Origin of the sequence: Paenibacillus lemnae (assembly GCF_012933385.1) — a bacterium.
Taxonomy (GTDB): Bacteria; Bacillota; Bacilli; order Paenibacillales; family Paenibacillaceae; genus Paenibacillus_AQ; species Paenibacillus_AQ lemnae.
This window is the reverse complement of sequence record NZ_JABBPN010000003.1, coordinates 346,028-461,370: the sequence shown is the minus strand read 5'-3', so window position 1 is coordinate 461,370 and position 115,343 is coordinate 346,028. Positions and strand designations below refer to the sequence as shown.

Here is a 115,343-nt window from a genome sequence, read left to right as displayed (position 1 = left end):
GGCACTCTCTTCTTGTTTCTTGTCATCACTGCTGTTGTTTTGAAGCTCAGGTACGACTTTGTCCTGAACTACTTGTTCCGTGATGACACAGTCTGTAATATCATCACGTGAAGGTACTTCATACATCAGTTCAAGCATAATGCCTTCAATGATCGAGCGAAGTCCCCGGGCTCCGGTGTTTCGTTTGATCGCCTCACGCGCAATGGCTTGAAGTGCCTCCTGCTCGAACTTGAGATTGACATTATCCAGCTCCAGCAGCTTCTGGTACTGTTTTGTCAAAGCGTTCTTCGGTTCGGACAAGATCCGTACCAGCGTCTGCTCATCCAAAGGCTCCAATGTGGAAATAACCGGTAAACGTCCCACGAATTCCGGAATCAAACCGAATTTCAGCAGGTCTTCCGGGAGAACCATCGTCAGATATTCTCCGGCTTTGAGTTCTTTCTGGCCTTCTGTCGTCGTTGAGTTAAAACCGATGACTTTCTTGCCGATCCGGCGTTTGATATACTGCTCTAATCCATCAAATGCACCACCGCAAATAAACAAGATATTGGTGGTATCAATTTGAATGAATTCTTGATGCGGATGCTTACGTCCACCTTGTGGAGGTACAGAAGCAACCGTCCCTTCCAGTATTTTCAAAAGGGCCTGCTGTACGCCTTCACCCGAAACATCACGGGTAATGGACGGATTCTCGGATTTACGTGCCACTTTATCGATTTCATCGATATAAATGATGCCGCGTTCTGCTTTTTCCACATCGAAATCAGCAGCCTGAATCAGTTTCAGCAGGATATTCTCTACATCCTCACCTACATAACCTGCTTCAGTCAGCGAGGTAGCATCCGCAATCGCGAATGGTACATTCAGAATTTTAGCCATCGTTTGAGCGAGCAGCGTTTTACCGGAGCCTGTAGGTCCAAGCAGCAAAATATTACTTTTCTGCAGTTCTACGTCCTCGATCTTGTTCTGCGTATTAATCCGCTTGTAGTGATTATATACGGCAACCGATAAGGATTTCTTGGCTGCTTCCTGACCGATGACATACTGGTCGAGAATGTCGCGGATATCGCGTGGTTTCGGAATATCCTTGAGATCTACTTCTTCTTCGTGGCCGAGTTCCTCTTCCACAATTTCGGAGCACAAATCAATGCACTCATCACATATATAAACACCAGGGCCGGCCACAAGTTTACGGACCTGTTCCTGGGATTTACCACAGAAGGAGCATTTCAACTGCCCTTTGTCGTCATTAAATTTGAACATGCTATTACCACCTCTTAAGATTTGATCGGTGAAGACAGAACATCATCGATAATCCCGTAGGATTTCGCTTCTTCGGCGCTCATGAAAAAGTCGCGGTCTGTATCGCGTTCGATTTTTTCAAGGGGTTGACCTGTACGTTCCACATAGATCCGGTTCAGTTTCTGCCTAGTCTTGATGATCCAGTCTGCGTGAATTTGTATATCAGAGGCCTGACCTTGAATACCACCCAGCGGCTGGTGAATCATCACTTCACTGTTCTGCAGCGCATAACGCTTGCCTGGTGCTCCGGCTGTAAGCAGTAATGAACCCATGCTGGCTGCCATACCGACACAAATGGTGGATACATCAGGCTTAATGAATTGCATTGTATCATATATACCCATCCCGGCCGTTACAGAACCACCAGGAGAATTGATGTACAGATGGATGTCTTTCTCGGGATCTTCCGCAGCCAGAAAAAGCAGCTGGGCCATAACCAGATTGGCGACATCGTCATCGATCGCATTACTGAGGAAGATGATGCGATCTTTGAGTAACCGGGAATAAATATCATAAGAACGTTCTCCCCGATTGGTTTGTTCCACAACCATAGGCACAAGACTCATGCGACCAACCTCTTTTCCTTGAAAAAGTATACTTCAGCGTTACAAAAGTTATTCTAACACGTTCAAAGCGTCATGTCATTTTTTAACCATGTATACATTCTATGAACACTTAAAGAAATATATCCTGTCTGTCTTGAAGCTTATATGTATGCAAACTCGCGCAATATCACAAACCATTTCGTGTCATATTTAGTCATTATCTGGATGTGAGAGGGTAAAAATAAGGCACGTCTTCAAGAGTACGTGCCTTATCGTATCACTTCACTGCAGTCTGCCTGCAGTCTGCTATTCTTCTGTAGATGTCTCTTCTTCTTTAGGTGCTGGAGGTCCTTCTACACTGTTCTCGATCAGCAAATCAATCGTTTTGCGGAGAACCAGTTCTTCACGAAGGCTGTCCAAAGAACCGTTCGAAGCCAGAATGCTGCGGATCTCATCAACAGGACGCTTGTACGTTTCCGCCATATTACCAAGCTCTTCATTGATATCTTCTTCGCTCACTTCCAGGTTCTCTTCCTTAGCAATTTGCTCCAGAACCAGGTTGTTGCGCACGCGTTTCTCGGCATCATCCTTCATCTGATTTTCCAGATCGGACTTGGACTGTCCGGAGAAGCTGAGGAACATGTCAATGTTCATTCCTTGCTGACGCAGACGGTTATCAAAATCGCGCATCATGTTTTGAACTTCGGATTGAATCATAGCTTCCGGAATTTCAACTTCAGCGTTCGCTGCCGCTTTTTCCACCGCTTCGTTCTCACGCACACCTTGAGCTTCCTGCTCTTTGCGTTTCAGAAGCTGAGCTTTCAGGTCCGATTTGTATTCTTCGAGCGTGTCGAATTCGCTGACGTCTTTTGCAAACTCGTCATCCAGCTCTGGAAGCTGCTTCCGCTTGATTTCGTGAACTTTCACTTTGAAAACTGCTGCTTTTCCAGCCAGCTCTTCAGCATGATAAGTTTCCGGGAATGTTACTTCAACGTCTTTGAAGTCTCCTGTAGCCATTCCGATAACCTGCTCTTCGAAACCTGGGATGAAGCTGTTGCTTCCCAGTTCGAGGGAGTAACGTTCAGCTTGTCCGCCTTCAAACGGCTCGCCGTCTACAGAACCATCAAAGTCAATAACCGCGATATCGCCGGATTGAGCTTGGCCTTCCTCAATGACAGCCAGCTCAGCATGACGCTCCTGCATACGCTCCAGTTCCTGACCCAATTCCTCGTCAGTTACTTCTGATGTTACAGCAGCAACTTCAACGCCTTTGTAATCGCCCAGCTTCACTTCAGGCTTCACGATCACTTTAGCTTTGAACTTAAAGGATTCGCCTTTGGAAAACTGCTCGATGTCAATCTCCGGACGATCTACCGGGAAGATTTCGGTTTGGTCCACAGCTTCACCGTAAGCTTCAGGAAGAAGAATATCGATTGCATCCTGATACAGGCTCTCTACACCATAGCGTGCTTCAAAAATCGGCCGAGGCACTTTACCTTTACGGAAGCCCGGCACGTTTGCTTTCTTCACTACTTTATTAAAAGCTTTGTCCAGCGCAGCCGCTACGCGGTCCGCTTCAACCTCGACATCAAGAACGCCAAGGTTCTTCTCTATTTTTTCCCAAGTTGCTTTCATTTATACTTTCCCCTCCAAAATTCACGTGGTCGGCGCAGATAAATTATCACGTACCGAATAACCACTATAGTATAAACAACATTAATTTCTTTTTCAAGGGCGAACCCTTACAGGATCAGAGCGAAAAGCGTTTTCCGGATCATTCGTCCATGCCGGCAGCTACAAACTGCTTAATAGAACGATAGGCCCCTTCATACCGAAAACGCATCGTATCCGTTATGCCATAGAGGCTGCGGATCTCCTCTTCGTCGCGAACTCCCTTTAAACTCTCCGATACCGTATCATGAAGGGCTGCTGCCCATATGTCAAGGGTAGCCTCCTCATTATCCAGCATAGAATAATAATCGCTCGTTCCATAAATAGCCATGATGAACTGCGACCAAAGCTCCTGTGCAAAATAAAAAAGCGTTGGTTCATGCACCTCTGTCTTCTCGGCTACCCGCTGCAAAATTTGCTGCAGCACTTCCGGATAATCACCCGGACCCAGTGGAATCTCCTCCACATCCACGCTGACGGTTTCCGATCCCCGTATTAAAGACACCATACCGCTTACCCCTCTGCGTCTCAACGTCTGCAGAACGCGGAACTGCAGCAGCGGATGGAGCGGCTGTTCTTTGATCCAGGCAGTCAGCGCCTCATCTACTTCCGGTCGTTCCAGATAGGCAAGCTGCTCCAGAGCCAGTACCGTCTGCTCAGTGAGCGGCCCGTTCATCACCGTATCCAGCAGTTTGTCCGTATATCCCTCGTCCTGGGCGAGCTTATCCTGGACCATTCGGCGCGTCATCTCTGCTTCGTCCGCCTCGTCTTCCGGTTCATGTCCGGCGGGTTCCACAGAAGTTGGAAACGCAGCTTCAAGCCAGCTTAGAAGCGACCGCCATTCTTCATAATGGCGCTCATCCTGACCCTGACATTGCAGAAGAAATGCCAGCAGCTCCTTGGCCTCCCCGTAACGTTCGTTTTCGAGCATAACGGTAAGCTGGATCTGATAGTAATCCAGCGTTTTCGGAAACAGGATGATATTTTTATCTTCTTGATTGGGGGAGTTGGAGTCCTTTATAAGGACACCTCCTTTCATGCCGATTTCATTTTTGTTGATTATAGCATATCCCTGTCGTGTAAAAAAATGATGGCTCGCTGAGTGTTTCGCATGTTTGGTATGGCGCCGGGATGAACAGCCGACTGCCTAATTATTAAAATAATTGTTGAATTTCTAATCTGTTTGTGATATGATATTTTCTGCTTGAAAAAATTACATGTCCCAGTAGCTCAGCTGGATAGAGCAACGGCCTTCTAAGCCGTCGGTCAGGGGTTCGAATCCCTTCTGGGACGTACATATCACAAAGCCGCCCGTTTATGGGCGGCTTTGTTGCGTCCAGGGATGAGAAGCCCGTTGGGGCGCCTGGGCATAGGCTTCGAGAGGGTTACTTCGCAGTCCGCCCGAAGGGCGGCATCCCTTCTGGGACGTACATAACAAAGCCGCTCGTTGATGGGCGGCTTTGTTGCGTCCGGGGATGAGAAGCCCGTTGGGGGCGCCTGGGCATAGGCTTCGATAGGGTTACTTCACAGTTCGCCCGCAAGGCGGCATCCCTTCTGGGATGCGCGGTATGCAGCTCATCTTACGAATTCTGTGTTTTATGACTGTGGTGATGGCGAGCCAAGGCGCGAACTGCTCTAACGGACATACAGTCCGTTAGAGATCATAGCGATCAATTATAGTTAAAACCTATCAACAACATAGTCACTAAGTATTTCTTTTTATAAAACATACGGTGGATAATGGTAAAAACTCTTTCGTAAGGAGCGATCGCATGAAGAGCACCCATGAGTGGAAACCCGAAGAATATGACCAGAATATGGCCTTTGTCTCTGGCTTCGGAAAAGGATTAATCGACTGGCTCTCCCCGCAGCAAGGTGAGTATATTCTCGATTTAGGCTGTGGTACCGGTGAATTAGCAGATGAAATCTCGAAATCCGGCGCTGTCGTCACCGGCATGGATTTTTCACAGGAGATGGTCTCTCATGCTTCGAAGAAATTTCCGCATCTTCACTTCTTTCAAGGTAACGGCGAGAATTTCACCACAGAGACTTCATACGATGCTGTATTTTCTAACGCCGCACTGCACTGGATGAAGGATACGAAGAGTGCTGCAGCATCAATGTATCGTTGTTTAAAGCCGGGCGGGCGATTGATCGCAGAATTTGGCGGTCAAGGCAATGTCGAAGTTATCTATCAGGCAGCGCGGGATATTCTGCAGGAAGACTATGGCATCAATGCCGATAAACGTAACCCATGGTATTTTCCAAGCATTGGACAGTACGCCAACCTGCTCGAACAAACAGGCTTTCATGTTACAAAAGCTGTACATTATGATCGCCCCACCCCGCTTCCGGAGGGCATACTCGGGATACAGCATTGGCTGAAGCATTTCGGAGGCATGCTTTTTACCGGCATGGAGCAGCAGGACCAGCAGGAGGCTTTTTACAAAATCAGCGAAAGAGTTAAGCCATTGCTGTGGAGAAACGATACCTATTACGCGGACTACAAACGACTTCGCATTGCAGCTGTAAAAAGATAGTTGCTTTTTTGAATGGATTGGTTGTAATATGAAAAATCATAATTATCAATGTTCAATGATCGGGAGAGTAATGAGTCTTATTGATGTCCAAGCGAGCCGGGAGAGTGGGAGCCGGTACAGGTATACTCACGAACCGGACCCGGGAGAAGGATTTCTGAATGCAGTAGGGAATCCCGGCCTACACCGTTATCGTATGGAGCGGCTGATCCAAGTGATCAGCAACAAGAGTGGTACCGCGAGTTAAAGTCCTCGTCTCTTTAATAGAGATTAGGGCTTTTTTTATTTTTCAAAGGGAGGAACTATCATGCTAAGCCAGTTTTTACAAACATCCATTCTTCGCACCGTTCAAACCTTGCTGCCGCCGGCGGGTTCAGGTGAATCGCTGCCCATGTGGCATGTTAACATCGAACAGCCTGCCAATATGCAGCATGGGGACTACTCCACCAACATTGCCATGCAGCTGGCCAAAATCCTTCGTAAACCGCCATTAACGATCGCGGAACAGATCCGTGAGGGGCTTGAGCAAAATTCTGAATTCACCCGGATCGTCAAAAAAACGACTGTCGTGCCGCCAGGGTTCATCAATTTCAAGCTGGACTGGGCGGCCTGGGCGCAAACCTCTTTTGATCTTCCGAAAGCATCCGGTGAAAAAGTCGTCATCGAGCATACCTCGATTAATCCGAACAAATCCGCCCATATCGGCCATCTGAGAAATTCCTGCATCGGAGACACTCTTGTACGCCTTCTTCGTAAAAACGGGTATGACGTCGAAGTACACAACTACATTGATGATCTGGGCAATCAGCTTGCTGACACGGTTGTCGGCCTGCTCCAGCTCCCCATGACCGGAGATCATGAACGTTTCGGCGATTACTGCTGGGATGTTTACGCAGGAATTAACAAGGTCTATGCACAAGATCCGCAGCTTATTCATAAAAGAACCGAGGTGCTGCATGCGCTTGAAGAAGGCCATCAGAACGAGTCGTGGCTGGGCCTGGTCGTTGCGGAGCGGATCGTCCGCGAGCATTTGGAAGAAATGAAGCAGTTCGGTATTGATTATGATTTGCTGGTATGGGAGAGCAGTATTGTAAAAGAAGGCTTCTGGTCCTCCGCTTTCGATCTGCTGAAGGAAACACCTTTGTTTTATCAGGAGGCGGAAGGTAAGCTGGCAGGCTGCTGGGTTTTAAAACAGCAAACAGACAATGAAGAATACGCTGAAACGAAGATTACTGACCACGAACAGGATCACAGCACCGACAAGGTACTGATCCGCTCGAACGGGATTTTGACATACACTGCCAAAGATATTGCTTATCACTTGTGGAAGTACGGCCTGCTGCACAACGACTTTACTTATAAAAGCTTCACCAAAGACGTGTGGACCACAAGTCCTGGAGGGAACGGGCAGACCAAGCCATTTGGCAAAGCGAGTGCCGTTATCAACGTCATTGATTACAGACAGCAGTATCCGCAGGAAATGGTCAAACAGGCTTTAAACGTTCTGGGATTTGAAAAGGAAGCTGAGAAACTGCGGCATGTTAGTTATGGCGTGGTCTCCCTCAGTCCCGCGGCAGCGGCTGAATTGGACGTTGACACCTCAGATGGCAAAGCATCCTATGCCATGTCGGGGCGTCAGGGAATCGGCATTAAAGTGACCGAGTTAATCCGTCGTGTGGAAATATTCATAGAACAGACCCGTGCCGACAAAAGCGGAATTTCCAGCCGTGACATCGCGGCAGCTTCCATCCGGTACTATCTGCTTCGATTTGCCCTGCAGACCGAGGTAGTATTTGATCTGAAGCAGGCCACCGAAATTTCCGGAAATACCGGTGTCTATCTGCTATACGCTTACGCACGTTCCGTCCGGGTACTGAGCAAAGCCGGAGTTGGTGAATCGGTTCCGGCTGTTCCCGGCATGTTACCAGAACTCGAAATGCAGGAGCATGCGCTTCTCCGGCATCTGAGCAGCTGGAACGACACACTTGCTGAGGCTGCTAAAGAACTATCTCCAACCGCATTATGCAACTATGCCTATGAGCTCGCATCTTTATTTAACCACTTCTATGCAGCCTGCCCGATACTCAAATCCGAAGGAGAGGTTCTTCAGCTGCGGATCTGGTTGACAGCTCTTTTCAAGAATACGCTGGGAGAAGCCTTGGAGGTGCTGGGGCTGCCTGCACCTGAGCGCATGTAAGGAATCGGGGTTCTTACCCCCGATTCTCTCAGCGAGGTTCTTGACGCTACCGATGATTCCTCAAATAAGCTTGTTTTTCAAGCTTATTTCTATAAAAACAGATGCATTTTTCTTCATAAGCTTGTTTTTCAGGCTTATTTTTTTAATTCGCACCATTTTATGGTCTGTTATAAGATTTTCAGCTAATATAAGCTTGATTTTCAGCCTTAAAGTATCTTTTGCGAGAAAAATGAGAGAAATAAGCTTGAAATTCAGGCTTATTTCTAATTACCACGGATGGCCGGCTCACTGGCACGGAGTAACATTGGGGGCTCCATAATTCACCAGGGGCATTACGCCCTGCGGGCGGACTGCGATGCACCCCTACCGCAGCCCATGCTCCGACGCCCCCCTGGGCTTCTCATCCCTGGACGCAACAAAACCGCCCAGAGGCGGTTTTGTTATTTACGTCCCAGAAGGGATTCGAACCCCTGACCGACGGCTTAGAAGGCCGTTGCTCTATCCAGCTGAGCTACTGGGACATGGTTATGTATTACGTCTGAAACTGTGACGAAATTCATTATAGCGTATCTTGGGGATTTTTCAAATAAAAATTTTGCAACTCGCCTCGCGGGCGTGAATCGCTCTCTCCTGCTGCGGGTAATATGTAGGGATAGCCGTATTACCTATTACTTATTATGGAGGAATGTTATGCGTCAGCTTCTATCTTCTTTATCCTATTTCAGTATTTTTTTCGCTCCCTTTGTGCTGCCGATTGCGGTGTGGATTTTATCTCAGGATTATGAAGTTCAGAAGCATGCGAAGCGCGCTTTCTTGACCCATATGTTTCCGGTGGCAGCAGGTATTCTTCTGCTGATCATGGCTCTGAGTGCGGGGTCGTTTGGCGCTGTCATGGGTTATATCATTCTGTTTGCCGTCATTTACTTCGGTACATTTGTGTACAACATTATCCAAGGCCTTCACGTACTGCGGGCATACGCTTAACACGTTAAGCTCTTACATATAAACCGTGCTGCATATCTCCTCTCTGCATATATAAGAGTCACTTCATCCAAACATAAAGAGAGCCGGCTGCCCCAGCAGCCGGCTCTCTTTCATTCCAACCATGCATCACTGTGATACCAGGATTGCAGGCACTGTCTCGTCTTACTTTGTCGTAATCAGAACCATCTGCTGCTCCTTATCCCATTTCACATCACAACCCAGCGCATCAGCTACAAAACGAAGAGGGACCATCGTCGTCCCTTTCACCGACCGGGGTGCTGTACCAAGCTTAACGGATTTCTGATTCACGGTCGCCTGCTTTGAACCAAGCTTTAATTGGATTTTCGTCGAGCCCTTGGTGGAGGTAACCGTCTGTGTCTGCTGATTCCACTTTACCGAAGCCTGCAAAGATTCAAAAATAGGCCTCATAGGCACCATCACACTGCCATTAACCATGACCGGTGCCTGTGCATAGGATTGCAGCTGTCCGTTGATTTTGATGCGAATCGGAACGGCACCAATCTCCTGTCCTGCTTCATCAAAGTATTTAAGCTTGACACTGGCGACACGACTGTCCAAATAATCAATCCGAAGCGTTGTAGCTTCATGCGCCGTCATATAAATAGAATCGATATCGGAGCCCAGTAAGCGCCCTTGAGCATTATAGGCTGAAGATTTCATCGTAATTTTCTGACTTTTGTCCCCATTCTCGATGCCCACCGAGACAACCAGCTTATTGTTGATTCTGGTCCGGCCTTCTGCAATAATCTTGGGAGTTTGGCTGCCTCCAGTCAAATAAACCTTCACACCGCTGATCGCTTTCCCTGCTGTCAGTTCAGCCTCAAAATTGCCGATCTCCTTTCCAGAAAGATAGCCGGAGGTCGTATTCACCTCAAGTACTTTACCGCTCGCCTGGCTGCCAACAATAATGACACCGACTCTTCCGCCTTCATTCCGGTTTTGAATAGCCCCGGATACAATCAGCTTGCCGTTCTCCAGGCGGCTTCCTGTGGAAAGCAGCTTTACGGCATCTTCCGGTGTATCGACAGCGGTTACTTTCACGCTTTTGATCTGTTTGGCTGCCTTCAGCTGAATACTAAACGTATCTACATTACTGCTCATCAGATAACCGGACGCGGATTTCACTTCCACTGCTTTTCCGGAAGCGTCGTATCCCACTGCCAGAACTCCGGCATTTCGTCCGCTGTCTGCATTTTGCAGCACAGCCGTCACCTCGATTTTTCCGTTCTGCTCATAATGACCGGAAGCCAGAAGCACCGCTCGGTCCCCAGCCTGGCCGGCAGGCTTGACCTCTACCTTGTTCACCAGACTGCCAGCATCCAGGTCCACTTCAAACGTCTCGATTTCATTGCTCATCAAATAAGCAGAATCTCCAATTGCCTCAATCACTTTCCCCGAAGCATCATAACCAAGGACGACAAAACCAGCCTCAGTTCCAGAACCTCCATTACGGACATCGAAGCGGACCCGCATCTTTCCTCCTTCAAGCGCGTAGGATGATTCCATCACCGTCACATTTGTGGACGTATTTGAAGATATATCCCCGTGAACGGTTTGATGCAGCGGCCCGGCAGCAGCGATTGCAATAGCAAGTATGCCGGTTCCCAGTATACGCATCCATGTTCTTCTCAAATCTCAACACTCCTTTTTTCCAATTCAGCGCTAACATCGACACTAAATCCAAATTATAGGGGCAGTTGTGACGTCCGCAAATAGAGGCAAAGCCCTATTTATCACTTTACATAATTAAGCCGTACTCATGAAACGGCAATCCTATAAGCCACACTATATCGTGCCGATTATCCTAATGCTCAGCATGATATGATTACAGCAACATGAAAGGCTTGAGTCTTGTTATTCCACACCATACAAACTAAAAAACCCATGCTTTTCGGCATGGGTTTTCTGAGGAGTATATTCACATGAGATAATATTCACATCACCGTTCCATTGCCGAAAAAACGTTCATTCAGCTGTTTGTTCAGCGAACCGGTAGACAGGAGCTGCTGTCTGAATGTCTCTTTTTCTTCCTCAGCTGTAGCGGTCAGACTGTTCTCGAATGCCCCCTCTGTGACATCCTCAAAAGCGGTATGAAAGCTGTTGTCATACCAGTCATACTCCATCGAAGCATCACTGCGCACCACTTTCACTAATTCATATCCGTCTATGGACGGGGAAGACACCAAATAAGCAAGCACATTCGGCTCCCCAGCTGCAGAGTATACTTCCACTTCAGCACAGGGGCTCCCGTTTAGGTTTGTCATTCTCCGGATTTTTGCTTCCTTGATCTGATACATGCTGATCTCTCCTTATTAGATGGATTCTGTATCCTGCGACAACAATCTGAACTGTTCCATCTGTGAACGCGTTTCCGGCGTTCCCAGCTGATGAATGGTTGAATAGACCCCATCCAGTGAAGACTGGAACAAGGCGTTCGTACTCTCCTCGGGAGTATCCGGCCAGGGGAATACGTAGCCGGGGAAGGCCTCCTCCTCTTTTTCCTGAAGCCGTTCCAGCTGCATACGCAGCTGTTCTGCTTCCTCTGCCGTCGCCTGAATCTCCCATTCATAAGCACTTGCCCCGCGTTCAGCCAGCACGGAACGACCGTGAACTGACACATAATAAACCGACTTGTCCAAGGTGCTGTCACCCTTTCGCTTAACGATGCTCTCCCCTGTAGTTTTCGTTTAAGGACAGACATTTTATGCCTTCCTTCGGCATATATCTTTATCACTTTGCAAATTCAGTCCATTCCAAAAGGTCAGCGTAGATCACAGACAAAGAGAGGATGAACCATCATGTGCGGAATAACCGGATTTATTCAATGGAGCGGCGACCTGACCCAGGACTCCCAGCTGCTGGTGAAAATGACGGAAAGCCTGGCCCACCGGGGACCTGACGGCTCAGGAACATGGATTTCCAATCCGTGCGCATTCGGGCATCGGAGACTCAGCGTCATCGACCCGGAGAATGGGGCCCAGCCGATGATTATTCATCGGGAAGAGGATGTCTATGCCATTGTATATAATGGAGAGCTATATAATGCGGCAGAATTAAAAAACGAGCTGGTTCAGCGGGGACATATCTTCCATACAAAATGTGACACGGAAGTGCTCCTGGTGTCCTATATCGAATGGGGACCCGACTGCCTGGACCGGCTGAACGGGATTTTTGCCTTTGCCATATGGGATAGTGTGAAAGAACAGGTGTTTTTAGCCCGGGACCGGGTCGGTGTAAAACCTCTGTTCTACAGTTATGTGGACGGCACACTGATTTTCGGATCAGAACCTAAAGCGATCCTGCAGCACCCGAAAGTAGAGCCTGTCGTTGGGCCGGAAGGACTGGCCGAAGTGTTTATTGTAGGCCCAGCCAGAACACCGGGACATGGGGTGTACCGCGACATATCAGAACTCCGGCCAGGCCGTGCCATGATATTCGGACGGGAAGGACTTCATACGTATACGTACTGGAAGCTTATGAGCCGCCCCCATCCCGATAATGAACAGCAGACAGCTGCACATCTCCGGGAATTGATTCAGGATACGGTGGAACGGCAGCTCGTGTCTGACGTGCCTGTCTGCTCATTGCTGTCCGGCGGCCTGGATTCCAGCGCACTCTCTGCACTGGCCGTGGATTACTATACCCGCACAGGACAAGGGCAGGTCCATACCTATTCCGTCGACTACGTTGACAATGACAAGCATTTCAAATCCCATGCTTTCCAGCCGGGAGCAGACGCCCCCTGGATCAAGCGCATGCATGAAGAACTGCAAACCCGCCATCACTGGATCGAATTCGATACCCCCGAGCTGGTCGAAGCGCTGGAGCTGTCCACCCAAAAGCGGGATCTGCCGGGGATGGCCGATGTGGACGCTTCCCTGCTCCTGTTCTGCCGGGAAATCAAAAAAGGAGCAACCGTCGCCATTTCAGGGGAAGCTGCGGATGAAATTTTTGGAGGGTACCCTTGGTTCCACCGGGAAGATGCACTCAATTCCGGCACATTCCCCTGGTCGGTTGCCCCTCAGCTGCGCGACAGCCTCCTTTCGCCCGAGATCCGGGAATGGATCCGCCCTCTGGAATATCTCGGGGACCGTTACAGCGATGCCGTAGCTGAAGTTCCTGTATTAGAAGGCGAAGACGCACAGCAGGCTAAAATGCGTGTCATGTCCTATCTGAATATCACCCGCTTCATGCCGACCCTGCTCGACCGCAAAGATCGCATGAGTATGGGTGTGGGATTGGAAGTTCGTGTGCCTTACACCGATCATCGGCTGATTGATTATGTGTTCAACATTCCATGGAATATCAAAATGTCAGGCAACCGGGAAAAAGGTATTCTTCGAAAAGCGCTGGAAGGCGTGCTGCCGGATGATGTTCTTTACCGCAAGAAAAGTCCTTATCCGAAGACACATAATCCGAATTATCTATCTACAGTGAAGCAGCAGGTGCTGTCCATTCTGGATGACCCCTCTTCCCCCATCCTGCCGCTGATTAATACCAAAAAAATCAGGGAACTAGCATCCTCACCGGACGCTTCCTCCAACCTCCCATGGTTTGGACAGCTGATGTCGGGACCGCAGCTGTTTGCATACCTGGCTCAAGTGAATTTCTGGCTGAAAGACTATCATGTATCTATCCGGTGAATGGCAGCTGCACCCTTAAACTCAAATAAAGGCAGAGCCCTCAATTCCGGCTCTGCCTTTATCTCATTTATATAGAAGAAACTATTTTATTGAAATGCAGAAAGCTTCTCTGTCAGCTGCCGCAGCGCATGGCCCCGGTGACTGACCGCCTGCTTCTCATCCAGGGTCAGCTGAGCCATCGTTTTACCGTACTGCTTGAGGTAAAACAGAGGATCATATCCGAATCCCCCGTCACCCTGCGGCTCCGAAGTGATCCATCCATCTGCTGTTCCCCGGGTCTCCACATGCTCACCCGATAGGGGATCGTACAGCACCAGCACACAGACGAACTGAGCCGGACTAAGCATCCGTTCATTCTCATTCGAAGCATCACTGGTCCGCAGCCGGCTCAGCTCTGTCAGCAGCTTGTCATTGTTGGCCACGTCATCTCCATGCTCCCCGGCATATCGGGCGGAGTAGACACCAGGATCGCCTCCCAGAGCATCCACACACAGACCTGAATCATCTGCGAGCACCGGCATGCCCAGAGCATCGCCAATCGTCTTCGCTTTTTTATAAGCATTATCTGAAAACGTGTTTCCGTCTTCCACCACATCGGGCAGCTCGGGATAATCAAACATGCTTTTGACAGACCATCCGAACGGTGCAAAAGCATGGGAAAATTCTTTTACTTTGCCTGGATTGCGGGTCGCGACAATGAGAGTTTCACCAGTCAGCTTCATCTTGTTATACTCCGCTTCTGGTGTTCACTTTGCCGATTTTATCCGCGATCGGACCCAGCGCTTCCTGCTGTCTCGCAATCAGTTCCTTAATTCCTTTTTCACCGATCTCCAGCATTTCATTGAGCTCCTCGCGCGAGTAAGGAGCATCTTCCCCTGTACCTTGAACTTCAACGAATTTCCCGGTTCCGGTCATGACCAGATTCATATCGACCTTGGCCTTGGAATCCTCTTCATAGTTCAGGTCCAGCAGCGTCCGGCCTCCTGCCACACCTACGCTGATGGAAGCCAGATAATCGGTAATGGGGAACACATTCAGTTTATGCTGCTCTGCGATCTTATTGATCGCGATCGCCATCGCAACGAAAGCACCTGTGATGGAGGTGGTACGAGTTCCGCCGTCCGCCTGAATGACGTCACAGTCCAGGGTGATCGTACGCTCGCCCAATGCATGCAGATTCACAACAGACCGAAGTGCCCGACCGATCAGCCGCTGAATTTCCATCGTCCGGCCGCTGAGCTTACCGCGGTTGGCTTCACGCTGATTTCGGGATTGTGTCGCCCGAGGCAGCATGGAGTATTCCGCTGTAACCCAGCCTTTTCCTTGTCCTTTCAGAAATGGGGGAACCTTCTCGTCCACGGTAGCTGTTATCAGCACCTTGGTCTCTCCCATCTCGATGTACACGGAGCCTTCCGCATATTTATTTACATGGGTCGATACATTCATGGGCCGAAGCTCGTCACTCTTGCGTCCGTTAGATCTCATGTTTTTTTGCCTCCTACTTCTTGTCGCAGTACTGGTTAAGCAAACCCTATTCTATCAAAGTACCGGCATAAAAGCACCCTGTGCGGTTCTAGATCGGAATCTCATTGATGTGTTCCGGACGGCTGACCGGCTCACTGTAGCTGACGCTGTCCGTACCTTTCACCTCGGCCAGGTCATTCATTTTGATCTTGACCTTGGCATCTCCCGCGTTTTCCGTCACGGTCAGTACAACAGCCTGCAGAAGTTCGGCCGGAATTTCTTCACCTTGATCAAACATGCTGTCATTCAAAGCGACCGTGAGAGAGCCGTCCTCACTCTTTTCCACACCAGACAGCGTTGTTCCGCCGGTCATGACCATTTCCAGCCCGTCTCCATACTGCGGACCCCGTATAAGTTCCTGCACCGCTGCCTGCACGGAATCCTGTCCCGATGCTACCAGACGAGTCACGGGTACATAATATTGAATGCCAGCCGGAGTGACGCCGGAGAAGTAAACGGTAACCGGTGAAGACTGGCTGTACTGTGTGTCATCCGCCTTCTGCAGATTGATGCCGAGCGCACGGGAAAGCGGCCGGTCAAGCGGGGTACGGTTCACTGGCATTTCCGTAAGCTTCTCGCCTTCCACCCACAGCTCCGCCTTTTGTATCCCTTCCTGGCTGGTCAGTGTCCACGCAATGGCCTCCAGAATCTTACGTTCATCCTTTGCCTCGTAGTTCTCAAAAGCCTGATTCATCTCCACCACAGCCATTTTTTGCTCAGCATCTACCGTCACATGTTTAATCTCGGTCCCTGCCGGCAGGACACCGCTAAATCCTTCTGGAATATAACCCGTAAACGCACTGCCTTTGACCAGAACAGCTAGAGAAGCGGCCACTGGGTCTTTTTCCACATCTTTGGGTATACCAAGAGTAACAGGAGCAAGCAGGCCTTTCTGATCCGACAAGTACACGGTCGTCTGCATTCCGTTTTCCCCCAAAGCAGGAGGAGCAGAAACGGAGTTGATCATCTGGGCTTCCTGCTGGGCAGGCGGCGGATCAATCGCCCCCGACTCTTTACCGCCAAAAGGACTGCATCCGGCCAGCATAATGGGGACCACAAGCAGGCCTGCGGCCGAAAGTCCCCGAATGTGATGTTTACGTGTCATGTGTATTGTTCCTCCCTACATTTTGTACAGGTTGTACTCCTATGTATACGAGCCCTTTTTCAAAACATGACCGCATTTTGAGACTTCTGGACAAAGTACTCCTGAAAAACGTAAAATCAAATGGATCAGATGTATTGTCAACCAGACCAAGAACGGAGGAAGAATATGGCGGACGCAAAAATGCCCTACAGCTTAAACAGCAAAAAGGTCGCCGAAGCGACTACCCGTCTTCTTCACGAGCGCGGAGTGACCATGCTCGAAATCGCCGAACTGGTAATGCTGCTTCAGAAAAAGTACTACCCGGATTTGACGATGGAAGAATGCATCGAGAATGTAGAGAGTGTTCTGGCAAAACGCGAGGTTCAGAACGCTGTGATAACAGGCATTCAGCTGGATCTTCTGGCCGAAGAGGGAAAGCTGCTCTCTCCGCTTCAGGAAATGCTCGCGAATGATGAAGGGCTTTACGGCGTGGATGAAATTCTTGCTTTCTCGATCGTGAATGTTTACGGCAGCATCGGCTTCACGAATTATGGTTATATCGACAAGCTTAAGCCGGGCGTACTGGAACGCCTTAACGACAAGTCGGACAACAACATCCATACATTCCTGGATGATATCGTCGGCGCCGTAGCTGCCGCAGCCAGCAGCCGTATTGCTCACCGCAAGCAGGGCGAGCGAGAGATCGAAATCACCGGTGATACGATTGAAGGGAATAATCTGTAACCTATTAAAAATCGGCTCCGGGAATACAGCGCCCGGGCCGATTTTTTCTGAGTCATGAAACTGCGGATCGCAGCAGCCTCCTGTTAAACAAGCTACATGCCTTCCCTACCCCATGTCTTGGAAAGACACCGCTCGGCCAGCTTGCGAATTTCCTGGCTCATTCTCGGGTTTACAGGATAGATGCTCTCCAGAAATTCAAGAAGGTGAAGCGCGGACTCCGGCGTCTTGTCATAACCCTGAAGCATGTTTCCGATCACCTCGGAAAAGCCGGGAAATCGGGATTCCAGCCTTCGTTCATTGCCGAAAGGATCAGGGAAATAGTTGATTTCGGGCTTCAGTATATGCAGGACCGACATCAGCCCATCGATCGGATATCCTTGAATGAATTTGAACGCCGACATTTTCTCACCGCGAAGATAGCGGCCTAATCCCACATACAGATTTGTAACAGCTTCACCGACAACATGATCTAGAGAGACAGCACGTATAGCGGGAAGCGGCATCTTCCCTGCAGCAATATCATCATTCAGGACATCCGGCCGTTTCCATACCATTCTTCCTCCTGTATACAGCGCGCTGTCCAGCTCCGCCGGTTCAAACACAGCAAACTCCCCATATATGCCGTCTTCATACAAAAATTTATAGCCGAGCTCACAATTCTTGAATTGATAGGCCAGCGGGCAAATGTCTTCCAGCCAATCCAATCGGTCGATCAAGGACTGCTTCCGGCCCGGGGCGGCAATGACGAAAAAATCCAGGTCCGAAAATTCATCAATACGTCCGGTCTCGACACCAACAGAGCCAAGACCAAATAATGCAAGTGCCTCTTCTTTTCTCTCCAATGATTCACCGATTTGATTCAATCGCTGCAGCAGCAAGCTTTCTACGGTCATGACCATTCTCCTTTCCTCTGTGGGACAATGCAAAAAGGGTTCAACCTCCTGTATAAGAGGTTGAACCCTAGGGTTGCATGGCCTTTGAACTAGCTAGATATTACCATGATTTGCATTAGCTGTCAATAGATCTCCACCTTAACCGGAGCAACATCCCAGATTTCGGAGGCGTACCGGTTGATCGTACAATCACTGGAGAAATGTCCGCTGTGTGCAATATTAACAATAGACTTTGAGGCCCACGCCTGACTATTTATATATGCCTGTTCTATAACCTTTTGCTTGGCAGCATAATCCATAAAGTCACGCAGAACGAAAAACTCATCATTATGATCCAGGAGCGACTGGCGGATAAGCCCAAATTCCCGCTCATGGCAGCAGAACGGCCCTTCGGAGATCAGCTGGTCCAGCACCCGCCGGATTTCTTCATGCTGGCTGTACATATCCCTGGACAAATATCCTCCGTACCGGTAATAATCCAGCACTTCTTCAGAACGCAGGCCGAATAGGAACATATTGTCATTCCCCAGCATGTCAAACATTTCTACATTGGCTCCATCCAGTGTACCGATGGTTAGAGCACCATTCATCATAAACTTCATATTGCCGGTGCCCGACGCTTCCTTGCCGGCAGTAGAAATCTGCTCACTGACATTTGCAGCCGGAATGATTTTTTCAGCCAAAGAGACTGAATAATTTTCCAGGAAAAGCACCTTCAGCTGCTGTGAGGCCTGTGGATCTTTATTCACCACATCGGCAACCACATTGATCAGCTTGATGATGCTCTTGGCAAGATAATATCCAGGAGCGGCCTTGGCTCCAAATATAAAGGTCCGCGGCACCCGCTCCACATTCGGGTTATCCTTGATTTCGTTATACAGATGCATAACGTGCAGAATGTTCATCAGCTGTCTTTTATAGCCGTGAAGCCGCTTCACCTGGACGTCAAAGATAGAATCCGGATCCACCGCGATACCCTGCTTCTGATGGACATACTCTGCCAGCCGAAGCTTGTTGTTCCGCTTGATATCCATGATCTTCTGCTGAAATACAGCATCATCCTTGAATGTCTCCAGCCCCAGCAGCTTGTGCGGCGAGGTAATCCAGCTTGTGCCGATGCTTTCACTAATCAGGCTGCTTAACTCAGGATTGGCATGCATCAGCCAGCGGCGGTGCGTGATTCCGTTGGTTTTATTATTAAAGCGTTCGGGATACAGCTCATAAAAAGGCTTCATTACATCACTCTTCAGCAGCTCTGTATGCAGCCCGGCCACTCCGTTCACACTGTAACTGCCGACAATCGCAAGATGAGCCATTTTCACCTGCCCGCTCTCCAGAATCGCGACCTGTGAAACGACCTCTTGAGAGATACCGTCTTCAAGCAAACTGCCACAAAAACGTTTGTTGATTTCCTCAATAATCATATACACTCGAGGCAGCAGTTCACGAACCATCCCTTCAGGCCACTTCTCCAGCGCTTCACTCAGCAGGGTATGATTCGTATAGGATACCGTCCGGGTGGTAATATCCCATGCTTCCTCCCAGCCGTATCCCTTATGATCCATCAAAATCCGCATCAGCTCGGGGATCAGCAGCGTCGGATGAGTATCATTAATATGAACAGACACTTTTTCCGGCAGCTCGCTGTACGGCAGTTCCAGCTTCTCGAATGTTCTCAGCAGGCTCTGAAGCCCGGCGGAGCAGAGAAAATACTGCTGTTTCAGCCGCAGCAGCTTGCCCTCGTACCCGGAATCATCGGGATAAAGAAACTCCGAGATGGACTCTACCGAACGGCTGTACTCCAGAAACTGATAGTAGCTGTTCTGGCCGTCCTGAACCATTTTGACAGGGTCGACCGCAGACTCTGCACTCCACAGCCGAAGGGTATTCACACGCCCGTCTCCGTAGCCGATGACCGGAACATCATAGGGGACCGCCCAGACTTTCTCGTCATTGACGGTAGTAAATACGGTCTTCCCGTCCTGTTCTTCTACCTCTACCCGGCCCCAGAAGGAAACTTCCACCTTCTTATCCGCCCGGCGCTCTTCCCATACATTCCCTCTTTGAAGCCAGTCATCGGGAAGCTCCACCTGATGTCCGTCTACGATTTTCTGTTCGAACAGGCCATATTTGTACCGGATTCCGCACCCGTGTCCCGCATACTGCAGGGAGGCCAGAGAATCCAGGAAACAGGCTGCGAGACGCCCGAGTCCACCGTTTCCGAGACCTGCATCCGGCTCCTGGGCTTCCACCTCATCCAGATCCCATCCCAGTTCTGCTAGTCCTTCACGAACCGTATTCAGCATGCCCAGGTTGAGCAGATTATTGCCGAGCAGGCGTCCAATCAGAAACTCCATGGAGAAATAATAGACTTGCTTCTCCTTCTGAATGTTGCTGATTCGGTTGCTCTCCGCCCAATCACGTCCAATATTTTCACGGATGAGGGAACCGAGGATTTTATAAATATCTCCGGCAGTCGCTTCATCCATACTTTTACCGAGCCGGCTGATCAATTGTTCCTGAAACGAGACTTTAAACAACTCTTTATTGTTAAACAAAGGAAGGGTCCTCCTGACACTAAAGTTTAGATCACCATATCCTTGGCCACCACATAGGGCTTTCGTGTATCGCCCTGCAGCTTACGGCCGGCTGTAATGACGACGTCTTTATCAAGAATGACATTCTCCAGCACCGCGTTTTCTTCAATGACACATTTTTGCATAATGATCGAATTATGAATGCGTGCGCCTTCCTTCACCTTGACACCCCGGAATAAGACACTGTTCTCCACGGTCCCGTCGATCTGACAGCCATTGGCGACCAGCGAATGCCGCACATCGGCAGATTCCAGATATTTGGCAGGGACTTCATATTTAATTTTCGTCAGCACAGGCTGCGCACTGAACAAGGATTGGTATTTCTCCTGTTCCAGCAGATCCAGACTGTTGCGGTAGTAGCTCTCCAGCGAGTTGATGACTGCATGATATCCCTGATATTCATAGCCGGCAATTTTCAGCTTGTGGCGGTTTTTTTGAATCGCGTCCCTGAACACATGGCTTTCCTGGTGCGCGATGCATTGCTTCATCAGCTGCAGAAACAGCTCTTTTTCCATAATGAACATATCCATATAAATGTTAGTATTATCATGCTCATGATGAATATCGGTCACGATACCTTCTTCATTAACATCCAGCCGGACACAAGGACGATGCTCGGGAAGCAGTTCCTCCGCCTTCGTATAGATTAACGTCACATCCGCACCCTGCTTTATATGATATTCATAGGCCTCGGAAAAGTCCACGCTGCTCAAATGCTGGCTGCCGGAATGGATAATATATTGGGCCGGTCCCCTTGCGAAAAAGTTCTGGTTATTGTAGATATGCTGCAGCTCGCCTACGGAAACATCGGAAGGATCATTCCAGTCCGGGGGAAGTATAAACAGCCCGCCCCGCTTCCGGTCCAAATCCCACGGACCGCCTTCGCCCAGATGATCCAGCAGGGAGCGGTATTTCCGTCTGACGAACAATGCGATATCCTCCACGCCGGAGTGCATCATGTTGGACATAACGAAATCAATCAGCCGGTAGCGTCCGGCAAAAGGTACGGCAGCCCCGCATCGAAAATAGGTTAGCTCACTCAGTACATCCAGTTCATGATCCAGATTGATCACACCCATGAGTTGTTTCATTGCATACACCGTCCCCTTTGAATTGGCCATGCTTAAAAATCACAGCGTAATGAATGATTACAGACTCGGTGAAACCTTTGCCGAGAAATTCCCAATCTCATCTTCACTGATCAGGGAAATCTCCTGATCATTGTCCTGGTCCGTCCCAATGACGGCCCCGTCAGGGATAACCATGCCTTCAGACACAATGGCACGGTGAATGGTCACATTGCGGCCGATTTTCACCTTGGGCATGATGACCGAATCGGTAATGACACTGCCTTGCCCAACCTCAACGCCATAAAATAAAACCGAGTGATCGACCTCACCATACACCTGACACCCTTCATTAATCATACAATTGCGCACCTTGGCCTCAGGGGCAATATACTGGGCAGGCTGGTTCGGGTTCCGGGTATAAATCCGCCACCGCGGGTCATTCAGATCCAGCTTCGGATTTTCAGACAGGAGGTCCATGTTCGCTTCCCACAGGCTTTGGATGGTCCCCACATCTTTCCAATAGCCTTGGAATGGGTAGGCATATAAGGTTCGGTCTTCTCCCAGCATGAGCGGAATGATGTCTTTGCCAAAATCATGGCTCGTATCGGGATTGTTCAAATTCATCAGCAAATAATTGCGAAGCATCTCCCATTTGAACAGGTAGACGCCCATGGAAGCGAGCGTGCTTTTCGGCTGCGCCGGTTTTTCCTCGAATTCGTATATTCGATAATCCTCTTCGGTATTCAGAATACCGAAGCGTGTAGCTTCCTCCGGTGTCACATCGATGACCGAAATGGTGCAGTCTGCGTTTTTCTCAATATGATAATCAAGCATGGTATCATAATTCATTTTGTAAATATGGTCGCCCGACAGGATCAGCACATGCTCCGGGTTATACTGTTCAATGAACTTCAGGTTCCGGTAGATGGCATCGGCCGTTCCGCGGTACCAGCTTGTTCCATCCTCCCGTTCATAAGGCGGAAGAACAAAGACGCCTCCGTTCTTTCGGTCCAGGTCCCAATCGCTGCCCACCCCAATATAAGAATGCAGCACAAGCGGTTCATACTGTGTGAGAACGCCTACCGTGTCAATACCGGAATTCGAGCAGTTGGATAGCGGAAAATCAATAATCCGATAGGTACCGCCAAAATATACAGCAGGCTTCGCCAGCGTCCGGGTCAGACTTTTCAGTCTCTTTCCTTGTCCTCCGGCGAGCAGCATGGCAACCACTTTTTTTCGTTTCATGGACATTCTCCTTTGAGTATGGTTTTCAGACCGCGGCCAGCGGGTGACGGTGGCGGTGCGGCTGGTGGGCTTTGGGACGGCGGGCGGTGCAGGCGGCGGGCGGCAGCGCGAGTGCGGTGGCGCCGGGTGGTGCAGAGCTGCGCGAGTGTGGCAGCGCAGGTAGTACGTCTGCGAGCAGCGCGGGTGCGCAGCGATTGTGGAGCGGCAGCACTGCGGCTGGCGATTGCGACGCGAGTGGGACGCCTTGCGGGAGGGCCCGTGGCGGGTGCAAAGCTGCGCGAGTGTGGCAGCGCAGGTAGTACGTCTGCGAGCAGCGCGGGCACGCAGCGATTGTGGAGCGGCAGCACTGCGGCTGGCGATTGCGGCACTGATTTCTGCTGCCGGTACGCTAACGGACTGAATGTCCGTTAAATATAACAAACCGCTGATTTCCCACCGTTAACGGACTGAGGGTCCGTTAGACTTGCCGCATCGCTATCAGTGCAAGTACACATCGATCTACACCACACCTGCTGCCCCAAGAATCCCTGATTTTCAACCCCAACTCCGTTACCGCAGCACCAGACAGTGATCCGCAGCACCAGACAGTGATCAACAAACCTGAATTTTTAAACGATCATGCGTGGGACCTACAGTGATTCTATGAAATCAGTTATGTAGCAGCTGCCAACGGCAAGATGGCAGCTGTACAGCTAATACTCATATTTAAACTGTAAGACGTGCCCATAATCTGAAATAATCAACAAATCGTATTTATAATCTGAGTATAAACCATTACTACAGCATCTCGCTCATCCATGTTATGGGACACTCTATGCCCTACATATTAGGTGCATGCGAGCAAAATGGCACAACCTACACTTAAACCTTAAACATACCGATGATTACAGGGATAAAAATGACTAGAAAAGTGATCATTAGGAAGGTCTCTGCTAGCACTCCGCAAGATTTTGATCACGGCAGAGGAATCGGACCCTTCATAACAGATGTCATCATCTATTCTCAGGATATTCGAAGTTGCCGTGATCCGTAAACCTTAGTGTCACAGAGGTGTGAGGTATTCTTTGCAGGACCGGGCTTTAGGACCCCGGTGCTGCAAAGACATATTTGTCTTGTTCGGTCTCGCGCAGCTCTGCACGCGAGACCGCAGCCAGCTCGGCGAGATGGGCCAGCGCTTCGCACATGGCGAAGCGCAGCTGATGGATGCCGAGCTTGCCGCCGAAGAGGGCGGTGCAGACCTCGAAGGCGGTCATGGGGCCGGCGCTCGCCAGCAGGCCGGCCGTGGTGTTCAGCCGCTCCTCGTGATGTTCGAGGAGCGCTTGGATCCGTTCACGAAAATGCGTGAACGGGTGTCGATGTCCGGGGTACGCAGCCCGGACCTGCAGTGTCTGGAGGCGGCGCAGCCCCTCCAGGTACAGGCGCAGCGGCGCTGCATCGCTGCCGGGCAGCAGGCTCACGTTCGGGGAGATCTGCGGCAGCACCGCGTCGCCGCAGATCAAATCTCCGCTGCCCTCATGATAGAGCGAGAGATGCCCCGGCGCATGGCCTGCCGTCTGAATGACCTGCCAGCTTCGCCCTCCCATATCCAGCTGCTCACCATCATGCTGATGCGTCACCTTGGGGGCTGGGGTGACCTGGGGAATGAAGATGTTCAAATGTCCTGGCAACTGCTCCAGCCACACAGCAGGCATACCATGACTTTCAAAAAAAGATGGCAGATCCTCATCCATCGAACTGCCGCTGCCCCACATCAGTTGAGCTTCAAGTTCGGCACGCTCCGACATTCGGACGGGAGCGCCGCTCTGCTGCTGCAGCCAGCCCGATAATCCATAATGGTCGGGATGATGGTGAGTCAGCAGTATCAAGCTTATATCCGCCGGCTGCAAGCCTAACACACGAAAGGCAGCCAGCCATTCCTGCTCCGCCGCTGGCGTGCGAGGCCCAGGGTCAATTAATGTAACTTCATCCCCATCTCGGAGAAGATAGCTGTTGACCCACCGCAGCGGATTATCCAGCGGGATTTTGATTTGGATCAGGCCGCTTTGATTCCAGGAGACGATATCCGGCTCACGCGAAAGTACAGTGTACTCCATCAAGCACGCTCCCCGGGACACCGTCCTACAAATATCATACGCGGCGACTCTTCTGGATCATACATATCTTCATCATAACTGCCATGAATCTGGTCAATAATCAGGCCGGCCTCATGAATCATATCCCTGAACTCCTCACAGGTATACAGCTTCACCCGTTCATTGTAACGTCTGGGCTCACCGCCGCCTTCGGTTGAGGTGATCGTAATTTCTTTTTTGACATAGCCGTTCTCGATGACCCGCCGCTCCTCAATCTGCTGTCCTTCCGCTTCACGGGAGGATGCCGGTACAAGATGACGCTTCACATAAGCTGGGTTTAGAAAATCGATAATAAATTTTCCATTCGGCTTCAGTACCCGCCTGATCTCTTCCAGCACCTTGATATGTTCTTTGTCGTTGGTGAAATATCCGAAAGAAGTAAACAGATTCAGCACAGCATCAAACTCACCGTCCTGGACAGGGATACGCCGCATATCCGACTGCAGCCACCTGACCTGCCCCTGCTCATCTTCCGACTTCGCTTCCGCAAGCAGCTCATCTGACAGATCCACCCCTGTCACCTGGTTTCCGGCTTCCGCCAGTACCAAGGAATGGCGTCCCATGCCGCAGCAGAGATCCAGCACTTTGGCGTGCTCTTCCAGCTTTAGCCATGCCACCATGTTGTGCACTTCATGTTCGGCTCCCTGCATATCGCGGTGTTGATAGACCAGCAGATAATCTTCTCCAAAGCTTTTTTCATACCATTCGGTCATGGCCTTCTCTCGCCTCCGGTTTGTTCTGTTTTTTGTGCACCGTTAATGGCTCGCTCTACAGCTTCCTTCACGGTTACCACTACCTTCTCACCGTCGCTGCCCATCCATTCCACTTCACCGGAAGCAGCACCTCTCCCTGCAACAATACGCATAGGAACACCAGCAAGGTCAGCATCTTTAAATTTAACACCGGCACGTTCGTTACGGTCATCCAGCAGCACGTCAAGTCCGGCAGAGCTCAGTTCCCGGTACATTTGTTCTGCAGCGTTCATCTGTGTTTCATCCTTGACCGACACCGCGATGATATGTACATCAAAAGGAGCTATAGCCTTCGGCCAGAGCAGTCGTTCTCCTGTGATACTTTGCTCTGCTGCAGCTGACATAATCCGCGAGACGCCGATCCCGTAACAGCCCATGACAAACGGTTTCTCCCGGCCGTCGTGATCCAGGAAAGAAGCCCCTAAAGTCTCGCTGTATTTGGTTCCCAGTTTAAAGACGTGTCCTAATTCGATGCCCCGGTGAAATTCGAGTGCACTTCCGCAGTGCTGGCATTGATCTCCTTCTTCCGCATTCCGGTAATCGCCAGCATACTCTAATGAAAAGTGGACACCGGGTACTACATGCCGCAGATGGGTATCATCCTGATTCGCTCCCGTGACTCCCTCAGTCATGCCTGCCACTTCGTTATCCACCAGAATGTTGAATGTCAAGCCCACCGGCCCAGCAAATCCGATGCCCGCTCCCGTCGCCTTCATTACATCTTCGGCGGATGCTAATTCAAGGGTATCGGCCTGCAGCTTATTTTTCACTTTAATCTCATTCACATCCCGGTCCCCTCGGACCAGTACCGCAGCCAGCCGGCCGTCTGCCACGTAGAGCAGGGTTTTAATTATTTCATGTGCAGTGACTTGCAGGTATTCCGTGAGCTCCGTAATCGTCCTGACGTCTGGAGTATGAACAACTTCTGGCGGAGCTGCTGCTTGCTTTGCATATGATCCTGCAGGGTCCAGATCCAGCCCGCTGTCCAAGTTGGGCACTCTGAACTCCGCCGTCTCCAGATTGGCGGCATAACGGCATCCGCTGCAGGACACGATGGTATCTTCACCGATATCAGCTAGTGCCATAAATTCATGTGTTTCGCCTTGTCCGCCAATGGCTCCGCTGTCCGCTGCCACAGCGCGGAAGGTTAAGCCGCAGCGATGGAAAATCCGTTCATAGGTTTCGTACATGCTGCGGTAAGTAACGTCCAGCCCTTCCCAGTCACGGTCAAAGGAATAAGCATCCTTCATCAGAAACTCCCGTCCTCGAAGCAGACCGAAGCGCGGTCTACGTTCATCACGAAACTTGGTCTGAATCTGATACAGATTGAGCGGCAGGCTGCGGTATGAAGATATATCTGAACGCACCAGAGCCGTAATGACTTCTTCGTGCGTCGGACCGAGCACAAACTCCCGGTCATGGCGGTCTTGCAGCCGCATCAGCTCAGGACCATATACGTTGTAACGCCCGGATTCCTTCCATAATTCAGCAGGCTGAATGGCAGGCATATGAAGCTCCTGGGCTCCTGAAGCATCCATCTCTTCACGAATGATGTGTTCAATCTTTTGCAGCACCTTCCATCCTAAAGGAAGATACGTATACATTCCGGAAGCGGTCTGACGGATATATCCGCCCCGCAGCATCCATTGATGACTTAGCGCCTCTGCTTCCGCAGGCACTTCCCGAAGTGTAGGCATAAATAATCGGCTTTGCCGCATGAGTCTCACCCTCCTATTGTCACCGCAACAACGCAAAAAAGCACATTCGTCATAAGGGACGAATGTGCTCGTGGTACCACCCTGTGTTTGACCTGCCAACGTACGAACAAGTCCTCATACCGGCAATAACGGGCCGAACCGGCATCTGCTGGACACAGCAGAGTTGCAACTACAAGGCAGGAGGCGTACAGTCGTGCGCGAGAAGCCTTTCAGCCGGGGGGCCTCCTCTCTGACGCGCCGTTATTGCAGCTTATACCCTTGATCCAGGTTGTTAACGGATTATAATTTGAACATACTTTACATCGGCCCAAGGAACAAAGTCAAGGAAATGGTTTATTAAACCGGATAGAGCTCTTCATGAACCTCCGCCTTTTTCCTGCAATCCTTGCATAATCCCCGTACAATGCCTGCATCATTGGCGTAAAATATCAAATCGCCGCGCTGCTTGCACTTACTGCATGCTTGGCCCTTTTTATTGCGTTTTTTCGAGACTGCGTTCATCGATATGACGTTTTCGCTGTGCCTTCGCGTCCGCTTCCGACGTACATAGAACAAGCAGCCCGCAAGAACTGCTGCACCCGGCAAAATATAGATAAGGAGTTCATTCATGCAAAGACCTCCTGCTTAAAAATACATCCATTAATATTTAGTATAACTTAATCCCTCTGCAGTGAATACCCGGCTGGCATTTCCTGAAAGAGCTTTGAACTTCTTTAGTTATCACAAATAACATTTAATCAGCACATTCTTTTTAGCCCATTTCCTTTTTTATAATAATGTTAAAAGGAGGTTACAGCTTTATGATACGTGTTGCAATTATTGGTATGGGGAATATTTCAACGGCACACATCAGGGCCTACATTGCTTTTCCAGAGCGGTGCCAAATTGCCGCCTTTGTTGACATCGATACTGAGAAAGCCCGCAGCAGAGCGAACCAGTCTAACCTGGAGGTCGAAATCCTGGAATCGCATCAAGACTTGTTAGGTCGAACGGATATCGATCTGGTCAGTATATGTACGCCTCCGTTCAGTCACGCCGATATCGCTGTTGACTTACTGAGCGATAACAAGCATGTCCTGGTGGAAAAGCCCATGGCGACCTCACTTGAGGAATGTGACCGTATGATAGCCGCAGCCGAAAAAAGCGGAGCCTTACTGTCTGTCGTTGCCCAGAACCGTTTCCTGGATCCCGTTATGCATCTCAAAGATATGCTGGACAGCGGCAAAATCGGACGGGTTGTTCATGCTCAGGTTGATTCCCACTGGTGGCGGGGACACTGCTATTATGATTTATGGTGGAGAGGACTATGGTCCAAGGAAGGCGGGGGCTGTACTTTAAACCATGCAGTTCACCATATTGACATGCTGGGCTGGATGATGGGAATGCCCAAAAAGGTAGTTGCCCTCCTGAGCAACGCCTCCCATGATAATGCCGAAATCGAGGATATATCCATTGCTGCACTGCAGTATGATCAAGGTTCCGTGGCCCAGGTTACCAGTTCCGTTATTCACCATGGTGAGGAACAGCAGATTATTTTTCAAGGAGAGTATGCCCGGATATCTGCACCTTGGAAAGTCTACGCCTCCACTTCGTTGGACAACGGATTTCCAATACGAAATGAAGTGCTGGAAAAAGAGCTTCACGATGTGTATAACAGCCTTCCACCGTTAAGATACAGCGGTCATGAAGGCCAGATCGACAATGTCCTGACCGCCTTGGAAACAGGCGCCAAGCCGCTCATTACCGGGGAAAGCGGACGCATGACCATCGAGCTGATTACTGCAATATATAAAGCCGGTTTTCAGCAAAAATCGGTGGAGCTGCCCATTGCGCCTGATGATCCCTACTATAAAACCGAGGGGATTTTAGATAACGCGCCCCGGTTTTATGAGAAAGCCCAGTCACTGACAGACCTAGGTTCCAACGAGGATATCACTTTAGGCAGCAGCTACAGCCGTGAGGCTCAAGAGTCTAAGTTGTAGTTATCCAATCTGTATAAGAAGGACGCTTCTGCCGTTGGAAGCGTTCTCTTTTTCTCTTACAGTCTTTTATAAATAACAGGAGAACGATTTTGGTATGTTTTTGGACTTACGCCCACTAGACGTTTAAAGGTGCTGCTAAAATAATAAACATCCTTAAAGCCCGTTCTCTCCGCCACCTCACCGACATTGTATTCCCCCGACTCCAGCAAAGAAGCCGCTTTATGTATTCGGACCTGATTGATAAAAGCAGATATGGATGTTCCTTCTGTCATCTTGAATAAGGCTCCACAATAAACGGTACTAATATTGGCCACCCGGGCCAAAGTGCTTACGGTCAGTTTTTGATCATAGTGGTCCACAATATACCTTTTGATCACTTCCACGTGAATATTGATTTTCTGATGTGGTTTCTCATACAAAAGCTTATGAAGAACAAGGATAAGCAGCGCCTGGCACTTCATCTTGTAGCCTTCTTTCTTTTGAAGCCAGTCATAATTTATTTCCTTCAACATCCGCTCTATATCGGTAAAATCCTCCCAATGGGAAACCGTCGGCAGCTCGAACTTTTCGTTAGCTGTCAGCAAAAAGTCAACGGCTGCGCAGACCATGCCTGTGGTTGTGGCACTGCGGACGCTTTGCGGCTTGATGAACAGAAGATCTCCTTTTTGCACATGATGCGCCTCGCCATTAACGATATAATCTGCGCTTCCTTCCAGAACAAAGACCAAGTCGTAAAAAGAAATCGTCTGCTGCTGAATCTCCCAGCTTGGGGAACATTCCTTCATCACAAAATAACTGATCTGGGGGTGGATGATCTCATTCACTCCTTTACTGCGCTGTTACTGCATTGGCTATACTCCATATCATATAATGTAAGATAAATCTTCTGTATAGACAAGAAAACCAAAAAGGATGTGTCTCATATTAAACAAATTAGAACTGTGCGATTGGTTCTCCTCTTTTTGCTAGCAGCAGTTATTTTGAGCAGCATTTACCACCTCACCCCAAAAAACATCACACAAACCATTACAGGTATGCGTTTTAGGTTAGGTCAAAGTAACGGAGACTTTTCCAATTACACGGAATTAAAAATCGATGGAGCATTCAAGAAGAATTTCAATGGAACAAGAGAATTTACCGGAACTATAATGATCCTTGTTGGAGATGATGATGTTACCTCACAAACACTACAAGATGTTGAAATTAAGTTTGGAAAAAATGGGTTCGGGAATATTTTTTACGATCCTTTTAACGAAAATATCAATAATTATCAATTATATAAGGGTTTCTTCACAAACGGGGATATGAGCAGTTTAGCTATACTCATTGGAGATAAAACGGGCTGGAATAGCAGAACTGGCCATATTATCGTGGTACCTGCCGCAAGCAGAGAAGAAGCTGTTAAAATTGCAAATCAGTTAACGGATAGCTATCTGACTCACGATTTGGAATAAGGCAGCATCAGCTGCTTTAAAATATCGCAATAATGATTCCCTCCTCAACAATATTGTCTTTAAGGGGGAGCCAAATAGAATCTTCCTCAGACCGCCACTTGGTGGCGTTTTCCAAGATGCATGTTAATTGAGTATCATACTGCAAGTTTATTTCATAAACAATATCGGAAAGCAGCTCACGATGATGCCAGCTCTTCTCATCCTCTACAAGAACCAATACATCAAGATCAGACCATTCATCATAGTCTCCTCTTGCTTTGGAACCAAAAATAATCAACTCACTTAGTTGAAAGACAAGAGCAAGTCGCTGCTGCAGCTGTATTAATGCTTGTTTTTCTTGCTGAGTTAGCGAGTTTATTTCCGAAGGAGCATTTGTGCGCATATGCTTGTTCCTCCTATACCATTATACGGTTAACAACAGTATATCCTACTTTTGTAAATGAAGCATCCAGCGGCAGCACACAAAAGAACCCCTCTCTCCCGGAAGGGCGGGAAAGAAGGGCTGTCGTCAAAAAACAACTTATGCTCAGCAGAACGTCAGATTTTCAGTTCTCCCAGTTTGATCAATTCGACAACGGCTCGCGAACGGCCTTTGACGTTCAGCTTTTGCATCACGTTGGAAATGTGGTTTGAAACACACCGAGAAGAGATAAAAGGAGGATTAACCTAATTCAGGTTTGCTGCATTTTACGGCGTAACAATTACAGGTGTTTTTTCATAATCATCAAAGTACCATGTTTGATAATTATCTATTGATCGATCTGTGTCATTCACTCCCTCGATCCCAGGACCATAATAAGAGGACATATATTCGTAATTCGCCTTATCTTTTTGATTGCTGTGAAATCGAATGATAATGTGTGGGTAGCGCTGGTCATCACCTTCAGCATAATGTTTAAAATAGATCTTTTCTATTGTAGTCTCCTTAAACTCCTCGGTAAGGATCAGTTCTCTTGTCTCTATAAAAATTTTCTCGCTGACTTCTAACAACAGATTAGTTTATTGTTGCAGTCCGAAGGTCATCATGACCTGAACATCTCCATTTCGGCTCATATTCCGATGTATCGTTGACGTCTTGGTCTCATACTTTGAGGAACGGTTTTTCCCAATATAAGCCTCATTCTGAAGAATGCGCTGTACAGTTGTGATGCCCCACGTAACGTCTTTGGGTGAAGGGATCCCCTTATCATTCAAGTACTTCACAATTGCTTTTTCACCCATTTTATTTGCAGTATAAAGCTGGTAGATACCCCGAACAACGGCAGCTTGCTGTTCATTAGGCACAAGCACCTTTAATCCGTGTCTAATCTCTCTGTTATACCCATAAGGTGCGCGGCTGCCCGTAAAGTTTCCCTTTAATGCTGATTCACGTTTGCCGCGGCGGGAGCTGCGGCTGATCTGTTCGCTGACCGATTGATTGACACTGGATATAATGGAAAATAACATCTCATCATCTCGATCTGAGTCATAATGATCATCGATAGAAATCAATCTGATGTTTAACGCATTAACCATTTTCCGTTTCAAACTGATCGAATCCCCTATATCACGAGCGAAACGAGACAGTGCTGCAAATATGATCACCTGAAAAGCACCACGCTGCGCATCTCTAACGACTTGTTGAATCGCTTGTCTGTCCGTAATGTTGGCTCCTGACTCCCGGTCTTCGTATACGATATCCTCGCCTGTCTCCCAGCCCATATCCTCTGCGTAGTGCTTGCATGCGGAAATTTGATGCTCAGGACTATCCTTCTGGCTGTCTTTGGTCGTACTGACACGTACGTATATCGCAGCTTTTATCATGCGGAATCCTTCCCCTTATATAAAGCAAATCCCTCTGACAAGTAACGATATGCCAAAGGGATTTGCTTTATATTAAAATGCATATTAATGATTCCTCCATATTTTTGTGAACAACCTGCCTAGCCATTTCATGGAGCATTTCAATCAGGTTCCCTTCTCCAGCCTGAATTTGAATGCGGTAAGGTTTGTTTAAATCCCTTGGCATCGGGCATTCTTCTATCCCATAACGTTGGTTTATTGTATGTACTGCTGGTCTTGTTTCATAACCTAGGGCATCCAGAGCATATCAAAAAAGAAAAAGGCACACTCACCGAAAAGAAAATGAGTGTAACCCCAATTACAATAGTAATGTCTTTAATGTCTGTTCAAGCCCTTTTGCCATCCTCATAAAACCCAAATCCGTCGGATGCATGCCATCCACCGTGCATTCGAAATAATCCCCATCCCCGCCCAGCAGCGTGGATCCGTCAAAGAAAAAAATATGTTGGTCGCCTTCGTCGCGCAGCCTATGGACGAGCCTCTGCTGGAATGATTTCAGTTCTTTTCTTTCAGTGAGTAATGCAGAATCATGCTCATCCTGAGCGAATGAGATGCGGGAAACGAGAAGAATAGTGGAGGTTGGATGCATACTGCGATAGATTTTGATGAATCCCGGCAGAGTAGTTCTGAACTTCTCCCTGCTTACACCATTTGCTTCATAATCCAGCAACAAGCAAGCCTGATTCTGAATGCTTGAAATGATCTGGACCATCTCCGGTTCACCTTTCCCGCCGTCTGCGAAACCTAAATTGATGAACTCAAGAGGGATGTTCCGGCTTAAGATATTCGTGTAAGACATCCCTGGTCGTGAGGCGAAGCCTCCCTGTGTAATCCCCGTCCCATAAACCACCACTTTCTCATTCGAGACAAAATCAGACGGGACACTGACAGAAGCGCGTTCATCGACACCGATCCATATTTCTTCAACCCCTTGATAAAGCGGCAAGTATAACGTGATAGTTCGCATGGTATCCGGCCATTTCTGATACAGTGCACATTCGTATTCTGTAAGCGAAAAATTGTATTTTGTCGTCTCCACATACTTCATCTCGCCAATATCTCCAACATAGCAATCAATACCACATTGTCCCGTTGCAGGCATATGGACCATATCTGCTCTGTTTGTCAGCTTCACCTTGACGGATAAAGAACCGGAATCCGAGCGGAAACGGATTTGCCCGCCGGCAGGATGATCGGCAGAATATTCTACGGCATCAGGAAGCTCTCCCAGCGGCATGACGGGCATTCTCCGATACTTCTTTTCCTCCGCGAACCATGCTAATCCAGCTACCTGGAATGGCTCCTCCAGCGGGGAATACCAAGTAATCTTGTCTTCTACCTTCTCGTTCACCCTCATACCCGCGTCATATTTCGTAATGTCGTTAGTGTTCTGAGACATTAGATTTCAGATCCCCCTTATACATCAAGCATGTTCCATTTCACCATCATAGCAAAAGGGCTCTCAACACCGGTTCATATCCATTCGCCATGTGTATGTAGCCGAGATCTGTGGGGTGAGATCCGTCTACGGTACACTCCCGATAATCCTCTCCCAGCAGCTCCGAGCCGTCGAAGAAGTATATGCTGTGATCCCCTTGAGCGCGAAGGTGATGAACTACGTCCTGCTGTAGCTCCTTACGTTCTGTTCTCGCCTCATACAGCCATGCATGCTCACTTTCACGGGCGTATCTAATGCGTGAAGGCACGAGAATCGGCGTATCGGGATGTCTGCTTCTACAGATGCGGATAAATTCAGGCAGCGTCTGGGCAAACAGCTCTGTGGACTTGCAATTTCCTTCATAATCCAAAATAAAGCAGGCTGGATCCTCGATTCGGGATACGACTTGGGCCACCTCTGCCTCTCCCCTCCCACTGCCTGAGAAACCAAGATTCACGAACTCAAGCGGTATGCGCCGGCTTAGAATATTCGTGTGAAGCATGCCGGGGCGCGAAGCACAGCCGCCCTGAGTCACCGACGTTCCGTAAAACACCACTTTTTTATTACAAGCGTACGCAGGCGGGGACATAACAGAGGCATACTCATCTAAGCCTATCCATATTTCCTCAATACCCTGATAGAGCGGCAGATTCAGCACAATGCTGCGTGTCTCGTTACTCCATCCTGCAAACAAAGAACTTTCGTATTCGTCCAGCGTGAAATCAAATTTTGTCGTGCTTACAAACTTAAGCGCGCCGAAATCCCCTACATAACAATCCACACCGCATTGACCTGTCGGAGCCATGTGCGGCAGATGCGCTTTCCCCTTCAGCTTCACCCTAACCGACAGGCTTGTGGAATCCGTACGAAACCTGACTTGACCGCCTGCCGTATGGTTTGCCAGCCTGTCAACAGCTTCTGGCACCATACCCTCCGCAAGGGTTGGCAGCCTGCGGTACTTTCTTTCACCAGCAAACCATCCAAAGCCTGCTATATGAAAGGGCTGATCCAACGGCGAATGCCATTTGAGCGTGCCTTCCACCTTCCTGCCGGGTTTCAGGTTGGGGTCACATTCCGCCAATAATTTTTCATATCGATTTTGCATTTTTGTCGGCTTCCCCCTTACGCTGCTGCAAGCATTCTCTTGCTGATATACGTTGTTCATTCTAATTTAATGGCATACTAAAGAGTCTTTCACTCCTTGCAAAATACAACTTGTCTCCCGATTTATCCATAGCCAGCAGCAATGCATCCCGGCATAACACTTCTTCATTTAAAGTCGCCTTGTCAAGGCGGTAGATGGTGCGATCCACGTTCACGAGAATGTCCCCATTGCTTAATATCCTCAGAAATGGACCTCTCCAGAAGTGTCCTTTCCAATATTTGTCAACCAAGCATTTCTTACGAAGCAGTTCTCCGCTCACAGGATCCATCTGGAACAACGTCCCTCGGGTAACTCCCCATAAAGTTCCCTCCTCATCGAACGCGAGGCATCCAATGCCCTCCTCACCTTCAAGGGGAATCCATGATTTTTGCACCTTGTGCTCCATAGTGTCCCAGATGAACAGCTTTCCATGCTTTTGTGTTGGCTGCTGCCCGAGTCCCCCCCAAATCGTCGTTCCGCCATACACGTATCTCGGATTGCCCGGATGAATCACCAGTGCTGATATACTGTGATCCTCAATGACATGCCGATACGTGACATGTCTTTTGCTGGACACATCATACACCGTGAGTGCGCCTCCCAGCTTGCCATAGTCCGGAATCGTCCCAATGAAAAGCCGGTTATCATCAGCAGCCATTGCAAACGGCCTGTCCTGGTCTTCTCCGATTTGAAACAGAAGTTTCGGCACTGCTTCGGTGCGGCCTTCATCCTCGTAGTCCCAGGCATAAATGTATGCCCCTGGATAAGCACCAAGGTATGCTCTGTTGGATGTGAAAACCATACCTTCAACCTGCTCAATCCCTTTGTACTCCAAAACCGTATCTGCCGAAGGATCATAAATGGAGAGACCCCCTGACTGGTATCCGCTGATATAAATTGCGCCTGTCGGCGCTTCGTGGATTGTATGGATGATTGACGCAGCGGCAGGCAGAGGCAGCCGGGCCGTCCCCACTTTATTTGTCGATAAGGATAAAAGACTGAGCTCTCCCTCTCTTGTCATCCGGCTCAGCTTCGTGTCGTACTCCAGCCTGGCAGCCTTCATAATCTTCCAACCCACTGTGAAACTGCTGGACAGGTGTACAATCCGATCCTGTTGTTCTAGATAGCGGTAAGTTCCCTCCTCGTTGAATAGATACAGCTCCTCATCCACCACAATGAACTGAGAGAAGCCCTTGAACACTTTAATGAGAGATCTTGTGGTCATATCGCAAAGCATAACTGACTCAATGGATTCAATTCGAGCGGCAAGCTTCCCGTTATACTCCTGGAGATTCGTGAGAAATCCGGAGCAGCCCTCTAACTCCCCGAGATCGAAGGAGGTTAAAACTCCAGTGGCGATATGAAACCGGTACAACCGGACATGAGAGCCGCAGCCAATAAGAAGGCTACCATCCACGACATGAATGGATCGGAGATACATTTCCTCCGGATGTATTGTGGCTACTTCCGTAACCTCATGATTAGGGAGATGGAGGCGGTACAAGACACAGCCCGGATAGCCTCCGAAGTACAGATCCTCTCCGATCAAGCACACCGCGAAGATAAAGCTCAATCCACCTGCAAGCGCGGCAAGCTCTCGCACGACACCCCGCTCCAGATCGAGCAGGTAGAGCGCTCCGTTCGAGAAGGAACCGACGATGACCTGTCCATCTGGCGCTCCTTCCACGATCATAGCTCCGTTCGCTCCCTGCAGCGGATAACTGGCCAGCAATTCAAAACTGCCTGCATCCATGACGCATAACTGAGCTGGATCTCCGTTGATTACCGTAACCAGCACCGTGTCCCCGGCAAGGGTCTTCACAAAATCATAATGATACAAATACGTATTGTGCACGGTCGGGCCAATATCCTGAATCATTTTATTCAACCCCTTCAACCTCCTGTTCATGAACCAGGGTCCCACAAAGGGACCCCAATTGTCGTCTTACTTATTCTCATACCAGGCTGTCGCTTCCTCAATTAGCTTGTCGCCGCCGCGCTTCATCCAGCTCTCTACGAAGGCATCAAACTCATCCAATTCTCCTTCACCCGTCATAATTCTGGCGGCTGTCTCCAGGAAGAGGCCATTTCTTCCAAGCTCAGGTCTCTCAGTCAAGGTCGGCATATTCGGCATACCGCTGCCGTCATTAATAACCCCTTCGTTATCCGCCACTTCCAGCGCATCCAGAACCAACTCTCCGTTCGGCTTCTCCTTCATGAACTCTTCATTGGTGATCGGATCCGGTCCGATGAAGCGCAGCCAGTACTGGCGCATCGACTGCAGATAAGTTTCTTCCTGCGTGACAGGGTACTTATATTTAATCTGGCCGTTCTCAACCGTGTGATCCTGTCCTTCAATGCCGTAAGCGAAGAAGTCCATCGCCTCTTGTGTGTAGAACCAGTCAAGGAACTTGATTGCAGATACCGGATCTTCACTTCCCTGCGGGATCATATACACCATACCGCCGACGGGATCTGTACCATACCCGGTGCCGCCCTTACCATCCGCTCCCTTAGGAGACGGCACAATCACAATTTCTGCGTTCGGATCTGCCTGCCGTACTTCCGTCAGCCACTTATCCGGATATTCCGGCACATGCGTCCACATTCCCGCGATCGCCTGACCTTTGATCTTGGCATCCCAGTCCTTCCCCTGCTGCACGAAAAACTCATTGTCTATTAACTTCTCTTGATAAAGCTGGCTGTAAAGCTCAAGTGCTTGCTTCATCTCCGGTCTTACGTAGTTGGGCATGAGCTTTCCGTCCGTATATCGCCATCCCGAAATCGGCACATCAAATGCCCCGAAAAATGCTTCACCGAAGGTGAAATTTGCTCTTGCGGTATAAGGGACCTCGTCTTTCTTCCCGTTACCGTTCGGATCTTTATCGCGGAATGCCCTTAAAACCTCGATGTACTCATCAACGGTTTCTGGTGCCTGCAGGTCCAGCTTATCCAGCCAGTCCTTACGCATAAAAGTGACGTTAGCGATATTGCTGGCCTTAATTGATGGAACCGCATAAATGACTCCATTGCTGCTGACACGAGGCGAATCCCAGGCTTCCTGCGGTATGTGCTTTTTCAGGTTCGGAGCATGCTCATCGATAAGATCGTTCAGCGGCATAAAGACGTCAGCCTCGAAGGCTGGAGCAATCTCCGGAGCTGTCACTCCAGCAGTTTGCAGCAAATCCGGCATATCGCCTCCCGCAAATAAGAGGGTAATGTTTTGCTTGTAATCGGTATACGGGATCATTTCCAGTTGAACATCGATGCCTGTCATCTCTCTCAGCTTCTTGACATGTATATCCTCGTTCATATTCGCAGATCCCTCTACATATTGAGAGCCTGCCGTAGTTACCCCGAAGGTGATCTTCGGCGCCTCTGCCGTTTGCTCGCTTGTATTTGACCCTTGGTTCGCAGAACCGGACGTCGGTCCATTGCCATCCGTTCCACTTGAACATGCCGTCGTGATCAAGATCAGAGACAATGCAGCAGCACCAGCCATTTTTTTTATTCTCACTGTAAACCTCTCCTTTTTTATTCTTGTATTTATATGCATCAAACCGAGCCTTACTCCTTAATAGAGCCCAGCATACTGCCCTTGATAAAATGCTTCTGAATAAACGGATAGATGAACAAAATTGGCAGCGTCGCCACGATAATTGTCGCCATCTTGATGCCTTCAAGGGATGACAAATTCACCTCAACCGCCTGCATCATCTGCTCTGCGTCATTTTCCACCAAAAGCTGCCGCAGCTTCACCTGAAGCGGATACAGCTTGGGGTCGCGAATATAGATAATCGCCGCAAAGTATGAATTCCAATGGTTCACGGCGTAGAACAAGCCAATCGTCGTAATCGATGGCAGCGATAACGGAATGGCGATGCTCAGCCATGTACGATATTCTCCCGCCCCGTCAATTCTCGCTGACTCCAGCAAGCCATCCGGCAGACCGCGGAAGAAGGAGATCATAATGATCAGGTTGAACGCACTGATTGCCGAAGGAATGATGAGCGCGTTAAGGGAGTTGAGCATCCCAAGTGATTTAACCAGCAAGTACGAAGGAATAAGGGGAGCCGGAAAAATCATGGTAAAGATAATCGCGAGCATAATTAACGTTCTTCCCCTCAGCTCTTTGCGTGCGAGTCCATAGGCCATGAGCGATGTTAACAGCAGATTAAAAAAGGTTCCGACAACTGTGACAAAAGCGGTCACACCAAAGGAATTCCAGATGGCCGCATTCTTAAACACCGCTTGGTAGTTCACCCAAGTGAATTCCACCGGGAAAATCGATACTCTGCCCTGAAGAATCGCCGTACCGCTGCTTAAAGAGCCCGCGACGATGTACAGAAACGGGAACAGCATTGTCGCTGACAGCAGAACCATGAATGTGGCGTTAATTTTGTCAAATGTGGTGCTGGGGCGTCCCGATCTTTTCATGTGGCACATGCCTCCTTTCTGTAAAAAATGATCAATAGATAGAATGATCGGTATAGCGTTTACTGAGTTCATTCGCCCCGACAATCAAGATCAAGCCGACTATAGACTTGAATATTCCGATGGCTGTCGTATAACTGAATTGGGCTCCAAGCAGGCCCACCTCGTAAATATACGTGTCGATGATTTCACCTGTAGATTTGACAAGCGGATTCAGCAGCATATAGACCTGTTCGAAGCCGAGGTCCAGGAAATCTCCGATCCGCAGCAAGAGCAGAACAACTACAGTCGGCATGATTGATGGCAGGGTAACGCTGATTGCCTTTCGCAAGCGGCCTGCCCCATCCATCTCCGCTGCTTCATACAGGTCCGGGTTCACACCAGCCAGCGCTGCCAGGAAGATGATCGTACTCCAGCCTACTTCTTTCCAGATTCCCGAAACTACAATAATTGATCGAAAATAGCCCGGCTCCTGCAAGAAGAAGATGGGTTCGAAGCCGAAGTAGCGCAGAAGCTCATTCAAAATTCCATAGTTAGGCGAGAGCAGGTTAATCACCAATCCGCCAACGATCACCCAGGACAGAAAGTGCGGCAAATAGATGACCGTTTGAATTGTACGCTTAAATGCCATTTTTCGGATTTCATTGAGCAGCAGTGCCAGAATGATGGGTGCCGGGAACCCGAAAATGATCTTGTACAAGCTGATCAGAATCGTGTTTTTCAGCACCCTGTAAAATTCCGGGTAAGCAAACAAATTATCAAAGTGCTTTAACCCTACGAATGAGCTGTCCCATATCCCTTTGAATACGTTGTAATCCTGAAATGCAATAATGCTCCCCATCAGCGGTATGTATTTGAAGATGATGAAAAAAACGACTCCGGGCAGAATCATGGAGTATAAGGCCCAATGTTTGAGAAAGTAATTTTTGTGCAAGCTTGCTCCTCCTTCCGCTTATTTCTTCTTTGTTGTGGCACTTCCCATCTTACCTTCGCCATAACGGACTGAATATGAATATATTTGTCTGAGTTGTCGGATCTTTTTCGAAGAAGGAAGCGCTTCCATAATTAAACTGGATTGAAATCCTTCCTATGCTAAAATGAAAAATACAGCCAGCCAGTTTTTCTATTACATAGATATGGGGTTGCTACTTTATGAAATTTCCGATACGGCTCACCATTCGGATGAAGCTTGTCTCGATTATCCTTTTCTTTATCTGCGTCCCCTTCTTGATCCTGGGTAAACTGTGGTACGACCAATCGGTGCAGCTGATGGAGCAGAATGCCGTCAACACCGGCACACAGTCAGTCCGGCAAATTAGCGGAGGAGTCGATTCCTATTTCGAAGGGCTTGAGAATCTGACGCTTCCTTACCTCACGCATCATCTTACGCAGAAGTTTATGAAGCTGGTGCCGTCTGAGGAATATCAGCGCTTCAATGTTACCAAGCAGATTCAAGAGAACTTATTCCCTGCACTGAATGCCGGGCGCAAGGACATCCATAACACTATTATGATGAATACCAACCGTATTTCGACTAGCAGTCTAGGTATTGCACAATCTTTGGAACGCGCCAAGGCTTACTATGAAGCGGCTCAAACCGGAGAACGTTTCGGCATTGAGGGGATCAGCCGGGTGCAGGGTGTTCCTGTGATGTCTGTCTATCGATTAATCTCCAGCACTCAGAGCTTTCAGTCTTCAGGAGTACTGGTGCTGGACCTAAACCTCTCCGAAATCACCCGAATCATCAACAATTTCAAATACGATGATGACACGGCAGCACCCGTTTCTATTGTGGATACCTCGTATCGTTATGTCTATCACCCGGAACAGGAACAGTGGGGGATGCCAGTTCCGGCTTCCTTATCAGACCGCCTTCGTACCGGGCAGACGGGGTATTATCTCGAAGAAATAAATGATATCCAGACACTGGTCGTCTATCATCGTTCTGACCGCACTGGTTGGGCGACCGTCTCCTATTATCCGATTCGAGAGATGATGGGGTTTCTGATTCGTCTTCGCAGCATGACTCTCATTGTGGGACTGTCCCTGATCGGACTTGCGCTGCTGCTGGTAGGAGGCTACTCCGTGTCCTTAACCCGGGTACTCCTGCGGTTGAAGTCCCATATGAACCGGGCCGAGAACGGCGATCTCTCCTCACGTGCAGATGACCGGCGCAATGATGAGCTAGGGAGCCTTAATCGCAGCTTCAACAAAATGCTGGACCGTATTCAACAGCAGAACGAGGTCATCTATAAGAAGCAGCTTCAAGAGAAAGAGCTCCAGATTCAGCAGCGGGACTCCAAGCTGATCGCGATGCAATCGCAGATCAATCCGCATTTTCTTTATAACTCATTGGAAGTTATTAATTCTTATGCGATCCTGGAAGGCAGCCCCTCTATCAGCAAGATGACCGCCTCTCTAGCCCGATTATTCCGGTATAACAGCCAAGAAGGCAGTCCGATTGTAACGCTGGAAGAAGAGCTGAAGCATATCATGACCTATCTCTCGATTCAGACAGAACGTTATTCTGAGCTGGTCACCGAAATCAAGGTAGAACCGCTGGATTTTAAACAGGTCCAAGTCCCCCGATTCACGCTTCAGCCCTTGATCGAGAACGCTTTTAAGCACGGCTATGATAAACATATGCTTCCTCCGAGCTACATCGGTATTGAAGGTTTTATAGCAGACGGTACCTGCTGTATCCGTATTAAGGATCACGGCTATGGCATGTCCTTTGAGAAGATGGAGGCATTGAATGCACAGTTTGAACCCTCGGTAAGCCGCAGCAGCCTCGAAGAGACAGAGGACATTGTACGAGCCGATACGGGCACAATCGGCCTCTGGAATGTCCATTCCAGAATCCTGCTGCATTTTGGTGCACCTAACGGGCTTTCAATCATTCAATCTTCAAACAAAGGCACGGTCGTCGAGCTTCGTCTTCCATTAAAATAATACAATTCACATTCGGGAGGACTTCTATGTATTCAGTTATCGTGGTAGACGATGAACGCATGATCAAGTACAGCCTGGAAAAATTAATCGAAGACCATCCACACTTTGTAGTCGCCGGGATCGCCAGCAATGGCCAGGAAGCTTTGGCGTTGCAGGAGCAGCATCAAGCCGCGCTCATCATTACCGATATTCGAATGCCGGTTATGGACGGACTGCAGTTAATACAGGCTCTGAAAGCAAGACAAGACCAAGCAGAGATTATCCTGCTTACCGGTTATGCGGAATTCGAATATGCGAGACAGTGCTTGCAGATGGGAGCCGTCGATTATTTATTAAAGCCTGTCGAAGTTGATCAGCTTTATGCTGCCTTAGACCGGACTTACATCAAGCTGCAAACCCTGCCAGCAGCCCCTCCCAGCCCGAGGATCGATTGGGTGTGGAGATGCAAGGAGTACGGATCGCTGCTGAGCGAATTGTTATGGAACACAGATAGTACAGCCCTAAGCGAACAGCTGGAGATCATTCGTGAGGTATTGGCCTCGGAAGAAGCGATTCGACTTGGGACCTCCACGGCTCATTACATGGAACTGCTCCACTTCGTGAAGCAGGAGCTTGCGCGAAAAAGTTTATGGAAGATCGAGCTTCGTTCGGAGATAGGGGATTTTGATGGGGACATTGCGGAGCTTCCTTCCTGGTTCGAACAGACGCTGGTGGATCTCATGAATGACATTCGCCGTTCGAGAAGCTGGGGAAGCCGTCAAGTGGTAGAAAAGGCCGTAGACTATCTGGAATCCAATTACCAGGAGGAAACCTTAACTTTAAAGAGTACAGCGGCGAGGCTTGGCGTCTCGATCTCTTATCTCAGCCGAAGCTTCAGCGAAGAGAAGGGAATCACCTTCATCCAGTATCTGACCCAGTACCGGATGAGCCGGGCATCCGAATATCTGCAGATGCCCGACCTGAAAACCTATGAAATCTCCCAGAAGGTGGGGTATGCCGACTACCCCCATTTTGCGAGAACATTCAAGAAGCATTATGGCATTTCTGCCAGCTCCTACCGCAAGAAATATTTGTCTGATAAAAATGACATGGGCGAATAATAAAGAGGAGGAATCCGTTATTTAAGGGATTCTTCATAGATGAAACGAGCTGGAATGGCAGAACTGGCAATATATTATCGTGGCACCTGCCGCCAGCAGGGCCAATCAAGATCAGACACAAAAGAACCCCTCTCTCCCGGAAGGGCGGGAAAGAAGGGCTGTCGTCAAAAAACAACTTATGCTCAGCAGAACGTCAGATTTTCAGTTCTCCCAGTTTGATCAATTCGACGACGGCTTGCGAACGGCCTTTGACGTTCAGCTTTTGCATCACGTTGGAAATATGATTTCGCACCGTTTTTTCGCTGATAAACAACTGCCCGGCGATATCGCGAGTCGTTTTGTCCTGAACCAGCAGTTCAAATACTTCTCGCTCACGGTGGGTTAACAAGAACTTGCTGTGTTGGTCATTTCCCTTCAATGGTGTCACCCCTCCTTGCCCGGGTATGTGTGGTCTAACAAGGTTAAGGGATACAGTCAACTCATCATATGAATAGTTAAAGGCTTTGGTGCGCTAACGCAAACAAAATGGGCATATGGTTCAAGCGCCGTACAATTCACCCTTGATTCCCTGTCCGGATTGCTCTATCATGAACAATATAAAAATTATTTTCTTTTTTGTTTTCATAAAAATAAAATTATTTTCACAATCCACGGCAGAGGATGTCACGGCGCCCTGATGACTGCCGTCAAAGGAGGCCCGATTATGGCACCTGTCCTGCACATCATAGCTGTGGAGAAAGAACGCCTGCCCCGGCAGGAGCGAAGGCTAGCGGATTTTGTCCTGGACAGCCCCGCGGAGATTGTACATATGGGCATTAAGGAACTGGCAGAGCAATGTGAGGTCAGCCCGGCCACTGTCACCCGTTTTTGCAAAAACTTCGATTGTAAGGGATATCCTGATTTCAAGGTAAAGCTGGCGGCTGAAATGGCCCATGCTGAAAAGACGTCTCGGTCCGGCCAGACGAAATACCAGGACATCGTAGCGGGTAAACCGCTCGCCGATATTGTCGAGGCGATTGAGAGCAATCACCTCACCTCCATCCAGGACACAACGTCCCTGCTGGATCTGGGACAGCTGGAACGGGCAGTCGACGTCCTATGCCGCTCCAAACGGGTAGATCTTTACGGTGTTGCCACTTCTTCTATTGTCGCTCAGGATTTTTACCAGAAGCTGATACGAATCGGCAAGAACTGTACCGCATTTGCAGATTCCCATATGCAGGTTACATCTGCTTCCACGCTGGGGCCCGGGGATGCCGCCATCGCCATCTCCTACTCCGGGGAAACGCTTGAAACGATTGATGCACTCTCCGTTGCCAAAAATGCAGGCGCGTTTGCGATCAGCATCACGTCCTATCGCAGCAGCGCCCTTGCCGCGCTGTCCGATATTGCGCTGTATTCCTCTTCACTGGAAGAAGGCATGCGCCGCGGTGACATGGCGTCCCGCATTGCCCAGCTGCACATCATTGATATTTTATTCATGGGCATGGCCAGCCGTGATTTCTCAACCTATGTGCCAAGGCTGGAACAGTCGTACCTCAATGTGAAAAATTACCGCAAAAGCCGAGGAGGTCTTGATTAAATGAACATTTATACTCTACAAAATGAAGAAGCATTCGTACAAACAGCCGCTGGTCTCATCACCGGTCTTGTGACCAGCAGACCACGTGCCAAGTTAGGACTCGCTACCGGCAGCACGCCGGTGGGGCTATACGCCAAACTGATTCAGATGCACAACAACGGCCTTGTCAGCTTTGCTGGCGTGACAACCTACAATCTCGACGAGTATGTCGGATTACCGGAAAATCATTCTGAGAGCTACCGCACGTTTATGAATGAAAAGCTGTTTAATCATGTCGATATTAATATGGAACGTACTTTTGTACCGAACGGCAATGCAGCTGATCTTGAAGAAGAATGCCGCAGCTATGATCGGATGCTGGATGAGAATGGTCCAGTCGATCTACAGCTGCTTGGTATCGGTCATAACGGCCACATCGGCTTCAATGAGCCTGGCACTGATCTGAGCGGAGGAACGCATGTGGTGCCCCTTCAGGAGGAAACAAGACTCGCCAACGCCAGGTTTTTTGATTCCCTGGATGAAGTGCCGACACATGCCATCACTATGGGTGTGGCATCGATCATGAAATCCCGTCAAATTCTGCTGCTGATCCGTGGCGAAGACAAGGCTGAGATTGCACATCGCGCACTGACCGGTCCGATCACCACCCAGTGTCCGGCATCTCTGCTGCAGTGTCATCCTAACGTTGTCGTCCTTCTGGATGAAGGCGCAGGGAGATATTTCCGATGAGCAGCCAGCAGCAGCCGTCCACACTGCTTTATGGTAAGGTTCTTACACCAAATGGGCTCGTAGAACAGGGTGTTCTTGCCATGCAGGGTGATGTCATTATGTACGCCGGTGAAGCCTCCAGTCTGCCGCCTGAACTGGAACAGTCGGCAGGCGGTGTTACCCGGTCAGAGAACGGATACATCATTCCCGGCTTCGTAGACATTCATGTTCACGGCGGAAACGGCGGGGACTTCATGGATTCAAATCCGGAAATCCTTGATAAAATCACATCCTATCACTGCTCCCAAGGCACCACGTCGATGCTGGCAACAACCATGACTGCGCCAAAAGCAGCCATTGACGCTGTCCTGGAAGCCGTTCACGAATACCGCAGTACGAACATGCCGTATACGCGGCTGGAAGGCGTGCATCTGGAAGGTCCATTTATAAGCCCAAAATGGCCTGGAGCCCAGAATCCCGAGCATATTGTTACTGCCAATGTGAACTGGCTGGAGCAATGGGAACAACAGTATCCAGACCTGGTTAAACAGGTGACTCTGGCTCCAGAGCGCGAAGGCGCCCTGGAAGCCATTGCATGGCTGAAGGAACACGGCATTGTGGCTGCACTGGGCCATACGGATGCTACCTATGATGAGGTGATCAAGGCTGTCGAAGCAGGCCTGAGCCACGGGGTTCATACGTTTAACGCCATGACAGGGCTCCATCACCGCAAGCCAGGAACAGCTGGAGCTATGCTCAGTGATGACCGGCTCAGTGCTGAGGTCATTGCCGATGGCATCCACGTCCATCCTGCGGGAGTAGCCATCTTGGCCCGCATGAAACAGGGAAGCAATCTGATCCTGATTACGGACGCCATGTCTGCTACCGGCATGCCCGATGGAGATTACATGCTGGGCGATCTGGCTGTCGTAGTGGAGCAGGGTATTGCTACATTAAAGATGAACAGAGACAGCCTCGCCGGCAGCACGCTGACGATGATCAAAGGCTTTAAGTACCTGGTTCAAGAGATTGGTCTCAGTATTCCGCGTGCTTCTGAAGCTGCCAGCCTGAATCCCGCCAAGCGGATCGGCATTGACCACCGCACCGGCTCTCTTCAGCAGGGACTGCTCGCAGATGTGCTGCTGCTGAATGCAGAGCTCGACATTGAAGGAGTCTGGGTACAGGGACGCCATAAATTTTAATGAATTAACCTCATACAAAAAAGCTCCTGACCGAAGTAACAACGGCAGGAGCTTTTTACATAATCAGCCACCCATCATGGCAAGCTAATCTTAACGGTTGGCGCGGTTGTTGTTGAGCATATTGTTGTTGTCGTTAAACATGCCGTCACGGTTGGTGGAGTTATGCATGATGCCGTTGCCCCGGCCCAGCGGGAAAATACGATTGATAAATGCTCCCAGGTCCTCTGTCATGTTGCCGACAATATTACCGTCTCTGTTGGCATTGGTGCCGGTAACATTACCAGTATTGTCATTTGCATAACCTGCTGAATGATCATAAAAACCAGAATCGGCGGAAACATAAACCTGATCACAGTTTGGAACGGTCTTCTGGATTTTGCTATTAATCATTTCACGAATGTCTGACGGTACACTGTTCTCATTGTTCATATCTGTGCCGGCATTGTTGTTCAGTGTGCCATAACGGCCGCGGTTACCGATCGTTGCTCCATTGTTACCCATGATTCCGTTGTCTCCGGAGTTGTCCCCCATCGTGTTGTAACGGCTCGAACCATAGCTGCCGTATCCTGCGCTGCGGCCAAGGCCTGTATTGTTGTCCAGGTTACCGCGGGGATCGCTCATACCGCGCAGCAGGCCTGCACTGCCTGTACCGGATGCTCCATAGAGACCATCACTGCGGCCATTCGTACCCATACCTCCGATACGTCCGCGGTTAGACATTGTATTTGTACGTCCGTCCATTCCGTTACCCGGATTCATATTTGACGTACCGGTATTTTTCTGATTGTCCAGAGACAGAGCCACATAAGCGTTGTTTTTGCTTACGAATACGTGGGCGTTCCCTACACCTTTAACTTTTGAAATTTTGTTGGACAGCACACGGCTGTATTTCAGATTGCTGAGATCATGCTGCTGCATGCCTGAACGGTCATTTCTGTTGTTAAGCACATGGCTTTTGCCAATCCGGCCGTTATTTTTCGTGCTAATATTGTGAGCCTTCGTCGTATTGCCATCATTCGTGTTACCGCATCCTGCCAAACCGGCCATGCTTGCGATCAATGCTGCCGACAGGGTTAAACTGAGGGCTGCTTTGCTCTTCTTCATATTTCATCCTCCATCTCTGTTGTGGGTGTGCTTGACATGGTATAGGATGACCGGGCAGCAGGAGCCGTATGCTGAAAGGTTTTGGCATACCAGCACAACCACGCTCAAAAAGGCTGCAGGAGTCTTCCCCGGCAGCCTTGCAAGATATTTGTTTCAGGACTCAGAGCGCGCATAAGCAAGAATATCGTTCAGAGTAGCATTCATTTCCAGGCTCTGTCTCCAGCCAAGATGTATGAGATCGATGGACGGATGCTCCGTTTCCTTCTGCACCCGGGAAGAAGCTTTCGCTTCGTCATCATCACCCCAGTTTACAGGAACCGGCCCTTTCGCTTCCTGAAGCATCACTTCTGCAATCTCGCCAAGTGTCCACTCCACACTACCGGTTACAGGATACACTTTGCCAGGTGTCCCTGAGATGAGCAGCTTCTCATAGGCGCAAACAGCATCCCTCACATCGAGGAAATTTCTAGAAGTATTCCTTGAACTGATTTGAAACACAGGCAGTTCCCTCCCCTGCTCACAACCTGCAATGTACTTCGCCAGCAGCATGCAAAAGCCTGTTGATTCACCGGGTCCCACCAGATTGGAAGGCTCTGCAATCAGCACCGGCATCTTGAAAAGAGCCGCCCACGCTTCAGACACCCATCGTCCCAGCGTCTTGCTCAAACTGTAAGGATGCGGAACATTCGCTGCCCCTGCAGCCGGATCCACACCGAGCCTGGAGCCAACGAGCAGCATCCGTCCATCCGGACGGACCTGCCGCATCGCTTCCAGCAGGTAGACCGGAGCCATCAGGTTGGCTTCCATAAAGCCTGCCGGGTCTTTCCATGATTCCGGCACTGAATTTTTTCCCGCCAAATGCAGAACATAATCAGGTGCTGTTTCATCAATTAACTCACAGACTTGACGGCGGTCCTGGAGCTCGCAGACTTTGAAGTTCAGTCCTGCATCACTTTGTGCTGCCATGTTTTTTCGAACGACAGCTGTCACATTCCAGCCTCTGGATACAAAATGAGCACAGGCATGCCTGCCCGTAAATCCGCTGGCACCCGTGATCAGAATATCGGGATTTATGCTCCGCTCTGCCATTCGCGCATCTCCTGAAGCATTTGTCTATAAGCAGGCAATGTATATGCAATGTCTTCTCTGGTGGACACCAGCGTCCGGTCCTGAACCATATTGTCATCAGGCTCAATCGACACATCGGTTTTGCCCCAGATTTCCTGAAACAGAAGCAGCAGTTCATGTTTACTGACAGGTTCAGGGTGCGCCAGGTGAATCAATCCGCCGAACGATTGCTTCATGAAGTAATCCATAGCTTTTGCCAGTTCCAGCGTCGTTACACCATTCCACCACACGTTGCGGTAACCGCGGACCAGTCCCTGCTGCCTCATAAACCATCCAAACAGTCCGATCCCGTCCTTTCGGATTTCCGGACCAATGATCGACGTGCGGATTGTCATATGATTAGGATCATGAATCTCGCCAAGTGCTTTGGTAATGGCATAGACCGAAGTGCCGTCGGGAGCATCGTCCTCCCGATAGCTCCCGCGGCTGCCCAGAAACACACAGTCCGTGCTGATGTGAATAAGCCGTGCTGATATTTGCTCTGCCATATGACGAAGACGGTGCGGCAGAAATCCGTTAATATTGTACGCATTGATTTTATCTTCTTCTGCAAACTGATTCAGGACCCCTACCGCATTGATGATGATGTCAGGCCGAACCGATCGAACCGTGTGCTCCACAGCACTGATATCCGACACATCCAGTACCAAGCCTGCGGGATCTGTCATATCTCTGGACGTATAAAATACCTGGTGGCCGTGCTTGCGGAAATAATCCACAAGCACGTGCCCGGCCATGCCGTTGCCTCCCAGAATAAGCAGTTTCATGACAAAAATCCTCCGCGTTTAAGAATGTCCCGAATTTCCTGCTTGGTCATGAGGTTGAATTCCGAACTGAAACTTTTAAACTCTACAGGCTCTTTGTCGGCGTAATGCTCTTTAATCCCTGGTATATCAAGGGCAGGCAGGATCACCAGATACTGATCGTCATATGCGATCGTTGTAAGACTTTCAAAATCGCTCATTAAAATTTCATGGATTTTCTCGCCAGGACGAACACCGGTCTCCAGTAAAGTTACATCTTTTTTCCCGGAATCCTCAATCAGAACCTCAGCCAAATCCACAATCCGGCACGTCGGCATCATCATCACAAAAATCTCTCCACCTACACTCTCAATCGATGCCTTGAACAAAAGAGAGATTGCATCTTTCAACGTCAGGAAGAAACGAGTCATCTTCAGATCCGTAATGCGGATTTGTCCTTTTTGACGAATCTGGTTGATGAACAGGTGAACAACACTTCCATTTGTCCCCAGTACATTACCCCCCCGGACACAAACAAATTTGGTATCAGAGCTGAGCAGGTTGGCATAGACAATGAGCTTTTCACCGATCGCCTTGGTCATGCCGTAGAAGTTGGAAGGATTGGCTGCTTTATCAGTTGAAATATAGATGACCTTCTTCACCTTGTTCTCGATGGCAGCTTCAATAACATGCTGGGTGCCGACGACATTGGACTTCAGCGCTTCGTAAGGATGCTCTTCACAGACCGGAACATGCTTCAGCGCAGCCAGATGGAACACATAATCTACATCCTGGCAGGCGGCCGTCAAGGCTTCTTTATCCCGAATATCACCGATTCGAAAGGTCAGTCTCGGATCCTCAAATTCACGGTCCATCGCAACCTGGGTAGCCTCGCTTCTGGAGTATACGATGATTTGTTTCGGATTTTGCGGCAGCAGCTGACTGATCAATTCATGTCCCCACGATCCTGTGCCGCCCGTCACTAAAATACGCTGATTATTAAACATTCACTTTCCCTCCAAGCACAAATTTTACGACAGTACGCGACACATTTTCCGTCAAATAGCCATCCGGACACTGCCATGCCGGTTTGAGCTCTGTCATCAGCCGAACGGCATCATGGATGCTCTGTGCATCCACACCGGATACGATATTGCTTCCACAGTCGACCGTTTCAGGACGCTCGGTTGTGCGCCGTACCGTAACAGTAGGAACATGGAGAATACAGCACTCCTCCTGAACCGTACCGCTGTCTGTAATCGCACAGCGTGTTTCCTGCTCCAGACGTACAAAGTCGAAAAATCCAAAAGGTTCATGAAACTCCACCAGATCATGCATCACCGTGCCGGCATCCTTCAGGCGGGAAGCCGTACGCGGATGCAGACTGCAGATCAAGCGCTTGCCGTACGATTCCGCGACTTGATTCAGCCCCTTCAAAATCTCCCGAAGACTTTCGGGACGGTCCACGTTTTCTGACCGGTGAATGGTCACCAGGAAATATTCCCGGGATGCGAGAGACAGCGTTTCAAGAATGCGGCTGCTTTGTACCTTGGGCTGATAGTGACTCATGACTTCATAGATCGGGTTACCGGATAAGACGATTCGGTGACTGGGAACTCCCTCCCGCAGCAGATGCTGTCTGCTGTACTCGGTATACGGCATATTTATAGAAGAGACCGCATCGATCACTTTGCGGTTTTTCTCCTCCGGGACATCGAGATCAAAACAGCGGTTGCCCGCTTCCATATGAACGACCGGGTATCCCATCCGCTCTGCAAGCACGGCACACAAGGCGCTGTTCGTATCTCCCAGCAGCAGCACAGTGTCCGGCTTTTCCTGATTCAGAATTTCTTCCATCCGGCTGAACATGACAGAAAGCTGCCCTCCAAGCGAAGCTTGACGATCCTGAAGCACATAATCGGGACTTCGAAGACCGAGCTCCTTGAAAAACAATCCGCTCAGCGTAGAGGTGAAGTTCTGGCCCGTATGAACCAGCACATGCCGCTCAGCGAACCGGTCCAGCAAAGGAATAATGAGACTAAGCCGAATGATTTCAGGTCTTGTTCCCAGGATCGTTAAGACTTTCATCTGCAATTCTCCCTTGTGAAATATTGTCTTGGCTCGCATAAGCATCGACCATGCTTCATGACGATCTTTATGCTTTTCTTGATCTGCTTGTTAATCGGCTTCGTCTTGGCGTGCGGCGGACAGCGATGGATCTCACCCTTCGGCCCGCTCTGCTCTTTCTGGATCTTTGGCGGCCAGAAACAGTGTGACGGGAAACAGCGCGTCTAACCGGCGTGTGGAACCATCCTGGACGTTCACCCTGCCACCTTGTGACCAGCTCATGAAGTCTCATGCGGTACATATCTGGACCGAGTGCCGCCAGGGCACTGCCCCGGTTTTGTTCTCCGAGCGACCGGCCCAGTTCCGGATCATCCAGCAGGCTGCGTAATTTCTCACTGAGCGACCCAGGGTTACCGGGCTCTGCCAGCATATGCGAGCACCCTGCCGCATCCAGCAGCTCCTTCAAGCCTCCCGATGCATAAGCAATTACCGGCTTTTCAAGCGCCAATCCTTCCATGGCTGTCAAGCCAAAGCCTTCACCCACCAGACTTGGCACAACAATAATATCCAGTGCACAATACACACGTTCAATATCATCCTGACACCCTGCAAAAATAACCCGGTCCTCGGCTCCGGCTGCAGCAATTTTGGAAGTGCAGCGCATATGATAATCCTCGTGCAGTACACTGCCAACGATCAGAAACCGCGCATCGGGATAGGAATCCTTAACATCCAGTGCCATGTCGATGAAATCCAGAATCCCCTTGTTCTCCACAAGAAAGGAGGAGACCACGCCGATGAGAGGCGTGCCGGGTCCGATTCCCAGTTCAGAGCGATATGCGTTTCGGAGTTCCGGCCAGGCCTCTCGCCTGAGCTCTGCCTCGTTCCAGGAAGGATACAGGACAGATACCTTGGACTGTCGGATGCCAGGGTTAAAACCTTGGGCGACAGATTCGGATATACTCAGAATCCAGTCACTATGACGATCAATGAGTGCTGTCGATTCATTCAGATGACCGTTATCGGTCATCATTTCAGTCAGCTTCCAGACGACCGGAATCCCTAAATCCTTACCGGCTGCTGCAGGCAGGTAATGAACACAGGTGTTGGTGAGGATGACGCCAGGCGACTCCCGCATAATGAAACGAAGAAGCTTCCGGTACAGCGGCTTATCTTTCAATCTTGCTGCCTCTTTGTTCAGCCCGGGCGACGGGGTATAAATGCTGTACAACAGAGGAAGCGGAAAAATCCGGACCTGTATACCTGACTGCCTCGCCAGGGCGGTTAACCGTCCTTCCCCCGGTACGACCAGCACACAGTCGAAATAAGGGAGTAATTCCCGGCAGAAGAATAACAGCAGCTTTTCCGCACCTGTAATACTTGTTGGATTTGAAAGGTGTGAGAATAAGAGCATTTTCGGCTTCAATATCATAAGGCATCACACCCGCTGCAATGTGCTGATACGCAGCGTGCGGATCCACCTCCTTTTCACCCGGTTGGTACAATATATTAGGGGGACAAAGGCTGCGTAACGACGCTTGTTCCCCTCCAATTGACTATTTCAGGGACGAATAATCGACAGCATCGTGTCCAGCCGATGACCATAGGTGTGCTCTTTAAACGTACGATCCAGCGCTTTAAGTGCAATGTCTTTCCGTACCGCTTCATTGGCCAGGTAAAAATCCACCTTTTCCAGCAGCTCTGCCGGCGTTCGGTACGTTTCAATCTCTACACCCGGTGTGTAAAAGCTCGCTAAATCCTCCCGCTCATCACAGAGCTGAAGCGTTCCACAAGCGTTAATCTCAAACGTTCTCGGATTAGGGGAGGCCGCAGGAATACGGAATGAATTCTGATTGATCGCTTGGTCATCAAACGCCCGGTGCAAATTAATAACAATCTTGGCGCTGTTGTAGACGTTTGCGGTTTCTCCGGGTCCCATCCACTTGTTCATCTCAATCCGGCTGCCATATTTGGCGTAACCCGGGAGCTTTTCCCACCAGTTTCCGTTGATCAATGTTTCATATTTCATCAACCGGTCCATGATCGGCTGAAAAAACTCGATCCGCTTGGGATACGCTGTCCCGACAAAGCTGACCTGTCTGCGTGCAGCAGATGACCTCTGCAGAGGTCGGTAATGTCCAGGAAACGCCGCAAAAGGCAGATAAAATACGTGCGGACATCCCATGTTCTGATAATGGGCCACGCAGTTCCGCTCCAGCGTAAACACGAAATCATAACGGGTCACCCACCCCGGGGCCATGTCTGCGTAATAAGGATCATCTGTCATCCAGACGGCCGCAGGTATCCCCATACTGCGTACCCGGTCCACATGATCCGGCGGCAGAAACATCCCGTCCAGAACGATCATGATGTCAGGCTTGCAGTCTGCGGCACATGCAGTAACATCCTGACGGGCATCTGAAATCGTAACCTGACGGACCATTCCCTGCAGTGTGGCAAATACCGCTTCGTCGATGGGGGAATACGGATAGCCTTTTCCCGAGGTCACGTACAGGACGTGCAGATCCCGCACCGCGGGTATGAAAGGGCTTCTCGCCGCATATGCCTGTTGTTTCCCCCGAAAATATCCTTCTTCAAAGCCATCTCGGTGGCCCGCTTCTCTGCCCTGATAATAAGTTCCTGATGCTGAAGCCGGAGGAGAAAGAGCTTTCCTCTGCATACACTTCACTCTCCCTGCGTTTGAAAATGACGTTCATCATGCCTGCAGCTTTTGCAAGAGCATGGGAAGACGCGCGGCATACGTATGATGGGACATCGTCGTTTTCAGGCCGCGTAAGGCAATCCCCTGTCTCTCCTGGTCCCGGGACAGATAGTGTTCCAGCTTGAAGCGAAGTTCGTGGACATTAGCAAAGGTCTCAATATCCCGGCCCGGCTCATAATACTGGTACAAATCTTCACGGATATCCGTCATTTGCAGTGTTCCACAGGCATTGATCTCAAAAGTGCGCGGATTAATGGATCTCCCACCCAGATTCAGGCTGTTGCGGTTATCATCCCAGCTCGTTGTGGGACGATGAAGATTGATCACGATCTTCGCGCCATTATAATATTTAGCCGTTTCGGAAGGCGGAACAAATCCGCTTTGGATAAACGAAGACAGCTCTTTGTACCGGGCGAGCCTCTCCCAGAATCCTCCGATAATTCTGACTTTCTTTCCCGCCAGAAACGGGGCAAGTTCATCGAATAGAGCCGCCCGGTTCCGAAAGGCATTCCCGATAAAGCAGATGTCGGATTGGTAGTTTGCATCTGCCCGCATCGGGCAGAACAGACCGGGATGAACAGCCAGCGGCATGTAATGGACTTTTCGCGCCCCCAGAGATTTGTAGAGTTCTACACAGCTGAGTTCATGGGTGAAGACCATGTCATAGTGCAGGCACAGCTCAGACGTATCCTTCGTAAAATAGGGATCATCTACGAACCATACCGCTGTTTTAATGCCCGAACTCCGAATCTGTTTAAGCTGGGGAATCAGATCCTTCGGAAATACATGAAGCCCGTTCATGACCAGCATGACATCCGGTTTCTCCCGGGAAGCCGCCTCGATCATGGTATCGGGACTTCCCTGTACAAAATCCCGAACCATACCGCGGAGCGCTCCTGCAATGCCTGCATCGATGGATTCGAAGCCCTGGGGGATGTAGAGCAGCTTCATGTCAAAATAGGAAGAAGCGGGATTCGGAAGCCGGTCGCATATGGCCCGGCATGCTCCCAAACGGTACCCTTCCCCATATCCGCTCATGTAGGCCTGTTCTTCCAAGTGTTTTGGCTTTAGACTCATCTTGTTCACCCTGCTTCGATGGTTTACGATAGGTTCTTTAAACTATATGCCAGCAGGACGGATGCATCATGGACGATTGTCCTCTCTGTTCAGAAATTGGCGAATGCCCTCAGTATCTTGAGGGCCGCCTCTGAAACGAAAAAAAATAAGCCCGGAAACCGAGCTTATTAAGAACATTACTTTAGTTACACCGTTAAACCATCCTCATACCCTTTGGCAAATCCGCTGTTGAACCCCTCTTCATATGCCTGTGTGTACCCTTTGCTGTAGGTGGGGGTAAAAAAAAGACTTCCGATATTCTGCCCTCCGGGGCCGCGGGGAACGGAGCGTTTCAGCCCCTGACGCCCCCTGCGTCTGGCCAGAAGTGCACGTGCGGCAGCTGCTTTGCGCCTTCCTTCCTGGCCTCGGCGAGCCGAACGCCCCTTGGGCATTGCAGCGGCAGCCTTCTGTCTGGCTCTTTTAACTCTGTTCGTGCCGCCTGCCGATCGGGCTGCTTTCATGATTCCACCTCCATTTGAAATCCTTCCGCTCTTCATGGACGAAAAATCCGGCAATGCTCTTGTATAAAAGGTTTCACCGGGCGGCCTTGCTGTACCCGGTTCAATGTAATACCTGTCAGCGTCTCACACATGACACCCTGATAGGAGGAAAGGACTCGAATATTTTCAGCCAGCTTCCTGGCCGTCACATCGGAGCAGGAGGCTACCTCTGCGATTTGTTCCAGAATACTGGCAAGCGCCTGCTGGCTGCGCGCGATGGATGTGATGAGTGCCGTCTTGGCTTCCTGTTCTCTGCGAATACGTGACATCATCCGTCTGAGTCTCCAAAATCAAATCCCTCAAAATCGGAATCGTCGTCCTCCTCTTCGCCAGTCTCCAGCACAGCACGAAGATTGCGGCAAAGACCGGTACCGATTCGGGTCAGTCCCTCAATCTGCTCCACGATTTGTTCATGAATCATCAAAGGCTCCTTCAGCGTTTCCCGATCGGTCTCATAGTGCAGAACCCACTGCCTTACTTTCTCCGCTTCAACGGCTTTTCCCGCCAAGATCAAAGCTGTCTCACGCTGGATGGATACCGCGGCATCCAGCATCCGCATTAACGACTCTTCTCTGCTCATAAACGCCTCCGCCTCTGCCCTCCGGTACACATCCCGGTTATTCCTCGTTCTCTCCGCCCCGAAGCTCCTTCATGACGATCTCCAGATGATCCGCAGCCGTCTGCTGAAAATCCGCCATCGCATTCAAATAGGAGGCTATACTTCCGTTCACCTGTTCAATATGAAGGCCTGATTTCTCAGTATCCGAGACACGGGGAACCATGCTGTCGGGCATTGCATGTATAATCTGAGCCATACGAACGGCCGCATGCCGCTGGGCTTCAAGGATCCGGGCCATCTGCTGCTGCGAATGGGACAGATGATGAACGATCTCGTTTATTTTATGTTCCATACAGCTCCTCCTAGACATGGCAATAACCTTTGGTACGGTTTTTGCCCGATCTGCCGCTTCGGTTTAACATATGCATCGCTGCCCTGCATGGTGCCGCCAGGGAAAGAGGATACGCCAGTTTCATAAATCCTTCCGTTTATGAAACTGGTCACTGGCATCCAGCATCTTCAAATCTGCTAATCCTGAACTACGTAACCACGACATGAGATGATGTTCGCCGGAGTCCACCTGCTCCTGATTCCCAAGCGGCTTCCACATCTCACGCCGAAATACAAGACAATCCACGATCTGCAGTTCATTCCTGTCCTTGTTCCGAAAACGGCCGCAAACGATCTCAGCCTGATCCCTCTTTAAGATAGTAATCAGCACGGCAAGCCATTCCGGGGGCGGCACTGCTCCGGGGGACAAAATACAGATATAAGCTCCGTGCGCCCTGGCAAGCGCTTGATCCAGAGCCCCGTTTAAGCTGCCGGAATCTCTACAATCCACATATCGTACCAAGCCGCTCTTACGAGCCGCATAGGCACGAACGGAGCCCGATATGCTGTAATCAGCCAGCAGCAGTTCATAGGGATGCGGAGTAGCTGCTGCCAGAGTTCGAAGTGTTGAGGAACTGAATTCATTCTCTGATCCAATCGGAATGATAATACTCGTACCGGAGAAATGTGAAGGAGTGCCTGACTGGCTCCTGCGATAACCGGCACGATACCCTTCTTCCCACCCCGCCTGGTAGAATACATCCCCATGCCTGTGCACATCCTGCAGCGGTCTCCTTCTCCAGCTTTTCTTCCTGTTCATGGCAGGACATCTTTCATCCGTTCAGATGCTTCCTGAAGCGATTCAAAGGTTCCGGCATCGCACCACCATTTTGACAAAATGTCATATTGAAGCTTTCCTTGAACGGCATACAGGTTGTTTACATCCGTAATTTCAAGTTCCCCCCTGGAAGATGGATGGATAACTTCAATCAGATCGAATACCGTATGATCATACATATAAATACCGGTGACCGCATATCCGCTTTGGGGCTGCGACGGTTTTTCCTCGATACGCTCTACCCGGCCGCTGCCATCAGAGGCGAATACGGGTACGCCGTACCGGTGAGGATCTTCAACCGGACTCAGCAGCACACGTGCACTTCCGGCTGGCTGCCTAACAAAATTAGAGATGTATGAATCTAAATCATCCAGAAACAGATTATCTCCGAGCAGCACCACAAACCGGTCACCGGGTACGATAAAGCCCTTCGCCAGCTCCACGGCTTCGGCAATGCCTCCCGCCTGCTCCTGAACGCGATAGGTGATCCTCACGCCAAAATCACGTCCGTCTTCAAAATACTCACCGTATAAACCGAGCGAGCGTGCTCCGGTTACCAGCAGCAGATCGGTGACTCCTGCCTGACGCAGGCGTTCAACACCGTAAGCAATCATCGGATGTCGGCCCACCGGAAGCAGATGCTTGTTCATCAGCCTGGTCAAAGGCGCAAGACGGGTGCCGTTTCCGCCCGCAAGCAGCACTCCTTTCATTCACGCACCGCCTCCACGATTCATAAATGTTCGGGGATCACAGCCCCATTTTTTGATAAACAAATTACGATTTCTCCGAATTAACTGTCTTACACCGCTTGGATACCGGCTGCGAAAAGTTGCGCTTCCCTCATGATGAACCAGCACATCTCCTGCCACCAGAAGCCTGAAGCCGGCTTTCCGGGCCCGGTAGCAATAATCATCATCCTCATAGTGGCCTGGTGAAAACCGCTCATCCATCAGACCGACCGCGTCCATCACTTCCCGTCTGATCAAATAACATAGACCAACGATCCGCTTTACTTCCTGCCAGCGGTCAGGATTGGTGTGATTATGAAGCTCCGCTTCCATCAGATATCCGGCCAGATCCTTGTAGCCGACACATATCTGCTGAATACCGCTGGCATAATTGGTCACCGGACCCGTAATTCCAATATCTGAACGGCTGTATAGAGCGGTCCGCATAAGGGACAGCCAGCGCGGCGATACAAACACGTCGTTATTTAACAGCAGCAGACAATCCCCAGCGGCGGCTTTCATACCCCGGTTGCAGGCAGAGGGAAATCCCAGGTTCTCGGGCAGTGAAATCAGGAGCAGTCCCTCCTGCACACAGTATTCCGGCGTGCCGTCATTCGAACCGTTATCAACGACGATAATTTCGTAAGGAACTTCTGTATAGGCACGGATATGCTCTACACAGGTCCGGAGCAGTCCGAGCGCATTATAGGTAGGGATGATGATGCTGGTCGTTCCGGACATGATATTCATCATCCATTCCTCCATGCAGACCACTTGCTGCGCGGCAGATTCCCCCACCGAAGACGCGGCCCCAGCTCCTCCATCAGACCGCCCACAGCCTCGATATGATCACCAACAGTGACCGCCTCATCATGCTTCAAGTCACGGCTGCTGTCTCCCTGGCCGAAGTTACTGAAATCCCCTGCCGGATAGATGCTTTCCACACGCAGCCCTTTCACCAGGGCGAGACTATGGGCTTTGGCAGGGATGGCCAGATTGTGAGTTCCGATCGTTTCTATGGCACGCCGCGTTAAAGCATGAGGAATATCCGCCATGGAATTGGCCTCCAGATCATCCCTGTCCAGCATCCGGTTCAGGAAGCTTCGGCAGCGGATGACGGCATCTTGATCCTTAAAATCGGGGAGCCGGGCGGTGATGTCGTTTAAAGCGACATCCACCCCGCGGCTGGCGGCGGCGATAAACACACCAAGTTCCTCGGCAGGAACCCGCTGGTCACTGCTTGTGAAGAGAATGTTATCGCCAGTACTCATCTTTGCACCGAGCGCTCTGGCCGCTTCATCACTCAGCCGTTCAGGAACATGAATGACGGTGACGCCTTCAAAAGACCGTGCAGCGGTAAAGCTGTCGTCACTGCAGCCATGCACGACCACAATAATCTCATGAAGCCGCATCTGCTTCAATTCAGTCATAATGTCCGGCAGGGCTTCAGCTTCATTATGAATACATATGACGGCAGAGGTTCTGCGGCTTGCCTCCGGCAGCAGCGGATGCTCTAGATTCCTGCCGCTGCCTTCTTCAAAGCCATCCCGAAAAGACTGGGCCAGTGCCGGGAGCAGGCGGTACAGCGGCTTTGACGGCACGGAACACTCCTCAATCCATTGTGTCCATGCTTCAGAGGCCCGCTGCGGATCCGATATGCTCCTTCCGGCTCGGCGTCCCGCCATCCAGGCCGCACGAGACCACTCTTGAGTGGAGACCGATGCGCCTCCATATCTGCGCGGCATTACTCGGGTCCTCTTGTTCACGTTTCGCCGTCTCCGGAGCATTTTTCTCCTTCTTCTCTTCATAACTTCACCTCAATCCGTCCTCTTCGGTCTTCCTCATCCTGAAATCCTCCCCGAAGTCCCCGCTGTGTGATCACCCAGGAAAGAGCCTCCAGATGGTCGCCCAGCACCAGCGCTTCCAGTGGATCGTAGCCTCGTACCCGCCTCGGATTAAGTTTTCCAACCTCCACCTTGTGAACCGCTTTGACGGTAAGACCTGCTTCGATCGCCGCAGCCTGTGCTTTAGGGGGAACTGAAAGCATTTCTGAACGTATAACCTCCAGTGCTTTTCGACTTATAGCATGAGGTACAGCTGTCATGGACGCACCTTTAAGATCCCGTCTTCCTAACATGGCATTCAGTGCATACTTCGCAAGAATAACCCGGTGCACCGGTTTTCTATGAATCGGTCCTGTATAATCGTTCAGCGCTACATCGATGCCGCCAGCTACAGCGCGTACATATGGACGCAGATCCCGTGCGTGAATCACCATATCGCCGTCAATAAACAGCAGAATATTTCCGCAGGCTTCCCGGGCTCCTATACTTCGGCCAACATCATGTCCCAGCGGTTCGGGAAAACATAATGTTATCGCGCCGGCAGCCTTTGCCACTTCCGCTGTATTATCGGAACACCCGTTGGCCAGCACAATGACTTCGGTATTGTGATGCACCGCCCGGGCCTCCCGAATGACAGATGCAATTCGTGATGATTCATTCATAGCCGGTATAATGACGGAAACTTCCGGGAATGTCCCTGAAGGCTCCGCAGCTTTCAATGACTTCATGTCAGATCCTCCCATGATGAATTGCGGCGTTCGGATACTGCCCGCCAAACTATGTTATTGTATGTCTGGACTTTTCCGGCGCAACGGCTTATGTACTCACAAACATGACAAAAAGAGGCACAAAGACAGGGTCATCCTTGTGCCTCTTATACAATTTGGCTAACCGGATATGCCAACCGCAATCCAAGACAGCCATCCTTCCGACTCCCTGCTCTCGGGCAGACGGGATATCCGGATTACCGCTTGATTCTCCTCCTGCAGCACGGTACAGGCTTGAAACTCAGATTTACTGCAGCTCGAAATCAACACATAGTCTGTACCTTTATATGGTACAGATAAATTCACGGTCACTTCCTTATTGCACTCCTTGTCAGAAAAGGAAAAGGGGTGTTTTCCAAACTGCTGGTGCACACTGCCCCCAGGCAATCCCTGAACCGGATTAAATCCGAGATGAACAGGCTGTACAGCTTCCGGCGCAATCTTGGTGGACGTGATGGCTTCATTCGAGACATGAATACTGTATACAGCAAAGTTGTCAATCATCTCACTCTTGATACTGCGGTGATCCAGCGTAATCTTTCCGGCTGACTCTTCTTTCTCTATCGTCTCCCTGGACAAAGACAAACTTGACGAATCTACATCTCCTGTCAATGCCGCCTTGTCATGAATTCCAAGGTGTTTCCGAAACGGTCTTCGTCCCCTTCTCCTGCTCATTCGAGTGACTTTGTTCACAGGCGGTACGCTCCTTTTGCATGCATTCGTTAGATCTATCCTATTCCGCTGGATGTGTCGCTGCCACCGAACTAAATATGCTGCATAAAATCCGCCCACCGCTGGGCTGTTAAATCCCATCGAAACTGCTGTCGGCAGGACTCTCTGCCTGCCGTCCCGAGTCTGCAACGCAGTTCCTCGTCACCAAGCAGCCGGGTGATCGGCTGGACAAGTCCTTCGGGCAGGCTTTCCGGCGGCACAAGAAACCCGCTGACTCCCTCTTCAATCACCTCCGGAATTCCTCCCGAACGGGCAGCGACAACAGGGACGGCCGCAGCCATAGCCTCTACATTGACAAGCCCGAACGCCTCTCTTGTCGAGGAAGGAACCACCACAAGATCCGCCATGGTATACCATAATGCCAAGGACGGAAATGGAATATAGGAAAGAAAGGTGATCCATGATTTGAGCGGCCGGGCAGCACTTTTCAGCTTTTTCACATAAGCGGTTTCCCTGTCTGAGCTGTATCCCGCACTTCCAATGACCAGAAGATGGGTGTCCGGATGTTCAGCTAAAATATCAGGCATGGCAGCAATCAGATGATGAACACCCTTTTCCGGCATCAATCTTCCGACAAACAGGATGATTTTCTTCCCCAAAAGCCCCAGTCTCTCCAAACGGGCTGCCCGAATAGCTTCCGAAGCCGGGGTATGCCGCGGAGAGAAGTCCTCCAGCTTGACACCAAGCGGATTGATTAAAATTTGAGGCCGTTCCCCCCTGAAACCAGACTCGACAAACTCCTTCAGGTAGCGGCTGTTCACAATAAGGCCATCTGCCTGTTCCAGGGCGGTCTGAAGCTGGATCTGCCTCAGATAAGGCGGGCGGATGAATGTGTTGGAGTGCAGATTTAAAACCACCTTGACTCCAGGCATTTTAGCTTTCAGCTTCTGTACCGCCAAGGGCCTGTTGTTCACTTCAATCACATCCGGACCCCACATCTTCAGATTGCGCACCAGGGACTGCAGATAAGAACCGGAAGGAAGCCGGATACATGGTACACCATGCAGTTCACTTTTTAATGGCAGTCCTTTGCCAATCGTACCGTAGATCCGGATGTCCAGCTCATGACGAGCAAGCGGCACCACCTGCTCAATAACACGCTCCACCGAACTGCTTCTGACCGATGGAATGACAAAAGAACCCGGTGTGACAACAGCGACTTTTCTCATGACCTCCCCCCTTACCTTTCGCATTTACGATTCTCTTTTTGAAGATGATAAAAGTTAGGCCGCCGGCTTGATGACACCCGTCCACCCGGGACAGGCTCATCTCCCATACCATGATAGAGATCATATTAGAAAAGGAGGCTTACCCATGCAGCCGGAATATGTCGGCATTCTGCTTAATGACAGCACACACCGCGGTATTCCGAGTGGAAAGACAGGTACCGAATCCATTTCCAATTATGAAGAAGCTGCCGCCATGGTGGGACTGACTCCATGTTATTTTCGGATCCGGGACATTTCACTGGACACCCTTACAACAACAGCTTATTTGTGCAGTCCGTCAGGCTATGTACAGAAGACCATCCCTCTTCCAAAAGTCATCCATAACCGCGCCATACACAGTGATCCGTATGCAAGAAGGCTGATCGAGCAGTTCATCTCCTCAGGGATATTCATATTCAACGCTCATACACGTTATGGAAAAGATATCGTTCATCATATGCTGACAGATGACCCGATGCTCCGCTCCTCACTTCCCCAAACGGTTCGTGCCAAGCCCGGTTTGATTCGTCATATGCTTCGGGAACATGGTGATGTCATCCTGAAGCCCTGCCGCGGCAGTGTCGGCCTGGGAATTATGCGGCTGCGCCGAACCCTGCTGCATGATCAATTCACGTATTCCAGATCTACGCCATCGGCCTCAGGCTGGAGGAGCCTCCGGATTCCGAAGGGTCATCTGCCTCTGCTGCTGCGAAGACGTATACGATATCTGCCTTTTCTGGTACAGGAACGTATTCCGCTGGCTGAATATGAAGGCAGCCCATTCGATCTTCGGATCACTGTTCAAAGAGGGGGCAGCGGGAACTGGGAACTGACCGGCATGTTTGCGAGAACAACGCCAAAGGGCACCTTCGTCTCCAACATTGCGCAGGGCGGCATTCCTATCCCTGTTCTGGAACCTTTTCGGCATGGAATACCGGGCATTCATCCCGAGATGATGATACAAAAAACAGCGGAATTCGGTATTCAGATTGCGCAATCCCTCTCATGCCGTCTGCCTTACGCCGCTGATTACGGAATCGATGCCGGGGTCACAGCAGATGGACGTTTATTCTTTATTGAATGCAATGGCCGTGATCAACGTTACGGATTTCGGGAGGCCGGCATGCCGGATATCTGGAAGGAATCCTATCAAAAGCCCATGGCGTTTGCCCGCTATTTGCTGGATCATGGTCAATGGCCTCCATTGTGAGACGGCATGGACACAGCAAAAACAGGCTGCCCGTTATATCGGCAGCCTGTAGGTACGAAGCGGTAACTACTTGGTCGTGATCATATTTCATACTGCTCTTCCCGGTCACCGAAATTATCGTTTCTCTCGGTACTCTGTTTGTAGACAGCGGCAAGGACCTTTTCGTATGCACTTTCAAACCCTTCTGGTAACCCTAACTTGATTTCGTCCATTAACGGCAGGAATCTGTATAACGCCTGTACCTCTTCATCCGTCAAACCCAGGGGGTACATCGCAAAATGACCTATAAAGATATATCCTCTTCCTCGCCCCTGATGGCTGATCGGAATATGCATGGCGCTCAAGGCATCCATATCCCTGTATATCGTTCGCTCGCTCGTTCCGCAGCGTTCTGCAAGTTCTCTGGCTAGAATGCCGGGTCTTGCCTGTACTAGTGTAATAATTTTCATCAGTCGGATCAGTCGGTCTGTCATATCCATTCTCCCTATCTATCTAGTAAATTAGACTTACATCCACAACCATCATAATAGTACATTCTACCCTTACGCAAACTTTTCCTTCTTCACCGACTATTTATATAGAACTATTTTTACTGATAATGAATAGATTGGAATACGTCTAAAGTCTTATTTTTTATATATATATTTATTATACAAGCCCTACCCGATCTGCGATACATAGGCATAGGTATCCACCCACCTGCGGGCAAGCGCATACAAAAGCTCGGCATCCTGCAGCATATCCGCGTCATTCCAGCGTAAAGCACATAACAGCATCTCATCTGCGCGCCTTAGCAGCAGGTCTTCACCCAGCATGATTTCCCCCTGTTCGAAATATTGCAGCGCTTTTTCCAAAAGCACTGGATTTTGAAGGAGCCTCAAGTACTTATCCACCTTGTTGTTAAGATGACACTGCATGACTGAAGTATGGTTGCTGAACTGAATACTTTGTTCGGATGCAGGTGTCATGACTTGGACCCTGCCGTCATCTCGATAACTCCAATGTGTGATGATCATGGGATGGATTCCTGATGTTCTTCCATCCATATGAAAGGCGATCACTGCTTGTTTTCTCACATCGGAACATATAGAGCCCAGGGAGATCACACAATGATAATCACTCAGCCACTCTGTTTTGTACCCGTAGATATCGATAAGCTGTACACCCGGTTTCAATTGGATATGAAGCTTAACTTCGGTTATTCCCAAATGGATATCTCTACTTCTCCTGTCACGCGGATGACTTTGATGAAGCTCCCATTCTACCAGCAAATAGACAGGGTAACATCCGCTTGCGGCTATGTGATCGCTGCTCCATGTAAATTCTGTGCACAAGCCAGACTGCAACACTCCCACCTCTTTCCTTCTTCTTCTAATACTGTACCAATACGCATGGACAGCTTTCTTGTCACGGAACATGTGTTCCTTGATTTCTTTTTCGACAAAATTAACGCAAAAAAAGGCCAGGAGGTTCACCTCCTGGCCTTTTTTTATGAAACTGGGTTAGCTCACGGCAGTTTGCGAAGCAGCACTCCGGGTGTCAAGACTATATTCAGCAGCTCCGGTCACTGGAGCATACGTCACTTTGTCGATTAGCAGCCCGTTACCTACAGGTTTCCCGTTTACTGTAATCATAATTTTCTTTACATTATTGTCATTCATCATGTTAATTTCTCCTTTATTAGTCCGGTTCCTTATATGAAAGAATGGATGGATTGATTATTTGATTAAAAAGTTAATGAATACGCAGTTTGGTGCTTATGATCTGTCATTGGCACGTTATGTAATTACCCATCGCTTTTGTCTTCGAAACGCGTGGTCTGGTTGTCCATTCCTTCAAAACAGCCAAAAAAGGTTAATAATATGTAGAAACATGTCAGGAGCTTTTATCGTATAATGGCCCTGACAACTATGGTAAAGGTGGTGGTCCCGTGGACAAGCCCCATTCTTACAGAATGAAAGCCATCGTTCCCCTGCTGCTGGCAGCCGGTTTTCTGTTCCAGTACGGCGAACGCACTGTTCATGCCAATATCTTTAATGATGCCTATCAGAATTTCCAGCAGTTTTCAGAGCTGCCTCAGGAAATCAATGAACTTAAGAACAATTATGAACGAACCCTTCAGGAACTGGACAAGGCGCGGGCCGATGCCGAGCTGTATCGTCAGCAGAGTGCCGAGCTGGCTAACCAGAACAAGCAGCTCACAGAAATGGTACTTCAGCTGCAGCAATCCGAAGCAGCCAGGCAGCAGGCAGAGGAAGCCCGCAAGCGTTCAGCCGATCGTATAAAAACTGCAGCCATAACGGCGGCCGGACTCCTTGCAGGATATTTCATTCTGACACGCGCTTTAAGATACGGTATGCGCCGCACTAATCGCAGAATATAAAGGAGGAGTGAGATTGAAAATCCGTTTGGAAGAAGCCCCTGGCGGCGGAGCGGGACAGGCCGTGACCTTCTCTCTTCAGGAAGGGGATCTCATTCATGTTCTGCACCCGGACCAAATTGTAGCTTTTCGAGGCCCTTCAACAGGGCGCAATGACCGATTTATGAATATAAAGGGTATGTACCGCAAAAAAAAACTGCTGAGGGCGGATCTTAGCGGTCCCAGTCAGTTTACAGCAGCACTCCCCGCCGGGTTCAGCATGAGAGAAATTCCGCTGAAGGAAGAGGATGATATGCTGTACGATTTTCGGCATGTTTTTTTCTACACGCAGGGTGTCAGCATGCAGACCCGGTTTCTGAAGGTCAAGAACATGCTGGTCACCCGGGATGCCGTCAAGATGAAATTCAGCGGCAGCGGCAGTATCGGTATTTTAACCCAAGGTACGGTCTGTCAGGCGAAGCTGCACCCTACGGAACCGCTCTATGTAGATGCAGGCAGCATCATCGCCTATCCGGAGAACGCCAGCCTTGATTTAACGGTGTACGGCAATCATTTGGCCAGTCAGCATATGAATTATCATTGGAAGCTGACTGGTCACGGTTATGTGCTGTTTCAGGCAGGGAGACAAAACCGCCGGCTGACTGAAGAAATGAATGATGAAAGCATTGTAAGGAGATTCCTGAGGGAAGTCATTCCATTCGGTGGGGTATTTATCAAATAACGTTTATCTGTTATAATGAGCCCGTATGGTTACAACTACGGTTGTTAACTATGCCTACAATTGAAGACAATCCATGCCCTCGTGCATGGGAGAGGTTCGCGAACTCCCTCTATAAAAAACTACACGGTCTTATTTTTCAACATAGATAAGGCTTGTTTTTTAATGACTCAGTTCAAGAACCTTTCTTTCTTCCGGTCGGCACAGCCGCCAGCTATTATAGAAGAATGAGAGGTTTTTTTTATGCTTAAACATGAAAAAGCGGTCGTCGTATTCAGCGGCGGTCAAGACAGCACCACCTGCCTGTTCTGGGCAAAACAGCAGTTTGCCGAAGTGGAGACCGTAACTTTTAATTACGGACAGCGCCACAACCTTGAAATCCAGTGTGCCCAGAATATTGCCCGTGAACAAAACGTCAAGCATACCGTGCTGGACATGAGCCTGCTGAACCAGCTGGCCCCCAATGCCCTGACACGCAGCGATATTGCTATAGAAGAGGGAGAGAACGGGATACCCACCACGTTTGTGGACGGCCGTAATCTGCTGTTTTTAAGCTTTGCCGCCGTACTCGCCAAACAGGCCGGTGCCAAGCATCTGGTTACCGGGGTTTGCGAAACGGACTTTAGCGGCTATCCGGACTGCCGGGACAGCTTTATTAAATCATTGAATGTAACTTTAAACCTGGCTATGGATTATCCGTTTGTCATTCATACGCCACTGATGTGGCTGGATAAGGCCGACACATGGGAGCTCGCCGACGATCTGCATGTCCTGGATTATATCCGCACACGCACGCTGACCTGCTATAACGGGGTTATGGGAGACGGCTGCGGAGAATGCCCTGCCTGCAAGCTGCGCCGTGCCGGACTTCATCAATATCTGGAACGCAGAGAAACAGCTCTGAAAGGAGGCACGCTGTGATGAACCATCAACCTGGAACATTCCGCATTGTGGAACAGCTGCAAAAATTCGGTGAAGATATCCATCCGGAAAATTTGCGTTATCACCGCAGGCGGGTACTCGTATCCAAAGAGTTTACCTTTGATGCTGCTCATCATCTGCATGCTTATGAAGGCAAGTGTAAGAACCTGCATGGACACACCTACAAAGTGGTGTTCGGCATATCAGGCAAGCCTGACGAGGTCGGCATCACCATTGATTTCGGACAGATCAAGGAAGTCTGGAAGCATCAGATTGAACCTTATCTGGACCATCAATACCTGAACGAGACGCTTCCTCCGATGAATACAACGGCAGAGAATATGGTCGTCTGGCTGTATGAACGAATGGAGCTTGCTCTTACGTCGGATCCTTCTTATCACGAGCAGGAAGCTCGGACGGAATTTGTAAGACTATACGAAACGCCGACCAGTTATGCCGAAGTCAGACGGGAGTGGATGGAGCATGAATAGCTTGAAGACACCGCCGGCTGCCTCAGGACCAGAGAAAAGCCTGCCGTCGGCTCAGGCCACAGAGCGGCCGATTCCTATGCTGGAGATTTTCGGCCCTACCGTACAGGGAGAAGGCATGGTTATTGGCCGCAAAACGATGTTTGTACGTACTGCAGGCTGTGACTATCGCTGTTCCTGGTGTGACTCCGCTTTTACCTGGGATGGCAGTGCTTCAGACAGTATCCGGCGTTTGAGTCCCGATGAGATTTGGGAAGAGCTGTTGTCTCTTGGCGGAGAGCGTTTTGACCATGTGACGATTTCCGGCGGCAATCCTGCACTTCTGTCCCAAATGGGCGGACTTGTGGATAAGCTTCACAGCCGGGGTATCACGGTAGCTGTCGAGACGCAGGGATCCCGCTGGCAGGATTGGCTTATGGATATTGACGAAGTTACGATCTCGCCCAAACCCCCGAGTTCCGGGATGGACACGGACTGGTTACGGCTTGACGATATGATCTCCCGCTTGTCGGGTCGTGAACCTGTCAGATCCTTCAGCCTTAAAGTCGTCATCTTCGATGAGGCCGATCTGGCATACGCCAAAACGGTGCATGAGCGTTATCCCAATGTCCCGTTTTATCTTCAAACCGGGAATCCGGACACGGGATCTACCGATCCGGCTGCACATGCTGCGGATTTGCTTGCCCGTTATGAGCAATTAGTGGAGGCTGTTATGGCATCAGACCGGTTGAATGACGTACGTGTACTACCCCAGCTTCACACACTGATCTGGAGCAATAAGCGCGGTGTTTAATATTTAGCATATTTTGATATTTTGCACAGGAAAGAGGGTATATAAGGCATGGCTGGAAGACAGCATGATGAAATGGAAGATATCACACTCCTGGGGAACCAGGGAACAACTTACACTTTTGAGTATGACGCGAGTATTCTGGAAAGCTTCGATAACAAGCATCCCTACCGGGACTATTTCGTAAAGTTCAACTGTCCGGAATTCACGAGCCTGTGTCCGATAACAGGCCAGCCGGATTTCGCCACGATTTACATCAGCTATGTGCCTGATATCAAAATGGTGGAGAGCAAGGCATTAAAGCTGTACCTGTTCAGCTTCCGAAATCACGGGGATTTTCATGAGGACTGTGTCAACATCATCATGAACGATCTCATCAAGCTTATGGACCCCCGTTATATTGAAGTCTGGGGCAAGTTCACGCCTCGCGGCGGCATCTCGATCGACCCTTACTGCAACTATGGACGTCCAGGCACGAAATATGAGGAAATGGCAGCACATCGGCTAATGAATCATGATATGTACCCGGAAAAGGTAGATAACCGTTAGGAAGAGGAACTGTCCCGAAAGACTTGGGGCAGTTCCTTTCTGCTGGTAGGCGCTTCGCAAACGTAATGTTTACAATTGCACTCTAATTTCCCGAACTATAACTTTACCAAAGGTGAACTCATAATCGAGTAAGAGGCTGCCCACTAATTAAGCAGCCGACTCTCACACCACCCGTGCTTACCCGTTCGTAGTGCAGCATCGTGCATAAGATTGATTTTCAAGCTTATTTTTTAAAAAAATAGCGTCATCGACCCAATAAGACTGATTTTGCAATTAGACTAAACAGTGGACACAACGAAAAGGGTGCTAGATAATAAACCAAACCCTAGATACGAGGTGTCTGAGATGAGTGAATCCCGTCAACGTTATAATCAAACCTTTAAAGAAGAAACGGTGAAATATATTCAGCAGCACAGCAAACCGCTTACGGAGATCGCAGAAGAGTTGAATATCCCTGTCAACACCCTGCGTCAGTGGGTGGCGAAATACCGGCAGTTCCCAGATGAGCCCTTTGTAGGAAGTGGTAACTTACGTAACCACGATCAAATCGTCAAAGACTTGGAAGAGCGGAACAAAGACTTGGAAGAAGAACTGGCCATCTTAAAAAAGGCGTTACACATCTTCAGCAAAGACCGGAAGTAAGGTTCCAATTTATAGAGGAACATCGCTCCGAATTCCGTGTCGAGAAGATGTGCCAGGTACTCAAAGTGTCCCGGAGCGGCTACTACAAATGGCGAACCACGCCTCGCAGCGAGCAAAAGAAACGCAAGGAAGTATTAGCGAAGCGAATTGAATACCATTACTATGACTCGGACGGCATCTATGGAAGCCCCAAGATCACAAACGAGCTTCGAAAAGAAGGACACCGGGTAGGCGTGAAGACGGTCGGGAGAATCATGCGAGAGAAGGGAATCCGTTCCCAGGCCACCGTGAAATTCAGGGTGCAGACCACCGATTCAAAGCATTCCCTGCCCATCGCTCACAACTGGTTAAATCAGCATTTCAACGTGTGTACAAGGCCAAACCAAGTCTGGGTAACCGACATCACCTACATCCGTACACGTCAAGGCATGATATATCTGGCGAGCGTCATGGACCTGTTTACCCGTAAAATCGTAGGATGGCAGCTTGGAACTCGCATGACCGTTGATCTGGTTTTAGATGCCCTCAAATATGCCTATGCGGCTCAAAAACCACCTAAAGGTTTGATTCATCACTCGGATCGAGGATCCCAGTACGCGTCAGCAGAGTACCGAGAACAGTTAAAGACTTACCACATGATTCGGAGCATGAGCCGAAAAGGAAACTGTTATGACAATGCATGTATCGAGTCCTTCCACAGCATTCTTAAACGGGAGTTAGTCTACCGCTACAAGTTTCAAACACGGCAAGAAGCGCAACAGCGAATATATTGGTACCTGGAGTTTTTTTATAACCGAAAACGAACACATAGCAAGCTCGGTTATCTGTCTCCGGATCGGTTCGAGTCTCAGTATTATAAACAATTAAAACGAGCCGCCTAACCTAATTTTTGTGTCCACTTTATTGACTTAAGTACATTTCCAAGCTTATTTTTTCAATTTTGGTCCATTTCTTATCCGCAGTCAGAGTTTCAGCTAATTTAAGATTGATTTTCAGGCTTAAATGAAATTTGTCAGGAAAAACATGAGAAATAAGCTTGTTTTTCAAGCTTATTCTAGCGCCTCTCGTGCCTCTCGCTTCTCAAACGTCATACGCTCTCAGACATAGCAGTGGATACATGGTGATTCAATGCGAGGTATGTAGAGACATTGTAACTTAATGCATCAGAAGCATATGCTTTGTGCTCTAGTTCCTCCAATAATATAATTCGTTCAGAAAATTAGAGCACAACAGCGATGGGAGGAACATTTCGTTTGCGCAGCGCCTTTCGAGCGTCCCGCAGGAACGTCAAGTTTGCACAGCGCCTAACCCGCTACAATGGATACTCCATATGCTTCAATCGCCAGCTGATCCGGCGCTTTTTGTACAGCATCTTGCCTGCCTCCGCTACATTCTGCATCGTGTTCTTGTTGGCAATGGAACCGAACAGGATTCCCGCGATTGGTATCATCTGAAACAGTTTTTTCATACCGAAACTGTCCGTATAGGATTGAAGCACTTCCCTCCAGCCCTGAAGCTGGGAGAAAACCTGCTGTGATTCGCTTCCTTCATCAAAGGCCGCCAGTTCTTCCAAAATGGCCTTCTTCCCTACAATGTCAGCCGAGGCAAATTGCATGCACTTTACAATGAATACCCGTTCCCGCGGATCGTCAGGATCATAACCATAGCAAAGAGCCATTTCCTGCAAAAGCTTCAGCGACTGCCCAAGCACAAGGGGAATATCGGCTGCCATGGTAAATATGCCGCCGATTCCCGTCGCAGCTCCCTGGGCTGCAGCGAACTTTACCCGCTTAACGATAAGGGTATCTGCAGCATCGTCCATCACCGACAGCGGCAGTTTAGAAGCTTCTTCAAGCTGAAGCGAGGGTTCATCCGCTCCCTCCAGTTCATCGATGAGTTCCGGCTGCTGTGATCCCTCCTCAGCGGTACGCTTCAACAGGTTTAGGACCGTCTTTTGTCTGACCAGATATTTCCCGCCGGTCTGGACAAATCCCCCTACTTCGTTCAGAGCCTGCCCCAGTTTATTCCTCACGATTTTGGGAGTCAGCCGGTCCAGCAGCATAAAAGGAATTCTACCGATCTTTTCCCAAAAGAAAACGTTCTTCTGATCCTTCTCCCACTTCAAAATCTCCTGCATTTCGGTTTCCAGCTGGGACCTGCTCTCTTTCATCCTCATGGCTTCGCCTCCCCAACGATTTCCAGACCAAGAATGGACTTCATTTCTTTACGTTTCGCCTTTGAACTCATGACATAAAGGGTATCCCCTTCTTCAATCACCGTATTGCCCCGAGGCGTAATAATCTGTTCGTTTCGAATGATCGCGGTAAATAAAATATCATCCGGCAGATTCAAGTCCTGAATTTCTATACCGATGATGGGCATGTTTTTTTGTACCTGAACATGGTTGATCTCTGTTTTGGTCTTGCCAAGGGCGTAGAGCTCAAGCAGCGAGGGCTGCTGCAGCTTATCCTTATTCACCAGCTTAAGTTTGAGAGCGAGCGGAGCAATCGTCGTGCCCTGAATGACTGCCGATGTCAATACAACGAAGAATACAACATTAAAGAACATCTGGCCCCCTTCGATCCCAGCCAGGATCGGATATGTAGCGAGCACAATCGGAACCGCTCCGCGAAGCCCTGCCCAGGCCACCAGCAGCTTTTCTTTAAATACAAATTTCGTAAATAACAGGCTGACCATAACACCGACAGGGCGGGCGACAAAAATCAGCAGCAACGAAAGAACCAAGGCCTGCCAAGCCACATCAGAAAGCTGATTCGGAAACACAAGCAGTCCCAGTAGAACGAACATCACAATTTGCATCATCCAGGCAAATCCGTGATTAAAGGCGAGGATCGTCTTGCGGTAGGTCAATTCTGCATTGCCCACCACCAATGCCATGACATAAACAGCAAGAAGACCGCTGCTTTGAACGACCTCGGCTGCCCCGTAAGTGAATATCGCGAAGCCTAATGCCATAACGGGGTACAATCCCGAAGAATCGAAGTTAATCCGATTGATAATAAATACGGACAGCATACCGAGTAAAACACCTACGACCAGACCCAGTCCCATCTCCCGGACAAATGAAAGCAGCATGCCCAGCAGACCGATCTCAGGCCTTTGAATCCACTCAATTAGAGAAACCGTCAAAAAAACAGCCATCGGATCATTGCTGCCCGATTCAGCTTCTAGCGTAGCCGTTATTTTCTGCTTGATATTCAATCCGCCGAGGACCGAGAAAACAGCAGCTGCATCTGTTGAGCCGACAATGGCTCCGATGAGTAAACCCTGTTCCAATGGGATACCCATGATCCATGATGCGCTGATGCCGATGACCGCTGTGGTCAACAGCACGCCTAATGTGGCGAGCGACAGCGCCGGGCCAAGCACCGGCTTGATTTCTTTAAACTCCGTCTGCATTCCACCTTGAAACAATATTACGATCAATGCGAATATTCCGACCAATTGTGTGATCTCAGCATCATCATAATAAATCCAGCGACTCAGTATCATCCCTATGGCAATAAACAATACGAGTGCCGGCATGCCGAAACGGGAAGAAAATTTAGTCGTTAAAACTCCTGTTAGCAGCAGAAGCGCCGCAGAAATGATAACGGAATCTACAAAGCTTAACAAGGTGCACTCCTCCGTTCAGAAAGATTTGATTTCCATAAGACGACAGGCACTTTATACTAAATATATCCCGTGGTTCATAAGTGGACTTTAATAAATAGGAGGAATCATCATGCAGGTTACTCGAATGAATTCAGAACGTTTAAAGGAAGCCGTAGAACTGTCAGACCGGATCTTTTTAAAACAACCGGAGCAGCCATCAATGGGCCAGTCCTTTCCCTACATCTTTGACCCAGGCATCAGTCATTCATACGGGGCTTATGAGGAAAATGGCAAGTTAGCATCCTTCATGGGTTTCGTCCCCTTTAAAATGAAGATTAAAGGCGCTGAGCTCAATGTGTTCTCGATCGGCTCCGTCTGCACCGATATGGACAGCCGTGGAAAAGGGCTGGCTGGCGAGTTACTAAGCAAGTGCATACAGCATGCTGAACAATCAGGGGCTTCCCTCATCTTTGTCTCGGGTGCCCGTTCCCTCTATACACGGATTGGCTGTACAGCGTTCGGCAGAGCATCAGATCATCATATGACACCGGATGCAGCCAGGTCCATACAGAGCACTCAGGAATCCGACATAGAGATTCGGGAGCTAGCCGCAGAAGATCTGTTCCGTCTCCACGGACTGCTTCAAAGTCGTTCTGCTGTTTATGACAGCAGTCCTGCTGAACTCGGACGACTGCTTGAAGCCAGCGCGTTCGCCAATGTCATTCGTCTGGAGCAGAAAGTGCTCGGAGCCTTTAGAAATGGTATTCTTGCTGCCGCTGTAATAGTAGGGGTACCTGGCCCTGCCATGACTCCATCCCGAGCATCCACCATGATTGAATGGGCGGGTGACAGCCAGGCGGCCGCTTCGCTGCTTGCAGAATCATTTTCTCGTTATTCCTTGAATGAGCTGGTCGTTTCACTTCCTTGGCAGGACCGGGAGCTAGCATCCATTTTGGAAAAGGCTGGCGCAGCGGGAGAGAATGTCCGCAATACAGGAACCGTATATGTGGTGAACGGCCGGGAACTTTTGAATCAGCTTCAGCCGCTGATGCCTGAAGAAACAGAAGGAATACTGCAGGCTGAAGGAGATCATGGCCCATACCATTATAATCAAGCAGATGGTCAGCACATTGCACTGGATGATGAGGGATTATTGTCCCTGCTGTTTGACCCCGAATCTTCTTTCCGGCAGACCGGTTCAAATGCCGACAAGCCCGCAATACCTTTGATTCCACTTCCGTATACTTCAGGATTGCAATATATCTAATTATATCTTAAAATCCGTTCACTCCAAAATAAGCAGACCACTCGGATAACACATCCGGGTGGTCTGCTTGCTTATAGAAGCTATTAGCGATCCGAGCGATCCGTGCGGTCTCTGCGATTGTTCAAGCTGTCCGCTGCAGCCGCAGCACCTCTACGGTCGGTATCATCCACTACGCCTTTATACTCATCAGCGTCCGGATCCGGATTTGCAGCACCGCCATACCCTGCACCATCTCCCTGCCAGAGGTTGGGATCTTGAGCCGTTTCCTCAGCTGCCGCGGCAGCTTCAGGATTATGATCAAAAGATTTCCCGGCACCGCTATAAGCGGCATCTCCAATCGGGTTGTCACCATTTGTACCGGAGCGGTTTCCACTCACATCCGCATCGGAGCGGCCCGGGACAATATGGTCCCCGGTACTCCCTACATTAGATCGAGCCGGATTATCATTGGCCGCATTGCTGTTAAAATTCTCAGAGCCCTCATAGTGATGAGTGTTCAGTGTATTGTTGCGGCGGAACACATCATACACTCCATTCGAGCGTTCTTCATCTGCGTCCACCAGAACGAGAATTCGTCCTTCTTCAACAAACTCATCGTATTCCTTTGCCTGTTCTTCTGGGATGCCCAGTCCGATCAATCCGCCAACCAAGCCGCCGGCACCTGCACCTACAGCTGCTCCAGTCAGCGTTGCTGCGATAGGTCCAGCTGCTACAATAGGTCCAATCCCGGGAATTGCCAACGCTCCCAAACCAGCCAATAATCCGGTCAGCCCCCCCAAGACACCGCCGGTAGCTGCACCGGATGCCAGACCTTCCGGAGCTTTTGTTTCTGTCTCATCTGTGATCGCAGACACTTCATCACGATCTTTCGCAATGACAGAAATTTCATCTGTTCTGTATCCATGCTGCTTTAAATCTTCAATGGCACGAGTAGCTTCTTGCTCTGTATTAAATGCTCCAACAATTTTTTGAGTCATATTGGTTAACCTCCTGAATTTGTTGTGCGTTATCGTATTGCTGTTCTCCTCTTTAATAAACGCCAGATGGATCTGTCAAACATTTAATATAGCAAAACTAACTTTTGTAAATATTTAACTTTAAATACATTTGTGATATGATCAGGAAGCAAGTTAACTTCATGGATATTCGCTGACGCTCATAATAAAGACAAGGTGGGTGAAGCTATAAAATGGTTTGAAAGCTATGAAAAAGACTTAGCGGAGGTGTTTCATGATTGTGAACAAATAATCTCCGGTTTTCCTCCGCCCCTGAACGAATCAGGGCTCCTCTATTTAAGCAAGTTTCATGTCTTTGAGCAGGAAAGTGCGAAGAATTATATTTGTTACCTTCTTCCCTTCTGGTTGAAAGACTCAACCTCTCTGAGTCCATCGGTGTATCGCAAATTGTCCGCAGCTAACATTTTTGGAATGCTGTACTTTTTCATCCAGGATGATATTATGGACAGCTCTGAGTATCATCATGAAAAAAACAACTGGAGAATGCAGCTCGCCTTGGCCAATCTGTTCCACTGTGAATTCTTGGCCATCTACCGTCAGCTCTTTCCCGCAGAAAGCCGTTTCTGGCATTACTTCAATCTCTATGTACACGAATGGTGCGAAGGAATCCTCTTTGAAAGCAGGCAAGAGTATTTCACAGCACACACACTTGATATCGCCAAGAAAGCCGCTCCCGTAAAACTGGGCAGCACAGCCGTACTCCTGCTTGCCGGCTGTGATGAGCTTATTCCCCAGACATCTGAAATGATGGATCATGTGCTTGTCACGCTGCAGATGATGGATGATTGGGCGGATTGGGAGCAGGATCTTGCAGATGGCAGCTATAATTGTCTGCTTTCCTTTATTCGTTCCGAGCGTCAACTTCCGAATGACTACCCACTGACTGAAGCCGATATTCATCAGGCCGTCTATCTGAATGAAGCGCTGTCCCGTTATACCGCTATCGCCTCCTCCATTCACCTTCAGCTTCAGCTTGCTGCTCATGCCGCACCTCATTTGTTAAACTTCCATGAAACCTTGGTACAAGAACTTGAATCAGAAACCCGTAATATCGAAAATGGACGCCAAATGCTGAAGCATGGAGGTCTTCATTATTTTTTGTCTATTTCAAGTAAAAAGTAATAGATTTTATATTTATTACATGTTATTCTTTAGAAGTAATAAATAACCATTTTGAAAGGGTGATTCTAATGACGACAGAAGCCATCTTTCAAACACAGCTGATTCAGAAAGCATGGGAGGATCCTAGCTTTAAGGCAAAATTGCTGGCTGATCCGAAAGCCGCCATCAAGGAAGTGCTTGGTGTGTGGATTCCCGACCACATTCAGGTAAAAACCGTGGAAGAGAATTCCAACGAGTTTTATCTGGTCATTCCACCAGATCCTTCGGGAGTCATCAAGTCAGAGGCCAAAGAAAAGGCCATGTGGTAAACTCAACCGCAGATCAAGACTTAAATGTAATTATGACATCCTGAAACTACATACATTGTAAAAAAGGAGTGGGACAAGCCCCTCTCCCCGGCAGCTAACCTTCTGCCGCGGGGAGAGTGATCAAGGCTTCGGTCCCCACTCCTTTTTTGCTGCTGTAACTGATATTTCCGTCCATGGCTTCAATAATTCGAAAGGTTACCATGAGTCCAAGTCCTGTCCCCTTGCTCTTGTTCGAGAAATAGGGCTCTCCTAACCGAGCAAGTTCTTCCTCACCCATACCTTCACCGTTATCACGTATCTGGATGTGCACCTTATTTTCAGAGAGAAAGGCATGAATTTCAATCTGCCCGTCTTCCCTCAGTGCTTCAATGCTATTTTTAACAATATTAATCAGAGCCTGTTTGAATTTAGAGGAATTTCCCCGAATCCAAATTCCATCCGGTATATTCACCACCATTCTCCCCCCTTGCAGATGGGCAAGCGGCGTCAGAATCCCTTCAATATGCTTGAATTCATCAAAGACCCGCAGAATCGTGGTTCTGCTCTGTTCCGGTTTGGCAAAGGTAAGAAAATCTGTAATGATTCCGGAAGCACGGTCCAGTTCCACTAACGCCAAATGAAGATACTCCCTCTCGGATGGTTTGGATTTTCCACTGATCAATTGGATAAACCCCCTTGTTACTTGAAGCGGATTTCGAACTTCATGAGCGACCGAGGCTGCCAGCTCGCTAATGATTTCCATTTTTTCAGAGCGCTGAAGTTCCCTGTTAAACATGTTTAGTTCCTGTGAGTATTTGATGACTTGTTCATGATTCTGCACAAAGAGACGGCCCAATATAATGATCAGCATAATCACAAACCCGGCTGCCCCCCATTTCCAGTACACCAACGTATAATCCCCGCTGCTGATAAAGAATTGAAGAAGCTCCCCGAGACTTATTCCGGCAAAAAAAGCGAGTCCCACACTGAAGATCACAGCATCACGGTTCCCTTTGAGTGAGAAAATAATGGAGCTGGCTACCAGCACGATAAATTGAAAAATCATAATTATCCCCAAAGCCTTGACGGTGAAAAAATAATACCATTCATCATAACGGCCCTGTGAGAGCTGATTAATGACAAGAAACAATAGACAGAATAACGAATATCCCATTTGGGCTTTACGCATTTTTCGCAGGAAACCTTTAAACCCGGGACCGAATATACTCTCGAAAAACAGGCTGAAGAACGGCAGCAAAATCAGAAGAGAAATGTCATAAAGACGGGTAAACAACTCTCCTCTGTTCTCAAATAGAGTGTAGAGGAATGGTGAGTATGTAAATATAAGAACACCAGCAGATAGAATAACAAGGGAGAGGGATAGTACACTGAGACGGTAACGACGGCTGATGAAAAAGCCCCAAATCAGCATAACACTTGCTAAAAACAGGAAGGTACTGCCCAAAATAATGTCCGCTAAATTACTTTTAACAAATCGATTAAACAAAAGGTGAAAGTCTCCGACCAGAACCCGGTCTTCCAAATGGAGAGCGGCACTATCGGTTTCCATCCATAGATAGATATATTGACTAGACATTGTGGAATGAAGTGGAAGGAGGATTTGATTCAGCTGATAATTATAGTTCGACTCATAAATCCGTTCAGCATTTGCGTAGATCGTAACCCGCTTGCCGTATATTTTCTCGAGAAGAATACCTTGTGTGGGGTCATGAAAATCCGGAAGTTTAAAGCGTACCCAGACCGCATTGAGTGAAGATGGACCGTCACGTCCGGATCCTGCAGGCTGCCATGCCTGCTCTGGAATTTGCAGCGGAGGCTCTGTCGGTGTAACTCCGGTCGATCGAGTCCACAACAAACTCCAGGCGGACACATCCTGGGTCTGATCGGAACGCCCAGTACTGTAAGCCAATTCTGCTCCTGCACCGTTCAACATTCCTGTTATCAGCAAACATAGAAGCAGTACTCTTGCAATGAATGCCATTCTCATGCCACACCTCAACCATAAGGAAATAGTAATGTCATGATGTCATATAAAACAGATGTTTATACATTCTATAGATTGCGTGCGCTCACCTTCTTTTTCTTTAATTTTTTTCCATTTGTTCCGTGTCTGAGAGAGGAATCCGGATCACGGCCTCTGTCCCAATCCCTTTATGACTCGTAAATTGAATCTTGCCATTCATCGCCTCAATAATCCGGAAGGTTACCATAAGACCCAGTCCCGTTCCTTTGGTCTTGTTCGAGAAATAAGGCTCTCCTAAACGCGACAGTTCGTTCATATCCATGCCAATTCCGTTGTCACGAATGGAGATGACGGCATAATCTTTATCTTTAACTGCCCATATTTTAATCGTTCCATCGCCATCCAGGGCTTCAATACTATTCTTGACCAGATTGATCATCGCCTGCTTCAGCTTGGAGGAATTGCCATCAATATAAATTTGATGTGGTACGTCCAGCTTGATGACTCCTCCACTCAGGCTTGCAAGCGGATTCAGGATGCCTGCCACATGCCGCAGCTCATCTCCCAGCTCCAGAACGGTAATATGCTCCAATTCCGGCTTGGCGAAGGTCAGGAAGTCCGTGATAATGCCCGAAGCCCGGTCCAGTTCTTTCAGGGCAAGGCTCAAGTATTCTTTCTGCCCCTCTTCCGCCCTCTCGGTCAGCAGCTGCATAAAGCCTCGGGTCACCTGCAGCGGATTGCGTACCTCGTGTGCTACAGAAGCTGCGAGCTCGCTAATGATCTCCATCTTTTCGGATCGCTGAAGTTCATTGTTGAAAAGCTCCAGTTCCTTGGAATACTGAACCACCTGTTCATGACTCCGGATAAACTTTCGGCCCAGCATAACAATCAAAGTAATAATGAAAGCAAGTACTCCCCATTTCCAATAATAGAAATGATACTCCCCATTGTTCGCATAGAAAAAGAACAGATCACCCAGAGATGCTGCTGACAGCAGACCAAAGCCAATGGAAGAGATATAGGCGTCCTTGTTTTTGCGAACGGCTGAAATAATCGTTAATCCGATGAGCAGCAGCATCTGCAGAATAATAAAAATCCCGAGAATCTGCACGCTGAATAAATAGTAAGCATCATAATACTGGCCGTTATTCAGCTTGTGCACTACCATAAATAAGATGCACAACAGAGAATATACGGTTTGAAAGATCACAACACAGCGTGTGATGCCGAAGGGTCCTGGCCCGTATATTTTTTGGAAATAAAACGTCAGTGCAGGCAGCAGTATAAACAGTGCGATATCAAAGGAAGTGACCCAAATCTGGCCATACTCCTCGTAAAATGTATATAGAAACGGCGAATAGGTCACGAGCAATATACCGCATGAAGCGATGACAAGTGTCAGAGCCAGCCATGTGGAGCGATTGTTACGCGGCAGAAAGAACAGACAAAAAAACATGAGCAGACCAATGAATATAAAGGAACTCCCCATTACGAAATCACTTAGATCTTTACGAATGAACGCTCCCCGCATGCTTTCATAATCTCCGATTGAAATTTCTTCATCAATTCCTGCTGAATTCAATGGAGCCTCCACCCATAGATTTAGGGTTTTTCCGGAATCCTCAGGCCGGATCGGAAGAAGCAGACGGTGATTCGTATACATATAATCCCGATTCGATTGATAAATGGATATACCATCTATATAAACCGCTACATTTTTTCCTTCAATGGCATCCAGCAGAATGGCGGGCTGCTCCCACGTTAAAGACGGCAGCTCGGTTTGAAACCATACAGATTCTGCCGGACCGCTGTCCATCCCGTCTTGCCTGTATGTAGTCAGGGATTCCCACTTTGCCTGGGAGCCGGGCACAACTGGTATTTCGCTTAAGGCTGTCCCGTTTACATTCCAGATGACCTGCCAATCGGGCACAAATGTGTGTGCTGCTTGCCCTGCCACGCTGGACGGAAAAATAAGCAGAAGCAAGACTGCAGGCAAAACCGTCCGCAGCCGTTGAATGAAATGATGAAGCACAGCGTTCATTCGGTAAGCACCCCAGTCTTTCTTTCTATTCGACATCGTTCGTGTCAGTATCAATATATCATGAAATCGAAATCAGCGTGCCAAATTGATTTGTATTCCTGCAGGACAAGAAGTATTATTATATTTTGATAACCTTCAAAAAGATCCTCAAACGATAGAACACATAGAGATAGAACCGATCAATGAACGGTATTCAAAGCACGACATACTGGGGAAGGAGCTTTCAAAAATCATGTTATTATCATCTGTACTGCAGGATTTATCGTATCATCTGATGCAAGGTGATCCGAATGCTGAGGTCAGCGCCGTTGCTTTCGACTCCCGGGAAGTGGTCTCCGGTGCCATTTTTGTTGCCATTTCCGGGTTCACGGTTGACGGCCACCAGTTTATATCCACAGCCATCAGCCTGGGGGCGTCTGTCATTGTTGTGGAGAAGGACATTGAGACACCGGACCTTCCTGTAACGGTCATTCGAGTGGAGGATACCCGGGATGCGCTTGCGCGCATCTCTTCCAATTTTTACGGCAGACCTACCGAGCATTTGAATATGGTGGGAATTACCGGCACGAACGGTAAAACATCCATTACTTATTTTATCAAATCAATACTTGATCATGCCGGTAAGAGCGCCGGTATCATCGGAACCATTGGTACACTCATCGGCGGGGAACTGAGAAAAAACAAGAACACCACGCCAGAGGCGCTGTATTTGCAGCAAATTTTCGCTGAAATGGTAGAGAAAAATGTAGAAACATGTGTGATGGAAGTTTCGTCTCATGCACTAAGTCTGAAAAGAGTTGGATACAGCCGCTTTCATACCGGGATTTTCACCAATTTGACACCGGATCACTTGGAGCTTCACGGCAGTATGGAAGAATATTTCGAAGCCAAGTCCCAGCTGTTCCAGCTGACCTCTCACTACAATATTATTAACGCTGATGATCCATACGGAGCCCGGTTATTGGATCAAGTGCAGTCCCTGACCGCTAAAGCCGTCTCCTATGGGATGGAACAGACAGCGGATGTATATGCAGCGGATATCCGGTATCGCATTGACTCGACGCGGTTCACAGCCCATACTCCGGCAGGTTCAGTAGAGCTGGAGGTTCGTCTTCCTGGAGATATCTATGTGCTTAACAGCCTGGCTGCCTTGGCCTGGGCTTATTGCAGCGGAATCCCGCTTGAAACGGCAAAGGAAGGAATCCAGGCGGTTGAAGGGATTAAAGGTCGCATGGAAGTCGTATACCGGGACGAACACAATACAGTCATTGTCGATTTCGCCCACACGGAAGACAGTCTCGAAAAAGTGCTGCACACATTAAGACCTTACACGAAGGGCAGGATCATTCTCGTATTCGGTGTGTACGCCGCTCCAGGTGAGCTCGGACTGGACAAGCGAAGATCCATGGGACAAGTAGCAGCCCGGCACGCAGACCTGTCTGTGATTACTTCTGACAATCCAAAAGACCAGGATCCCGATGCGATTATCTCGGACATTGCAGCTTCGATGAAAGAACATAATGGAGCGTTCAAGACGATTGTAGACCGCAAGGAAGCAATTGAATACGCGCTCACAGCCGCCCAAAAGGATGATATTGTACTTATTACAGGAAAAGGACACGAAACAACACAGATTATCGGTAATACGGAAATCCCTTTTCATGAAGGCGAAATTGTCCGGAATTTTAAAAAGAGGCAGCTGTTGAACCATGGAAAATAAGAAATTAGGTGTCATTGGCGGAATGGGTCCGCAGGCTACTTCCGTTTTTTTTGAAAAAATAATTGAGAATACCGCTGCGAACACCGATCAGGATCATATTAATATGGTCATTCTCAACCATACCGCGCTGCCAGACCGCACAAAAGTGATTCTGGAAGGTAAAAAGGAAATATTCCTGGATGCCGTACGGGACGATCTCAAGCTGCTGGAGTTAGCCGGAGTGTCCAATATCGCGATCCCCTGCAATACTTCCCACTATTTCTATGAGGACATGCAGCAGTTGACCACGGTGAATCTGATTCATATGGTTGATGAGACGGTAAAGGCAGTATATGAACGGTTTGGCAAAGATAGTAAAGTAGGAATTCTGGCAACCAACGGCACGATCAGCAGCGGAATTTACCGTACAACATGTGAAAAATATGGCCTGGAGCTGCTTGAACCGGATGATGACATCCAGAACAGAGCCATGGAAATCATTTATCAGGATGTCAAAGGTCTCAAAGATGTAAGCCCGGCGAAGCTGGAGGCTCTCATTCATCAGCTTGTGTACGAACGGCAGTGCCGATGTGTCATATTGGCGTGCACAGAACTGTCATGCATTACGCTCAGTGATTTCTATCAGGAATGCTCCATTGATGCGATGGATGTGCTTGTGCAGCGGTCCATTCAATTATCAGGCAAATCCCTGGCACGCCAGGATGACAGAAGTTCTGCTAAAGAAAGGTAATACTTTCCTTCATTCTTGTCGGATCCCTTTCCGAATAAATGTCTTCAGAACATTTATTCGGAAAGGGATTTTTTCATGTGGATTGGGGGCAAAGTAACCACATCATGTACAGATTGGCAAAGCTGCCTCGGATTCAAACCCCGGCCAGCGGGTAAAATCGATATATAGAAAGCGGAAACATCCAATGACATTTATAATCCTAGAAAGGGATGAGTGATATGCGCGATGAATTCAACCGCAGTACATTCGGAGATATGGTACGCAGACAATATGAAACGATGGATCCTGTAGATCCGCTGACTGATATTCCAGAGGACGAAACCCGTGATCTAGAGGCAACGACCAGTCAAAGTCTCAGCAGCGAGCAGGCAGATCATTCCGGATTCAGCCAGGATGAAGCAGGTCCTGCAGACGGGGAATTGGGGAAACACCTTAATCCCGATGCCAGCTCGCTGCAAGCATGGGATGCCACCGGGGCAGAACGAAGTTCTATTCGCTTGGCGGAAGATCTGCCTGTTCAAACTTCATCTTCCCTCGGTGAAGATGCAAATACGACATATCCTGACGGAGCCCCCCGGTATAATCCGTCTTATAATCGTGCGGCAGCTGAGATTGATGAAGATCCAGATCTCTCCAATGTGGATCCGGATCTGGCAGTAGACAACGATCCTGCTGATGCTGAAGATGTCCCGCTTGAAGATGTACCGGATGCTGATGTGATACAGTCAGACAGCCCTGTAGACCCCTCTGTTCCAGAAGATCCGGACCAGCATGGTATTGATGTGCTGAATGGTGCCGGCGGAGCACATGGTGATACCGAGCGAAAGCTTCCTGAAGATTTTTGAGACCATACGGATACACTCTGAATATATTATCTTAAATTAACTCCCGTATGGATTATACCATGCGGGAGTTTCAGACGAATGCCTAAACAAGCCCGGTTTCCGGGCTTGTTTTTTATTTCGACACCTATTATCGGGCTCGTGCACCGGAATGTATGTGGTTTTCCACATACATTACACCCAAACCCTGCTCGCGTGCCGCATCGTGGCATTATGATCTTATGTGACAGTCCTTGATATATCTGTCGCGGCTGCCCGGGGTCTCGTGGACCGGTACCAGTGATAGCACAGCAGAGTGATCAGTATAGCATGAACCACATCGCCTCCGTAATACATCAGCATACTGCCATCGAGCGCCTCATTTGCAGGTACACCTGCAGGCGGGCTGCCTACCAGATGTTTTGCCAAAATGCCATGCCACGCCAAAGCCATCAGCAGCACAATAATCCGCAGCTTATAGCTGAAACGATGCGAAACCGGATCTATGTAAATAATAGAAGCTGTGAAGAGATATCCCGAAAAAAATACATGCACATGTACGAGAACCTGTATCCAAAGATGTTCATGCATTAGAGCGAATAAATCGGTGCTGTACAGGATCCACAATCCTCCCACATTAAGGAATGAAGCAGTCACAGGATGGCTTATGAACACAATATACCGGCTTTTTAAAAACTGTGTGACTCCTCTTGAAGCAGATACACTCAGCGTCCGGAGAAGAAGGGTGACCGGTGCACTCCATACCATCAGCAAAGGTGCAAGCATGCCCAACAGCAGATGACCCGCCATATGGGCAGTGAACATATCATGTGACCGGTAGGCAATCGGACCTCCGACGGCTGAACCTGCAGCCAGAACACCCAATGTCCACAAAAGTGTCCGGTACATCGGCCAGCGACGGTAACGACGTGACGAATCATATGCTGCGGCTGTGTACAGCACAATAAGCAGCAGACACAGAATCAATACGGCCGGCATGCCGTATAAAAGACCTGCGCCCTGACTGACCGTGTGATGTTGATGTGATGCAGCCATCGCCTATCTCTCCCCTCTCGACTGATGCAGCCGGCGGGACCGGAGGACAAGCACAGCGCCGACGATAATCAAGCCTGCCGCCGTGAGGTTCCATATCCAATCATAAACTCCCACATTTTCGACATACCGAATCTGGTGGATCCGCATCCATTTATGCTGAATCGTCCCATCATACAGCTGGAACAAGCCGCTTCCCAGAAGTACGGCCCCCCACCAGGCTTGACGCTGGAATATATTCCTGCGGCGAAGATCAGCAAACAGAAAAAGCCCGCCGATCGTTGCCAGCCAGCTGAATGCGTGAAAAAAACCATCGGACACAAGACCGGCTTCGGTTGTTGATTGATCATAAAAATGATGCCAGTGCAGAAGCTGGTGAAACACCATTTCATCTAGAAAAGCGACAAGGCCTACTCCGAATAAAATGCCGGATAACATATTGCGTTTTAGCACGTCAGGCTTATCATCATGCATTTTTGAATCTGCCATAATACACTCCTCCCTTTTCATAGAGTCTACGCTTAGACCGCTTACATCTATTAATACCCCTATCCCTGCTCCATAATCCGTTGATTCGAGTCCACTATATCGGGTAAGAATGAAAACAACGCCATAATAAGGAGGATTCGATTATGAAAAAACCTGACCCAAAACGTGAGCATTCCCTCGTAAATGAAAGGGACATCAATAAAGAGTCCGGCCTGTTTGCAGAAGATTCCTACCCGGATGGCACGCCCCTCCCGGAAGGAATGGAGCATGAATACCCGGACGGCACCCGGAACCATGAGGATAAACCTGAAGCGGATGACGGAGAAGACGGCACCGGCCATTCCTGAGCCGCTGCCGAGATACCATTGTCCCTCCTAAATGTGATAAAATCAGGACATATCACATGAGGGGGAAGTCCTAATAATGCGAGATTATATTCAACGCGGCACGGCCTGGATGATGATTCTGATTCTGGTTTTCGTGCTGGGGGCCTGCGGTAACGATGCAACCCGAAACAGCGGCGGTACAAACGGCGCTGCACCTGCACCCGCTCCTGCCGAGCAGACAAAACCCGAGGAGCCCGCAAAAAATGTACCGGATCCAGAAGCCAGCCATCCTGTCGTAACCATGGAGATGGACAATGGCAAAATCATCAAGGCAGAGCTGTATCCTGAAATGGCTCCCAATACGGTTAATAATTTCATTTCCTTAATCGAGAGCGGCTTCTATGATGGCCTTGTCTTTCATCGGGTCATGTCAGGATTTATGATCCAAGGGGGAGACCCTCAAGGCACAGGAGCAGGCGGACCTGGCTACAGCATTGCCGGTGAGTTTACATCCAATGGCTTTGCCAATGATCTGGAGCATACCCGCGGCGTCTTGTCGATGGCGAGAACGGGTGACCCCAACTCTGCGGGATCTCAGTTTTTCATCGTGCATGGGGATTCGCCCCATCTGGACACGGACTATGCTGCATTCGGGAAAGTAACAGAAGGCATGGAGGTCGTTGATGAGATCGCGGCCTTGCCAGTAGCAACCAAGACCTACCGTCCCTTTAATCCAATGCCAACCTTGAAGAAGGTGACCGTAGACACATTGGGCATAGAGTATCCGGAGCCAGTAAAAGAGTAACTGATCTTCACCCTCCAAACCAAACCGGAAAACCCCGTTCACGGACTGAACATCCGTAAACGGGGTTTATTTTTATGAGATAAATGGCTTCTCAATGACGATCAAGCAGGTACTGTCCGGCAGGTCTGCTGGATACCCGTGCTCATCCGTGACTTCAACCCTCCCGGCCAGCGCTTCACTATACCCCTCCTGCAGATAATGGCGGCTCACCAGAATGTTGGCTTCACTCCCCAGACATTGTCCAATGACCTTGTGAAATTGTGATGGGGTAAAATAACCAAACTGTTCCTGCACTTCATGCACATACGCTTCTTCTCCCCAGGTGTAGGTGTACAGGAATTCCATCGCATCATTAACCGGCATGGCCGCTTTCTGGTCCCCGATCTGTTCATATCGGATCTTTCTCCCTTTAAAATCCTCCGCATACCGGATCAACCAATCCATTCCGCCGTCTTCCAAAAACGTGATATGTCTTATCTGCTCCTTGGGTTCTGTCATAATGCCGTCACGAATAACGATTCTTCCGCCCGGGGCCAGTACCTCATAGGCACTAACGAGACCGGCTTCAATCGTTGCCGGATTAAACCGAGATCCTTCATATTCAATGTAGGAGTACAATTCATGCAGTATCGAAGAAAAAATGATGGTATCCACACTTCCCTGCTCCACATAGGATTTTAGGTTCAGCGCGTCTCCCTGCATCACGTTCCAGCGGCGTCCCTCCAGCCGTTTTCGCTTCTCCAGGGCTTCAATTACATTCAATGAGATATCAATTCCGACAACCTCGACTTCTGGCAGTCGTTCTTCCAGCAAATCCAGCAAAATCCCGCCGCCAGGTCCAATATCTATCACGGTGTTCCCTGTAACGTACTGCAGGAGGACTGCCTTATAGTCACCCGAGCCGTTCATGTCGTTCAAATAATTCTCTTCATTATGAAAGCGGTCATAAGCATCCCGCCGCAGGCCAAACAGATCAAACAACATAAGAACGGCCTTCTCGTAAAGCGGCGACTTTTCAGCTTCAATACAGAACTGTATAAGCTTCTCTGCGGCCGGTGAAAAGGCAAACGTAAAAAAGACGGTATCATGCAATCCTTCTTTTTGATCCAGAGAAAAGTGTAAGTGCGGATTCGGGGCTGCTGTTCCCTCTACACACTCATTCAGTGATACTTCACGGAGATAGGCTTCAATCATCCGTTTTTTATAAACATTCAGTTTCTTGACTCCTTTAAAGTCGTAATACATATCATTCATGAGCCGCTCAAAGCTCAAATGCCGAACCGAATCCCTGCTGCTAATACTAAGCAAAAGCACCTTGATGAACTCCTCTGCTGAAAAATCCTGCAGTGCAGCTTCCACGAACCACAACGTTTTGTCAGACAAGGGTGCTAATACGCTCTCTATAGGAATAACCTGCCGCATCTCTGAAAGCTGGCGGCTGAAGTCCTCGCCCCGGCGTATGCTTCCTTCCCTCAATCGGGTCAGGCGCTGCACAATGCCCTCTTCCTCATATTTCTGATCCCATGCTACTGCATGAATAACGTCAGCCGCTTCCTCCTTCACGGATTCCCATAAGGACTGTGAAATCCCGCCGATAATACATTGGTTCAGCGGAAGGAGCACAGAAATCAGCTCATCGCTTGTCATCAGACCTTCACGGACCAGTGCTGTCAGCGGCTCATTTTCTGCAAAGACCACCTCACCCCGGATATACTGGCCAATAAGCCCGTGCGTCCGGATCAGGGTGTGTATAATATTTTCACGTATGCTCATCGGCTCGCCGGCATGCCCGGTATGGATTCGATACAGCTCAGCAGAGCCCTCATTATGAACAAAAAGATTGATCCCGGAAGCCTGCCAGGACATCCGCTCCCGTATGGTACCGCCTTTGGCGGTTTCGGACCAGATCAGTGTTTCCTCCAGCAGCTCCCGGACCCAGAATGAGACCGGTAAAGTATTTAGAATGACCAGTGTTTTCTCAACATAATCCAGTACGGGATTCGCCTTTGCCAGCTCACCCAACGAAGCAATCCGTTCCAAATTTACGATTCGCTCTTCCGCCGAGACCAAAAGTCTCAGCCAGTGATACGCTGAAGCCGCGTTTTGTTCATTCTGCCGAAAATGTTGTATCGCTTCCAAGGATTGCAGCATGAATCCACTCACTCCCCTTCGTTTTCATCTACACGATGCTTGGTTAATCTGCATGCATTATACCAGAAACCGGCAGGAGGCGGCATGGAGATTGGTCAGATGAACGCCCGCTGGGTATATTAATAAAGAGAGCTACCATACTGTACTAGGAGTGGATAAGATGAGTCTGAAAAACAAAAAAGCGATTATTACCGGGGCAGGCAAAGGAATCGGAAAGGCGATAGCCATCGCACTTGCCAAGGAAGGCGTGCATCTGGGCCTCATCGCCCGTACAGCGGAGGACCTGCAGTCGCTCGGAAAATTCTTGTCAGAAGAATATGACGTCAAAGCCATCGGAGCTACAGCAGATATCTCGGTAGAAAGCGAAGTCGAGGCTGCTTATGCCGTCATCAGCCAGGAATTGGGCGCGGTAGACATCCTGATTAATAACGCAGGCATTGCCCAATTCGGAAATCTGCTGGACATGGAATCTGCAGAATGGAAAAAGATTGTGGATATTAATCTTATGGGTACATACCATATGCTGCGTACGGTGCTTCCGGGCATGGTCGAGCGCGGACAGGGTGATGTCATTAACATCTCCTCTACTGCAGGTGAACGCGGTTTTGCTACCGGTTCTGCCTATAATGCCTCCAAATTCGCAGTCATGGGACTGACAGAAGCCGTTTTGCAGGAAGTGCGCAAGCATAACATCCGTGTAACCGCATTGACGCCGAGCACGGTTAACACCGATCTCGCGGTCAATAACGGGCTGAAAATTGGAGATGAAGAGCATATGATGCAGCCGGAAGATGTAGCTGAGCTGGCTGTGGCAGCATTAAAACTGCCTTCCCGAGTTTTCGTGAAATCCGCCGGTCTCTGGACTACCAATCCGCAGTAAGCTGCGATCGCAGCCGTCCTCATTATATTTACGAGGGCGGCTGCTTTTTCATTATGCAAGCGCGGCATTCTCCATCTCTGTGTGAATTCCAGCACAGGCATGGTATAATGGCATGACTGTTTGACAATCGTTATATTTTGGGAAAGAAGATGAATGTACTGACATGATTACCGGCATCCTACTTGAAGTGATCCTGCCCATCTTTATCCTGATTGGCTTCGGGGTGCTGATGCAGCGGGCTTTTCAGCTTGATCTTTATACACTGGCTAAAATTAACTTCTACTACATCACACCGGCCGCCGTCTTTATGAGTATGTATGAATCTGAAATGTCACCTGAACTGCTCGGCACTGTCGTTCTGTTTTATACTATTTATGTTTTGATCCTGTATCTTATCGGACGATTCACGTCCAAACGCCTGAAGTTTACCCGCGGCATGCAGGCCGCATTTACCAACAGCCTGATCCTGGATAACTCCGGGAACTATGGACTGCCTGTCAACGATCTGGCTTTCCGGGGAGACCCTATGGCGGGATCCGTCCAAGCACTGATTATGTCTCTCCAGAGCCTGCTGACCTTTACTTATGGCGTGATCTCCATTCAAGGCGCCAAGACGGAGGGACTGTACCGGCAGGCACTGATTGGTTTTCTGAAAATGCCGGTTCCCTATGCGCTCATTCTGGGTCTGGTGCTTCATGCCCTATATGTGCCACTTCCTGAATTTGTGTTAAGGCCGCTGATCTATGCGGATCAGTCTTTGGTTGCCATTGCTCTGCTGACCTTGGGGGCACAAATCATGAAGTACCCGCTCCGGCTGCACCGTAAAGAGGTTTATCTCAGTGTCTTATTGAGGCTTCTTGCCGCTCCCGCAATCGGGATTGGAGTCGTGCTTGTGCTCGGTATGAAAGGCATTCCAGCTCAGGCGCTCATTATTGCCTCCGGCATGCCGGTCGGTGTCAACACTTCCATACTGGCCGAAGAATACCAGAATGAACCGGATTTTGCCGCTCAAACGGTGCTGCTCTCCACAATTTTGAATGTGTTTACGATTACCGGATTAATCACATTGGCCAAACTTGTCGCATAGACCTGCCCGGCTTGTAAATATTATGGCAAGGAGGAAATGTCATTGAATTTTGAACTGAGTATTGATCGCAAAAGAACCTCGTCCCTGAAATGGGATCATGTACCTGCTATTTTTGGTGTAGAAGATGCACTGCCTATGTGGGTGGCCGACATGGACTTTGCCGCGCCGCCAGCTGTCATTGAGGCGATGCACAAACGTTTAGAGCATGGAGTATTTGGCTACACTCTGTTAAGCCCAGGTTATCGGGAGGCTGTTGCATCCTGGATGCAGCATCGTCATCAGTGGGACATCCAGCAGGAATGGATTCAGTTCTGTCCAGGTGTTGTGCCCGCACTAAGCCTTATTGTAGAAGCCTTCACCGAGCCTGGTGATGGGGTCGTGATCCAGACTCCTGTGTACCCTCCTTTCTATCGCGTAATAAAAGACCATGGACGAGAACTGGTCGAGAATGTACTGAAGCTGGACGACGAGGGGAACTACACCATCGATTTTGAAGACCTTGAGGCCAGCCTTTCTTCAGAGCGAACCAAAATGATCATTCTGTGCAGTCCTCACAATCCGGTCGGCCGGGTGTGGACCCGGGAAGAGCTGGGACGGCTTGCGGACATGTGTCAGCGGCATGATGTCCTCGTGGTCTCAGACGAGATTCATGCGGATCTCGTGTTTGAACCTAATACCCATATTCCTTTCGCTTCTTTGTCGGACGATGCCAAACAGCGGTCGCTCATCTGCACCGCGCCAAGCAAAACGTTCAACATTGCAGGTCTGAATACGGCGAATCTCATCATTCCGAATGACTCCATGCGCCGTACGTTTGCAAAAACGCTTGAAAAGTACGCGCTCGGCTCCATTACACCGATCGGAGCAGCAGCTACGGAAGCGGCTTATCGAGAAGGCGCAGATTGGCTGGACGGCCTGCTGACCTTCATCCGCGGAAACATGGAATATGTACGCGATTATGCGGCTGAACATCTTCCCGAAATCAAGGTACACCTTCCTGAAGCAACCTACCTGTTGTGGCTTGATTTCCGGGGTCTCGGGATGGATGATAAAGAGTTGACACAGTTCCTTGTAAAGGAAGCCAAGCTCGGCATGAACAACGGCGCTTCCTTCGGAACCACGGGCAACGGCTTTATGCGTATGAACGTGGCATGCACATCAGCTACCCTGCAGGATGCTATGTCCCGGTTGAACCAGGCCATCTCCGCGCGCCGCAGCGTTTAAACGCTGATCTAGAGAACCGGCAATAGACCCAAATAAAGAAGTGGCGATATCAGACGATATGCCACTTCTTTATTTTGACCATTTATTGAGCTGTCTTCAAGAAATGCGTTCTGTTCTATTGAGACACTCAGGTTAAGTTCGATTCAGCGTTATCTGCCATCATGCTTGCGGAACCTGTCTCTGCCATTTCTATGGACAGAGATCCGCCTAAGCCTCTCTCCATCTGATGTCCTGCATCCAGCATCGCTCCGTTTAACCTATGAATCTGTGTGCTGATTTCATCCATACCCCGAAACAGCTGTCTGAGTGTGTACGCATCCGGATCATCCGTTTTCTGACCCTCCTGATCCAGCTGCTCGAAGGTTTCCTTCCGTTCTCCAAGGATCTGCCGGTAGCTTTCTGCCGTCTGGGAGCGGAAGTCAGATACCTGTCCCAAAAAACGATGGAGTTCCATCCGGCACTGCACAAGCTCTTGGCGTGTTTCCTCCACTTTACCGGCAGAACCATTGTGCTGAAGACTTAATAGTTCTCCATGAAGCTGGCTGATGTCCTGTGTAAGTTTATCCATTACCGCTACATCCTGTGATTGCTGCAAGCCAGCCAGACTAACAGACAGCTGCCCGATTTTATCACATAATGATGTGTTGCTGTTCACTGGCGTCTCCCCTTTTCCTATTTTTAGGTTATAGGTTGTGAAGATAGCATGTAATTTATACAATTACGAGGTAAGACGCATTAAAACTGGACACTGAATCCGTTAAAGGTATGTATCCCCGTACCGAATGAGACAAGATTATGCCTAAGCAGGTAGGCTGCAGCAGATCTTGCTTCATCTAGAATTCCAGGTTCCAATCCCAATGTATTATGAGATCCATACACCATGGTTACGCCCGGAATATCCGCGATTTCCTGCAGAGAGCGAACCAGATCCTCCGGACTCGTGGAGGGATAAAACGCATAAATCGGCGTCTCATCATACAGCAGATCTCCTGTAAAGAGAAAACCTCGGAGATGATCAAACACGCTGACATGGCCTGGAGAATGTCCCGGTGTATGGTAGATCGTAAGCTTGCGCGTACCGAGATCAATGACATCTCCATGATGCAGTAAACCGGCCGGGGCTCCCCGGAAAGGCTCGAAGCTGGACGGGTCAAAGCTATCCGGCACAGGCTTGGTGATATCTCTGCTCATATCTTTTCGGATCTGTTCAATCGTCAGTCCCTGTATACCATGAACCAGCCAATCCCGGTCTCCTTCATGGACAAAGATACGTTCAAACTGGCCATGACTGCCGATGTGATCGACATGGACATGGGTTGTAATGACATCGATTGGAAGGTTCGTCAGTTGATCGGTCACTCTTTTTATATTGTCAATACCAAGCCCTGTATCAATCAACACCGCTTTATGATCACCCAGCAGCAAGAAAGAATGCACCTTCTCCCAATGCCCGTATTCACTGATTGCAAATGTATCAGGGGTAATGGCTGTGACCGTAAACCAGGGATCTGTAATGTTCATGATATCTGCCTCCTTGTACATCTCACAGTCCAAAACTAGCCCTAAGGCGGGTGGATGCCGTTTGAGATGAAAGCTATAATATGAATAACTCTATCATATATGACTACATTTCAGAAGGTAGGTAGACGGTTAAGAATTATGGCAAAAGTGAAACGGAAAAAGTCTACTTCATGGATTGTTATCACAGCAATATTGGCGATCTTTTATATACAATTACAAGATAATGTACAGGATATCCTGCCCGACCTTAATCTCAATAATCAGCAGGAGGCCCTTCCCGTCACAGATCTGCATCCTGCCGTACTTGCCCAAAAGAACCGCCTTGTTGCCCAAACCCGGGAACTGGGCATTAAAATTATGATCACCGATGGTTTCCGCACTCACGAGGAACAGGACCGGCTGTACCAGCAGGGAAGAACCGCCGTGGGACAGATCGTAACCCATGCTAGAGGCGGTGAGTCAATGCATAACTATGGACTCGCTATCGACTTTGCTTTGCGAACCGATGACGGCCGCGTCATCTGGGATTTGGAGCATGACGGTAATCGCAATGGCAAATCGGACTGGATGGAAGTGGTTGCCATCGCTAAGGACCTCGGTTTTCAATGGGGCGGCGACTGGGACCACTTTCCGGATTATCCCCATCTTCAAATGGATTTCGGTTTGACACTTCGTGATTTGAAACGCGGTGAACGTCCGCCGGCAGACGCTCATGAAACGATGGAAGCGATGAAATACAGACATACGCGATTCTCCAGCGACAACATTTTTTAATATTACTCCGGTACTGCAACCCTGGATGCCTGTTAAGCGTCAGTGTAAGCAGGAGGTGGAACAAATATGAAACTCAAAAAATCTATCATTAGTTTAGCTGCAGCATCATTACTCCTTACAGGAACTTCGGCATTTGCTTTCTCCGATCTGCCCGATGGAGAACAGGGGGACCGGGTGACTTCCCTGCAGCAGCAAGGGATCATCTCGGGGGTTTCCAAGGATAAATTCGCACCCCATGTTAATTTGACAGCAGGACAGGCGGTTCATCTGGTCGTGAAAGCACTGGATTTGAAAACAACCGGTAAAGCGCCGGAGTGGACCGATCAGATTCCGGAATCGGCATGGTATGCCTCGTCCCTTCGCATTGCTGCTGAAAACGGTCTCCCGGTGAACTCTTCCTGGAAACAGGGCAGCAAGATGACCCGCGAGGAATTCGCAGATCTTCTATATCATGGAGTTGAAGCTACCGGTGATTACCCTACGATCAAGATGTACATTGAAGCCAAAGATCAGGCGAAGATTGACCGTGAATACAGCGGAGCCATTCAGTTCCTGCTGCTGACCCGGATTGCCGAGCTGGACAGCAAAGGGTATTTCAGACCCGATGAACCGATAACTCGTCTGGAAGCCGCCGTGATGGTGTCCAAGGCAGCGGATTTTATCGCAAGTCATCAGCCAGTGAATGAGCTTGAACAGGAACAGGGCGAAGCCAAGATTGAACTGTCTGTCGAGAAAGTGAATGATGAGCTGAACAAAGTGATCGTGACCCGCAGTGAACTGCCCGCACCAGGTTATGGGGTGCGCATCGACAGCATTGAATTCACAGCAGATATGAAGGCGGTCATTTTTTATTCTCTGACCCTGCCGGATCCGGCAGCCATTTATCCTGCGGACATGAAAGAAGCTTGGGCTGTGACCTACGTTTCCAGTGATTACACACCCGAGCTGCACGAGAAGTAAATTTTTTACCCTTGTCTTTCCATTATGTAACACAACACGACATAAAGCCGCAGACCCCGAGGTCCGCGGCTTTATGTCGTGTCAGCAGGGAGCTGACTTTACAATCCACCAAGAACGATATAACGTTAATAGCATAAGGCAGATTGCCGGATGAATAAGGAGTGACCTATCATGAACATGAACAACCCGGCTCAAAAAATTCTGATTGTTACCGCTGTAGCAGCAGAACGCGATGCGGTACTTCGAGGTCTGGGAAACACCGATACATTTGAAGTTATATTCGCAGGCGTAGGCCCTGCTGCAGCCGCTTCAGGGACAGCCAGAACTCTGGCCGGCGGATCCTATAAGCTCGTGATCAGTGCCGGAATTGGCGGCGGTTTTGCGGGAGTGGCAGAAATCGAATCCCTTGTTATCGCAAATCGCATCATCGCAGCTGATCTCGGTTCTGAGACGCGTGATGGATTTCTCAGCGTGGACGAGCTCGGTTTCGGCTCATCAGTCATCTCATCACCGGCTGAACAGGTACGGCAGCTTACAGCAGCACTGCAGGCAGCCGGCCTTCCTGCAGTCACCGGGCCCATCCTGACGGTTTCCACGACGACAGGAACGCGGGAGTCGGCTGAAGTACTCCTCTCCCGCGTTCCCGGAGCGGCAGCTGAAGGTATGGAGGGCTTCGGTGCGGCACAGGCTGCAGCAGACGCCGGACTGCCCGCACTTGAAATCCGGGCGATTTCCAACAGAGTTGGTCCACGAGACCGGGATGCTTGGAAAATCCCTCAAGCCCTGCAGAAATTGGAAGCCGCCTGTTCCATACTAACGGAGGTATTTACATGAAAATTGCTTTCTCGCCATGTCCTAATGACACCTTTGTTTTTCACGCCTGGGCACACGGTTTGATTCCAGGGGCTCCAGAACTGGATATTTCCTATGCCGATATTGATATCACGAACCACTGGGCTGCCGGGAATGATCCGAAGCACCATGATGTTCTCAAAATTTCTTTCGCTGCGCTGCCCTGGGTGCTGGATGATTATGCACTTGTCCCCTGCGGCGGTGCGCTGGGCCGGGGCTGCGGGCCATTAGTGCTGACCCGCAGCAGGGATGAAATCAAGACCACTGTAGACCCCTCCGTCCTGTCAAGACGAAGGATTGCAGTTCCCAGCGATCGTTCCACAGCCTATATGCTGTTTCGCCTTTGGGCTGCACAGCAGGTGCCTGGCGGTGTCGGTGACATTGTGGTCATGCCGTTTCACGAAGTCATGCCCGCAGTCCGGGATGGACAGATTGATGCAGGACTGGTCATACACGAAGCACGGTTCACCTATCCTTCATACGGGTTAGAGCTGGTGACCGATCTGGGCAGCTGGTGGGAGGAAGATACCGGTCTTCCGATTCCTTTAGGTGCGATTATTGCGCGCCGCAACCTGGATGTAACGCAGATCGCCAAATGGATCACGGCTTCTGTTGAATATGCCTGGTCCCATCCTTCGGCATCCCGGAATTATGTGATGCAGCATGCGCAGGAAATGGATGAAGCTGTCGCTGATGCTCACATCGATCTCTATGTTAACAAATTTACGGCTAACCTGGGCAAGGACGGCTATGCCGCCATTGCCTCACTGCTGAACAGGGCGGCCGAAGAAGGCTTGGTGCCCCGCATTTCCCCGGAGCTGTTAAAGTAAGTGATGTCAGGAGTGATTAGAAGACCCTCTCCTCATCCGGTTCTGGGGTCCTTGTCCTCCCGGATTGAACAGCTCAATTGACGATAGATGCTGACGATATCATCCATCTTCATTCTCACCAATCCACTGGAGGAGGGGGCCACAAACTCCCGCACTTCCTGCAGCACCGGTTCTGGCTGAAATCCCCAGCCAGCTCTGGGCCGCCTGCTGAATTCCGTATATACGCCTTTGCCTACAAAACAAGCGATATGCGGCTGATATTTCTCCAGTTTATCCTTAAGGACGACCCGGCCCTCATCATATTCGGCTCTCGTGATATCCTCTGCTCCCCGAGTCGGTCTGGCTACAATATTCGTAAAGCCATATCCAAGCTTCAACAGCTCGCCGTCCTCAGATGCATCATATAACCTGGGGGTCAGGCCGGACTGATGAAGAATACGCCAAAAGTTATTGCGCGGATTCGCATAATGATGTCCGACTTCGCCGGAACGCAGGCTGGGGTTGAATCCGATAAACAATGCAGAAAGACCATAATCCAAATGATCACTGACCTCATTCATGAGAAAACATCTCCCCTTCCTTAAGTCGAAGAAGCAGCCGAGTTATTTTTCCGCTTCTGGATGGCATGAACCCCCATAACCACTGCTGCAAGCTCCCAATCTCCCAATGCCGGACTGTGATTCTCCAAATGATAAGCACCGGATTGAAACCAGCCGCTGACACGCCGGAAGCTGGCCATCTTCGTGCCTCCTTCGTCCAGAATTTCATATTCTTTGGAAAAAACAGGCGAAACAATCTCATAAGTCCCTCGTTCACCTGCATCATATTCGTACTTTTTAGAGAAAAAGCTGATTCTCATCCTCAGCACACCCAACACAGCTTCATCTGCATTCATGACTTCCCATTTATTGCTGAAGAAACGGAATTTACCGCTGCATACCTTTTGCCCATCCTGATTATACACATCGAGCGACGAGCCCCATGCGCTTTTTAGATCAACACTTCCGATATGCTCACCAGCCTCGTTCCGCACTTCGGTTTCACCTGCATTAAAAAAGTTATCCTTTATGTACAACCCCATACCACTCTCTCCTTCCAACTGGGCTTATCAGAATAAAAGCCGTAGCTGAAGCATTTCTGCTTCAGCTACGGCTCCTAGTTCCCTCATGACAATTACTGAGCTGCTCCATCCATGCTTTGCGCATTGTCCACAACATCCTGTGGAATTTCGATCTTGTCGATTTCATTATGCTTGGTGAAATCACTGGTCATCTTCATGTCCAGCTGCACGGTTTGTTCTCCTTCAGTCATCTCCATGACCATATCTACATTGGACATGGTTGGCAGGTATGTTTCTTTGTTAACACCATAAACGATTTTCATGCTCTTAATGTCCATTTGCTCCAGCATCGCAGCAGTCTGCTCATCCGTTCCGCCAGTTTGACTCATATAAGTCTTAGCCAGCTCTTTCAGACTGTCGCCGGAAACATCTGCAGTCAGAACAAAGTTGTCACCGTCTTCCGTAACTTCGGTTTCCTCAGCAATGGACTTAAACTGCTCCAGCTGCTGTTCAGGTCCTTGGGAGGTCATTGCCATGCTGTCCATGATCTGCTTCGCTTCAGCTTCAGGCAGCTTGTACCATTGACCTTCAACTTCGGAATAGACACCGTCCTGCGTAATGTACTGTTTGATGTCCTGGCTGCCTTGACCGGCCATATCCATAGTCATCTCCTGATACATTTCCATTGGATCTACTGTCGTATCAGCAGTCATTTGAATGCTGATATTCTGTGCCTCTTCACCCATTGTGATATCTTGTTTGATATCGGATTTCATAGTGAAACTCTTCATTTCCTGGCTGGCTTCCGCACTTTTCTGAATCAGCTCGTCCACTGTAGGGACAGCTGCTGTTTCATCTTCTGCCGGTGTTTCCACTGCAGGGGTTTCTGTTTCAGTACCGCCGTTTTCAGCTGGCTGTTCTGTTGCTGGCGGCGTTGTGCTGCCCGCATCCTCGGGTTCGTTATCACTGCTGCAAGCTGTCATTCCCATTACTAATATTACGCTTAAAAGTCCTGTCGTCCATTTTTTCAAAATTGGTTCCTCCTGCCTACTCTGTGTAATTTTATTCCTGTCTTATTACCCAAATGAGCAACATCTGTAACATTTGCCTGCAAACTGTCTTGAATGCTTTATGTTATAGTAAAACCAGATATGTATAATCTCAAGGAGTGCAAAATATGAAAAATCTCCTCGTTACCGGATACCGGGCACACGAGTTAGGTGTTTACAATAACAAGCATAAAGGCATTCCCTATATCCGCAAAGCCATCGAGTCACGCTTGATTCCCCTGGTGGAAGAAGGACTGGAGTGGGTCTTATCACCGGGGCAGTATGGAGTAGACTTATGGGCTTGTGAAGCGGCAATTTCTTTAAAGTCCCAATATCCTCATCTCAAATGCTCCATTATTACAGCATACGCTCATCCGGAAGAACAGTGGAATGATGAGAAGAAAGAATATTTCCAGCAGCTTGTAAAACAGGTGGATTTCTATTCATCGGTCAGTAAAGAGGCTTATCAGGGAAGCTGGCAGTTTAAAGCGCGGGATGAGCTTTTGTTGCGCAAAAGTGACGGAATTCTTCTAGTATATGATGAGGATAATGGTGAGGCAAGTCCCAAATTTATCAAAGAAAGGGCATTGGACAAATATATGGAAGAAGGATACAGGTACATCAACATTGGCTCAGATGAAATCCAGGCCGCTGCAGATGAAGAGTCTCAGTGGCAGGATATGTAGTGCAGCGTCCGGGTTCATATGACCACTTCATATGAGAAGAGAGGAAAATCAGCCTCTCCTCTCACCTCTCCTCTCCACTCAACCGTCTGCCAATAGGTCATCTGCCGCCGTATAGTTATATCCAAGCGCTTCTGCTACTGCCCGATGGGTGACCCTGCCCTTCATGACATTAATGCCCTTGGCCAGTTCTTTACGGAACCGGGCTGCTTCCGTTATACCCCGGCTGGCAATTTCCAGACCGTATGGTGCTGTTACGTTGGTGAGCGCCAGCGTCGAAGTGCGTGCAGCGGCGCCGGGGATATTGGAAACGGCATAATGTACGACCCCGAATTTGTCATACACCGGCTGGTCATGTGTCGTAATCCGATCCATCGTCTCGATGCACCCTCCCTGATCGATCGCCACATCGACAATAACGGAGCCGGGTGTCATGGAACGGACCATCTCTTCTGTGACAAGACGCGGCGCTCGAGCGCCTGGAATCAGAACGGCCCCGATGAGCAGATCGGCTTGCTTCACGGCTTGTGCGATATGATACGGATCAGACATAATCGTCTTCACCCTGCCTTGAAATAAATCATCCAGCTGCCTCAGGCGCGGTGCATGATTATCCAGAATAGAGACATCAGCCCCCATACCCATGGCAATTCGTGCCGCATTCGTACCGACTGTACCTCCTCCGATAATGACTACGCTGCCTGGAGCAACGCCGGGAACACCACTCAGAAGCAGCCCTTTACCCCCATTCGCATTTTCAAGAAAACGTGCTCCAATCTGAATCGACATCCGGCCTGCAACTTCACTCATCGGGGTCAGCAGCGGAAGGCTGCCGTCTTCCAGCTGAATCGTCTCATAGGCGACCGCTGTCACCTTCGCTTCCACCAAGGCCCGTGTCAATTCGGCTTCCGGAGCTAGATGGAGGTACGTGTACAAAATTTGTCCTTCTCTAAAATACGGGTATTCTTCCGGCAGAGGCTCCTTAACCTTGATGACCATCTCTGCTGACCATGCTTCGCCGGACGTATCCACAACCCGTGCCCCTGCCGCCTGATATTCCTCGTCTGTAAAGCCGCTGCCTGTACCGGCTCCTCTCTGTACAAGCACCTCATGTCCTGATTGCTTAAAGCGGAGAACCGTTCCCGGCGTCATGCCGACACGGTTTTCCCGGTTTTTCAGTTCCTTGGGTACACCAATCTTCATTGCCATACGCCCCTTTCTGGATGTTCGTACACGCTTAGTTTAAGTATACGCAGCTTGGACAAAACAGACACAGCATTCTGGAGAGATCGTACCACGCTGTAAAAAAAGGCCGAAGACAGCACCCCATGGAGCTTGTCTTCGGCCTTTATACATGATCACTGTGTTACACCTTTTCGCGTTCCTTGCCTTTATCCGACTCCCCGGCATTTCGGTTGGCCGCTTCACGATCCTGCTGCATTTCTTCCACCGTTTTCACTTTGAGTCTGGCAGCACCTTCATTCTGTTTCACCGGAATCAGCGTGTGATTCGCAAGACGGTACTTGGCCTCGGCAATGGCCGTTCCGTATTGCGGCAGCCATTCTTCCTGAGCGGCCAGCATTTCGTCTACCATCTGCCAAATTTCCTTCGGATTACAGACCGCACCCACCAGAGGGTCCATCATAAAAGCTTGACGAAGCAGCTGGTCATCCCCATGAACCGCAGCTTCCACGGCAAGACGCTGAACCGAGATGCTGACATTGCACACAGCGGCAGGCCCTAGAGGCAGGTCTCCGACCACAGGCATGGAGATACCATTGCGGTCTACGTAACCCGGTGCTTCGATCACTGCATCATCCGGCAGGTTCGAAATGACCCCATTGTTGATGACGTTGAAATGACCGCGATAGGTCCTTCCGGTTTCAAGGCCTTCAATAATATAGGATCCGTGTTCTTCTCCCCGGTTCTCCGGTTTAAATTCCATCGGCTTGTCTTTCATCCAGTTAGGAAAGTCCGTTTCGAACCAATTTCTGCCCTCTGTACATACGCGAAGATATCCGCCAGTCTCGCCGTTGATCCAGCTTCCGAGATCAATCCAGTCCTTGATTTCCTCCGGCCGCTTGCGGTACCACGGCACATATTCACTTAAATGTCCGTTAGATTCTGTACTATAGTATCCGAACCGGCGGAGCATATCAATTCTAACCTTTTCCGTACGGCTGTATTCCGGATGCTTCTCAAAGGCTTCCAGCAGCCCCTCCGTTAAATCCTGCCCTTGGTGGGATGCCTGGACATACCAGGTCTGATGGTTAATTCCGGCACAGACAATGTCCACATCTTGTTTGTTCAGGCCGTATACTTCTGCAATCTGATGATGACCATGCTGCACGCCATGACACAGCCCTAACGTACGGACACCGCCGTATTGATTGCAGGCCCAGGTCAGCATCGCCATCGGATTGGAATAGTTCAGCAGCAGTACGTCTTCTGCAGCAACCTCACGGATATCCTTGCAGATCGCCAACATTTCAGGGATACCCCGCTGTCCGTACATGATACCTCCTGCACACAAAGTATCTCCCACGCATTGGTCTACTCCGTACTTGAGCGGAATATCGACGTCGGCGGCAAAAGCCTCCAATCCGCCAACCCGAATAGTGCAGATGACATACTTCGCATCCCGAAGGGCTTCCCTCCGGTCCGTGCTGGCCTGAATGACGATATCCAGCCCATTCTCCTCTATGTCGCGCTGACAAAGCTGGGTTACCATATCCAGATTGTGACGGCTGATATCGGTAAAGGCAATCTCCACATGTTTGAATTCCGGTACGCTCAGCAAATCACGAAGAAGTCCCCGGGTAAACCCGATGCTTCCCGCACCGATAAATGCGACTTTGAATGACATTCGTATCCCTCCACATTCTTGTTCAATTCACATTCATTGTAAAGGTTGGAGGGCTGTAAACGTTATCAATATGATGACCAAAACCCGTCACAGCTGTCAAAAATTCTGACTTATTCTGCTTCCGATTCGTAATGGCGAGCCATCTTCCCTTTGGACATCCGGTACTCTACCGGTGTCTGGTCACTATATTTTTTAAACAGCAGATGGAAATACTGCCGGCTCCCGACGCCCACATATTCAGAAATTTCGTGAATCGGAATATCGGTCTGTTCCAGCAGCATAGCGGCCTTTTCCATACGGATCATGGTCAGATACGCGGTCAGTGTCTTTCCGGTTCCCTTCCGGAAGATACGCTGCAGATAAGAGGGGTGCAGATTGACGGTTTCTGCGGCATCCTGGACGCGAATATCCTGGTCGTAGTTCTGGTGTAAAAAATCAACGCATCGCTTCACGTATAGCTCACTATGCTGCTGCGCGCTTTTTTGTTTTTCTGCATACAGACGGGCAATCCGCACCAGCAGTTGAACAAATAGTAAATCCGTCATCATCCCCCGCTCCGTCCCCCGCTGGTCCAGCTCCAGTACCAGGCTCTTCAGAACGGGATACACTTCTTCCTGGCCGGTGAGCACCAAATGGGTAAAAGGCACGGCCAGCAGGGAGCTCAGCTCCTTCTCCTCAATTGCACGGGGAAAGAGTGAAGGTGCACCTCCTCTGAGGTCGGTGAATCCAAATTCTGTATTCAGCATCCGGCACGATGATTCCGGTTCAACCAGCAGCCGGTGAGAGACGCCGGCATCCAGCAGGATGAAATCACCTTTGCGCAGAGCAACATGCTCCGTCTTCCCGCCAGACAGCACGTCCACTCTGCACTTCCCGGAAATTATGTACATAATCTCCGTAGCGTCATGTTGATGATACGGCATCTCATAACCGTTCCACTGTTTATAATAATAGGCAAAAAAATGGGGGCCGTACCCCCCTTTCATCAGTTCTCTTTGAAACAGACTACCATACATATGCTTACCTCCTGGCCTGCAGCTGAAGAACATACGTTTAGTGTAGCAAATATATGATCCGGGCGAAAAGAAATACTCTCTTTACAGCATTCTACTCCAGAGTCAATTGTCTGATTTTAGACGCAATCATCGTCAACGGCAAAATATGATCTACGCATCCCAGCTGAATGGCAATCCTTGGCATGCCAAATACAACACAAGTCTCCTGTGCTTCGACTATGGTAGAGGCCGCTCCATGCCGCTTGGCATAAGACATGCCTTTCGCACCATCACTGCCCATGCCGGTCATAAGGATAAAGTGACGCTGCAGATTCGAAAGCGCTGCAACGGAATAAAAAAGCATATCTACCGACGGACGGAAACGATTCAGAGGCTCTTCCTGAGAAATAATAATCTCATACTTCCCTTGTGTAACACGAACGGACATGTGGTAACCTCCCGGGGCGATGTAGGCAGTTCCACCTTCCAACCGCTCTCCAGATATCGCTTCCTTAACAACAATACGGCAGTTCCGATTCAGGCGTTCAGCCAGCGATGCCGTGAACTTCTCAGGCATGTGCTGGACAATCAGCACAGGGTGAGGATACCCCTCCGGAAGCCCTCCAAGTACCGTCTCAAGCGCTTTCGGGCCTCCTGTAGAAGTGCCAATCGCTATGATCTGGTCAAACTTACAGGCCCCACGAGCTGTTTTGGGGCAGGTGCCGGTGACTTGATTCACACGATTCTTTCTTCGGGCTGAGATCAGGGAGGATAAAGGGGTCCGGGCAGCTGCCTTGATTTTAGAAATAATCTCCTGCTTAATTCCTTCCATATCAGGACCAAGACCAGAAGGTTTTGCAATAAAATCAACCGCTCCGCTTTGGAGAGCCTGGATTGTGCTATCAGCGCCTTCGCGCGTCATCGAGCTGATCATGAGAACACGAGTCGGCAGTTCTTCCATAATTTTTGACAGGGCCGTCAAACCATTCATGCCCGGCATCTCAACATCCATTGTCACGACATCCGGCCGAAGATCCATAACCATTCGAATGCCTTCGTTTCCATTTCTTGCAGTGCCAATAACCTCAATGGCCCCATCTTCTTCCGCGAGCTGCTTGATGTATCTGCGCATAAAGAGGGAATCATCTACAACCAATACTTTTATGGTTCGGCCTTTCATTTCTGAATTATGCTCTTTGCCGCTCATCGAGCAGCCCTCCCTGCATGCGGCTCTTCTCCCGACGGTTTATTAATGAAGAGATTTCCAGTATTAACGCGACGTTTCCGTCCCCCAAAATTGTCCCTCCAGCAATACCTGGAACCTTGCCGATATATTGACCCAATGATTTAACGACGATTTCCTGGTTTCCAAGCAGCTCATCAGCCACCAGTGCTATTCTTTTTTCTGCAGATCCGGCAATAATTAGGGAGTATTGTTGTTTCAATGAAGTTTCTGTATATTTCATATGAAAATGCTCTTCTAGACGGCTCACAGGAATGATTTGGTCTCTTAAGCGAATGACCGGTTTACCTCTCAATAAAATCAGATCGTCTGTCTTGATTCTGACAATTTCAGCGATGTTGCTCATTGGAATGATAAGGGTCTGGTCCGCAGTTCGGAACAGCAGTCCTTCAATAATAGCCAGCGTGAGCGGAAGCTTGATTTTAAACTGAGTGCCTTGTCCCGGGCTGGTTTCAATCTCGATAAGTCCATTCAGTTTTTCGATATGACTCTTGACGATATCCATTCCTACACCACGGCCGGAAACATCACTGACCCTGCTTGCGGTTGAAAAGCCTGGACGGAAAATAAGTTCTACCGCTTCACGATCACTTAGTGCTTCTGCTTCTGCTCGTGTAAGAACGCCTTTGGCAACCGCGGAATCTTTCATTTTATCTGAATGAATTCCGGCTCCGTCATCTTCTACATATATAACAACCTGATTATCTTCGTGAGCAGCACGGATCCGCAGCATTCCTTTAGGGGATTTGCCGCAAGCAGAGCGGACCTCGGATGTCTCAATGCCATGATCAGCTGCATTGCGAATCAAGTGAATCAATGGATCGCTGATTTCCTCGATCAGGGTCCGGTCCAATTCAGTTTCTTTTCCTTCAATGATGAGATCCATTTCTTTACCCAGGTCACGGCTTAAATCCCGTATCATCCTAGGAAATCGATTTAACAAATGCTCAATAGGCAGCATTCGGGCTTTCATTACGCTATCCTGCAGGTCACCGATTACACGAGAAAGATGATCTGAGATGTGGGATAACTCTTTGACGGAATCGTCAGAAAAACGCCTTTTCTGAATCTGCTCCACCTGATGAATCCGCTTCTGGTCTATGACGAGCTCACCGACAAGATTCATCAAATGCTCCAGGCGTTCCACACTGACCCGTACCGTCTGGGATTTAGATTTGACCGGGGCAGAGGTTTCATTTGTATTCTTGAATTCGTACTGAGATTGAGATTGTGAAGTTTCGATTTCCTCTGGCTGCAGTGGTTCAACATATGCACTTTCTATATCTGTATATCCGGAAAGGTACTCCATCAACTGTTCCGCATCCATAGCGCACGCATGAAGAATTACAAGATCCAGAGGAGCATCCGTATGCTCCTCCACATCTGCTGCATCAGGTGAAACCAGGATCATCTCACCTGTTTCCGCGAGCCCGGCTTGGATGATATAGGCACGCGCCCCTTTGATGAGACAATCAGCAGATATTCGGATTGTAATCCAGTGTACGTGCAGCTGCTGCTGCACATACTCTGTCACTTTCATCCAGTCTGCTTGATCCAGCTTTGGTTTAACTCCGTGATTTCTGACCGTACTGGAGGCCGAAGATTTCTTAATTGAGAAAAATTCGTCTTCAAAACGTTGAAGTTTCAGCAGTATGGAGGAAATATCTGTATAACCTCCCACTTCTTCTACTATTTCCATTTTAAGAAGTTTGAGATGATCCAGCACCTGGAACAGCAGATCAATCAGAGCAGGGCATACCAGCAGCTTCTCGCTGCGCACCTTATCCAGCAAATGTTCCATCTCGTGAGTCAGCAGTTTCATGGACTCGAACCCCATAGCTGCTGACGAGCCCTTTAAAGTATGAGCCGCCCGAAAAAGGCTTTGAACAGCTTCCTTCTTATCCGTTTCCTGCTCCAGCTTGAGTATTCCATGATCCATGACCTCCAGCTGCTCATCCAACTCTTCAAGAAACAGCTCCCTGTACTCCGACTGCATGATGTCTTCCTCCTTATTCTTGCAGCAGAAGATCATTCAATTGCAGAATTCCGGTAAGTCCGTGATCCGACATACCGATTCCTGCAAAATATCTTCCTGTCACGCTGCCAACCTGATCGCCGGGAAGCTGAACATCCGGGAAACGCGTTACCTTATTGACATAATCCACTTCAATGCCGATAGTTTCATCCATGTGATACACAACAATCATCCGGCTTGATCTTGTATATTCGGCATCCGGAAGATCAAACAGCCTTCGCAGACTGATCACCGGAATTATTTTTCCGCGCAGATTGATAACCCCTTTAACAAAACTATTCATGCTTGGAACCGGGGTAATCTCCTGCATTTTAACAATCTCCTGAATTTCCTGAATCCGGATAGCGTACTTTTCCTGCTGAATTCCAAACTCAATGTACTGCTCATTTACAGCAGTCTGCATTCTCATCGCATCCTTCACGTGACTTAAACTTACTTAACCTTGAATTTGAATATCACCTGATTTAGCTCCTCCGCTAAATCTGCAAGTGAACGGGCCGTGGCTGCTGTCTCTTCGCTGCTAGAAGCAGCTTCTTCCGTAACGGCCGATATACTCTGGACAGCCGTGAGCACTTCTGTGGATTGAGCAGCCTGCTGTTCGCTGGCGGCAGCGATTTCGTTCACTCTGTCTACAGATTCGTTCACCTTCGATATGATTCTGTCAAAGGCTTCTCCGGTCTGCCCCGACAACGCAGCACCTTCATGTGCCGCTTTGACGCTGTTCCGTGTATTTTCCTGCATACCTTTAATAATAAGTGTGATCTGCTTGGTGGCTTCACCACTTCGTTCCGCCAGTTTGCGCACTTCATCTGCGACGACAGCAAAGCCGCGTCCCTGATCACCGGCACGTGCAGCTTCAATAGCAGCATTCAGTGCGAGAAGATTGGTCTGTTCTGCAATATCATCAATGACGTCAATAATTTCACCAATTTGATTGGAATCTTGTTCCAGTTTCACAACCTGCTCGTTGATCACATTCATGCCATCGACAGATGCCTTGATGACGTCGCCCCCTTGCCGGGCAATGCTCATCGTTTCACCGGCAAGTTCCGAAGCCTGCTCCGCCGTTTTGGCCACAGAGTACATGGCAGATGTCAGTTCCCCAAAGAGTTCATGGATGGACTGGGTAGCATTGGCTTGTTCTTCACTGCCTGCAGCCACTTCTTCGGTACTGGCCGAAATTTGCTGTGAAGCCGACGCGACGTTCTCAGCAGAGAGCATCACGCCTTCTACAGTAGAACGAAGACTCAGCACCATACTGTTGACCGATCCGGTAAGCTGTCCAATTTCGTCCTTAGATGTTACTTTCGTGGTTTCTGTCAGGTCTCCGCTCTCAACTTTGCCTACAAGCTTTACCACACGGCCAAGCGGAACCGAGATCATCCTGGAGATGATAATACCGAGAGCAATACTGAATACAACCGCCACCAGTGTACAAATGATCAGTACCCACCGGGTTTTGTCGTATTGTTCTATTCCTTCCTGAAATCGCTGATTCGCAAGTGTTGTATTGACTTGCATCAGTTCATCAAACAGTCCCGACACTTTATTACCGGAAACCGTAAGGTCGCCCATTAACAGTACATTAAACGGTCCGGCTTCTTCTGCATAGGCAAGCTCTTTGGCTTCCTCTAAAACCGCCAAATACTCCTGCCACACGACCGGGAATTGGCCCAGAAGCTGTTCTTCCTGCTCAGTCAATTCGGTATCTTTATATTTTTGAATCCCTTCTTCGATTCTGGACATAAAGCCATTAATTTTTTCTGCTTTCTCATCCTTCTCTGCTCGTACATCCGTTGTATTCATATCCCGGATATTAATGCGGATTCGCTGATACGTGGACAGTGCGTCCGAAACATATGTAACAGGCTTCAAATTGTTACTATACATACCATCCAGAAGTCCATTCGTTTTTTTCAAACCATTGAGCCCAAAATAACCTACAGTCACCGTCAGCACAGATACCAGTAAAAAAGCAGAGATCAGTTTCACTGATGTTCTCAAATTTCTAAACCATTGCATTTTTTATCCCCCATTTTTTCGTGTCTCATCAATTCTAGTGTTTTTTCATGCCGTTCCCAAGAACTACACCTTCTTAAAAACCATGAATAAAGACCTAGTAATTTCTTGATAAATCCATCATACCTCGCTCATAAAAAGCAGTAACCGAAATTAATTTGCGCGCCCCCGCAAAAATTTTGCGGTATTATGATGATATTTGTCGAAAACAAGAAAAGCCTGTCCGCAAAAGAGGACAGGCCGTGCACACTGATAGATTAACGGGCAATAAAATCACCATCAGACAAAAGCCCCAAGCCCTTGGCTTTTATGGCCGCTTCAATCCGCGATTTCACCTTCAGTTTCTGAAACAGATGGGTCAGGCAGTATTCAAGAGACCGCTGACTCATGATCACTTTTTCAGCAATTTCCTTATTGCTTTTTCCGCCAGCAATCTGCTTCAGTATATGATATTCCTTTTCCGAAATCAGAGAGGCTCCCTGTGCATGATTATTTTGACCACTCTCTAAAGACTGCCCTGTCACTCTTCTCATCTGCCGGAATAGAGACAGCGGCAGTACGACTTCCCCTCGAAGGGCACAACGAACTGCTGTTACAAGCTGTTCACGGCTGGAAGCTTTCGAGATCAATCCGGCAATCCCAGTTTCCAGCATCAAATTCATCTGATTGCTGAAATCATGTCCGGTATACATCAGGATCACAGCATCAGGCCTTTGATGAATCATTGTTTTGGCCAGGTCAATGCCATTCATATCCGGCATGTGAAGATCAAACAACATAACATCAAACCGATGCCCAGCAGCACAGCATTCCAATGCTGTTTCCGCCGAGCTTGCCAAGGTTACTCTCATATCCCCTTCCTGTTCCAGCAGCAGCCGTGTGCCTTCCATAACCGATAGATGATCATCAACCAACAAAACTTCATACATCTTGTTTCCCCTTTCTCGTTCGTCATTATCTATGCTGTTGGAATCGATATATGAATTTCCAATCCCTGTTCCAGCTCGGATGTAAACTTGATGTCTCCCTGCAAACTCCTCACCCGTTCCTTAATACCGTAAACTCCCATTTTCGTATGAAGGTGATCAGAACCCCGCAGATTCATTCCCACTCCGTTATCCTTGTAACTAAGAAAGAGCCGTGAACCAGAACCGTTTAAGACTATCTCGACCTCTGAGGCATTCGAATGCTTTGAGGCATTGGCGAGCATTTCCTGAACAATACGGTAAAGATGGAGCAGCAGATCAATGCTAAGCGAGCGTTGGAGCTGCGTACAATGAAAGGTGATCGTGTAATCTGATCGAAGCTGGGTAAATGCAAAAAGTTCTTCCAGGGACTTTTCAATCCCCAGCTCCTTCAGCAGCGGCGGCCTCAGTTCATTACAGGTGATTCGGATTTGATACATCACATCCAGCAGCCCCTGCTTGATCTGCTCTAACTCAGCTTCAACAGAGTCCGATAATCCAGCACTTGAAATAACCTCATCCAGCTTCCTGTACCATACAATCTGCTCCTGCAGGGCAGCATCATGAAGATCCTGGGCAAGATTCCTGCGTTCCTTCTCCGACAGCTGAAACATGAGACGCAGCACCCAGACCGGCGAGGATTGATGTTCTGACAGCTGGTTCAGCTCATGCTGTAAATCTCCGATGACACGGAAATTATCATACAATACACTGACATAGCGAGAAACCGTCTCCAGCCATATTCTGACCGCTTGTACAATAAGTTCAGAGCAGTTCTCGTTAATGCACAAGATGAAGCTTTTCCCTTGAATTTCTGCTATTTTCAAAAAGTGTCCGTCCAACGTATCCATCAGCAGGCATACCGGCAGCGCATCTGGCCCCATCTCCTGCATCATCCTTACAATGCTCGTCTGCAGGACAGGATCTCCGCTAATAACTTTAAGACCGGTTTGATCTCCCATTTCAACCAAGCTCACCGACCGGCTTCGCACGACGTGTGAAACTTCTTTTATAAACCTTTGATTCACATCTTCCATTTCAATCGTGCCAAACAATCCGGACGAAAACTGATCCAGGCTCATTTGCAGGCGGAAATACCGGTCTTCACTCTCGCGAATCAGATCTTCCGCCATTCTCCGTGCTTCTTCATCCCTTTTCCTTTGCGTTATGTCTTCAAATACGATTTCCAGTGTGCCTGACGATTGGTCATATATTACACCTGCTGCTATATCTATAATTTCACCCGTCACTTTTCGGATGATTAGCTCTTTACCTTTGACACAGCCGTTCTTCTGTATTTCTCCAAAAACTTCTCTCTTCATGACTCTCTTATTCTCTACAACCCAGTCCCAGGGGCGGGTGCCGATCACATCCACCAGCTGATCCGTGCCTAGAAGATTCATTCCGCTGGGATTCAGGTAAATCATTGACCCTCTTTTAAAAACAGCAATACCTGCAGGACAAAGTTCAACCAGCTGCCGGTATCGTTCCATACTGTCTTTAAAAGTTCCTTCTGTCATCATTTGACTCAAAACAGTGGTCTCCTTCTCATTGAGGATAACTATACTTTTATTATCGGAAGAAAAGCCCCTCTCATGAACGCGTTTCTAAACAATATGTATATACACGCTGAAAAACCCCTTACCACGGCTTGTTTTAGCCTGAGATAAGAGGTTTTATTTAAGAAGACAGCGTTTCTTTCTGACGGACAGAACGGAAGGATAGGAGCATCGTCATATAAGAAATCAAGGTCAGCAGCATGCAGAGTATAAATACCAGCCGATAACTCATGGTTGGATTCCCTACACCCAGCGTGATCCCCCCGGCAGCCGTACCAAACATCATACCGAGGTTTCGGGACAGCGCAATCAGGCTGCTGATTAATCCCATCTCCTTTTTCGGAACGCGTCCCATCATCAGAGAATTGTTTGGAGAGGTGACCATCCCCATCGCTCCGCCAAGGAGCACAATCAGAATAATCAAAAGAACGACCGAGTAATCAGCCGACAGAAACCCGAGCATGCCAAGTGTGGCGGTCATTAACAACAGCCCTCCAGACAGCAGAGGGAAAATCCCCAGCTTGTCCGACAAACCTCCAAACAGCGGCGAGAAAATGACCAGAGACAGCGGATATCCCATCATGATCATACCGGCCACAGCGGGGCCGAATCCAAGCTCCATCTGCAGAAACACGGGTAGAACGAGTTGAGCGGAAAAGGCAGCCATATATGTAACTACCGTGATGCCAATCCCGGCAGCCATACCCGGTTCGCGGAAGAGTGACAGTTTGATAAACGGCTCTCCCCAGCGCCGGCGAGGTGATTTGCACCAGGCTGCAAAAATCACGCCTCCTGCTGCAGCTGCAGCCAGGGGCAGACCTACCTGCCAGGAGCCCCATCCCCATGTCCCGCCCATATTTATGGCTGACACGAAACCCGTCAAGGATACGGCGAACAGAGCCGCCCCGGGAACATCCAGCCGGCTTCCCCCATCCGGATTGTCCTTCGGAATGAATCGCCGTGCCAGAATCCATGCCGTCAAGGACAGACAAACCAGAATCCAGAAACTGCTGCGCCACGAAAGCCATTCCATCAGGAAGCCTCCAAGGCCGGGACCGGCCAGAGAACCGGCCGCTACAAATGTACTGATCATTCCCAGTGCCCTGCCGCGCTGTTCCTTCGGAAAAACGTGGACAATGAGTGCCATATTGGTCGCCTGGTACATCGAAGCTCCGATCCCCTGTACCACACGCGACAGAATCAACAGCTTCAAGGAGGGTGACAATGCACAGCCCAGTGCTCCGGCCATGAAGATAAAATAACCTGCATTGTGAATCCGGGTCCTGCCCAGCAGGTCACCGAACTTCCCCATAATTGGCAGCAGTATCGATATGACGAGCAGATACACCGTAACGATCCACTGCGCTGAAGACAGTGTTGAGGAAAAAGAGTCTGCAATATCCACCAAGGCAATATTGAACATTCCGGCAGACAGATTGGAGAGCAGAGCTCCGAAACAGATCGTATAAGGGGTCAGATAACGGGATCCGGAAGACATATCTGGCTCCGACCGTCTGGTCAGCTTACAGCCGGATGTGCTGTGAGAGCCCCCGCCGCCTTGCCTGCGCCCCCTTCCGTCCAGCTCTGAATGATACCATCGGCAGAAGTAACTTTCCCGAAGTATCCTTCAATATTTTCCAGCGTCATATCATGCGCCTTCTTGGAATAAGACGCACAGGCATCATGAACGAGCACAATATTATAGTCTCTCATAAAACCGTCTCTTGCGGTGG

General features: G+C 49.2%; 109 protein-coding genes, 2 tRNA genes, 5 pseudogenes, 1 riboswitch and 1 other annotated feature (2 of these 118 running past the window's edge). Of the genes and pseudogenes, 39 read left to right on the top strand and 77 right to left on the bottom strand.

Annotation, left to right across the window (positions count from 1 at the left end):
• From clpX to HII30_RS05725, 4 genes are all read right to left on the bottom strand, one after another.
• Positions 1–1,263: the 5' portion of an ATP-dependent protease ATP-binding subunit ClpX gene (gene clpX, locus HII30_RS05740; protein ID WP_169504024.1), read on the bottom strand. The gene continues 3 nt to the left of window position 1, outside the view; only the first 1,263 of its 1,266 coding nucleotides appear in the window; its start codon is at positions 1,261–1,263; its stop codon lies beyond the left edge, outside the window.
• A 14-nt stretch (positions 1,264–1,277) separates the two neighbouring features.
• Positions 1,278–1,868 carry an ATP-dependent Clp endopeptidase proteolytic subunit ClpP gene (gene clpP / locus HII30_RS05735; RefSeq protein ID WP_169504023.1) on the bottom strand — a complete coding sequence of 197 codons (591 nt, stop codon included), beginning with the start codon at positions 1,866–1,868 and terminating at the stop codon, positions 1,278–1,280.
• A gap of 285 nt (positions 1,869–2,153) precedes the next feature.
• Positions 2,154–3,482: a trigger factor gene (gene tig, locus HII30_RS05730; protein WP_169504022.1), complete on the bottom strand. Its 1,329-nt coding sequence runs from the start codon at positions 3,480–3,482 to the stop codon at positions 2,154–2,156.
• A gap of 139 nt (positions 3,483–3,621) precedes the next feature.
• Entirely contained in the window at positions 3,622–4,557 is a 936-nt protein-coding gene (locus tag HII30_RS05725) for a hypothetical protein (protein ID WP_246246124.1), read from the bottom strand.
• A gap of 180 nt (positions 4,558–4,737) precedes the next feature.
• On the opposite strand from HII30_RS05725, the gene HII30_RS05720 reads away from it, so the two are divergent.
• The 3 genes from HII30_RS05720 to HII30_RS05710 all read left to right on the top strand — a co-directional run bounded on the left by HII30_RS05720 (position 4,738) and on the right by HII30_RS05710 (position 8,252).
• Positions 4,738–4,811 (top strand) — tRNA-Arg (locus HII30_RS05720).
• A gap of 479 nt (positions 4,812–5,290) precedes the next feature.
• Positions 5,291–6,058, top strand: coding sequence for a class I SAM-dependent methyltransferase (locus HII30_RS05715; protein ID WP_169504021.1), 768 nt, complete (start codon positions 5,291–5,293; stop codon positions 6,056–6,058).
• A gap of 46 nt (positions 6,059–6,104) precedes the next feature.
• Positions 6,105–6,318 (top strand) — a binding site (T-box leader).
• 44 nt (positions 6,319–6,362) lie between these two features.
• Positions 6,363–8,252, top strand: coding sequence for an arginine--tRNA ligase (locus HII30_RS05710; protein WP_169504020.1), 1,890 nt, complete (start codon positions 6,363–6,365; stop codon positions 8,250–8,252).
• A 447-nt stretch (positions 8,253–8,699) separates the two neighbouring features.
• Here HII30_RS05710 and HII30_RS05705 read toward each other — a convergent pair.
• Positions 8,700–8,773: transfer RNA gene (locus HII30_RS05705), tRNA-Arg, on the bottom strand.
• Between the two features lie 169 nt (positions 8,774–8,942).
• Here HII30_RS05705 and HII30_RS05700 point away from each other — a divergent pair.
• A complete protein-coding gene (locus tag HII30_RS05700) occupies positions 8,943–9,236 on the top strand; it encodes a magnetosome magnetite crystal formation protein family (protein ID WP_169504019.1) in 294 nt (97 codons plus the stop codon).
• A 162-nt stretch (positions 9,237–9,398) separates the two neighbouring features.
• Here HII30_RS05700 and HII30_RS05695 read toward each other — a convergent pair whose 3' ends face one another.
• From HII30_RS05695 to HII30_RS05685, 3 genes are all read right to left on the bottom strand, one after another.
• On the bottom strand, positions 9,399–10,889 hold the full coding sequence (locus HII30_RS05695; protein WP_246246123.1) for a copper amine oxidase N-terminal domain-containing protein: 1,491 nt from the start codon (positions 10,887–10,889) through the stop codon (positions 9,399–9,401).
• A gap of 302 nt (positions 10,890–11,191) precedes the next feature.
• Entirely contained in the window at positions 11,192–11,554 is a 363-nt protein-coding gene (locus HII30_RS05690) for a hypothetical protein (RefSeq protein ID WP_169504018.1), read from the bottom strand.
• 15 nt (positions 11,555–11,569) lie between these two features.
• The gene (locus HII30_RS05685; protein WP_169504017.1) at positions 11,570–11,896 is read right to left on the bottom strand and encodes a hypothetical protein; all 327 of its coding nucleotides are present in this window, start codon (positions 11,894–11,896) and stop codon (positions 11,570–11,572) included.
• A 159-nt stretch (positions 11,897–12,055) separates the two neighbouring features.
• Between HII30_RS05685 and asnB the strand changes: the two genes are divergently transcribed.
• Positions 12,056–13,900 carry an asparagine synthase (glutamine-hydrolyzing) gene (asnB, locus tag HII30_RS05680; RefSeq protein ID WP_169504016.1) on the top strand — a complete coding sequence of 615 codons (1,845 nt, stop codon included), beginning with the start codon at positions 12,056–12,058 and terminating at the stop codon, positions 13,898–13,900.
• Positions 13,901–13,986: 86 nt separating this feature from the next.
• Here the strand turns inward: asnB and HII30_RS05675 are convergent, their stop codons facing one another.
• The 3 genes from HII30_RS05675 to HII30_RS05665 form a co-directional block, all read right to left on the bottom strand.
• Entirely contained in the window at positions 13,987–14,622 is a 636-nt protein-coding gene (locus tag HII30_RS05675) for an XTP/dITP diphosphatase (RefSeq protein ID WP_169504015.1), read from the bottom strand.
• A 4-nt stretch (positions 14,623–14,626) separates the two neighbouring features.
• Positions 14,627–15,385, bottom strand: a complete 759-nt coding sequence (gene rph, locus HII30_RS05670) for a ribonuclease PH (protein ID WP_169504014.1) — start codon at positions 15,383–15,385, stop codon at positions 14,627–14,629.
• 88 nt (positions 15,386–15,473) lie between these two features.
• Positions 15,474–16,529, bottom strand: a complete 1,056-nt coding sequence (locus tag HII30_RS05665) for a GerMN domain-containing protein (RefSeq protein WP_169504013.1) — start codon at positions 16,527–16,529, stop codon at positions 15,474–15,476.
• A 165-nt stretch (positions 16,530–16,694) separates the two neighbouring features.
• On the opposite strand from HII30_RS05665, the gene HII30_RS05660 reads away from it, so the two are divergent.
• The gene (locus tag HII30_RS05660) at positions 16,695–17,252 is read left to right on the top strand and encodes a phosphatidylglycerophosphatase A family protein (protein WP_169504012.1); all 558 of its coding nucleotides are present in this window, start codon (positions 16,695–16,697) and stop codon (positions 17,250–17,252) included.
• Between the two features lie 92 nt (positions 17,253–17,344).
• Here the strand turns inward: HII30_RS05660 and HII30_RS05655 are convergent, their stop codons facing one another.
• The 4 genes from HII30_RS05655 to HII30_RS05640 all read right to left on the bottom strand — a co-directional run bounded on the left by HII30_RS05655 (position 17,345) and on the right by HII30_RS05640 (position 23,057).
• Complete coding sequence (locus HII30_RS05655; protein ID WP_169504011.1) at positions 17,345–18,145, bottom strand: hypothetical protein; 801 nt, start codon at positions 18,143–18,145, stop codon at positions 17,345–17,347.
• 122 nt (positions 18,146–18,267) lie between these two features.
• Positions 18,268–20,703 carry a glycogen/starch/alpha-glucan phosphorylase gene (locus HII30_RS05650; RefSeq protein ID WP_169504010.1) on the bottom strand — a complete coding sequence of 812 codons (2,436 nt, stop codon included), beginning with the start codon at positions 20,701–20,703 and terminating at the stop codon, positions 18,268–18,270.
• A gap of 26 nt (positions 20,704–20,729) precedes the next feature.
• Positions 20,730–21,833 carry a glucose-1-phosphate adenylyltransferase subunit GlgD gene (glgD, locus tag HII30_RS05645; protein WP_169504009.1) on the bottom strand — a complete coding sequence of 368 codons (1,104 nt, stop codon included), beginning with the start codon at positions 21,831–21,833 and terminating at the stop codon, positions 20,730–20,732.
• Positions 21,834–21,890: 57 nt separating this feature from the next.
• Positions 21,891–23,057, bottom strand: coding sequence for a glucose-1-phosphate adenylyltransferase (locus HII30_RS05640; protein WP_169504008.1), 1,167 nt, complete (start codon positions 23,055–23,057; stop codon positions 21,891–21,893).
• 183 nt (positions 23,058–23,240) lie between these two features.
• On the opposite strand from HII30_RS05640, the gene HII30_RS05635 reads away from it, so the two are divergent.
• The gene (locus tag HII30_RS05635) at positions 23,241–23,468 is read left to right on the top strand and encodes a hypothetical protein (RefSeq protein WP_169504007.1); all 228 of its coding nucleotides are present in this window, start codon (positions 23,241–23,243) and stop codon (positions 23,466–23,468) included.
• A 668-nt stretch (positions 23,469–24,136) separates the two neighbouring features.
• Here the strand turns inward: HII30_RS05635 and HII30_RS21995 are convergent.
• From HII30_RS21995 to HII30_RS05615, 5 genes and pseudogenes are all read right to left on the bottom strand, one after another.
• Positions 24,137–24,265, bottom strand: a pseudogene (locus HII30_RS21995) (MBL fold metallo-hydrolase); the annotation flags it as partial.
• Between the two features lie 159 nt (positions 24,266–24,424).
• Positions 24,425–25,150 (bottom strand): annotated as a pseudogene (locus tag HII30_RS05630) (MBL fold metallo-hydrolase); the annotation flags it as partial.
• Positions 25,150–25,902 carry a class I SAM-dependent methyltransferase gene (locus HII30_RS05625; RefSeq protein WP_169504005.1) on the bottom strand — a complete coding sequence of 251 codons (753 nt, stop codon included), beginning with the start codon at positions 25,900–25,902 and terminating at the stop codon, positions 25,150–25,152. The gene HII30_RS05625 and the pseudogene HII30_RS05630, both read right to left, overlap by 1 nt.
• Positions 25,899–27,659, bottom strand: a complete 1,761-nt coding sequence (locus HII30_RS05620; protein ID WP_169504004.1) for a proline--tRNA ligase — start codon at positions 27,657–27,659, stop codon at positions 25,899–25,901. The genes HII30_RS05625 and HII30_RS05620 overlap by 4 nt, the downstream gene beginning before the upstream one ends.
• A gap of 336 nt (positions 27,660–27,995) precedes the next feature.
• On the bottom strand, positions 27,996–28,268 hold the full coding sequence (locus HII30_RS05615) for a hypothetical protein (RefSeq protein WP_169504003.1): 273 nt from the start codon (positions 28,266–28,268) through the stop codon (positions 27,996–27,998).
• A gap of 191 nt (positions 28,269–28,459) precedes the next feature.
• Between HII30_RS05615 and HII30_RS05610 the strand changes: the two genes are divergently transcribed.
• Complete coding sequence (locus HII30_RS05610; RefSeq protein ID WP_169504002.1) at positions 28,460–29,641, top strand: Gfo/Idh/MocA family protein; 1,182 nt, start codon at positions 28,460–28,462, stop codon at positions 29,639–29,641.
• 56 nt (positions 29,642–29,697) lie between these two features.
• Here the strand turns inward: HII30_RS05610 and HII30_RS05605 are convergent, their stop codons facing one another.
• Positions 29,698–30,426, bottom strand: a complete 729-nt coding sequence (locus HII30_RS05605; RefSeq protein WP_211184443.1) for a helix-turn-helix domain-containing protein — start codon at positions 30,424–30,426, stop codon at positions 29,698–29,700.
• A 177-nt stretch (positions 30,427–30,603) separates the two neighbouring features.
• On the opposite strand from HII30_RS05605, the gene HII30_RS05600 reads away from it, so the two are divergent.
• Positions 30,604–31,095 carry a hypothetical protein gene (locus HII30_RS05600; protein ID WP_211184442.1) on the top strand — a complete coding sequence of 164 codons (492 nt, stop codon included), beginning with the start codon at positions 30,604–30,606 and terminating at the stop codon, positions 31,093–31,095.
• Positions 31,096–31,111: 16 nt separating this feature from the next.
• Here HII30_RS05600 and HII30_RS05595 read toward each other — a convergent pair whose 3' ends face one another.
• The 9 genes and pseudogenes from HII30_RS05595 to HII30_RS05550 form a co-directional block, all read right to left on the bottom strand.
• On the bottom strand, positions 31,112–31,477 hold the full coding sequence (locus HII30_RS05595) for a nucleotidyltransferase family protein (protein WP_169503999.1): 366 nt from the start codon (positions 31,475–31,477) through the stop codon (positions 31,112–31,114).
• A 155-nt stretch (positions 31,478–31,632) separates the two neighbouring features.
• A pseudogene (locus tag HII30_RS05590) lies at positions 31,633–31,749 on the bottom strand (LuxR C-terminal-related transcriptional regulator); the annotation flags it as partial.
• Positions 31,750–32,094: 345 nt separating this feature from the next.
• Entirely contained in the window at positions 32,095–32,898 is an 804-nt protein-coding gene (locus tag HII30_RS05580; protein ID WP_246246122.1) for a recombinase family protein, read from the bottom strand.
• Positions 32,899–33,235: 337 nt separating this feature from the next.
• Positions 33,236–34,336 (bottom strand): SGNH/GDSL hydrolase family protein, encoded by a 1,101-nt coding sequence (locus tag HII30_RS05575; RefSeq protein WP_246246121.1) that lies wholly within the window; start codon positions 34,334–34,336, stop codon positions 33,236–33,238.
• Between the two features lie 46 nt (positions 34,337–34,382).
• Entirely contained in the window at positions 34,383–35,540 is a 1,158-nt protein-coding gene (locus tag HII30_RS05570; RefSeq protein ID WP_246246120.1) for an SGNH/GDSL hydrolase family protein, read from the bottom strand.
• A gap of 1 nt (position 35,541) precedes the next feature.
• A complete protein-coding gene (locus HII30_RS05565) occupies positions 35,542–37,407 on the bottom strand; it encodes a hypothetical protein (RefSeq protein WP_169503997.1) in 1,866 nt (621 codons plus the stop codon).
• A gap of 57 nt (positions 37,408–37,464) precedes the next feature.
• Complete coding sequence (locus HII30_RS05560; protein WP_169503996.1) at positions 37,465–39,036, bottom strand: extracellular solute-binding protein; 1,572 nt, start codon at positions 39,034–39,036, stop codon at positions 37,465–37,467.
• 50 nt (positions 39,037–39,086) lie between these two features.
• Positions 39,087–39,956, bottom strand: coding sequence for a carbohydrate ABC transporter permease (locus HII30_RS05555; RefSeq protein WP_246246119.1), 870 nt, complete (start codon positions 39,954–39,956; stop codon positions 39,087–39,089).
• 31 nt (positions 39,957–39,987) lie between these two features.
• Complete coding sequence (locus tag HII30_RS05550) at positions 39,988–40,887, bottom strand: ABC transporter permease (RefSeq protein WP_246246118.1); 900 nt, start codon at positions 40,885–40,887, stop codon at positions 39,988–39,990.
• Between the two features lie 218 nt (positions 40,888–41,105).
• Between HII30_RS05550 and HII30_RS05545 the strand changes: the two genes are divergently transcribed.
• Complete coding sequence (locus HII30_RS05545; protein WP_169503995.1) at positions 41,106–42,905, top strand: cache domain-containing sensor histidine kinase; 1,800 nt, start codon at positions 41,106–41,108, stop codon at positions 42,903–42,905.
• Positions 42,906–42,931: 26 nt separating this feature from the next.
• The gene (locus HII30_RS05540) at positions 42,932–44,005 is read left to right on the top strand and encodes a response regulator (RefSeq protein WP_169503994.1); all 1,074 of its coding nucleotides are present in this window, start codon (positions 42,932–42,934) and stop codon (positions 44,003–44,005) included.
• Positions 44,006–44,198: 193 nt separating this feature from the next.
• Here the strand turns inward: HII30_RS05540 and HII30_RS05535 are convergent, their stop codons facing one another.
• Positions 44,199–44,423 (bottom strand): helix-turn-helix domain-containing protein, encoded by a 225-nt coding sequence (locus HII30_RS05535; protein WP_208203364.1) that lies wholly within the window; start codon positions 44,421–44,423, stop codon positions 44,199–44,201.
• Positions 44,424–44,708: 285 nt separating this feature from the next.
• Between HII30_RS05535 and HII30_RS05530 the strand changes: the two genes are divergently transcribed.
• The 3 genes from HII30_RS05530 to nagA are packed head-to-tail and all read left to right on the top strand — an operon-like array spanning position 44,709 to position 47,497.
• On the top strand, positions 44,709–45,587 hold the full coding sequence (locus HII30_RS05530) for a MurR/RpiR family transcriptional regulator (RefSeq protein ID WP_169503992.1): 879 nt from the start codon (positions 44,709–44,711) through the stop codon (positions 45,585–45,587).
• Positions 45,588–46,316, top strand: a complete 729-nt coding sequence (gene nagB / locus HII30_RS05525) for a glucosamine-6-phosphate deaminase (RefSeq protein ID WP_169503991.1) — start codon at positions 45,588–45,590, stop codon at positions 46,314–46,316. It begins immediately after the preceding gene.
• A complete protein-coding gene (gene nagA / locus HII30_RS05520; RefSeq protein WP_169503990.1) occupies positions 46,313–47,497 on the top strand; it encodes an N-acetylglucosamine-6-phosphate deacetylase in 1,185 nt (394 codons plus the stop codon). Before nagB ends, nagA begins: the two co-directional genes overlap by 4 nt.
• A 90-nt stretch (positions 47,498–47,587) precedes the next feature.
• On the opposite strand, the gene HII30_RS05515 is transcribed toward nagA, so the two are convergent.
• The 19 genes from HII30_RS05515 to HII30_RS05425 form a co-directional block, all read right to left on the bottom strand.
• Positions 47,588–48,601, bottom strand: coding sequence for a YhcN/YlaJ family sporulation lipoprotein (locus HII30_RS05515; protein ID WP_169503989.1), 1,014 nt, complete (start codon positions 48,599–48,601; stop codon positions 47,588–47,590).
• A 153-nt stretch (positions 48,602–48,754) separates the two neighbouring features.
• Positions 48,755–49,690 carry an SDR family oxidoreductase gene (locus tag HII30_RS05510; protein WP_169503988.1) on the bottom strand — a complete coding sequence of 312 codons (936 nt, stop codon included), beginning with the start codon at positions 49,688–49,690 and terminating at the stop codon, positions 48,755–48,757.
• Positions 49,672–50,496 (bottom strand): SDR family oxidoreductase, encoded by an 825-nt coding sequence (locus tag HII30_RS05505; protein ID WP_169503987.1) that lies wholly within the window; start codon positions 50,494–50,496, stop codon positions 49,672–49,674. Before HII30_RS05505 ends, HII30_RS05510 begins: the two co-directional genes overlap by 19 nt.
• Positions 50,493–51,479 carry a polysaccharide biosynthesis protein gene (locus HII30_RS05500; RefSeq protein ID WP_169503986.1) on the bottom strand — a complete coding sequence of 329 codons (987 nt, stop codon included), beginning with the start codon at positions 51,477–51,479 and terminating at the stop codon, positions 50,493–50,495. The genes HII30_RS05505 and HII30_RS05500 overlap by 4 nt, the downstream gene beginning before the upstream one ends.
• Positions 51,472–52,560 (bottom strand): non-hydrolyzing UDP-N-acetylglucosamine 2-epimerase, encoded by a 1,089-nt coding sequence (gene wecB, locus HII30_RS05495; RefSeq protein WP_169503985.1) that lies wholly within the window; start codon positions 52,558–52,560, stop codon positions 51,472–51,474. Before wecB ends, HII30_RS05500 begins: the two co-directional genes overlap by 8 nt.
• Before the next feature lie 67 nt (positions 52,561–52,627).
• The gene (locus HII30_RS05490; protein ID WP_169503984.1) at positions 52,628–53,971 is read right to left on the bottom strand and encodes a glycosyltransferase; all 1,344 of its coding nucleotides are present in this window, start codon (positions 53,969–53,971) and stop codon (positions 52,628–52,630) included.
• A 129-nt stretch (positions 53,972–54,100) separates the two neighbouring features.
• The gene (locus tag HII30_RS05485) at positions 54,101–55,219 is read right to left on the bottom strand and encodes a CgeB family protein (protein ID WP_169503983.1); all 1,119 of its coding nucleotides are present in this window, start codon (positions 55,217–55,219) and stop codon (positions 54,101–54,103) included.
• Between the two features lie 36 nt (positions 55,220–55,255).
• The gene (locus HII30_RS05480) at positions 55,256–56,338 is read right to left on the bottom strand and encodes a CgeB family protein (protein ID WP_169503982.1); all 1,083 of its coding nucleotides are present in this window, start codon (positions 56,336–56,338) and stop codon (positions 55,256–55,258) included.
• A gap of 185 nt (positions 56,339–56,523) precedes the next feature.
• Complete coding sequence (locus HII30_RS05475; protein ID WP_169503981.1) at positions 56,524–56,838, bottom strand: hypothetical protein; 315 nt, start codon at positions 56,836–56,838, stop codon at positions 56,524–56,526.
• Between the two features lie 32 nt (positions 56,839–56,870).
• Positions 56,871–57,149: a hypothetical protein gene (locus tag HII30_RS05470; RefSeq protein WP_169503980.1), complete on the bottom strand. Its 279-nt coding sequence runs from the start codon at positions 57,147–57,149 to the stop codon at positions 56,871–56,873.
• Entirely contained in the window at positions 57,146–57,457 is a 312-nt protein-coding gene (locus HII30_RS05465) for an alpha-helical endospore appendage domain-containing protein (RefSeq protein ID WP_169503979.1), read from the bottom strand. The genes HII30_RS05470 and HII30_RS05465 overlap by 4 nt, the downstream gene beginning before the upstream one ends.
• A 37-nt stretch (positions 57,458–57,494) precedes the next feature.
• Positions 57,495–57,788 carry a nucleoside-diphosphate sugar epimerase gene (locus HII30_RS05460; protein WP_169503978.1) on the bottom strand — a complete coding sequence of 98 codons (294 nt, stop codon included), beginning with the start codon at positions 57,786–57,788 and terminating at the stop codon, positions 57,495–57,497.
• A 120-nt stretch (positions 57,789–57,908) separates the two neighbouring features.
• Positions 57,909–58,586, bottom strand: a complete 678-nt coding sequence (locus HII30_RS05455) for a glycosyltransferase family A protein (protein ID WP_169503977.1) — start codon at positions 58,584–58,586, stop codon at positions 57,909–57,911.
• Positions 58,583–59,314, bottom strand: a complete 732-nt coding sequence (locus tag HII30_RS05450) for a sugar phosphate nucleotidyltransferase (RefSeq protein ID WP_169503976.1) — start codon at positions 59,312–59,314, stop codon at positions 58,583–58,585. The genes HII30_RS05455 and HII30_RS05450 overlap by 4 nt, the downstream gene beginning before the upstream one ends.
• A complete protein-coding gene (locus HII30_RS05445) occupies positions 59,315–60,073 on the bottom strand; it encodes a glycosyltransferase family 2 protein (protein ID WP_169504110.1) in 759 nt (252 codons plus the stop codon). It abuts the gene before it with no gap.
• An 8-nt stretch (positions 60,074–60,081) separates the two neighbouring features.
• Positions 60,082–61,098 (bottom strand): glycosyltransferase, encoded by a 1,017-nt coding sequence (locus HII30_RS05440; protein ID WP_169503975.1) that lies wholly within the window; start codon positions 61,096–61,098, stop codon positions 60,082–60,084.
• Between the two features lie 38 nt (positions 61,099–61,136).
• Positions 61,137–61,904 (bottom strand): glycosyltransferase family 2 protein, encoded by a 768-nt coding sequence (locus HII30_RS05435; protein WP_169503974.1) that lies wholly within the window; start codon positions 61,902–61,904, stop codon positions 61,137–61,139.
• 159 nt (positions 61,905–62,063) lie between these two features.
• Positions 62,064–62,636 (bottom strand): WIAG-tail domain, encoded by a 573-nt coding sequence (locus HII30_RS05430; RefSeq protein ID WP_169503973.1) that lies wholly within the window; start codon positions 62,634–62,636, stop codon positions 62,064–62,066.
• A 71-nt stretch (positions 62,637–62,707) separates the two neighbouring features.
• Positions 62,708–63,844 (bottom strand): glycosyltransferase family 4 protein, encoded by a 1,137-nt coding sequence (locus HII30_RS05425; RefSeq protein ID WP_169503972.1) that lies wholly within the window; start codon positions 63,842–63,844, stop codon positions 62,708–62,710.
• A gap of 145 nt (positions 63,845–63,989) precedes the next feature.
• Here HII30_RS05425 and HII30_RS05420 point away from each other — a divergent pair, with 145 nt between their 5' ends.
• Positions 63,990–65,093, top strand: coding sequence for a YheC/YheD family protein (locus HII30_RS05420; protein ID WP_169503971.1), 1,104 nt, complete (start codon positions 63,990–63,992; stop codon positions 65,091–65,093).
• Between the two features lie 80 nt (positions 65,094–65,173).
• On the opposite strand, the gene HII30_RS05415 is transcribed toward HII30_RS05420, so the two are convergent.
• The 3 genes from HII30_RS05415 to HII30_RS05405 all read right to left on the bottom strand — a co-directional run bounded on the left by HII30_RS05415 (position 65,174) and on the right by HII30_RS05405 (position 66,757).
• A complete protein-coding gene (locus HII30_RS05415; RefSeq protein WP_169503970.1) occupies positions 65,174–65,566 on the bottom strand; it encodes a helix-turn-helix transcriptional regulator in 393 nt (130 codons plus the stop codon).
• A 186-nt stretch (positions 65,567–65,752) separates the two neighbouring features.
• On the bottom strand, positions 65,753–66,301 hold the full coding sequence (locus HII30_RS05410) for a hypothetical protein (protein WP_211184441.1): 549 nt from the start codon (positions 66,299–66,301) through the stop codon (positions 65,753–65,755).
• Positions 66,302–66,595: 294 nt separating this feature from the next.
• The gene (locus HII30_RS05405; RefSeq protein ID WP_169503968.1) at positions 66,596–66,757 is read right to left on the bottom strand and encodes a hypothetical protein; all 162 of its coding nucleotides are present in this window, start codon (positions 66,755–66,757) and stop codon (positions 66,596–66,598) included.
• A 266-nt stretch (positions 66,758–67,023) separates the two neighbouring features.
• On the opposite strand from HII30_RS05405, the gene HII30_RS05400 reads away from it, so the two are divergent.
• The 8 genes and pseudogenes from HII30_RS05400 to HII30_RS05365 all read left to right on the top strand — a co-directional run.
• A complete protein-coding gene (locus HII30_RS05400) occupies positions 67,024–67,476 on the top strand; it encodes an efflux RND transporter periplasmic adaptor subunit (protein WP_169503967.1) in 453 nt (150 codons plus the stop codon).
• Positions 67,477–67,489: 13 nt separating this feature from the next.
• Positions 67,490–68,194 carry an AIM24 family protein gene (locus HII30_RS05395; RefSeq protein WP_169503966.1) on the top strand — a complete coding sequence of 235 codons (705 nt, stop codon included), beginning with the start codon at positions 67,490–67,492 and terminating at the stop codon, positions 68,192–68,194.
• An 85-nt stretch (positions 68,195–68,279) separates the two neighbouring features.
• Positions 68,280–68,323: riboswitch (PreQ1 riboswitch) on the top strand.
• 111 nt (positions 68,324–68,434) lie between these two features.
• Entirely contained in the window at positions 68,435–69,112 is a 678-nt protein-coding gene (gene queC / locus HII30_RS05390) for a 7-cyano-7-deazaguanine synthase QueC (protein ID WP_169503965.1), read from the top strand.
• Positions 69,112–69,603 (top strand): 6-carboxytetrahydropterin synthase QueD, encoded by a 492-nt coding sequence (queD, locus tag HII30_RS05385; protein ID WP_169503964.1) that lies wholly within the window; start codon positions 69,112–69,114, stop codon positions 69,601–69,603. The genes queC and queD overlap by 1 nt, the downstream gene beginning before the upstream one ends.
• Positions 69,596–70,393 carry a 7-carboxy-7-deazaguanine synthase QueE gene (queE, locus tag HII30_RS05380; protein ID WP_169503963.1) on the top strand — a complete coding sequence of 266 codons (798 nt, stop codon included), beginning with the start codon at positions 69,596–69,598 and terminating at the stop codon, positions 70,391–70,393. Before queD ends, queE begins: the two co-directional genes overlap by 8 nt.
• 48 nt (positions 70,394–70,441) lie before the next feature.
• On the top strand, positions 70,442–70,939 hold the full coding sequence (queF, locus tag HII30_RS05375) for a preQ(1) synthase (RefSeq protein ID WP_169503962.1): 498 nt from the start codon (positions 70,442–70,444) through the stop codon (positions 70,937–70,939).
• Positions 70,940–71,284: 345 nt separating this feature from the next.
• Positions 71,285–71,581 carry a transposase gene (locus HII30_RS05370; RefSeq protein ID WP_169503961.1) on the top strand — a complete coding sequence of 99 codons (297 nt, stop codon included), beginning with the start codon at positions 71,285–71,287 and terminating at the stop codon, positions 71,579–71,581.
• A pseudogene (locus HII30_RS05365) lies at positions 71,551–72,462 on the top strand (IS3 family transposase); the annotation flags it as partial. The gene HII30_RS05370 and the pseudogene HII30_RS05365, both read left to right, overlap by 31 nt.
• A gap of 431 nt (positions 72,463–72,893) precedes the next feature.
• Here the strand turns inward: HII30_RS05365 and HII30_RS05360 are convergent.
• Entirely contained in the window at positions 72,894–73,757 is an 864-nt protein-coding gene (locus HII30_RS05360) for an EcsC family protein (RefSeq protein WP_169503960.1), read from the bottom strand.
• Positions 73,754–75,217 carry a potassium/proton antiporter gene (locus HII30_RS05355; RefSeq protein WP_169503959.1) on the bottom strand — a complete coding sequence of 488 codons (1,464 nt, stop codon included), beginning with the start codon at positions 75,215–75,217 and terminating at the stop codon, positions 73,754–73,756. The genes HII30_RS05360 and HII30_RS05355 overlap by 4 nt, the downstream gene beginning before the upstream one ends.
• 109 nt (positions 75,218–75,326) lie before the next feature.
• Between HII30_RS05355 and HII30_RS05350 the strand changes: the two genes are divergently transcribed.
• Positions 75,327–76,463, top strand: a complete 1,137-nt coding sequence (locus HII30_RS05350; protein ID WP_169503958.1) for a GNAT family N-acetyltransferase — start codon at positions 75,327–75,329, stop codon at positions 76,461–76,463.
• A gap of 479 nt (positions 76,464–76,942) precedes the next feature.
• On the opposite strand, the pseudogene HII30_RS05345 reads toward HII30_RS05350, so the two are convergent.
• Positions 76,943–77,440 (bottom strand): annotated as a pseudogene (locus HII30_RS05345) (general stress protein); the annotation flags it as partial.
• A 384-nt stretch (positions 77,441–77,824) separates the two neighbouring features.
• Here HII30_RS05345 and HII30_RS05340 point away from each other — a divergent pair.
• Both HII30_RS05340 and HII30_RS05335 read left to right on the top strand, forming a co-directional pair.
• On the top strand, positions 77,825–78,601 hold the full coding sequence (locus HII30_RS05340; protein WP_211184440.1) for a class 1 isoprenoid biosynthesis enzyme: 777 nt from the start codon (positions 77,825–77,827) through the stop codon (positions 78,599–78,601).
• 68 nt (positions 78,602–78,669) lie between these two features.
• Positions 78,670–78,909: an NHLP leader peptide family RiPP precursor gene (locus HII30_RS05335; RefSeq protein WP_169503957.1), complete on the top strand. Its 240-nt coding sequence runs from the start codon at positions 78,670–78,672 to the stop codon at positions 78,907–78,909.
• A 94-nt stretch (positions 78,910–79,003) separates the two neighbouring features.
• Here the strand turns inward: HII30_RS05335 and HII30_RS05330 are convergent, their stop codons facing one another.
• Positions 79,004–80,890, bottom strand: coding sequence for a sensor histidine kinase (locus HII30_RS05330; protein WP_246246117.1), 1,887 nt, complete (start codon positions 80,888–80,890; stop codon positions 79,004–79,006).
• A gap of 103 nt (positions 80,891–80,993) precedes the next feature.
• Positions 80,994–82,949 carry a sensor histidine kinase gene (locus HII30_RS05325; protein WP_246246116.1) on the bottom strand — a complete coding sequence of 652 codons (1,956 nt, stop codon included), beginning with the start codon at positions 82,947–82,949 and terminating at the stop codon, positions 80,994–80,996.
• Between the two features lie 196 nt (positions 82,950–83,145).
• On the opposite strand from HII30_RS05325, the gene HII30_RS05320 reads away from it, so the two are divergent.
• The 3 genes from HII30_RS05320 (at position 83,146) to HII30_RS05310 (ending at position 86,208) form a co-directional block, all read left to right on the top strand.
• Entirely contained in the window at positions 83,146–84,633 is a 1,488-nt protein-coding gene (locus HII30_RS05320; RefSeq protein ID WP_169503956.1) for a UDP-N-acetylmuramoyl-L-alanyl-D-glutamate--2,6-diaminopimelate ligase, read from the top strand.
• The gene (cuyB, locus tag HII30_RS05315; protein ID WP_169503955.1) at positions 84,623–85,363 is read left to right on the top strand and encodes a cysteate racemase; all 741 of its coding nucleotides are present in this window, start codon (positions 84,623–84,625) and stop codon (positions 85,361–85,363) included. The genes HII30_RS05320 and cuyB overlap by 11 nt, the downstream gene beginning before the upstream one ends.
• 218 nt (positions 85,364–85,581) lie before the next feature.
• Positions 85,582–86,208, top strand: coding sequence for a hypothetical protein (locus HII30_RS05310; RefSeq protein ID WP_169503954.1), 627 nt, complete (start codon positions 85,582–85,584; stop codon positions 86,206–86,208).
• Between the two features lie 216 nt (positions 86,209–86,424).
• Here HII30_RS05310 and HII30_RS05305 read toward each other — a convergent pair whose 3' ends face one another.
• Positions 86,425–87,240: a cytochrome c oxidase assembly protein gene (locus tag HII30_RS05305; RefSeq protein ID WP_169503953.1), complete on the bottom strand. Its 816-nt coding sequence runs from the start codon at positions 87,238–87,240 to the stop codon at positions 86,425–86,427.
• Between the two features lie 3 nt (positions 87,241–87,243).
• Positions 87,244–87,726, bottom strand: coding sequence for a DUF2243 domain-containing protein (locus HII30_RS05300; RefSeq protein ID WP_169503952.1), 483 nt, complete (start codon positions 87,724–87,726; stop codon positions 87,244–87,246).
• A 143-nt stretch (positions 87,727–87,869) separates the two neighbouring features.
• Between HII30_RS05300 and HII30_RS05295 the strand changes: the two genes are divergently transcribed.
• Complete coding sequence (locus tag HII30_RS05295; RefSeq protein ID WP_169503951.1) at positions 87,870–88,073, top strand: hypothetical protein; 204 nt, start codon at positions 87,870–87,872, stop codon at positions 88,071–88,073.
• Positions 88,074–88,149: 76 nt separating this feature from the next.
• Complete coding sequence (locus tag HII30_RS05290; RefSeq protein WP_246246115.1) at positions 88,150–88,857, top strand: peptidylprolyl isomerase; 708 nt, start codon at positions 88,150–88,152, stop codon at positions 88,855–88,857.
• Between the two features lie 72 nt (positions 88,858–88,929).
• Here the strand turns inward: HII30_RS05290 and HII30_RS05285 are convergent, their stop codons facing one another.
• Complete coding sequence (locus HII30_RS05285) at positions 88,930–91,008, bottom strand: class I SAM-dependent methyltransferase (protein ID WP_169503950.1); 2,079 nt, start codon at positions 91,006–91,008, stop codon at positions 88,930–88,932.
• A 160-nt stretch (positions 91,009–91,168) separates the two neighbouring features.
• On the opposite strand from HII30_RS05285, the gene HII30_RS05280 reads away from it, so the two are divergent.
• The 3 genes from HII30_RS05280 to HII30_RS05270 all read left to right on the top strand — a co-directional run bounded on the left by HII30_RS05280 (position 91,169) and on the right by HII30_RS05270 (position 94,199).
• The gene (locus HII30_RS05280) at positions 91,169–91,888 is read left to right on the top strand and encodes a 3-ketoacyl-ACP reductase (protein ID WP_169503949.1); all 720 of its coding nucleotides are present in this window, start codon (positions 91,169–91,171) and stop codon (positions 91,886–91,888) included.
• 163 nt (positions 91,889–92,051) lie between these two features.
• Complete coding sequence (locus HII30_RS05275) at positions 92,052–92,975, top strand: AEC family transporter (RefSeq protein ID WP_169503948.1); 924 nt, start codon at positions 92,052–92,054, stop codon at positions 92,973–92,975.
• Between the two features lie 42 nt (positions 92,976–93,017).
• Positions 93,018–94,199, top strand: a complete 1,182-nt coding sequence (locus HII30_RS05270; RefSeq protein ID WP_169503947.1) for a MalY/PatB family protein — start codon at positions 93,018–93,020, stop codon at positions 94,197–94,199.
• A gap of 127 nt (positions 94,200–94,326) precedes the next feature.
• Here the strand turns inward: HII30_RS05270 and HII30_RS05265 are convergent, their stop codons facing one another.
• Both HII30_RS05265 and HII30_RS05260 read right to left on the bottom strand, forming a co-directional pair.
• Positions 94,327–94,854: a hypothetical protein gene (locus HII30_RS05265; protein ID WP_169503946.1), complete on the bottom strand. Its 528-nt coding sequence runs from the start codon at positions 94,852–94,854 to the stop codon at positions 94,327–94,329.
• An 80-nt stretch (positions 94,855–94,934) separates the two neighbouring features.
• The gene (locus tag HII30_RS05260; RefSeq protein WP_169503945.1) at positions 94,935–95,720 is read right to left on the bottom strand and encodes an MBL fold metallo-hydrolase; all 786 of its coding nucleotides are present in this window, start codon (positions 95,718–95,720) and stop codon (positions 94,935–94,937) included.
• Positions 95,721–95,819: 99 nt separating this feature from the next.
• Here HII30_RS05260 and HII30_RS05255 point away from each other — a divergent pair, with 99 nt between their 5' ends.
• The 4 genes from HII30_RS05255 to HII30_RS05240 all read left to right on the top strand — a co-directional run bounded on the left by HII30_RS05255 (position 95,820) and on the right by HII30_RS05240 (position 99,136).
• Positions 95,820–96,494, top strand: coding sequence for a M15 family metallopeptidase (locus HII30_RS05255; protein WP_281363435.1), 675 nt, complete (start codon positions 95,820–95,822; stop codon positions 96,492–96,494).
• A 66-nt stretch (positions 96,495–96,560) separates the two neighbouring features.
• Positions 96,561–97,454 carry an S-layer homology domain-containing protein gene (locus HII30_RS05250; protein ID WP_169503944.1) on the top strand — a complete coding sequence of 298 codons (894 nt, stop codon included), beginning with the start codon at positions 96,561–96,563 and terminating at the stop codon, positions 97,452–97,454.
• A 171-nt stretch (positions 97,455–97,625) separates the two neighbouring features.
• The gene (locus HII30_RS05245) at positions 97,626–98,288 is read left to right on the top strand and encodes a futalosine hydrolase (RefSeq protein WP_169503943.1); all 663 of its coding nucleotides are present in this window, start codon (positions 97,626–97,628) and stop codon (positions 98,286–98,288) included.
• Positions 98,285–99,136 (top strand): 1,4-dihydroxy-6-naphtoate synthase, encoded by an 852-nt coding sequence (locus tag HII30_RS05240; protein ID WP_169503942.1) that lies wholly within the window; start codon positions 98,285–98,287, stop codon positions 99,134–99,136. Before HII30_RS05245 ends, HII30_RS05240 begins: the two co-directional genes overlap by 4 nt.
• A 32-nt stretch (positions 99,137–99,168) precedes the next feature.
• Here the strand turns inward: HII30_RS05240 and HII30_RS05235 are convergent, their stop codons facing one another.
• The 3 genes from HII30_RS05235 to HII30_RS05225 all read right to left on the bottom strand — a co-directional run bounded on the left by HII30_RS05235 (position 99,169) and on the right by HII30_RS05225 (position 101,227).
• Positions 99,169–99,696, bottom strand: a complete 528-nt coding sequence (locus tag HII30_RS05235) for a mismatch-specific DNA-glycosylase (RefSeq protein ID WP_169503941.1) — start codon at positions 99,694–99,696, stop codon at positions 99,169–99,171.
• 20 nt (positions 99,697–99,716) lie between these two features.
• On the bottom strand, positions 99,717–100,217 hold the full coding sequence (locus tag HII30_RS05230) for an LURP-one-related family protein (protein ID WP_169503940.1): 501 nt from the start codon (positions 100,215–100,217) through the stop codon (positions 99,717–99,719).
• A gap of 92 nt (positions 100,218–100,309) precedes the next feature.
• Positions 100,310–101,227 (bottom strand): DUF6612 family protein, encoded by a 918-nt coding sequence (locus HII30_RS05225; RefSeq protein WP_169503939.1) that lies wholly within the window; start codon positions 101,225–101,227, stop codon positions 100,310–100,312.
• 146 nt (positions 101,228–101,373) lie between these two features.
• On the opposite strand from HII30_RS05225, the gene HII30_RS05220 reads away from it, so the two are divergent.
• Entirely contained in the window at positions 101,374–101,931 is a 558-nt protein-coding gene (locus HII30_RS05220; protein WP_169503938.1) for an SLOG family protein, read from the top strand.
• 78 nt (positions 101,932–102,009) lie between these two features.
• Here the strand turns inward: HII30_RS05220 and ald are convergent, their stop codons facing one another.
• The 11 genes from ald to HII30_RS05165 form a co-directional block, all read right to left on the bottom strand.
• Complete coding sequence (ald, locus tag HII30_RS05215; RefSeq protein WP_169503937.1) at positions 102,010–103,131, bottom strand: alanine dehydrogenase; 1,122 nt, start codon at positions 103,129–103,131, stop codon at positions 102,010–102,012.
• A gap of 163 nt (positions 103,132–103,294) precedes the next feature.
• Complete coding sequence (gene melA, locus HII30_RS05210; protein ID WP_169503936.1) at positions 103,295–104,794, bottom strand: alpha-glucosidase/alpha-galactosidase; 1,500 nt, start codon at positions 104,792–104,794, stop codon at positions 103,295–103,297.
• Positions 104,795–104,904: 110 nt separating this feature from the next.
• Complete coding sequence (locus HII30_RS05205) at positions 104,905–105,810, bottom strand: AraC family transcriptional regulator (protein ID WP_169503935.1); 906 nt, start codon at positions 105,808–105,810, stop codon at positions 104,905–104,907.
• 91 nt (positions 105,811–105,901) lie between these two features.
• Positions 105,902–106,996 (bottom strand): protein-glutamate methylesterase/protein-glutamine glutaminase, encoded by a 1,095-nt coding sequence (locus HII30_RS05200; RefSeq protein WP_246246114.1) that lies wholly within the window; start codon positions 106,994–106,996, stop codon positions 105,902–105,904.
• The gene (locus HII30_RS05195; RefSeq protein WP_169503934.1) at positions 106,977–109,028 is read right to left on the bottom strand and encodes a chemotaxis protein CheA; all 2,052 of its coding nucleotides are present in this window, start codon (positions 109,026–109,028) and stop codon (positions 106,977–106,979) included. Before HII30_RS05195 ends, HII30_RS05200 begins: the two co-directional genes overlap by 20 nt.
• Positions 109,029–109,041: 13 nt before the next feature.
• Complete coding sequence (locus tag HII30_RS05190; RefSeq protein ID WP_169503933.1) at positions 109,042–109,470, bottom strand: chemotaxis protein CheW; 429 nt, start codon at positions 109,468–109,470, stop codon at positions 109,042–109,044.
• Positions 109,471–109,499: 29 nt separating this feature from the next.
• The gene (locus HII30_RS05185; RefSeq protein WP_169503932.1) at positions 109,500–111,089 is read right to left on the bottom strand and encodes a methyl-accepting chemotaxis protein; all 1,590 of its coding nucleotides are present in this window, start codon (positions 111,087–111,089) and stop codon (positions 109,500–109,502) included.
• A gap of 254 nt (positions 111,090–111,343) precedes the next feature.
• Positions 111,344–112,015, bottom strand: a complete 672-nt coding sequence (locus tag HII30_RS05180) for a response regulator transcription factor (RefSeq protein WP_169503931.1) — start codon at positions 112,013–112,015, stop codon at positions 111,344–111,346.
• A gap of 29 nt (positions 112,016–112,044) precedes the next feature.
• Positions 112,045–113,574 (bottom strand): sensor histidine kinase, encoded by a 1,530-nt coding sequence (locus tag HII30_RS05175; RefSeq protein ID WP_246246142.1) that lies wholly within the window; start codon positions 113,572–113,574, stop codon positions 112,045–112,047.
• A gap of 157 nt (positions 113,575–113,731) precedes the next feature.
• Entirely contained in the window at positions 113,732–115,108 is a 1,377-nt protein-coding gene (locus tag HII30_RS05170) for an MFS transporter (protein WP_169503929.1), read from the bottom strand.
• 20 nt (positions 115,109–115,128) lie between these two features.
• Positions 115,129–115,343, bottom strand: partial view of a cysteine hydrolase family protein gene (locus HII30_RS05165; protein WP_169503928.1) — the end only. Its footprint extends 445 nt past the window's final position; the window shows 215 of its 660 coding nt (coding positions 446–660); the start codon falls outside the window, past its right edge; the stop codon is at positions 115,129–115,131.

What these genes read in the sequence shown, in the direction of transcription:
- clpP (WP_169504023.1), bottom strand. Translation starts at nt 1,868, where the DNA reads ATGAGTCTTGTGCCTATGGTTGTGGAACAAACCAATCGGGGAGAACGT.
- tig (WP_169504022.1), bottom strand. Translation starts at nt 3,482, where the DNA reads ATGAAAGCAACTTGGGAAAAAATAGAGAAGAACCTTGGCGTTCTTGAT.
- HII30_RS05725 (WP_246246124.1), bottom strand. Translation starts at nt 4,557, where the DNA reads ATGAAAGGAGGTGTCCTTATAAAGGACTCCAACTCCCCCAATCAAGAA.
- HII30_RS05715 (WP_169504021.1), top strand. Translation starts at nt 5,291, where the DNA reads ATGAAGAGCACCCATGAGTGGAAACCCGAAGAATATGACCAGAATATG.
- HII30_RS05710 (WP_169504020.1), top strand. Translation starts at nt 6,363, where the DNA reads ATGCTAAGCCAGTTTTTACAAACATCCATTCTTCGCACCGTTCAAACC.
- HII30_RS05700 (WP_169504019.1), top strand. Translation starts at nt 8,943, where the DNA reads ATGCGTCAGCTTCTATCTTCTTTATCCTATTTCAGTATTTTTTTCGCT.
- HII30_RS05690 (WP_169504018.1), bottom strand. Translation starts at nt 11,554, where the DNA reads ATGTATCAGATCAAGGAAGCAAAAATCCGGAGAATGACAAACCTAAAC.
- asnB (WP_169504016.1), top strand. Translation starts at nt 12,056, where the DNA reads ATGTGCGGAATAACCGGATTTATTCAATGGAGCGGCGACCTGACCCAG.
- HII30_RS05675 (WP_169504015.1), bottom strand. Translation starts at nt 14,622, where the DNA reads ATGAAGCTGACTGGTGAAACTCTCATTGTCGCGACCCGCAATCCAGGC.
- rph (WP_169504014.1), bottom strand. Translation starts at nt 15,385, where the DNA reads ATGAGATCTAACGGACGCAAGAGTGACGAGCTTCGGCCCATGAATGTA.
- HII30_RS05665 (WP_169504013.1), bottom strand. Translation starts at nt 16,529, where the DNA reads ATGACACGTAAACATCACATTCGGGGACTTTCGGCCGCAGGCCTGCTT.
- HII30_RS05660 (WP_169504012.1), top strand. Translation starts at nt 16,695, where the DNA reads ATGGCGGACGCAAAAATGCCCTACAGCTTAAACAGCAAAAAGGTCGCC.
- HII30_RS05655 (WP_169504011.1), bottom strand. Translation starts at nt 18,145, where the DNA reads ATGACCGTAGAAAGCTTGCTGCTGCAGCGATTGAATCAAATCGGTGAA.
- glgD (WP_169504009.1), bottom strand. Translation starts at nt 21,833, where the DNA reads ATGAAACAACTCATGGGTGTGATCAATCTGGATCATGAACTGGATGTA.
- HII30_RS05640 (WP_169504008.1), bottom strand. Translation starts at nt 23,057, where the DNA reads ATGAAACGAAAAAAAGTGGTTGCCATGCTGCTCGCCGGAGGACAAGGA.
- HII30_RS05625 (WP_169504005.1), bottom strand. Translation starts at nt 25,902, where the DNA reads ATGACCGAATGGTATGAAAAAAGCTTTGGAGAAGATTATCTGCTGGTC.
- HII30_RS05620 (WP_169504004.1), bottom strand. Translation starts at nt 27,659, where the DNA reads ATGCGGCAAAGCCGATTATTTATGCCTACACTTCGGGAAGTGCCTGCG.
- HII30_RS05615 (WP_169504003.1), bottom strand. Translation starts at nt 28,268, where the DNA reads ATGAATGAACTCCTTATCTATATTTTGCCGGGTGCAGCAGTTCTTGCG.
- HII30_RS05610 (WP_169504002.1), top strand. Translation starts at nt 28,460, where the DNA reads ATGATACGTGTTGCAATTATTGGTATGGGGAATATTTCAACGGCACAC.
- HII30_RS05605 (WP_211184443.1), bottom strand. Translation starts at nt 30,426, where the DNA reads ATGAAGGAATGTTCCCCAAGCTGGGAGATTCAGCAGCAGACGATTTCT.
- HII30_RS05595 (WP_169503999.1), bottom strand. Translation starts at nt 31,477, where the DNA reads ATGCGCACAAATGCTCCTTCGGAAATAAACTCGCTAACTCAGCAAGAA.
- HII30_RS05580 (WP_246246122.1), bottom strand. Translation starts at nt 32,898, where the DNA reads ATGATAAAAGCTGCGATATACGTACGTGTCAGTACGACCAAAGACAGC.
- HII30_RS05575 (WP_246246121.1), bottom strand. Translation starts at nt 34,336, where the DNA reads ATGTCTCAGAACACTAACGACATTACGAAATATGACGCGGGTATGAGG.
- HII30_RS05570 (WP_246246120.1), bottom strand. Translation starts at nt 35,540, where the DNA reads ATGAACAACGTATATCAGCAAGAGAATGCTTGCAGCAGCGTAAGGGGG.
- HII30_RS05555 (WP_246246119.1), bottom strand. Translation starts at nt 39,956, where the DNA reads ATGAAAAGATCGGGACGCCCCAGCACCACATTTGACAAAATTAACGCC.
- HII30_RS05545 (WP_169503995.1), top strand. Translation starts at nt 41,106, where the DNA reads ATGAAATTTCCGATACGGCTCACCATTCGGATGAAGCTTGTCTCGATT.
- HII30_RS05540 (WP_169503994.1), top strand. Translation starts at nt 42,932, where the DNA reads ATGTATTCAGTTATCGTGGTAGACGATGAACGCATGATCAAGTACAGC.
- HII30_RS05530 (WP_169503992.1), top strand. Translation starts at nt 44,709, where the DNA reads ATGGCACCTGTCCTGCACATCATAGCTGTGGAGAAAGAACGCCTGCCC.
- nagB (WP_169503991.1), top strand. Translation starts at nt 45,588, where the DNA reads ATGAACATTTATACTCTACAAAATGAAGAAGCATTCGTACAAACAGCC.
- nagA (WP_169503990.1), top strand. Translation starts at nt 46,313, where the DNA reads ATGAGCAGCCAGCAGCAGCCGTCCACACTGCTTTATGGTAAGGTTCTT.
- HII30_RS05515 (WP_169503989.1), bottom strand. Translation starts at nt 48,601, where the DNA reads ATGAAGAAGAGCAAAGCAGCCCTCAGTTTAACCCTGTCGGCAGCATTG.
- HII30_RS05510 (WP_169503988.1), bottom strand. Translation starts at nt 49,690, where the DNA reads ATGGCAGAGCGGAGCATAAATCCCGATATTCTGATCACGGGTGCCAGC.
- HII30_RS05505 (WP_169503987.1), bottom strand. Translation starts at nt 50,496, where the DNA reads ATGAAACTGCTTATTCTGGGAGGCAACGGCATGGCCGGGCACGTGCTT.
- HII30_RS05500 (WP_169503986.1), bottom strand. Translation starts at nt 51,479, where the DNA reads ATGTTTAATAATCAGCGTATTTTAGTGACGGGCGGCACAGGATCGTGG.
- wecB (WP_169503985.1), bottom strand. Translation starts at nt 52,560, where the DNA reads ATGAAAGTCTTAACGATCCTGGGAACAAGACCTGAAATCATTCGGCTT.
- HII30_RS05490 (WP_169503984.1), bottom strand. Translation starts at nt 53,971, where the DNA reads ATGATATTGAAGCCGAAAATGCTCTTATTCTCACACCTTTCAAATCCA.
- HII30_RS05485 (WP_169503983.1), bottom strand. Translation starts at nt 55,219, where the DNA reads ATGCAGAGGAAAGCTCTTTCTCCTCCGGCTTCAGCATCAGGAACTTAT.
- HII30_RS05480 (WP_169503982.1), bottom strand. Translation starts at nt 56,338, where the DNA reads ATGAGTCTAAAGCCAAAACACTTGGAAGAACAGGCCTACATGAGCGGA.
- HII30_RS05475 (WP_169503981.1), bottom strand. Translation starts at nt 56,838, where the DNA reads ATGAAAGCAGCCCGATCGGCAGGCGGCACGAACAGAGTTAAAAGAGCC.
- HII30_RS05470 (WP_169503980.1), bottom strand. Translation starts at nt 57,149, where the DNA reads ATGATGTCACGTATTCGCAGAGAACAGGAAGCCAAGACGGCACTCATC.
- HII30_RS05465 (WP_169503979.1), bottom strand. Translation starts at nt 57,457, where the DNA reads ATGAGCAGAGAAGAGTCGTTAATGCGGATGCTGGATGCCGCGGTATCC.
- HII30_RS05460 (WP_169503978.1), bottom strand. Translation starts at nt 57,788, where the DNA reads ATGGAACATAAAATAAACGAGATCGTTCATCATCTGTCCCATTCGCAG.
- HII30_RS05455 (WP_169503977.1), bottom strand. Translation starts at nt 58,586, where the DNA reads ATGAACAGGAAGAAAAGCTGGAGAAGGAGACCGCTGCAGGATGTGCAC.
- HII30_RS05450 (WP_169503976.1), bottom strand. Translation starts at nt 59,314, where the DNA reads ATGAAAGGAGTGCTGCTTGCGGGCGGAAACGGCACCCGTCTTGCGCCT.
- HII30_RS05445 (WP_169504110.1), bottom strand. Translation starts at nt 60,073, where the DNA reads ATGTCCGGAACGACCAGCATCATCATCCCTACCTATAATGCGCTCGGA.
- HII30_RS05435 (WP_169503974.1), bottom strand. Translation starts at nt 61,904, where the DNA reads ATGAAGTCATTGAAAGCTGCGGAGCCTTCAGGGACATTCCCGGAAGTT.
- HII30_RS05425 (WP_169503972.1), bottom strand. Translation starts at nt 63,844, where the DNA reads ATGAGAAAAGTCGCTGTTGTCACACCGGGTTCTTTTGTCATTCCATCG.
- HII30_RS05420 (WP_169503971.1), top strand. Translation starts at nt 63,990, where the DNA reads ATGCAGCCGGAATATGTCGGCATTCTGCTTAATGACAGCACACACCGC.
- HII30_RS05415 (WP_169503970.1), bottom strand. Translation starts at nt 65,566, where the DNA reads ATGACAGACCGACTGATCCGACTGATGAAAATTATTACACTAGTACAG.
- HII30_RS05405 (WP_169503968.1), bottom strand. Translation starts at nt 66,757, where the DNA reads ATGATGAATGACAATAATGTAAAGAAAATTATGATTACAGTAAACGGG.
- queC (WP_169503965.1), top strand. Translation starts at nt 68,435, where the DNA reads ATGCTTAAACATGAAAAAGCGGTCGTCGTATTCAGCGGCGGTCAAGAC.
- queD (WP_169503964.1), top strand. Translation starts at nt 69,112, where the DNA reads ATGAACCATCAACCTGGAACATTCCGCATTGTGGAACAGCTGCAAAAA.
- queE (WP_169503963.1), top strand. Translation starts at nt 69,596, where the DNA reads ATGAATAGCTTGAAGACACCGCCGGCTGCCTCAGGACCAGAGAAAAGC.
- queF (WP_169503962.1), top strand. Translation starts at nt 70,442, where the DNA reads ATGGCTGGAAGACAGCATGATGAAATGGAAGATATCACACTCCTGGGG.
- HII30_RS05370 (WP_169503961.1), top strand. Translation starts at nt 71,285, where the DNA reads ATGAGTGAATCCCGTCAACGTTATAATCAAACCTTTAAAGAAGAAACG.
- HII30_RS05360 (WP_169503960.1), bottom strand. Translation starts at nt 73,757, where the DNA reads ATGAGGATGAAAGAGAGCAGGTCCCAGCTGGAAACCGAAATGCAGGAG.
- HII30_RS05350 (WP_169503958.1), top strand. Translation starts at nt 75,327, where the DNA reads ATGCAGGTTACTCGAATGAATTCAGAACGTTTAAAGGAAGCCGTAGAA.
- HII30_RS05335 (WP_169503957.1), top strand. Translation starts at nt 78,670, where the DNA reads ATGACGACAGAAGCCATCTTTCAAACACAGCTGATTCAGAAAGCATGG.
- HII30_RS05330 (WP_246246117.1), bottom strand. Translation starts at nt 80,890, where the DNA reads ATGGCATTCATTGCAAGAGTACTGCTTCTATGTTTGCTGATAACAGGA.
- HII30_RS05325 (WP_246246116.1), bottom strand. Translation starts at nt 82,949, where the DNA reads ATGTCGAATAGAAAGAAAGACTGGGGTGCTTACCGAATGAACGCTGTG.
- HII30_RS05320 (WP_169503956.1), top strand. Translation starts at nt 83,146, where the DNA reads ATGTTATTATCATCTGTACTGCAGGATTTATCGTATCATCTGATGCAA.
- cuyB (WP_169503955.1), top strand. Translation starts at nt 84,623, where the DNA reads ATGGAAAATAAGAAATTAGGTGTCATTGGCGGAATGGGTCCGCAGGCT.
- HII30_RS05310 (WP_169503954.1), top strand. Translation starts at nt 85,582, where the DNA reads ATGCGCGATGAATTCAACCGCAGTACATTCGGAGATATGGTACGCAGA.
- HII30_RS05305 (WP_169503953.1), bottom strand. Translation starts at nt 87,240, where the DNA reads ATGGCTGCATCACATCAACATCACACGGTCAGTCAGGGCGCAGGTCTT.
- HII30_RS05300 (WP_169503952.1), bottom strand. Translation starts at nt 87,726, where the DNA reads ATGGCAGATTCAAAAATGCATGATGATAAGCCTGACGTGCTAAAACGC.
- HII30_RS05295 (WP_169503951.1), top strand. Translation starts at nt 87,870, where the DNA reads ATGAAAAAACCTGACCCAAAACGTGAGCATTCCCTCGTAAATGAAAGG.
- HII30_RS05290 (WP_246246115.1), top strand. Translation starts at nt 88,150, where the DNA reads ATGCGAGATTATATTCAACGCGGCACGGCCTGGATGATGATTCTGATT.
- HII30_RS05285 (WP_169503950.1), bottom strand. Translation starts at nt 91,008, where the DNA reads ATGCTGCAATCCTTGGAAGCGATACAACATTTTCGGCAGAATGAACAA.
- HII30_RS05280 (WP_169503949.1), top strand. Translation starts at nt 91,169, where the DNA reads ATGAGTCTGAAAAACAAAAAAGCGATTATTACCGGGGCAGGCAAAGGA.
- HII30_RS05275 (WP_169503948.1), top strand. Translation starts at nt 92,052, where the DNA reads ATGATTACCGGCATCCTACTTGAAGTGATCCTGCCCATCTTTATCCTG.
- HII30_RS05260 (WP_169503945.1), bottom strand. Translation starts at nt 95,720, where the DNA reads ATGAACATTACAGATCCCTGGTTTACGGTCACAGCCATTACCCCTGAT.
- HII30_RS05255 (WP_281363435.1), top strand. Translation starts at nt 95,820, where the DNA reads ATGACTACATTTCAGAAGGTAGGTAGACGGTTAAGAATTATGGCAAAA.
- HII30_RS05250 (WP_169503944.1), top strand. Translation starts at nt 96,561, where the DNA reads ATGAAACTCAAAAAATCTATCATTAGTTTAGCTGCAGCATCATTACTC.
- HII30_RS05245 (WP_169503943.1), top strand. Translation starts at nt 97,626, where the DNA reads ATGAACATGAACAACCCGGCTCAAAAAATTCTGATTGTTACCGCTGTA.
- HII30_RS05240 (WP_169503942.1), top strand. Translation starts at nt 98,285, where the DNA reads ATGAAAATTGCTTTCTCGCCATGTCCTAATGACACCTTTGTTTTTCAC.
- HII30_RS05235 (WP_169503941.1), bottom strand. Translation starts at nt 99,696, where the DNA reads ATGAATGAGGTCAGTGATCATTTGGATTATGGTCTTTCTGCATTGTTT.
- HII30_RS05230 (WP_169503940.1), bottom strand. Translation starts at nt 100,217, where the DNA reads ATGGGGTTGTACATAAAGGATAACTTTTTTAATGCAGGTGAAACCGAA.
- HII30_RS05220 (WP_169503938.1), top strand. Translation starts at nt 101,374, where the DNA reads ATGAAAAATCTCCTCGTTACCGGATACCGGGCACACGAGTTAGGTGTT.
- ald (WP_169503937.1), bottom strand. Translation starts at nt 103,131, where the DNA reads ATGAAGATTGGTGTACCCAAGGAACTGAAAAACCGGGAAAACCGTGTC.
- melA (WP_169503936.1), bottom strand. Translation starts at nt 104,794, where the DNA reads ATGTCATTCAAAGTCGCATTTATCGGTGCGGGAAGCATCGGGTTTACC.
- HII30_RS05205 (WP_169503935.1), bottom strand. Translation starts at nt 105,810, where the DNA reads ATGTATGGTAGTCTGTTTCAAAGAGAACTGATGAAAGGGGGGTACGGC.
- HII30_RS05200 (WP_246246114.1), bottom strand. Translation starts at nt 106,996, where the DNA reads ATGAGCGGCAAAGAGCATAATTCAGAAATGAAAGGCCGAACCATAAAA.
- HII30_RS05195 (WP_169503934.1), bottom strand. Translation starts at nt 109,028, where the DNA reads ATGCAGTCGGAGTACAGGGAGCTGTTTCTTGAAGAGTTGGATGAGCAG.
- HII30_RS05190 (WP_169503933.1), bottom strand. Translation starts at nt 109,470, where the DNA reads ATGCAGACTGCTGTAAATGAGCAGTACATTGAGTTTGGAATTCAGCAG.
- HII30_RS05185 (WP_169503932.1), bottom strand. Translation starts at nt 111,089, where the DNA reads ATGCAATGGTTTAGAAATTTGAGAACATCAGTGAAACTGATCTCTGCT.
- HII30_RS05180 (WP_169503931.1), bottom strand. Translation starts at nt 112,015, where the DNA reads ATGTATGAAGTTTTGTTGGTTGATGATCATCTATCGGTTATGGAAGGC.
- HII30_RS05175 (WP_246246142.1), bottom strand. Translation starts at nt 113,574, where the DNA reads ATGATGACAGAAGGAACTTTTAAAGACAGTATGGAACGATACCGGCAG.
- HII30_RS05170 (WP_169503929.1), bottom strand. Translation starts at nt 115,108, where the DNA reads ATGTCTTCCGGATCCCGTTATCTGACCCCTTATACGATCTGTTTCGGA.